Annotated in this window: 96 protein-coding genes, 4 tRNA genes and 1 riboswitch (1 of these 101 only partly in view); of the genes, 51 read left to right on the top strand and 49 right to left on the bottom strand. The window is 62.4% G+C overall.

What is annotated here, in order from left to right:
* The 12 genes from FHU29_RS18650 to FHU29_RS18705 all read right to left on the bottom strand — a co-directional run.
* Positions 1–724, bottom strand: partial view of an MCE family protein gene (locus FHU29_RS18650; protein ID WP_064441870.1) — the 5' portion only. The gene continues 320 nt to the left of window position 1, outside the view; 724 of the gene's 1,044 nt are visible here — the first part of the coding sequence; the start codon lies at positions 722–724; its stop codon lies off the left edge, out of view.
* Between the two features lie 2 nt (positions 725–726).
* Positions 727–1,833: an MCE family protein gene (locus tag FHU29_RS18655; protein WP_064441871.1), complete on the bottom strand. Its 1,107-nt coding sequence runs from the start codon at positions 1,831–1,833 to the stop codon at positions 727–729.
* Positions 1,833–2,864: an MCE family protein gene (locus FHU29_RS18660; RefSeq protein WP_064441872.1), complete on the bottom strand. Its 1,032-nt coding sequence runs from the start codon at positions 2,862–2,864 to the stop codon at positions 1,833–1,835. Before FHU29_RS18660 ends, FHU29_RS18655 begins: the two co-directional genes overlap by 1 nt.
* On the bottom strand, positions 2,861–3,892 hold the full coding sequence (locus tag FHU29_RS18665) for an MCE family protein (RefSeq protein ID WP_064441873.1): 1,032 nt from the start codon (positions 3,890–3,892) through the stop codon (positions 2,861–2,863). The genes FHU29_RS18660 and FHU29_RS18665 overlap by 4 nt, the downstream gene beginning before the upstream one ends.
* Positions 3,889–5,037, bottom strand: a complete 1,149-nt coding sequence (locus FHU29_RS18670; RefSeq protein WP_064441874.1) for an MCE family protein — start codon at positions 5,035–5,037, stop codon at positions 3,889–3,891. Before FHU29_RS18670 ends, FHU29_RS18665 begins: the two co-directional genes overlap by 4 nt.
* A gap of 126 nt (positions 5,038–5,163) precedes the next feature.
* Positions 5,164–6,027 carry an ABC transporter permease gene (locus FHU29_RS18675; RefSeq protein WP_423785891.1) on the bottom strand — a complete coding sequence of 288 codons (864 nt, stop codon included), beginning with the start codon at positions 6,025–6,027 and terminating at the stop codon, positions 5,164–5,166.
* Positions 6,027–6,842, bottom strand: a complete 816-nt coding sequence (locus FHU29_RS18680; protein WP_064441876.1) for an MlaE family ABC transporter permease — start codon at positions 6,840–6,842, stop codon at positions 6,027–6,029. Before FHU29_RS18680 ends, FHU29_RS18675 begins: the two co-directional genes overlap by 1 nt.
* Positions 6,843–6,997: 155 nt before the next feature.
* Positions 6,998–8,224, bottom strand: a complete 1,227-nt coding sequence (locus FHU29_RS18685) for an alpha/beta hydrolase family protein (protein WP_064441877.1) — start codon at positions 8,222–8,224, stop codon at positions 6,998–7,000.
* Positions 8,225–8,599, bottom strand: a complete 375-nt coding sequence (locus FHU29_RS18690; RefSeq protein WP_083962469.1) for a thiol-disulfide oxidoreductase DCC family protein — start codon at positions 8,597–8,599, stop codon at positions 8,225–8,227.
* Positions 8,600–8,656: 57 nt separating this feature from the next.
* Positions 8,657–8,911 (bottom strand): antitoxin, encoded by a 255-nt coding sequence (locus FHU29_RS18695; RefSeq protein ID WP_013805668.1) that lies wholly within the window; start codon positions 8,909–8,911, stop codon positions 8,657–8,659.
* A gap of 483 nt (positions 8,912–9,394) precedes the next feature.
* Positions 9,395–10,501, bottom strand: coding sequence for an MBL fold metallo-hydrolase (locus FHU29_RS18700; protein WP_064441878.1), 1,107 nt, complete (start codon positions 10,499–10,501; stop codon positions 9,395–9,397).
* A gap of 59 nt (positions 10,502–10,560) precedes the next feature.
* Positions 10,561–11,289 carry an enoyl-CoA hydratase gene (locus FHU29_RS18705; RefSeq protein ID WP_064441920.1) on the bottom strand — a complete coding sequence of 243 codons (729 nt, stop codon included), beginning with the start codon at positions 11,287–11,289 and terminating at the stop codon, positions 10,561–10,563.
* Between the two features lie 189 nt (positions 11,290–11,478).
* On the opposite strand from FHU29_RS18705, the gene FHU29_RS18710 reads away from it, so the two are divergent.
* Complete coding sequence (locus tag FHU29_RS18710) at positions 11,479–11,634, top strand: hypothetical protein (RefSeq protein ID WP_013805664.1); 156 nt, start codon at positions 11,479–11,481, stop codon at positions 11,632–11,634.
* A 1-nt stretch (position 11,635) separates the two neighbouring features.
* Here FHU29_RS18710 and FHU29_RS18715 read toward each other — a convergent pair whose 3' ends face one another.
* The gene (locus FHU29_RS18715) at positions 11,636–12,469 is read right to left on the bottom strand and encodes an aldo/keto reductase (protein WP_083962471.1); all 834 of its coding nucleotides are present in this window, start codon (positions 12,467–12,469) and stop codon (positions 11,636–11,638) included.
* A 52-nt stretch (positions 12,470–12,521) separates the two neighbouring features.
* On the opposite strand from FHU29_RS18715, the gene FHU29_RS18720 reads away from it, so the two are divergent.
* From FHU29_RS18720 to FHU29_RS18735, 4 genes are read left to right on the top strand one after another with little or no spacing between them, the layout of a single operon-like run.
* Positions 12,522–14,012 (top strand): acetyl-coenzyme A carboxylase carboxyl transferase subunits beta/alpha, encoded by a 1,491-nt coding sequence (locus FHU29_RS18720; RefSeq protein ID WP_064441879.1) that lies wholly within the window; start codon positions 12,522–12,524, stop codon positions 14,010–14,012.
* Positions 14,013–14,056: 44 nt separating this feature from the next.
* Positions 14,057–14,752, top strand: coding sequence for a response regulator transcription factor (locus FHU29_RS18725; RefSeq protein ID WP_064441880.1), 696 nt, complete (start codon positions 14,057–14,059; stop codon positions 14,750–14,752).
* Between the two features lie 37 nt (positions 14,753–14,789).
* Positions 14,790–16,115: a sensor histidine kinase gene (locus tag FHU29_RS18730; protein WP_064441881.1), complete on the top strand. Its 1,326-nt coding sequence runs from the start codon at positions 14,790–14,792 to the stop codon at positions 16,113–16,115.
* Positions 16,112–16,714, top strand: coding sequence for a class I SAM-dependent DNA methyltransferase (locus FHU29_RS18735; RefSeq protein ID WP_064441882.1), 603 nt, complete (start codon positions 16,112–16,114; stop codon positions 16,712–16,714). Before FHU29_RS18730 ends, FHU29_RS18735 begins: the two co-directional genes overlap by 4 nt.
* Here the strand turns inward: FHU29_RS18735 and FHU29_RS18740 are convergent.
* Complete coding sequence (locus tag FHU29_RS18740; RefSeq protein WP_064441883.1) at positions 16,711–18,090, bottom strand: cryptochrome/photolyase family protein; 1,380 nt, start codon at positions 18,088–18,090, stop codon at positions 16,711–16,713. The genes FHU29_RS18735 and FHU29_RS18740 overlap by 4 nt on opposite strands.
* Before the next feature lie 89 nt (positions 18,091–18,179).
* Here FHU29_RS18740 and FHU29_RS18745 point away from each other — a divergent pair, with 89 nt between their 5' ends.
* Positions 18,180–19,190, top strand: a complete 1,011-nt coding sequence (locus FHU29_RS18745) for a hypothetical protein (RefSeq protein ID WP_064441884.1) — start codon at positions 18,180–18,182, stop codon at positions 19,188–19,190.
* An 88-nt stretch (positions 19,191–19,278) separates the two neighbouring features.
* On the opposite strand, the gene FHU29_RS18750 is transcribed toward FHU29_RS18745, so the two are convergent.
* From FHU29_RS18750 to pdxH, 3 genes are all read right to left on the bottom strand, one after another.
* On the bottom strand, positions 19,279–19,638 hold the full coding sequence (locus FHU29_RS18750) for an FKBP-type peptidyl-prolyl cis-trans isomerase (protein WP_013805656.1): 360 nt from the start codon (positions 19,636–19,638) through the stop codon (positions 19,279–19,281).
* 3 nt (positions 19,639–19,641) lie between these two features.
* Positions 19,642–20,940: a citrate synthase gene (locus tag FHU29_RS18755; protein WP_013805655.1), complete on the bottom strand. Its 1,299-nt coding sequence runs from the start codon at positions 20,938–20,940 to the stop codon at positions 19,642–19,644.
* Positions 20,941–21,066: 126 nt separating this feature from the next.
* Positions 21,067–21,738 (bottom strand): pyridoxamine 5'-phosphate oxidase, encoded by a 672-nt coding sequence (gene pdxH, locus FHU29_RS18760; RefSeq protein ID WP_064441922.1) that lies wholly within the window; start codon positions 21,736–21,738, stop codon positions 21,067–21,069.
* Between the two features lie 136 nt (positions 21,739–21,874).
* On the opposite strand from pdxH, the gene FHU29_RS18765 reads away from it, so the two are divergent.
* The 3 genes from FHU29_RS18765 to sepH all read left to right on the top strand — a co-directional run bounded on the left by FHU29_RS18765 (position 21,875) and on the right by sepH (position 25,275).
* Complete coding sequence (locus FHU29_RS18765) at positions 21,875–23,029, top strand: citrate synthase 2 (protein ID WP_013805653.1); 1,155 nt, start codon at positions 21,875–21,877, stop codon at positions 23,027–23,029.
* Positions 23,030–23,086: 57 nt separating this feature from the next.
* Entirely contained in the window at positions 23,087–24,223 is a 1,137-nt protein-coding gene (serC, locus tag FHU29_RS18770; protein WP_064441885.1) for a phosphoserine transaminase, read from the top strand.
* Positions 24,224–24,459: 236 nt separating this feature from the next.
* A complete protein-coding gene (gene sepH / locus FHU29_RS18775; protein ID WP_064441886.1) occupies positions 24,460–25,275 on the top strand; it encodes a septation protein SepH in 816 nt (271 codons plus the stop codon).
* Between the two features lie 142 nt (positions 25,276–25,417).
* Here the strand turns inward: sepH and FHU29_RS18780 are convergent, their stop codons facing one another.
* Positions 25,418–25,720 carry a DUF2537 domain-containing protein gene (locus FHU29_RS18780; RefSeq protein WP_064441887.1) on the bottom strand — a complete coding sequence of 101 codons (303 nt, stop codon included), beginning with the start codon at positions 25,718–25,720 and terminating at the stop codon, positions 25,418–25,420.
* Positions 25,717–26,535, bottom strand: a complete 819-nt coding sequence (locus tag FHU29_RS18785) for a TrmH family RNA methyltransferase (RefSeq protein ID WP_064441888.1) — start codon at positions 26,533–26,535, stop codon at positions 25,717–25,719. Before FHU29_RS18785 ends, FHU29_RS18780 begins: the two co-directional genes overlap by 4 nt.
* A gap of 53 nt (positions 26,536–26,588) precedes the next feature.
* On the opposite strand from FHU29_RS18785, the gene FHU29_RS18790 reads away from it, so the two are divergent.
* Positions 26,589–27,809: a GNAT family N-acetyltransferase gene (locus FHU29_RS18790; protein ID WP_064441889.1), complete on the top strand. Its 1,221-nt coding sequence runs from the start codon at positions 26,589–26,591 to the stop codon at positions 27,807–27,809.
* Here FHU29_RS18790 and FHU29_RS18795 read toward each other — a convergent pair.
* Positions 27,806–28,237: a MarR family winged helix-turn-helix transcriptional regulator gene (locus FHU29_RS18795; protein WP_064441890.1), complete on the bottom strand. Its 432-nt coding sequence runs from the start codon at positions 28,235–28,237 to the stop codon at positions 27,806–27,808. The two genes, FHU29_RS18790 and FHU29_RS18795, sit on opposite strands and share 4 nt — an antisense overlap.
* 133 nt (positions 28,238–28,370) lie before the next feature.
* Between FHU29_RS18795 and FHU29_RS18800 the strand changes: the two genes are divergently transcribed.
* A complete protein-coding gene (locus tag FHU29_RS18800; protein WP_064441891.1) occupies positions 28,371–28,616 on the top strand; it encodes a DUF2530 domain-containing protein in 246 nt (81 codons plus the stop codon).
* Here the strand turns inward: FHU29_RS18800 and FHU29_RS18805 are convergent.
* Positions 28,601–29,152 (bottom strand): phosphatase PAP2 family protein, encoded by a 552-nt coding sequence (locus tag FHU29_RS18805; protein WP_064441892.1) that lies wholly within the window; start codon positions 29,150–29,152, stop codon positions 28,601–28,603. The two genes, FHU29_RS18800 and FHU29_RS18805, sit on opposite strands and share 16 nt — an antisense overlap.
* A 22-nt stretch (positions 29,153–29,174) precedes the next feature.
* The gene (locus FHU29_RS18810) at positions 29,175–29,903 is read right to left on the bottom strand and encodes a DUF3027 domain-containing protein (protein ID WP_064441923.1); all 729 of its coding nucleotides are present in this window, start codon (positions 29,901–29,903) and stop codon (positions 29,175–29,177) included.
* A 141-nt stretch (positions 29,904–30,044) separates the two neighbouring features.
* On the opposite strand from FHU29_RS18810, the gene FHU29_RS18815 reads away from it, so the two are divergent.
* Positions 30,045–30,857, top strand: a complete 813-nt coding sequence (locus FHU29_RS18815) for a glutaminyl-peptide cyclotransferase (protein WP_064441893.1) — start codon at positions 30,045–30,047, stop codon at positions 30,855–30,857.
* Here the strand turns inward: FHU29_RS18815 and FHU29_RS18820 are convergent.
* Positions 30,854–31,666: a Mesocentin gene (locus FHU29_RS18820; RefSeq protein ID WP_260152918.1), complete on the bottom strand. Its 813-nt coding sequence runs from the start codon at positions 31,664–31,666 to the stop codon at positions 30,854–30,856. The two genes, FHU29_RS18815 and FHU29_RS18820, sit on opposite strands and share 4 nt — an antisense overlap.
* Before the next feature lie 207 nt (positions 31,667–31,873).
* Between FHU29_RS18820 and FHU29_RS18825 the strand changes: the two genes are divergently transcribed.
* Together FHU29_RS18825 and FHU29_RS18830 are read left to right on the top strand one after the other, a co-directional pair.
* Positions 31,874–33,673: an MFS transporter gene (locus FHU29_RS18825; RefSeq protein ID WP_083962472.1), complete on the top strand. Its 1,800-nt coding sequence runs from the start codon at positions 31,874–31,876 to the stop codon at positions 33,671–33,673.
* 6 nt (positions 33,674–33,679) lie between these two features.
* The gene (locus FHU29_RS18830) at positions 33,680–34,279 is read left to right on the top strand and encodes a DUF2771 domain-containing protein (RefSeq protein WP_064441894.1); all 600 of its coding nucleotides are present in this window, start codon (positions 33,680–33,682) and stop codon (positions 34,277–34,279) included.
* 75 nt (positions 34,280–34,354) lie between these two features.
* Here FHU29_RS18830 and FHU29_RS23555 read toward each other — a convergent pair whose 3' ends face one another.
* Positions 34,355–34,762, bottom strand: coding sequence for a cold-shock protein (locus FHU29_RS23555; protein ID WP_064441925.1), 408 nt, complete (start codon positions 34,760–34,762; stop codon positions 34,355–34,357).
* A gap of 200 nt (positions 34,763–34,962) precedes the next feature.
* On the opposite strand from FHU29_RS23555, the gene FHU29_RS18840 reads away from it, so the two are divergent.
* The 8 genes from FHU29_RS18840 (at position 34,963) to FHU29_RS18875 (ending at position 40,150) form a co-directional block, all read left to right on the top strand.
* Positions 34,963–35,223, top strand: coding sequence for a hypothetical protein (locus tag FHU29_RS18840; RefSeq protein ID WP_157095321.1), 261 nt, complete (start codon positions 34,963–34,965; stop codon positions 35,221–35,223).
* Positions 35,224–35,226: 3 nt separating this feature from the next.
* Positions 35,227–35,664 carry a YccF domain-containing protein gene (locus tag FHU29_RS18845; protein ID WP_064441926.1) on the top strand — a complete coding sequence of 146 codons (438 nt, stop codon included), beginning with the start codon at positions 35,227–35,229 and terminating at the stop codon, positions 35,662–35,664.
* Positions 35,665–35,719: 55 nt separating this feature from the next.
* Positions 35,720–36,829: a GTP 3',8-cyclase MoaA gene (gene moaA / locus FHU29_RS18850; protein ID WP_064441895.1), complete on the top strand. Its 1,110-nt coding sequence runs from the start codon at positions 35,720–35,722 to the stop codon at positions 36,827–36,829.
* Positions 36,830–36,831: 2 nt separating this feature from the next.
* Positions 36,832–37,080 (top strand): MoaD/ThiS family protein, encoded by a 249-nt coding sequence (locus tag FHU29_RS18855; RefSeq protein WP_064441896.1) that lies wholly within the window; start codon positions 36,832–36,834, stop codon positions 37,078–37,080.
* Positions 37,081–37,353: 273 nt separating this feature from the next.
* Positions 37,354–37,549: riboswitch (cyclic di-AMP (ydaO/yuaA leader) on the top strand.
* Positions 37,550–37,559: 10 nt separating this feature from the next.
* On the top strand, positions 37,560–38,111 hold the full coding sequence (locus tag FHU29_RS18860) for a transglycosylase family protein (RefSeq protein ID WP_064441897.1): 552 nt from the start codon (positions 37,560–37,562) through the stop codon (positions 38,109–38,111).
* 150 nt (positions 38,112–38,261) lie between these two features.
* Positions 38,262–38,528, top strand: coding sequence for a DUF2277 domain-containing protein (locus tag FHU29_RS18865; RefSeq protein ID WP_064441898.1), 267 nt, complete (start codon positions 38,262–38,264; stop codon positions 38,526–38,528).
* A 15-nt stretch (positions 38,529–38,543) separates the two neighbouring features.
* A complete protein-coding gene (locus FHU29_RS18870; RefSeq protein WP_064441899.1) occupies positions 38,544–39,551 on the top strand; it encodes a zinc-binding metallopeptidase family protein in 1,008 nt (335 codons plus the stop codon).
* A gap of 203 nt (positions 39,552–39,754) precedes the next feature.
* On the top strand, positions 39,755–40,150 hold the full coding sequence (locus FHU29_RS18875; protein WP_064441900.1) for an STAS domain-containing protein: 396 nt from the start codon (positions 39,755–39,757) through the stop codon (positions 40,148–40,150).
* Positions 40,151–40,181: 31 nt separating this feature from the next.
* Here the strand turns inward: FHU29_RS18875 and FHU29_RS18880 are convergent, their stop codons facing one another.
* From FHU29_RS18880 to FHU29_RS18900, 5 genes are all read right to left on the bottom strand, one after another.
* The gene (locus tag FHU29_RS18880) at positions 40,182–41,315 is read right to left on the bottom strand and encodes a DICT sensory domain-containing protein (RefSeq protein ID WP_232323047.1); all 1,134 of its coding nucleotides are present in this window, start codon (positions 41,313–41,315) and stop codon (positions 40,182–40,184) included.
* A 101-nt stretch (positions 41,316–41,416) separates the two neighbouring features.
* The gene (locus FHU29_RS18885; RefSeq protein WP_064441902.1) at positions 41,417–41,893 is read right to left on the bottom strand and encodes a molybdenum cofactor biosynthesis protein MoaE; all 477 of its coding nucleotides are present in this window, start codon (positions 41,891–41,893) and stop codon (positions 41,417–41,419) included.
* On the bottom strand, positions 41,883–42,356 hold the full coding sequence (locus FHU29_RS18890) for a MogA/MoaB family molybdenum cofactor biosynthesis protein (RefSeq protein ID WP_064441903.1): 474 nt from the start codon (positions 42,354–42,356) through the stop codon (positions 41,883–41,885). Before FHU29_RS18890 ends, FHU29_RS18885 begins: the two co-directional genes overlap by 11 nt.
* Positions 42,353–42,850 carry a cyclic pyranopterin monophosphate synthase MoaC gene (gene moaC / locus FHU29_RS18895; RefSeq protein WP_423785886.1) on the bottom strand — a complete coding sequence of 166 codons (498 nt, stop codon included), beginning with the start codon at positions 42,848–42,850 and terminating at the stop codon, positions 42,353–42,355. The genes FHU29_RS18890 and moaC overlap by 4 nt, the downstream gene beginning before the upstream one ends.
* A gap of 15 nt (positions 42,851–42,865) precedes the next feature.
* A complete protein-coding gene (locus tag FHU29_RS18900) occupies positions 42,866–43,051 on the bottom strand; it encodes a hypothetical protein (RefSeq protein WP_064441905.1) in 186 nt (61 codons plus the stop codon).
* Positions 43,052–43,132: 81 nt separating this feature from the next.
* Here FHU29_RS18900 and FHU29_RS18905 point away from each other — a divergent pair, with 81 nt between their 5' ends.
* The 3 genes from FHU29_RS18905 to FHU29_RS18915 are packed head-to-tail and all read left to right on the top strand — an operon-like array spanning position 43,133 to position 49,100.
* Positions 43,133–45,463 carry a helicase-associated domain-containing protein gene (locus FHU29_RS18905; protein ID WP_064441906.1) on the top strand — a complete coding sequence of 777 codons (2,331 nt, stop codon included), beginning with the start codon at positions 43,133–43,135 and terminating at the stop codon, positions 45,461–45,463.
* A 14-nt stretch (positions 45,464–45,477) separates the two neighbouring features.
* Positions 45,478–47,367 (top strand): propionyl-CoA synthetase, encoded by a 1,890-nt coding sequence (locus FHU29_RS18910; RefSeq protein ID WP_064441907.1) that lies wholly within the window; start codon positions 45,478–45,480, stop codon positions 47,365–47,367.
* A gap of 59 nt (positions 47,368–47,426) precedes the next feature.
* Positions 47,427–49,100 (top strand): DNA repair helicase XPB, encoded by a 1,674-nt coding sequence (locus tag FHU29_RS18915; RefSeq protein WP_064441908.1) that lies wholly within the window; start codon positions 47,427–47,429, stop codon positions 49,098–49,100.
* A 24-nt stretch (positions 49,101–49,124) separates the two neighbouring features.
* Here FHU29_RS18915 and FHU29_RS23395 read toward each other — a convergent pair whose 3' ends face one another.
* Genes FHU29_RS23395 through FHU29_RS23405 form a run of 3 tightly spaced genes read right to left on the bottom strand, consistent with a single transcriptional unit; the run spans position 49,125 to position 49,793 of the window.
* Positions 49,125–49,313: a hypothetical protein gene (locus tag FHU29_RS23395; RefSeq protein WP_064441909.1), complete on the bottom strand. Its 189-nt coding sequence runs from the start codon at positions 49,311–49,313 to the stop codon at positions 49,125–49,127.
* Positions 49,314–49,362: 49 nt separating this feature from the next.
* On the bottom strand, positions 49,363–49,656 hold the full coding sequence (gene rsgA, locus FHU29_RS23400; protein WP_074390917.1) for a GTPase RsgA: 294 nt from the start codon (positions 49,654–49,656) through the stop codon (positions 49,363–49,365).
* Positions 49,563–49,793 carry a hypothetical protein gene (locus FHU29_RS23405; protein ID WP_232323049.1) on the bottom strand — a complete coding sequence of 77 codons (231 nt, stop codon included), beginning with the start codon at positions 49,791–49,793 and terminating at the stop codon, positions 49,563–49,565. The genes rsgA and FHU29_RS23405 overlap by 94 nt, the downstream gene beginning before the upstream one ends.
* A 353-nt stretch (positions 49,794–50,146) precedes the next feature.
* Here FHU29_RS23405 and FHU29_RS18925 point away from each other — a divergent pair, with 353 nt between their 5' ends.
* Both FHU29_RS18925 and FHU29_RS18930 read left to right on the top strand, forming a co-directional pair.
* The gene (locus FHU29_RS18925) at positions 50,147–51,265 is read left to right on the top strand and encodes a ferredoxin reductase (RefSeq protein ID WP_064441910.1); all 1,119 of its coding nucleotides are present in this window, start codon (positions 50,147–50,149) and stop codon (positions 51,263–51,265) included.
* A gap of 28 nt (positions 51,266–51,293) precedes the next feature.
* Positions 51,294–52,493: a fatty acid desaturase family protein gene (locus FHU29_RS18930; RefSeq protein ID WP_064441911.1), complete on the top strand. Its 1,200-nt coding sequence runs from the start codon at positions 51,294–51,296 to the stop codon at positions 52,491–52,493.
* Positions 52,494–52,555: 62 nt separating this feature from the next.
* On the opposite strand, the gene FHU29_RS18935 is transcribed toward FHU29_RS18930, so the two are convergent.
* Positions 52,556–53,467, bottom strand: a complete 912-nt coding sequence (locus FHU29_RS18935; protein ID WP_064441912.1) for an oxidoreductase — start codon at positions 53,465–53,467, stop codon at positions 52,556–52,558.
* 74 nt (positions 53,468–53,541) lie between these two features.
* Here FHU29_RS18935 and FHU29_RS18940 point away from each other — a divergent pair, with 74 nt between their 5' ends.
* Positions 53,542–54,141, top strand: coding sequence for a TetR/AcrR family transcriptional regulator (locus tag FHU29_RS18940; RefSeq protein ID WP_064441927.1), 600 nt, complete (start codon positions 53,542–53,544; stop codon positions 54,139–54,141).
* A gap of 5 nt (positions 54,142–54,146) precedes the next feature.
* On the opposite strand, the gene FHU29_RS18945 is transcribed toward FHU29_RS18940, so the two are convergent.
* The gene (locus FHU29_RS18945; RefSeq protein ID WP_064441913.1) at positions 54,147–54,959 is read right to left on the bottom strand and encodes an ABC transporter permease; all 813 of its coding nucleotides are present in this window, start codon (positions 54,957–54,959) and stop codon (positions 54,147–54,149) included.
* A complete protein-coding gene (locus FHU29_RS18950; protein ID WP_083962474.1) occupies positions 54,956–55,945 on the bottom strand; it encodes an ATP-binding cassette domain-containing protein in 990 nt (329 codons plus the stop codon). The genes FHU29_RS18945 and FHU29_RS18950 overlap by 4 nt, the downstream gene beginning before the upstream one ends.
* Positions 55,946–56,086: 141 nt before the next feature.
* Here FHU29_RS18950 and FHU29_RS18955 point away from each other — a divergent pair, with 141 nt between their 5' ends.
* The 6 genes from FHU29_RS18955 to FHU29_RS18980 all read left to right on the top strand — a co-directional run bounded on the left by FHU29_RS18955 (position 56,087) and on the right by FHU29_RS18980 (position 60,927).
* On the top strand, positions 56,087–56,857 hold the full coding sequence (locus FHU29_RS18955; RefSeq protein ID WP_157095325.1) for a TetR/AcrR family transcriptional regulator: 771 nt from the start codon (positions 56,087–56,089) through the stop codon (positions 56,855–56,857).
* Positions 56,858–56,974: 117 nt separating this feature from the next.
* Positions 56,975–57,979: an ABC transporter ATP-binding protein gene (locus FHU29_RS18960; protein WP_064442579.1), complete on the top strand. Its 1,005-nt coding sequence runs from the start codon at positions 56,975–56,977 to the stop codon at positions 57,977–57,979.
* 60 nt (positions 57,980–58,039) lie between these two features.
* A complete protein-coding gene (locus FHU29_RS18965) occupies positions 58,040–58,696 on the top strand; it encodes a DUF3239 domain-containing protein (protein ID WP_064442578.1) in 657 nt (218 codons plus the stop codon).
* 524 nt (positions 58,697–59,220) lie between these two features.
* Positions 59,221–59,412, top strand: a complete 192-nt coding sequence (locus FHU29_RS18970; protein WP_064442577.1) for a hypothetical protein — start codon at positions 59,221–59,223, stop codon at positions 59,410–59,412.
* Between the two features lie 127 nt (positions 59,413–59,539).
* The gene (locus FHU29_RS18975) at positions 59,540–59,686 is read left to right on the top strand and encodes a hypothetical protein (protein ID WP_157095427.1); all 147 of its coding nucleotides are present in this window, start codon (positions 59,540–59,542) and stop codon (positions 59,684–59,686) included.
* 227 nt (positions 59,687–59,913) lie between these two features.
* Complete coding sequence (locus FHU29_RS18980) at positions 59,914–60,927, top strand: alpha/beta hydrolase (protein WP_064442576.1); 1,014 nt, start codon at positions 59,914–59,916, stop codon at positions 60,925–60,927.
* Between the two features lie 66 nt (positions 60,928–60,993).
* On the opposite strand, the gene FHU29_RS18985 is transcribed toward FHU29_RS18980, so the two are convergent.
* From FHU29_RS18985 to FHU29_RS19000, 4 genes are all read right to left on the bottom strand, one after another.
* Positions 60,994–62,811 (bottom strand): long-chain-acyl-CoA synthetase, encoded by a 1,818-nt coding sequence (locus FHU29_RS18985; protein ID WP_064442575.1) that lies wholly within the window; start codon positions 62,809–62,811, stop codon positions 60,994–60,996.
* 44 nt (positions 62,812–62,855) lie between these two features.
* Positions 62,856–63,380, bottom strand: coding sequence for a 2'-5' RNA ligase family protein (locus FHU29_RS18990; protein WP_064442574.1), 525 nt, complete (start codon positions 63,378–63,380; stop codon positions 62,856–62,858).
* Positions 63,381–63,459: 79 nt separating this feature from the next.
* On the bottom strand, positions 63,460–64,206 hold the full coding sequence (locus FHU29_RS18995; protein WP_064442573.1) for an ABC transporter permease: 747 nt from the start codon (positions 64,204–64,206) through the stop codon (positions 63,460–63,462).
* Positions 64,199–65,134, bottom strand: coding sequence for an ATP-binding cassette domain-containing protein (locus FHU29_RS19000; RefSeq protein ID WP_183377620.1), 936 nt, complete (start codon positions 65,132–65,134; stop codon positions 64,199–64,201). Before FHU29_RS19000 ends, FHU29_RS18995 begins: the two co-directional genes overlap by 8 nt.
* A 94-nt stretch (positions 65,135–65,228) precedes the next feature.
* Here FHU29_RS19000 and FHU29_RS19005 point away from each other — a divergent pair, with 94 nt between their 5' ends.
* A complete protein-coding gene (locus FHU29_RS19005; protein WP_064442571.1) occupies positions 65,229–65,975 on the top strand; it encodes a TetR/AcrR family transcriptional regulator in 747 nt (248 codons plus the stop codon).
* Here the strand turns inward: FHU29_RS19005 and FHU29_RS19010 are convergent.
* From FHU29_RS19010 to FHU29_RS19025, 4 genes are all read right to left on the bottom strand, one after another.
* Entirely contained in the window at positions 65,962–66,909 is a 948-nt protein-coding gene (locus FHU29_RS19010; RefSeq protein ID WP_064442570.1) for an arsenic resistance protein, read from the bottom strand. The two genes, FHU29_RS19005 and FHU29_RS19010, sit on opposite strands and share 14 nt — an antisense overlap.
* A gap of 76 nt (positions 66,910–66,985) precedes the next feature.
* Entirely contained in the window at positions 66,986–68,377 is a 1,392-nt protein-coding gene (locus FHU29_RS19015; protein WP_064442569.1) for a carotenoid oxygenase family protein, read from the bottom strand.
* Between the two features lie 273 nt (positions 68,378–68,650).
* Positions 68,651–70,810 (bottom strand): 3-hydroxyacyl-CoA dehydrogenase NAD-binding domain-containing protein, encoded by a 2,160-nt coding sequence (locus tag FHU29_RS19020; protein WP_064442568.1) that lies wholly within the window; start codon positions 70,808–70,810, stop codon positions 68,651–68,653.
* 39 nt (positions 70,811–70,849) lie between these two features.
* A complete protein-coding gene (locus tag FHU29_RS19025; RefSeq protein WP_064442567.1) occupies positions 70,850–72,070 on the bottom strand; it encodes an acetyl-CoA C-acetyltransferase in 1,221 nt (406 codons plus the stop codon).
* Between the two features lie 74 nt (positions 72,071–72,144).
* Here FHU29_RS19025 and FHU29_RS19030 point away from each other — a divergent pair, with 74 nt between their 5' ends.
* Positions 72,145–73,347, top strand: a complete 1,203-nt coding sequence (locus tag FHU29_RS19030; protein WP_064442566.1) for a pyridoxal phosphate-dependent aminotransferase — start codon at positions 72,145–72,147, stop codon at positions 73,345–73,347.
* Here the strand turns inward: FHU29_RS19030 and FHU29_RS19035 are convergent.
* Positions 73,333–74,475 (bottom strand): acyl-CoA dehydrogenase family protein, encoded by a 1,143-nt coding sequence (locus FHU29_RS19035; protein ID WP_064442565.1) that lies wholly within the window; start codon positions 74,473–74,475, stop codon positions 73,333–73,335. The two genes, FHU29_RS19030 and FHU29_RS19035, sit on opposite strands and share 15 nt — an antisense overlap.
* Before the next feature lie 157 nt (positions 74,476–74,632).
* On the opposite strand from FHU29_RS19035, the gene FHU29_RS19040 reads away from it, so the two are divergent.
* Positions 74,633–75,676 (top strand): AraC family transcriptional regulator, encoded by a 1,044-nt coding sequence (locus FHU29_RS19040; protein ID WP_064442564.1) that lies wholly within the window; start codon positions 74,633–74,635, stop codon positions 75,674–75,676.
* On the opposite strand, the gene mftF is transcribed toward FHU29_RS19040, so the two are convergent.
* Together mftF and FHU29_RS19050 are read right to left on the bottom strand one after the other, a co-directional pair.
* Positions 75,654–77,015 (bottom strand): mycofactocin biosynthesis glycosyltransferase MftF, encoded by a 1,362-nt coding sequence (gene mftF, locus FHU29_RS19045; protein WP_064442587.1) that lies wholly within the window; start codon positions 77,013–77,015, stop codon positions 75,654–75,656. The genes FHU29_RS19040 and mftF overlap by 23 nt on opposite strands.
* Before the next feature lie 182 nt (positions 77,016–77,197).
* A complete protein-coding gene (locus tag FHU29_RS19050; RefSeq protein ID WP_064442563.1) occupies positions 77,198–78,115 on the bottom strand; it encodes an oxidoreductase in 918 nt (305 codons plus the stop codon).
* Positions 78,116–78,215: 100 nt separating this feature from the next.
* On the opposite strand from FHU29_RS19050, the gene FHU29_RS19055 reads away from it, so the two are divergent.
* A complete protein-coding gene (locus tag FHU29_RS19055) occupies positions 78,216–79,745 on the top strand; it encodes a flavin-containing monooxygenase (RefSeq protein ID WP_064442562.1) in 1,530 nt (509 codons plus the stop codon).
* Between the two features lie 32 nt (positions 79,746–79,777).
* Here the strand turns inward: FHU29_RS19055 and FHU29_RS19060 are convergent.
* The 3 genes from FHU29_RS19060 to FHU29_RS19070 form a co-directional block, all read right to left on the bottom strand.
* Positions 79,778–79,851, bottom strand: a tRNA-Phe gene (locus FHU29_RS19060).
* 46 nt (positions 79,852–79,897) lie between these two features.
* Positions 79,898–79,971 (bottom strand) — tRNA-Asp (locus FHU29_RS19065).
* Between the two features lie 32 nt (positions 79,972–80,003).
* Positions 80,004–80,076: transfer RNA gene (locus FHU29_RS19070), tRNA-Glu, on the bottom strand.
* Between the two features lie 213 nt (positions 80,077–80,289).
* Between FHU29_RS19070 and FHU29_RS19075 the strand changes: the two genes are divergently transcribed.
* From FHU29_RS19075 to FHU29_RS19135, 13 genes are all read left to right on the top strand, one after another.
* Positions 80,290–80,362, top strand: a tRNA-Lys gene (locus FHU29_RS19075).
* 429 nt (positions 80,363–80,791) lie between these two features.
* Positions 80,792–81,034: a hypothetical protein gene (locus FHU29_RS19080; protein WP_157095483.1), complete on the top strand. Its 243-nt coding sequence runs from the start codon at positions 80,792–80,794 to the stop codon at positions 81,032–81,034.
* Between the two features lie 69 nt (positions 81,035–81,103).
* A complete protein-coding gene (locus FHU29_RS23755) occupies positions 81,104–81,895 on the top strand; it encodes a BRO family protein (protein ID WP_232323103.1) in 792 nt (263 codons plus the stop codon).
* The gene (locus FHU29_RS19090) at positions 81,892–82,110 is read left to right on the top strand and encodes a hypothetical protein (RefSeq protein WP_064442695.1); all 219 of its coding nucleotides are present in this window, start codon (positions 81,892–81,894) and stop codon (positions 82,108–82,110) included. Before FHU29_RS23755 ends, FHU29_RS19090 begins: the two co-directional genes overlap by 4 nt.
* A complete protein-coding gene (locus FHU29_RS19095) occupies positions 82,107–82,931 on the top strand; it encodes a hypothetical protein (protein ID WP_183377604.1) in 825 nt (274 codons plus the stop codon). Before FHU29_RS19090 ends, FHU29_RS19095 begins: the two co-directional genes overlap by 4 nt.
* Positions 82,928–83,095, top strand: coding sequence for a hypothetical protein (locus FHU29_RS19100; protein WP_157095430.1), 168 nt, complete (start codon positions 82,928–82,930; stop codon positions 83,093–83,095). The genes FHU29_RS19095 and FHU29_RS19100 overlap by 4 nt, the downstream gene beginning before the upstream one ends.
* A complete protein-coding gene (locus FHU29_RS19105; RefSeq protein WP_064442591.1) occupies positions 83,092–83,799 on the top strand; it encodes a helix-turn-helix domain-containing protein in 708 nt (235 codons plus the stop codon). The genes FHU29_RS19100 and FHU29_RS19105 overlap by 4 nt, the downstream gene beginning before the upstream one ends.
* A gap of 3 nt (positions 83,800–83,802) precedes the next feature.
* Positions 83,803–84,666, top strand: a complete 864-nt coding sequence (locus tag FHU29_RS19110) for a hypothetical protein (RefSeq protein WP_232323094.1) — start codon at positions 83,803–83,805, stop codon at positions 84,664–84,666.
* A gap of 6 nt (positions 84,667–84,672) precedes the next feature.
* Positions 84,673–84,816, top strand: coding sequence for a hypothetical protein (locus tag FHU29_RS19115; RefSeq protein WP_157095432.1), 144 nt, complete (start codon positions 84,673–84,675; stop codon positions 84,814–84,816).
* Entirely contained in the window at positions 84,813–85,076 is a 264-nt protein-coding gene (locus FHU29_RS19120; protein ID WP_157095434.1) for a hypothetical protein, read from the top strand. Before FHU29_RS19115 ends, FHU29_RS19120 begins: the two co-directional genes overlap by 4 nt.
* Positions 85,073–85,477: a hypothetical protein gene (locus FHU29_RS19125; RefSeq protein WP_064442593.1), complete on the top strand. Its 405-nt coding sequence runs from the start codon at positions 85,073–85,075 to the stop codon at positions 85,475–85,477. Before FHU29_RS19120 ends, FHU29_RS19125 begins: the two co-directional genes overlap by 4 nt.
* Positions 85,478–86,050: a WhiB family transcriptional regulator gene (locus FHU29_RS19130; protein ID WP_064442594.1), complete on the top strand. Its 573-nt coding sequence runs from the start codon at positions 85,478–85,480 to the stop codon at positions 86,048–86,050.
* Positions 86,047–86,517: YqaJ viral recombinase family protein (locus tag FHU29_RS19135; protein WP_183377605.1), on the top strand; the 471-nt coding region annotated here is incomplete at its 3' end. The genes FHU29_RS19130 and FHU29_RS19135, both read left to right, overlap by 4 nt.

The raw sequence follows: 86,517 nt of genomic DNA on the forward strand, positions 1-86,517 counted from the left end.
CCCCGATTTGCTGTTCCTGTTGTGACAGCTCGGCGAGCAGCGGACCGGCGCTATTCAGTCCACGCTCGAAGTTCCCTCGATTGTCGGCGAACTGCGCCGTGGTGCTGGCCATCGCGGTGAGCGTGGCGTCTATCTCGTCATGCTGAGCGTTGATGGTGTCGGTAATGGCGATCAGTGAATCGACGAGCCGGGCGAAGTCTCCCCCGCGCCCACGGAATGCTTCGGCCGCTTCTTTCACTACGGTTTCTAGCTGATCGATTCCGCTGGCCTGCAGCACGAGACCGATTGCCGCGATACTGGATTCAAGTTCCGGTCCGAGTTCGGTGTAGTCGCGGGTGATCACGCTGCCCGGCTCGAGCGGCAGGGCGGCGGGGTCAGCTGGTATCAGCATTCGCACATAGGGGTTACCGAGCAGGGTGGGCAGCTCCACGCGCGCCGAAACGTTGCTCGGGAGTTCGACATCGCCGTCGAGCCGCATAGTGAGCACGGCCTGGCCACCATCCGGTCGCAAGTCACTGATACGCCCGATGAGCCGCTGTCCGAGGCGCACCTCACTACCCACGTTGAGAAGATCCGCGCTCTGCACTACCGCATCGATCGAGTACGTATTGCGCCCCTGCGCCCAATCCGTCGGGATCTGATCCATTCCGATGGAGCATCCCGTTAGCGTCGCCGCGGCGCAAAGTCCGATAAGCGCCTGTCTCGATTTCGTGAGCACAGTCATGGTCAGCGCCCTCCCGCTTCAAGGATTCCGCGGATACCGAGCGGATCGGAAAGACTGATGGGCAGTGAGATCGGGTTAGTGAGCCCCATCCCCGTGCAGATTGGCGGCGGCACGGGACCACACACCCCCTGGTCTTGCAGGCCTGACAACTGCTGGAGTTCGGAAGCAACATTGAGACGAATGCGTGCACGCCCGTCGTCACCGATCAAGTTGCTGATGTTCTCCATGATCAGTGGCAGAAGGTCAACCAGGTCGGCAACCTGACTAGGATTGGCGGCCACCGCGTCGATCAGTAGCCTGATGTCTTCCATGACCACGGGAAAATCGTCCCCGCGCTGGTCAATCAGCAGGTCGATCTCTTCGTAGAAGCCACGGAAGGACGTCATGAGTTCCGCGACATTCGCTTCTTCGGCTACGGCCTGCTCACTGAGTATCGCGAGCGACCCAGCGAAGCTCCTGATTTCTTGTTCCCGGTCTGAGACGAGCCTTGCCACGTCCCCCAAAACCGCGATGATTTCGTCGAATTCTTCGGTGTGCGCGCCAGCGATACGGGACGCCGCGGCCATCTCCTGGATCATGACGTTCGTTTCCGGCCCGATCCCGTCAAATGATGCGGCGACCCGGTCGATCGCGCCGCCAACACCGGCGCCTGTGCTCAGAGCTTCACCGAGGTGATTGAACGATTGCAGCAGATCGTCGAAAGCAATCGGTACGTGGGTTCGTGTGCGCGGCAGTGTGCCGCCTTCCGGGAACTCCGGTCCGCTGATGTAGCGCGGGGTGAGTTCGATATAGCGATCGGCGAGGATGGACCGGTTCACGATGTACGCTTCCGCGTCGTCTGGAATGGGGACTTCGCGGTCCAGCATCATCTCGACACGGACGTGGTCACCCAGCGCTTGCACAGACGTCACCCGGCCGACCTCGATGCCGAGAACCAGGACGGGGCTATCGGGGTAGACACCGGACGCTGACATGAACTCCGCGACTATCAGCTTGCGGTCGTCCCGGAGGAACGCGACCCAGACAATCGCAAACACGAGCACGATGACAAGCACCAGCACGACCATCCGAACGACGCTGGAACGAGTAGAGCGGACTGTGCTGACCATTATTGGCACCCCTCAACCGCACCGAGGAGACACAACAGGTTGTCCGGGATGATAGTGGTCGGGGTGTTGACGTCGACCCATGGCCCGCTGCCCGTTGCGTCCGCGACTTTCTGGAAAGCGGGCGACCCCTGCTCGAGGATCGTCTCCAGCGTCGCGGCCTGGTCCGCGAGCGTTCGCATGACGTTGCGCAAGTTGGGGATCAGACCCGGGCGGTCCTGGAAGAGTTCATCTAGCTGACCTGCCACGGTTTCCAATCCCTGGCTCAGGCGGACCAGCATTACATGCCGGTCGGCAAGTGACTGCAGAATGACTGATCCCTGCACCAGCAGCGAATCGAAGTTCGACTGTTGCGAGTCGACAATGCCCGCGACGTCTCTAGCGAGTGTGAGCACCCGTTCAATCTGGTCACCACTGTCGTTGATCAGGGCGGCTGTGGCGTTGAGTGTGGTGATCGCGTCGCGCATCACCTCGGGGTTCTCCGGCAATGCATCCACCGTCAACTGTGTGAGCTGCCCGAGTTGGTCGAAGTTGAGCCCCTCGGTCGATTCGTGGGCGGCGCGGGCGATCTCGTCGAGGCTGAACGGAACGCTCGAACGTGCCAGCGGGATCGTGTTGCCGTCGAGGTCACCCGTGCCGTTCGGTTTGATCTCCAGATACATCTTGCCGAGCACGGTGCGAAGCTTCACGGCGGCGGTGGTTCGTTCGCCTAGCGCGATGCGCCGCTCGACCCGGAAGTCGGCGCGGACGTTCGGACCGTCGAGCACGATTTGGTCGACCTTGCCCGCGGGCACACCAGCGACATAGATCGGGTCGCCTGGTGATAGCCCGCCTGACTCTGCCAATTCGACGCTGTACGAGGTGGTACGCAGCAGATAGGTGACCTGGGGAAGTACGCTCGCGCCGACGAACAGCGCCAAGACTAGCGCGATCCCGACGAGCCCAATCAGTCCGGGGCGGCGCACGCGCAATGTGGTCGCGCCCGACGAGGTCAGCGTGCGCCACAGGCCCTTGATCGAAGTTGATGCGCTCATCGGCACACCGCCGAATGTCCGCCTCCAGCAAGCTGGAAGATGTCGACTTCCACACCCTCGACCTTGATGGAAAGCGTGCAGAGATACAGGGTGAGCCACGAGCCGTAGTCACCGATCATATTCACCGACGCCGCAAGGCGATCCAGGGAAGCGAGCAGCGCGACGAAGGTGTCAGTGTTGTCAATCCACGTGTCTGTCATTGTCTTCGCCCGTTCGATCGTGGCCTCGAGGTTGTCGAACGATGATCCGCTGACGAATTCCGCAAGATTGTCGGCGGTAGTCGAGCCATCTTCGAGGATCGTGATGACATCGTCGTTCTGCGCGGCGATCCGCTCCGCGAGGATCGTCACCGCACCGAAGGCGGACTCGACATCACTGCCCTGATCGACGACGGTGTCCAGGACGATCGCGAGGTCGTCCGCGAGAGTGTTGATCAGCGCCGACCGTTCGACGAACACCCCTGCAGCGTCCACCATGCCGACGAGCAGCGTCTCGAGCGCGTCGGTGTTTCCTTCGAGAGCCTGGATCGCCGCGGCCGCTATCTCGTTCAGCCGGTCCGGTTCGATCGCTGCGAAAAGGGGCTTGAAACCATTAAACAGTTCGGTGACGTCGACGGGCTCACGCGTTTGAGAAAGCGGGATCGTCGCATCGGGTTCCAGCGTTTCCGTTGCGTTTTCCGGGTCGGTCAGCGCGAGATAGCGCACGCCGAGCATGTCCGCGAACCGCACTGCCGCTGTGACATCTCCGGGCAACGGGTGATCCGCGGTGACCGACATTGATACGAGCGCATGTTCCCGCCCCTCTGGGGTGCGCACGAACGAAAGGTCACTGACCTTCCCGACCCGCACACCCGCGAGAGTGACGTCGTTCCCTACCTGCAGCCCGGTGATGTCAGTGAACTCCGCGTGATAAGTGACAGCTCGGCCGGGCACAGGCCGGGCAAGTGTTTGCCAGATACTGAGTCCCGCGACCAGGGCGACGATGACGAACGCGGCGACGACCACCGCGGCGCCCCACCTGAATTTCATTCGTCCTCCAGGATTTCGACGACGTTTCCGCTGATCAGCGGGCGCAAAAGCATATTCGCTGCAGCGCTCGGCGCATTTGCGTCAGTCCTGCCGCCGCGCGGGCCAACGAGTTCTTCCTCGAGCATCCGAACCACGTCGGCTTCCTCGAAAGCGCCCACAAAGTTCTCCGGAACTGACTGGATCTCACGGACCGTCGAAGGCGTCGATTGCCGTGACGGCACGACGACACCGGGTGGCGGGCATGTAGGTCCGGCCAGACCGGGATAGCGCGGGCATTCATTGGCCGTGTAGGGCAACGGGTCTTCGAAACCCGGGACCGCGACGATGTTGAAGCGACCCGTGCTGAAAGACGGTGCCGCCGCCTCACCCAAGGGCCGGAGCTGCTGGAGCGTTTCGGCGAGCATTGTGCCGCGCTTGCCAGGGGTGCTGAACGAGGGACCACCATCGGCGCCTTTGACGACGATGACGAATGATGGAGCGCGGGGAGCGAACAAGGTGCTGACAGCGTTGAACAGGCCTGCAGCTTCGCCAAGGCCCTCGGCGATACGGTCCTTCCGTGGCAGCACTCGCTCAGCGAGGACAGTCGCCTCGTTGAACGCGGCGACCGTGTCCGGTGTGCCGCCGTCAAGGTTGCGCGCGACCCTGCTGACGTCGCCGATGACGGTTCCACCGATCGCCGGAGCGAACGACTCGGTGAAGTTGGCCGAGCGCGTAATGAGTTCACCAAACTGGTTCCCGCGACCGTCGAAAGCTTGTGCGAGCGCAGTCAGCGCAACGTTGAGGTCAGCGGGGTTGAGCGCATGGACGAGTTCCATGACTTCCTCATAGAGGCCATAGAGCTGCACTGCTTCGTCTGAGGCGTCGACCGCCAGAACGTCGCCCGGCTGAAGGCCAGGTTGCTGGCCCGAGTCCGGCGGGATGAGGATGAGCTCGGTATCACCGAATAGTGTGCGGGGTGCGATTCGGACCACGCTCCCCCGCGGGATTCGGTCCAGCGCGGCATCGTCGATCCGCATGTCCACTCGGGTGTATTCAATTCCCTCGTCGACCGTTTTGGTTTTGCCGACGATCGCGCCCAGGTAGCGGACATTGAACTGATTGCCCCCGATCAGGAACCCCGCATCGGTAGGGAATGGTGGTGACAACGGGACGACGGTCGTACATCCCTGTTCCGCGCCCCACAACGAGGACGCTGACCACCACAATGAGGATCAGGGCGACGATCCCCTGGAGGATCCGTGACGTCAGTGCGCGACGTGTGAAGGCAAGCATCACTCGATCCCCATTCCGGGGACGGCTGGGGTGATTCCGAACAGTCCGAAGGTGAGGACCACCGCTGACATCCCAATGACAAGAATGCTGGTGCGCAGAGCGTGACCGGCCGCACGCCCAACGCCTTCCGGCCCACCGGAAGCGTGGTAGCCGTACGAGCAGTGGATGACGGCAACGAATACCGCAAAGACCAGCGCCATCGTGATTGAGGATGCGAGCGCGCTCGGTGTGAGTGACTGCTGGAAGTAATAGTCGTACGTACCCCCAGATTCGCCTCGCAGGACGACAACGGTGAATCGTGTTGTGAGGTAAGCGGAGAGAAGGCCGACCATGTAAACGGGGATGATGGCGACAACCATCGCGATCAGCCGCGTCGTTGCGAGGAAAATCGTGGAGTTGACACCAAGGGTGTCAAGCGCGTCGATCTCTTCTGAAATCCGCATCGCGCCGAGTTGCGCGGTGAAACCCGTCCCGACCTTCGCAGCGAGTGCTATCGCCGCGACGATCGGCGCGACGCCCTGGGTGTTGGCGATGGCCGATACCATGCCGGAAAGCGCAGTGAAACCCAGCAGTTCGAGGCCGCGGAACAGCTCGATGCCCAGGAGCATCGCAGCGACACCCGACATTGCTATCACGACGCCGATCGTGCCGCCGCCTGAAAGGATCGCGGTAGAACCGAAGCTGACGTCGCTGACCTCGCGCATGATGATCTTGCGATATCGCTTGAGCGCGATGGGAACTCCGGCGACCATCCGGATCCCGAACGTGAGGTGCATCGCGAGCACCTCAAAGCCACGCCCGATAACACTGAACTTGCCAAAGAAACGCTTGGCGCGATACGTCGCCGAATGCGAACCGATGATCACATGTACTCCCCGACTGCCGGAACGAGCGTGATGTAGAGCTGTGAAAGAACCACGTTCACGACGAACACCGCAATGAATGCCAGGACCACCGCTTCGTTGACTGCGTTCGCCACACCCGCGGGGCCACCCCGCGCATGGAGCCCTTTAAAAGCGCAGATCAGCGCGGACACGATGGCGAAGCAGATCGCCTTGATCGTTGCCATCAGGAAGTCACTCACCCGTCCGTATGAGGTGAGGGTCATCAGAAAGGCACCGGGTGATTCGCCGACTACGAGCACCTGATTGATGAACGTGATGAAGACACCAGCGAAAGTCACCATGCTCACCATGCAGACCGCGACGAAGATCGCCGCGAACACGCGCGGGACCACCACACGCTCGATGACGTCCACACTCATCACGTGCAGCGCCTGGATCTCTTCGCGGATCGTCCGTGATCCCATGTCGGCGCAGATGGCGGAACCCCCCACACCCGCCATCATCAAAGCCGTCACGAGAGCTGCCGCCTGCCCGATGATCACAAACGCGACGACGGCGCCCGAGTAACCCGCTGCCCCAATCTGGGTCGCCAGCCCACCGACGATTACCGCGGTGAGCACACCGATCGGAATCATCAGCAGTAGCGCGGGCAGGGTACAGACACGAAAAAGGAACTGCGCCTGGTTCACCGTCTCCGCCATCGGGAACTTGCGGAGCACGAGAGCGCGCGCACCCGTCGCCACCGTCTGCGCCGAGAATGTCACAAGCGCCCCGACTTCGTTCACCGCGTCAGGGACGAGCCCTTTCCTGGATGAAATAACCTCGATCGTCACGGGCTCTCCTCTACCTTCGCGACAGATCAAACCAAATCTGGCTGATTTTATCAAATATAAATGTGCGTGGGGTCACAACCAGCACACTGACGATAGCATCTAGGCAGGATTAACTTAACTCAGGGCGAAGGTGAAGGTTGCTTAATCTGTGCAGTTCAACAGGTAGAGATTGCTGGAACGCCACGCAGCCTGGCATCCAACCACTCAAGTACTTCTTGAGTTCCATTTAGATTGAAGTGGTCCGCACCGGGTATGAGAACCTCTTCGACGACAGTCCCGGCCTCACATGCGCGCTGCACCGCGCGGGCCGTCCACTCTGGCGGCACCACCGTGTCGCGGTCTCCGTACAGCACCAGAAGAGGCCCATCCGATGTGCCGCGCGGCAGCGCGATGTCGTCAAGCCATTCGCGCACCGCGTCGGTTGCGTCATCGGTGAAGGGCCCTACATCTTCGGGCGAACTCTGCAGCAGCGCCAGCGCCGAGTTCAGCCAGTTGTCCCGCACACACGTTTCCAGTGCGCCAAAGCCGCCCGTTAGCCCACCACGAAGGTAGTCATCGAATTCAACCGAAGGATCCGCCGCCTGAAAGCCAGCGATGACGTACGGGAGCAGCGCGAGCTGGAACAAGTCCAGCGCCCATGGCGGTTCTGGCTCCGCGATGGGCGTGAGATCCGCCGCAGGGGAAATCGCCACCGAACCGGCGAACTCGAGCCCCGCCCCGTAGTCGTCCGCTTGTTCGCTTGCCGCCCAGACAGCTTGGCCCCCCTGCGATACTCCGACAGCGCCCCAACGCTTTCCGATAGCATCATTCGCCGCACGCGCGGCTCGCACTGCATCGATGACGTTGTAGGCGGCAGTGGCAGGCTCTAGATAGGGGTGTGCGGTATCGCCGCGAGAACCTCCCAGACCCTCGTAGTCGGTCGCGACAACCGCGTAACCCGAGTCGAGAAGTGAGTTGATCCGCGCAGCCTGGCCCAGCATGTCCGGGTACTGGGAGGGTCCGCACTCTGGCGCGACCCCGGTCGTACCGTGCGCGTAGGAAATGACCGGCCAGCCGCCTTCTGGCGGTGCGCCCTGCGGAACAAATACAGCGCCAGAGACTTCGGTCGCACTGCCGTCGAGTCCCGACGTCGAGCGGTAAATTATGCGCTGAGAGTCAGCGGATCGCGTTGTGATTCCCGGGCTCAATTCAGTGAAGAGCTCAGATTGCAGCAGTTCGCCGCGCGCCGTTACCGGCAGTTCCGGTTCGGCGTACTGGGCTTGAGTCTCAGTCGGTGCGAGTGGCGATTCCTCAACGCCCGCCTCCTCTCCGATCGCACAAGAGGTCGCGGTAAGGGTGGCGGCAAGGACAGCGGCGCTGACCGTCGAGACTCGTAGGTTCACTCAGTCGAGTGTGCATGTTCGCGAGCCGCCTGGCATCCTGTGGCGATTATCAGCCACCCATTGGTAGACCCAGTCCTGAAGCCAGCGAATGCCTCTTAGCGAGTAAACCCGCAACGGAATACGGGTGCCCAGCGCGGCGGAGAGCGCAGCATTGACCGCGCCTGCACCACGATGTCGAGTCCCATCGCGTTCGAGCGCCCACGCAGCGGCCGCGCCGTCCTCAGCAGTGATGCCGAAGAGGTCCAGCGCGCCGGTCTCCTGCCAGGCAATTGGAGTGACCCGGCGCCGACGATCAAGGCGGCGAATGAGCTTCACGCAGGAAACACAGAAGCCGCAATCCCGGTCATACAGCAGGTGTATGTTCATTTCCGGCATTGCGGCTCCCGTTAAGTTGTCACCGGCAACGCCGGCACGCGCTCACTCGAGCACAGATTATTCAGCAGGAACGATCTTCTTCGCGTTCTCCTGAACCTTGCTGACCTGAGCGGTGAACTTGCCCTTGGTCTGGGTGTCCACGAAAGAAGCAGCCTTGTCGACAGCCGAGTCGATGTCGCCCTTCTTGCTGACAATCAGGCTCTTCGCCTTCGAAGCGTTCTCGTTGACGAGGGTCTGAGCCTTGGCAGCGTTCTCGTTGACGAGGGTCTGGGCCTTAGCAGCCAGGTCCTTGACTGAGTCGAATGCGCTCATCATTCTCCCTTGGGTCTTTCCAGCGCCTCTTTATGTGCGCCGCATCGGTCGGGGTTGCCCCGCTTGACGCTAATTTTTGCAGTGAACCCGACAAATATCTACCTAGTGTGGTCATTACCACCCGGATTGCCACTCATTCGCGGTTCATTTGACAGAGTGTCTCACTAAAAGTGGCGATGCCGATCAAGCTGAGCACTGACACACCTTGATCATCTTCGGATTTGATGGATCCAGGAGAAATATTTCCCGCGGCAACGGAATTCTGTCACGACCACGAGCACCGCCTTCGACCAGGTATACGGCCTGGCACCAGGCCGAGCTTGCGCGCTGCATCACTCTCCGGGCAAAAACGTTCACCCACCCGCACAATTCAAGGCGAGCGACAAAAAGAACGCTGAGATTGCGCGTCGATTCCCACACCCCAAGAAACCACGAGCAATACCCAGCAGACTGTCTTCGCAAGAAATAATTGGACGAGAGGTCTCACGCGAGACCTAGCCACCATTCGTTTCGCGGCAGAGGTTTGAGAAAATCAATACGCTGGCCCGGCATTGGCGCGGCAGTTCGCACTCCCTGAGCCTCTTTCGCCCGAGTCAGCCGGACAATAGGCTCCATCCACGAGTGAAAACCGAGATTGAAGGTACCCCAGTGAATGGGCATCATCACGCCCGCTGAGGGCGTGCCATTAAGAACACAGTGCGTCTGCACAGCCTCTTCCGGCGTCATGTGCACATCTGGCCACTGGTCACTGTACGCACCGATCGGAAGCAGCGTCAGATCAAAGGGGCCGTGCCGGTTACCGAGGTCAGCGAACGAATCTGTGTAGCCCGAATCACCACCGAAGAAGACCGACCGGCGCGGGCCCCTCAGCACCCAGGATGCCCACAACGTCACATTTCGCGAAATTCCCCGGCCAGAAAAATGGCGAGCGGGAGCGCAGGAAATCGTCAGCTCCCCCACTGCGGTCTCTTCACCCCAGTCGAGTTCGATGATCCGGCGCTCCGGTACACCCCATCTGCGCAAGTGACCTCCGATCCCCAAAGGAACCACGAAAGGAGCTGCCTGCAAACGAACCAGGTCACTGATCGTTCGCTGGTCGAGGTGGTCGTAATGGTCGTGTGAGATCACCACCGCATCGACCTGTGGCAGCTGTGAGATCTTGACGGGGACTGGATGCATCCGCCGCGGCCCCAACCGCTGGGACGGAGATACTCGCTCACTCCACACTGGGTCCGTCAGAACGCGATGCCCGTCGACTTCTACGAGAACAGAGGAGTGACCGAACCAGGCAGCAGCGAGTTCGCCCGCCGAAGCGGGCGCAAGGGGAACAGCCAGGGGCACTTGCCTCGCCGGCGCTCCGGTGTTCCCCCGCAGCACAATGGAGAAGAATAGATCGGGCGCCTGGCGCGGAGAAAACGGCACGGCCGGATCCGTGTTCCGGAAAGTGCCATTCGAAAAATTCGGGGAGCCGGCCACGTAGGGCCTGATGCGCGACCGCGGCGCACCGATCGCGCGGTAGGCCTCCCACGCCGCAAGGACACCGCTCGCAACACTGGCCGCTACAGCAGCCCCTACCCCAGCCCAGGCCATTTTTCGAAGCACACCGCTACTGTATGTTGCTGGCGCGGTTCCGTCCCGCTCACGCGGCCTTACTCACCCCGGAATACGGGTGCCCGCTTCTCTTTACGGGCTGCGCGGGCTTCCGCAACATCGGCGCTCGACCAGGCTGCCTTGTGCGCCTCCTGCTGTTCTGGCGTTGGCTCCGAATCAGGCATGTGGTTGAACACAAGTTTCATGTGACGAAGTGACAGTGGCGCGAGCTTGGCGATCTCGTGCGCCCACTCCTGCGCCGCTGCCAGATCCCCGATCCCGTTTACTAGTCCGAATTGGACGGCATTTTCCGCGGTGATCGTTTGTACGCCCATGAGCATCGCCCTGGCGACTCCGCCGCCTGCCAGCTCGCTGAGCCTGCTGATCGTCCAGTTATCCATCGCGAGGCCCAGGCGTGCGACAGGTATCATGAACGACGCCTCCGGCACCGCTACGCGCAGGTCCGCGGAAATCGCGAGCTGCACGCCAGCTCCCACAGCGGGGCCGTTAAGCGCGGCGATCACCGGCAGCGGCGTCTGCTGAAGGGTGTTGAGCATCGTGTAGTGCGCCGCGAGGAACTCACGCTCGTATGCGGCGCTCGTCAGATCCGCACCGGCAGAAAACACAGTTCCTTGGCCAGTGAGCACAATCACGCGCGCGTCATCTGCTTCCGCGGACCGAATCGCGTCCGTCAGCCCTGTGCACACTTCCGTGTTGAGAGCATTCCGCCGCTCGTGGCGCTGAATTTCGAGCGTCACGACGTTCTTGTCCCTGGTGATGCCGATCATGCCTGCAGAGCCTATAGGGAACGCTGAAAGCGGGTGCGCTTCGCCCACCTCTGCGCGACACTCACATAGTGGGATGAGCGATTGTCGCGCAGAGGTGGGCAGACCGTTAGCTGGTACCGCGAGTAGCCGCGTTAGTTTGCGACCTCCCACAGGACACCGGACCATGGTGTGGGAAAGGAGAGTGACGTTATGGCCGACAACGAAGCACCCCTGAACTTAGACGACCACGTGGACGAGGCCGAGAAGCGCATCACCCGTGAACGCAAGGAAAAGGGCGTCCCCGGTAACGCCGAGGAACGCGAGGCCGTCGATCCTGTGGAACCCGACGACCAGGCTCCTGAATGAGTTAGAACAGATCGGGGTCGGGCCCAATGCGGCCATCAGCCACATCCAGCGCAGTTATCGCACCAACCTGCTCGTCAGAAAGTTCGAAGTCGAAGACGTCGAGGTTCTCGCGAATACGCCGCGGCGTCACCGACTTCGGGATTACGACGTTGCCCAGCTGCAGGTGCCACCGCAGGATCACCTGAGCAACAGTTTTGCCCGCCGCCGAGGCGATCTCCGTCAGCACCGGATCTTCCAGGATCGTGCCCTGTCCGAGCGGGCTCCATGCCTCGGTGAGAATGCCGTGCTCCGCGTGGAAAGCACGCAGCTCTTCCTGAGAAAACCGCGGATGCAGTTCAATCTGGTTGATGGCAGGAACCTCACCAGTCTCGTCGATCAGCCGTTGGAGGTGCGGGATCTGGAAGTTTGATACACCGATTGACCGGGCCCGTCCTTCAGCCTTGATCTTCTGGAATGCTCTGAACGTCTCGACATAGAGGTCCTCGGCCGGTTTAGGCCAGTGGATAAGGTACAGGTCCACGTAGTCGAGTCCGAGGCGCGTCAGGCTGTCATCGAACGCACGCAGCGTTCGATCCGTGCCCTGGTCCTCATTCCAGAGTTTGGTGGTCACGAAGATCTCGCCGCGGTCAATACCTGACTCACGGATGGCCCTGCCCGTTCCGGCTTCATTGTCGTAGATGCGGGCCGTGTCGATGCTCCGGTACCCCGCCTCGAGCGCGGACGCAACTGACGTGTACGCCTCCTCGTCGGGCACCTGCCACACGCCGAATCCGAGCTGAGGGATCGAGTTTCCGTCCAAGAATTTCGCAAATGGAATCGTGGTTTTATCAGTCACGCCTCTATCAAACACTGGGCACTCAGGGTGCATTCCCGTAGCGTATTTCCACATGCCGACCACCGCCCAGGAACTCTTTGACCGGGTACTTGACCAGGACTCCTACATTTCCTGGGACACGGCACCGATCGACCTTCCCGCCCACGAGAAGTACAGCTCCGATCTCGCCGCAGCGCGTTCGAAAGCAGGAACCGACGAATCGGTCATCACAGGCGAAGGGCGAATCCGGGGCCGGCGCGTTGCTGTGATCGCGTGCGAGTTCCGCTTCCTCGCCGGATCCGTGGGTGTTGCCGCAGCTGAACGCATCGTCTCCACGATTGAGCGTGCCACCGCTGAACAGCTCCCGCTGCTCGCCTCTCCCACCTCCGGTGGCACGCGCATGCAGGAAGGCACCGTCGCATTTCTGCAGATGGCCAAGATCGCGGCGGCGATCAAGCACCACAAAGATGCCCACCTTCCGTACCTCGTCTACCTGAGACACCCCACCACTGGCGGAGTTTTCGCGTCATGGGGATCGCTCGGACACGTCACCGTGGCCGAGCCGGGAGCCCTGATCGGATTTCTCGGGCCCCGCGTGTACGAGTCGCTCTACGGCGAAAAATTCCCCGAGGGTGTGCAGACGGCCGAGAACCTGTATCAGCATGGCGTCATCGATGGTGTCGTGCCGGTGCGGTGGCTGCGCCCCATCCTGGACCGGGTCCTACGTGTGGTCTGCGGAACCATCGGGGCACCGAGTGAGCTCGAGCCAGCCCCCACACTGTCACAAGTGCCCGACATACCCGCGTGGGACTCGGTTGTCGCATCCCGTAACCCGGTGCGTCCCGGAGTGCGGCACGTGCTGCGGCACGGGGCCACCACACTCACCCCGCTGAGTGGTACCGGGCAGGGGGAAGCAGACCGTTCGATGCTGCTCTACCTGGCGCGGATAAAGGGAACACCGTGCGTGGTACTCGCCCATGACCGCGCGCTGACCGTTGAGAGCGGAGCATTCGGCCCCGCAGCGCTGCGTGAAGCGCGCCGCGGAATGCATCTCGCCAACGAACTCAGGCTTCCCCTCGTCCTCATCATCGACACCGTGGGAGCGGCCCTGTCCAAGGATGCCGAAGAACGCGGGCTGGCAGGCGAAATCGCCCGCTGCCTCGCGGACCTCGTCACACTGCAATGCCCGACCGTTTCCGTTCTTTTAGGACAGGGCACCGGCGGTGGCGCGCTCGCGGTGCTCCCCGCAGACCGTGTTTTGTGCACGCAGAACGGATGGCTCGCTCCGCTGCCACCAGAGGGAGCGGCCGCGATCGTGTACCGCGACACCAGCCGGGCCGCCGAGATCGCCGCCGCGCAAGGCATCCGCTCTCGTGACCTGCTCGAGTCGGGGATTGTCGACGCGATAATCCCCGAATGCCCCGACGCATCGGAGGAACCGATCCCGTTCAGTCAGCGCGTCGCTTCCGCGATCGCCCGGGAAATTCGCGAACTCGCTCTCATCCCCGCACCCAAACGGTATGCGGCGCGACTCAACCGCTACCGGACACTCGGCCTGCCATGACGCGATCTCAGCTGCTCCTCACATAGACCTGGCAGTATGGCGGCATGCACGAATCCGCCACCGTCCTCGTCGTCGACGACGACGCCGACGTTCTCGCGTCCCTCAAGCGCGGCCTCCGCTTGTCCGGCTTCGACGTGATGACAGCGGAAGATGGCGAATCTGCGTTGCGCACAATTCGCACGCAGGAGCCGGACGCGATCGTTCTGGACGTGACAATGCCCCGCCTCGACGGTGTCAGCGTGGTGACAGCGCTGCGGGCCATGGGCAGCGACATCCCAATCTGCGTCCTCAGTGCGCGCAGCTCAGTCGACGACCGGATCGCGGGCCTCGAAGCGGGCGCCGACGATTACCTGACCAAACCATTCGCCCTTGGCGAGCTCATCGCCCGCGTGCGCGCAATGCTGCGCCGACGGCCTGATCAGTCGCCTTCCCCGAAACGTGAACTCCTCACCGCCGGGCAGCTGGAGATCGACGTGGCCGCGCGGCGCGCGGTAATCGCGGGCACGGAACTCGACCTCACCAAGCGAGAATTCGAGCTGCTCACCACGCTGGTTCAGCATCGTGACGCGGTTCTTTCCCGGCGTCAGCTGCTTGAGATCGTGTGGGGCTACGACTTCGATGCTGACACGAATGTTGTCGACGTCTTCGTGGGTTACCTGCGCAAGAAGATGGAAGCGGACGGCGCCCCTCGCATGCTGCATACTGTTCGCGGTGTCGGGTTCATTCTCCGGACCCGTTAGCGGCACGCGACTTTGAAGGAAGCGACGGACTGAACAAGTGCGACGAGCCTCCCCGTCTCTGCTCACACGTGCTGCGCTCGCCGCTGCCGCTGGTGCGACGATCGTCGTTGTCACGGTCGCCGTGTTCGTGTGGGCAGGCGTGCAACGGGAAAGCTACGCGCAACTCGACCAGCGGCTCGACGTTCTGAGCACGATCGCCGCGACTGTAGCCAACCAGTCGCTGTACGACGCGCGCCAGCAGATACCGCCCGAGTACGAAGCCACCTACCGGGCCGGCCCGATCATCATTCCGGCGCACAACCTCGCGCTTCCGGAACTGCCAGAAGGGTTCACCACCCTCGAAATCGAAGGCGACGAGTACCGGATTCGCACCATCGCGGTCCCCGACCGCCCGCGGACCACGATTTCCGTTGCAGCGCCTACCGCCCCCACCGAGGAACAGATCAGCGAGGAACGCCGCAACACAATCCTCGTCAGCATGCTCGCGATCGCTGCGGCGGCGGCGCTGGGCTGGCTCCTCGGTGGCTTCGCTATCAGGCCCCTGCGCCAGCTTGCCGTGCAAACGCGCCAGATCGATCCCGAGACAGCCACTCCCCGGCCGAGCGTCACGGGTGCTCTTGAAGCCGAAGAGCTCGCGGCCGCGATTTCTGGGATGCTGGAGCGGATCACGCGGGAGAAGCAGCGAACCTTCGAAGCGCTCGAGACGGCGCGGGACTTCGCTGCGGTGTCGGCGCACGAACTGCGCACCCCGCTCACTGCCATGCGCACGAACCTCGAAGTTCTGGAGTCTCTCGACCCACCTGAACCTGAGCGTCGCGAAGTGATCATTGAGACACTCCAGTCGGTTCGGCGAATTGAGCAGACACTGCAGGCGCTTGAGCGCCTCGCGGCCGGTAACCTAACGGCTGAAGCCGACTACGAGGACATTGATCTCGCTGAGGTGCTCGATCGCTGCGCTCAGGAAGCGCGGCGGCTGCACACCGGACTCGTCGTCACTGTCCACGACTCTGGGCCAACAGTGATTCGCGGCCTGGCTGCGGGGCTGCGGCTCGCGATCGACAACGCCATCACCAACGCGGTTCGGCACGGCGATGCAGAGCACGTTGAGCTGAGTTTGCATAGCAGCACAGAAACGAAGGATGGAGGGATCGATATCACCATCGACGACGATGGATGTGGCATTCCCGCGGAAGACCGTGAACGCGTGTTTGAGCGGTTCACACGCGGTTCCCGCGCCAGCGCGCCAGGTTCGGGCCTCGGGCTCGCGCTCGTCGCTCAGCAAGCCGAACTGCACGGAGGCGAAGCAACAATGTCAAATAGCCCCCTCGGTGGTGCGCGTCTGACCTTGCGGGTGCGGTCATGAGCCGCTGGGCTGACGCGGCGGGAGATATGGACGGCGACCGCTACGCGAAGCATTTCGACGACCTCGCCGCCAGTGGGAAGGACATGCACGGGGAGGCTCGCCTGTGCGCCGAACTGGTTCCACCGGGGTCCCTCGTTCTCGATGCTGGCTGCGGCACCGGACGGATAGCGATCTGGCTCGATGAGCACGGCTATGACTGTGCCGGGATCGATCTGGACGCGTCCATGCTGAGTGTCGCCAGGCGCCGAGCTCCCGATGTGCCGTGGATGCTGGGCGACCTGGCTGCCCTGCAGTTACCCGCACTGGGTGTTTTCGACCTCGTCGTCGCTGCCGGGAACGTCATCCCACTACTCGCGAGCGGCACCGAGCAAACCGTCGTCGCGAACCTGGCGACTGCGCTGAAACCCGGCGGACTGCTGGTCGCCGGATTTGGCCTCGACAGTGAGCACCTTCCGCTCGACGAAGCGCCGGTTACGCTCTCAGACTATGACGAGTGGTGTGAGAGCGCAGGCCTGCACCTCGAGAAGCGGTTCGCTACGTGGAACGGTGATCCGTACGACGGCGGCGGCTACGCCGTCAGCGTGCACCGGCTCGCCTAACGCTTGATTCGTTCGTATCGATCAAGCGCCTCACGTCGTTCTTCCTTGTGGTCGACGATCGGTTGAGGATAGTTCTCGATCTTGTCGCCCCGGTCCCCGACGGTGTGCACCTTTGACCCCGCGATGCCGCGCAGCTCCGGCACCCACCTGCGCACGTAGTCGCCGTCGGGGTCGAAACGTTTGCCCTGGGTTATCGGGTTGAAGATACGGAAATAGGGCGCGGCGTCAGTACCGGAACCCGCAACCCACTGCCAGCCGTGCTGGTTGGCCGGCAGATCACCGTCGACGAGGTTGCGCATGAAATGGCGCGCGCCCCACCACCACGGCAAGTGGAGGTCCTTCACGAGGAAGGATGCAACGATCATCCGCACACGGTTGTGCATCCACCCCTCGTCACGCAGTTGCCGCATCCCGGCGTCAACGATCGGGTAACCCGTCTGGCCCTCGCACCAGGCTTCCCAGCGCATCCACGCGTCCTCGCCGGAGTCGTGACGCATCGCGTCGAATTTGCGATCGAGGTTGCGGCGGGCCGATTCGGGGTTGTGATGGAGGACATCCCCGTAGAAGTCACGCCAGGCTAGCTGACGCCGGAACTCTTTCGGCCCGTCGCCGTCTCGGCCAGCGAGATCCTCGAGCATCGTACGGGGATGGATGGTCCCGAACTTAAGGTGCACCGACATGCGGCTCGTGTCATCGAAGTCAGGCCGATCGCGATGCTCGTGGTAGCTCGCCACCCCGTCGTCGAGGAAGTCTTTCCACTGGCGGAGCGCAGCGGCCTCTCCCACCGGGCAGACGGTCCGCGAATCCGGGATTTCCGTGCGCTGCACTTCGCTGAATGTGTCGGCGTCTGCCCAGGCCACCGTGTCCGCGCTGGTTTTCGCGGGTGCACGCCAGCCGTGGTCGAGCCAGCTCCGGAAGAACGGCGTGAACACCTTGTACGGTGATCCATCGTCTTTCGTTACTCGTCCGGGCGCGACGGCGAACGGTGATCCGGTTCGGACCAAGTCGACCTTCTCGGCTATCCGGGCATCACGCAACGCCCCGTAAGGTCCGAAGTCTGCCGAGACGTGCACCTGTTTCGCCCCGGTCAGTGCCGCCAGCTTCGGGATCTCGACAACAGGATCGCCTGAGATGACGAGCAGCCTTCCGCCGAGTTTCTCATCGAGTTCACGTAAACAGGCGTACAGCGCATCGCGGCGGCGTACCCCTGACGGCTTCAGCAGGACCGGGTCAAACACAAACACCCCGATGGACCGTTCAGCGCTCGCAGCTGCGGCAAGAAACGTGGGCATATCCGCGGTTCTCAAGTCCCGGCGGAACCACACAATTGTGTTCTCTGCCACTGTTTCGCGGCGTGTCGCGGAAATTCTCACCATCTCCTTAAAAAGGCCTTAGAGCTCCAATACTTCGCGCCCCTAGCTTCGAAGCATAGGTGTGCAGTTTCCGCGATGAAGGAGCAACTTCCATGACACGAGCCCAACGGTTCCGCCTGCCCGCAGTACTCGCGGCGGTGGCGTTGCTGCTGATGTTCGGCTCGGCTGCGGTGCTCCTCACCGACCGGGGCGGTCCAGCCGCACACGTCGCTGACGAACCCGCCGAGAACTCGGCGAACTCGGAACTCGAGCAGGCCCTGCAGGTTCTGCGGCAGAACAACCTCAACGCCACCTTCCTGACGGCTGGCACCCAGCAGGCCGCGGCCGGAGCAGGACAGCTCTCCGACGGCGCGAGACAACTCGCTACCGGATTAGGACAGGCCCGTGACGGCTCAGGCCAGCTGGCGAGCGGCGCATCCGAACTGGCTGACGGCATCGTCCAGGTCGACACCGGAGCGCAGGAACTGCGCGCCGGGATGAACGAGTTCAACGGCGGTATCGTGCAGCTCGGGGATGGAGCGGTACAGATCAGTGCTGGTGTCGACGAACTCGTAGGGCTGCTCCTCCCTTTGAAGGAGGCGGCCGCGCCGTTCTCCCCTCAAGTAGCTGATGCGCTTGCGCAGCTCGAAGAACTGCGCGGAGGCAGCGCTGAACTTGCGTTCCAGCTCGGAAATCCGAACAGCGACTTCCGTGTAGGCGCCGCACAGTTGCAGGACGGCACCGTTCAGCTGAGCGATGGTACGCAGCAGTTGCGGGCAGGCGGGTTCGAATTGCGCGACGGCGCAATTGAGCTGCGAGACGGGCTTGTTCTGCTCACGAATGGCTCCGGTGAATTGGTTCTCGGCACTGACCAGCTCGCGGACGGCGCCGGCCAGATCGAACAGAAAGCGTCGAAACTCACTGACTCCGTGAACAACGTCGTGCGCAATAGTCCACGGGAGAACCGTGGCGGTGTCGACCCGGCTGCCACGGAAGTAGTCCTGGCTCAGCCTGCCAACGAACTCACGCCAGCGACCGCTGCGGCACTCACCGGCATGGGCGCCGGGATGACGCTGCTCGGCTCGGCCCTCGTGGTCGCGTTCAGCCGTCGCCGCACGCAGTAGCTCGCGGGACAGACGCACATAAAACGAGACATCCGCACTGGTTAGTTCCAGTGCGGATGTCTCGTTTCTAGGGCTTTGGTTGCGCCAGTTACTTCACGTCGAGCAAGTCGATCACGAAGACCAGTGTGCGGCCAGAGAGGCGATGGCCTGACCCGGCGGCACCGTATGCCTGCTCAGGAGGGATCGTCAACTGGCGGCGGCCACCGACGCGCATTCCGGGAATACCGTCCTGCCATCCTTTGATCAGGCCACGCAGCGGAAAACTGATCGACTCACCACGGTTCCATGAGGAGTCGAATTCCTCACCGCTTTCGAAATCGACGCCGACGTAGTGAACCTCAACGGTTCCGCCAGGCTGAGCTTCGTCGCCCTCGCCAATCACCAGATCCTGGATAACCAGTTCGGTGGGAGCGGGGCCGGGCTGGAATTCAACTTCAGGTTTTGTCATAAGTTATCGCGCCGAAACCTCTGAGTAGTCGCGTTCGGTGTATCCGGTGTAGATCTGGCGGGGCCGCCCGATCTTCGTTGTGGGGTCAGCGTGCATTTCGCGCCAGTGCGCTATCCATCCGGGAAGACGTCCCAGCGCGAACAGCACAGTGAACATCCGGGTGGGGAAGCCCATTGCCCGGTAAATGAGTCCAGTGTAGAAGTCGACGTTCGGGTACAACTTGCGCTCGATGAAGTAATCATCCGTCAGCGCAGCCTCTTCAAGCTTCATCGCGATGTCGAGGAGTTCGTCACGTGCGCCGAGCTTGTCGAGAATGTCGTGCGCGGTCTTCTTCACGATGGCCGCGCGCGGATCATAATTGCGGTAGACACGGTGTCCGAAGCCCATGAGCTTGACACCTTCTTCCTTGTTCTTCACCTTGCGGATGAACTCGGAAACATCGAGGTCACTGGCCTTGATGTCGTCTAGCATCTCGAGCACCGCCTGGTTCGCGCCGCCGTGCAGCGGCCCCCATAGAGCGTTGATGCCGCCCGAAATCGAGGTGAAGAGATTCGCATCCGACGACCCGACGAGGCGGACTGTCGAGGTCGAACAATTCTGCTCGTGGTCTGCGTGCAGGATGAGCAGCATGTCCAGCGCCTTGACGACCTCAGGGTCCGGCTCGTACGGCTCAGCGGGGAAACCGAAGGTCATGCGGAGGAAGTTCTCGACGAGTGTGTTCGAGTTGTCCGGGTACAAGAACGGCTGGCCCACCGACTTCTTGTAGGCGTACGCCGCGATCGTCGGCAGCTTCGCCAGCAGTCTGATAGTCGAAACCTCAACCTGGTGCGGGTCATCCGGGTCGAGCGAGTCCTGGTAGTACGCGGACAACGCATTCACCGCGCTCGACAGCACCGGCATCGGATGCGCGTTGCGCGGGAAACCGTCGAAGAACCGTTTGAGGTCCTCGTGCAGCATCGTGTGCCGCTGGATTCGGTGCGTGAAATCCGCGAGCTGGTCCTCAGTGGGCAGCTCGCCGTAAATCAGCAAGTACGACACTTCGAGGAAAGATGATTTTTCAGCGAGCTGGTCGATCGGGTATCCGCGGTAGCGGAGAATGCCCTTCTCACCGTCGATGTAGGTAATCGCCGACGACGTCGAAGCGGTATTCATAAAGCCGCCATCGAGTGTGGTGTACCCCGTAGTGGCTAGCAGTTTTCCCAGATCAATGCCGTCGTTACCGTCAGTTGCCCGGGTGATCGACATTTTGTACTCGCCACCGGGGTAGCTGAGTACTGCTTTTTCCTCATTCTCAGCGGGCACGAGGGCTCCTTCTCACACTCTACTGGTCAGTAGCCTATCGGCACATGCGCAACGTCTCAACGCACAACCATAATGTCGAACCTAGTCTCTGTAGACCTCACCCGTGTCACCAGGGTCGCTGTGAGGTCAAGGCTGGAGTCTGAAGACCTCCCATCCAGAGCCATTCTTCTCACATCGAATCCGGTTGTGTAGGCGGTTCTCCCGGCCCTGCCAGAACTCGGCGACGGACGGCTTGAGGCGGTATCCGCCCCAGAACGGCGGCACGGGAACGTAATCCAGATCACAAAATTGTCGGGTAACGGCTTCGAGAGCCGCTTCCAAGTCTCCCCGCGCGGAGATCCGGCGAGATTGATGCGACGCCCAAGCGCCCAGTTGAGACCCTCGTGGCCGCGTGTGCCAGTACTCGGCGGTCTCTTCCGCGCTCACTTTTTCGACCTGACCACGAAAGTGCGCCTGGCGTTCTATCAGCACCCACGGGAACGTCACAGACGCATACGGATGCACATCTAGATGGTGGGCCTTGTCAGATTCATAGTTCGTGTAGAACACCAGTCCACGCTCGTCAGCGCCTTTACAGAGGACTGTCCTGGTAGCGGGGAGGCCACGGTCGTCGACAGTTCCCAGCACCATTGCGTTAGGCTCCGCAATGCGCCCGCCGCCGGGTGCGACATACTCGGTGGCGTCACGCAGCCAATTCAGGAACACGCTGAACCAGCCGTCGGCGAGCCAGCTCTCATCGAGATGCGGGTGTTCACTCGGCCGGGGCGGCACCGGTTTTTTGCCATAACCGACACGCATGTGTGCCAAATCGAGAGAATCGGAAGAATACGAGGGGTTCAGCACCACACATCACACGCTACGCGTACCAAGCCAGTAATCGACCACCTACCGGGGTCGGAACGATCAACGCCAACTCATACAGGAGCGTCACGCTATGGCAGCGGAATTACCTGAAGGCTTTTCCCCGGGACTTGAAGGCGTTCTCGCCTTCACAACGGAAATCGCCGAGCCGGACAAGGACGGCGGCGCACTTCGATATCGCGGCGTAGATATCGAGGACCTAGTGGGGCGCGGCGTTACGTTTGGCGATGTCTGGGCGCTGCTCGTCGACGGCCGTTTCGGCCATGGCCTCCCCCCAGCCGAACCCTTCCCGCTTCCCGTTCACACTGGTGACGTGCGCGTCGACGTGCAGGCCGGACTCGCCATGCTCGCCCCCATCTGGGGCTACCAGCCGCTCCTCGACATCGACGACGAGACGGCCCGCGAGCAACTTGCCCGCGCCTCGGTGATGGCACTCTCCTACGTCGCGCAGTCCGCCCGGGGCATCTACCAGCCTGCGGTGCCCCAGAAGATTATCGACGAATGCCCGACTGTGACGGCACGGTTCATGACGCGGTGGAAGGGTGAGCCAGACCCCGACCACATCAAGGCGATCGACGCGTACTGGGTTTCCGCCGCTGAGCACGGTCTCAACGCCTCCACCTTCACCGCTCGCGTTATCGCGTCCACCGGCGCAGACGTAGCCGCGAGCCTCTCCGGCGCGATCGGCGCAATGTCCGGTCCGCTGCATGGCGGCGCTCCCGCGCGCGTGCTGCCCATGATCGATGAAGCGGAACGCAGCGGGGACCCCCGCACGATGGTCAAGGGAATCCTCGACCGCAAGGAACGGCTCATGGGATTCGGGCACCGCGTGTACCGCGCCGAGGACCCACGTGCCCGCGTGCTCCGCGCAACATGCAAGGCCCTCAATGCTCCGCGTTTTGAAGCCGCAGCCGCACTGGAGCACGCTGCCCTCACTGAACTGCGGGAGCGTCGCCCCGACCGCGCCATCGAAACGAACGTCGAGTTCTGGGCTGCGGTCATCCTCGACTTCGCAGGAGTGCCGCCGCACATGATGCCCGCGATGTTCACCTGTGCCCGTACGGCTGGCTGGTGTGCGCACATCATGGAACAAAAACGCCTTGGGAAACTTGTCCGCCCCGCCGCCCTCTACGTCGGTCCTGAAGCGCGGACGCCAGAGCAGGTTGAGGGCTGGGGCGAGCTGACAGACCAGCCGCAGCAGGGATTTTTGCGGCGCATACTAGGCTAGATCCGCAATCTGATAACCGATCAACATCGAGATACTTCTAGTAAGGACGGCGAGGACGTGACTGATACCACCGGCACTCCCGGTATCACCATTCCCGACGAGCTCAAGCCGGCGGATGGCCGATTCGGCTGCGGGCCATCCAAGGTGCGGCCGGACCAGCTGCAGTCGCTCGTCGACATTGGTGCGTCGGTTTTCGGTACCAGCCACCGGCAGCCGCCCGTCAAGAACGTGGTCGGACGTGTTCGCGAGGGGCTGCGCTCCCTATTCTCGCTGCCTGATGGTTACGAAGTCATCCTCGGCAACGGTGGGACCACCGCGTTCTGGGATGCTGCCGCTTTCGGGCTGATCCGCGAGAAGTCGCTGCACTTGACCTACGGCGAATTCAGCAACAAGTTCGCCTCAGTGGCTAAAAATGCACCGTTCCTGGGTGAGCCAATCGTGGTCAGCTCCGAGCCCGGCACCGCTCCAGAGCCGACGTCCGACCCGTCCGTCGACCTAATCGGCTGGGCACACAACGAGACATCAACCGGCGTCGCTGTCCCTGTGACCCGTCCGGCTGGTTCTGAGAACGCTCTGGTCGCGATCGACGCCACATCGGGGGCGGGCGGGCTTCCCGTGACCATCACCGATGCTGACGTCTACTACTTCGCGCCGCAGAAGTGCTTTGCTGCTGACGGCGGGTTGTGGGTTGCGCTCATGAGCCCGGCCGCGCTGGCGCGTGTCGAAGAGGTCAAGAACTCGGGACGCTGGGTTCCCGAGTTCCTCTCGCTGCCGATTGCCGTTGACAACAGCGTCAAAAACCAGACGTACAACACGCCTGCGGTTGCAACCTTGCTGCTTTTCGCCAATCAGATTGAGTGGCTGCTCGCGAACGGCGGCCTCGACTGGGCCGTCAAACGGACTGCGGACTCGTCCTCACGTCTCTACGACTGGGCTTCGAACTCGTCCTTCGCGACTCCATTCGTCACCGATCCAAAGAACCGCTCGCAGGTGGTGGGCACCATCGACTTTAGCGATGAGGTCGACGCCGCAGCGGTCGCGAAGATTCTCCGGGCGAACGGCATCGTCGACACCGAGCCTTATCGCAAGCTCGGCCGTAACCAGCTTCGTGTCGGCATGTTCCCGGCCATTGACCCTGATGACGTCTCCCAGTTGACGAAGTGCGTCGACTACGTGGTGGAGAAGCTCAGCTAACACCGCACACGAACCAGTAAGCCGGGACGCCGTTGGTGTCCCGGCTTACTGCATTTACCCAGAAGGGCATGTTGTTCGCACCCGTATACGTCGTGAACAACATGCCTTATCACGCGGGGAACCCGCCACCGCACTACCAACACCCCGCGTGTCACTCCCGAAACTCAAGTCACGACTCCATTACAGTGCGATAAAGACGCGGAATTCTGCGGCGCGAGCGGCCTGAGGAGGACAGAGTGCGAGAGCTCAAGGTGGTCGGAATTGAATCCGACGGCAGCGCAATCATCTGCGCGGACGTCAACACCGGCGCGAAGTTCAAAATCGCCGCAGATGACCGTTTGCGCGCGGCATCGCACGGCGACCTGAGCCGCCTCGGCCAGATCGAAGTCGAGATGGAGAGCCGCCTGCGTCCGCGCGAAATTCAGGCTCGTGTCCGTGCTGGAGCAAGCGTCAAGGAGATCGCCGAGACGTCCGGGCTGCCCATGGCGCGGGTCGAGAGCTTCGCTCACCCAGTCCTTCTGGAACGGGCCCGAATGGCGCAGATGGCGCAGCACGCTCACCCGCTCCTTGAGGATGGCCCCGCGCTGCATACGCTCAGCACTGCGGTCGCGCAGACATTTGGCACACGCGGGCAGAACATCGACGAGGCCCAGTGGGATGCCTGGCGCAACGACGAGGGCCGCTGGGTTGTTCAGCTCAGCTGGGCTGCGGGCCGCACCGAGAACAAGGCTCACTGGCGTTTTCAGCCAGGCGCGGACGGTGGAACGGCGGCAGCCCTTGACGATGCCGCGAAGGAACTCGTCTCGACTGACATGCCACGTCCCCGCCCGGCCCTGAGTCCCGTGACCCCAATCGTCACAGCCAAGCCGGCCAAACCTGCCGCACCTGCGCAGCCGGAGACCACGCCTGCCCCCGAAGCCCCCAAAGCCGAAAAGACCACTCCTCCCGAGCCTGAGCCAAAGCAGCAGGCCCCCACCGGCGGCAAGAAGAAGCCGCCTATGCCCTCATGGGAGGACGTACTCCTCGGTGTGCGTACCGGAACCCAGCACTAAGCGACGTTCCCCCAAGGTCACTCCCGTAGGATCGGACACATGAGGAACCGTCCCCTCCTCACGATCGGCGCGCTGATCATTGTGCTCTTGATCCTGGTCTTTCTTGGCCCATGGGTCTACATCAACCTGATCCGCGGGTAGGTCAATAGAGGCCGTACACCAGCGCAAAAATCAGGTAGAGCCAGCCCGTGACGGCACCGAGCGCTATTCCCAGCGCGGCGAATCGAAGTGTGGGCCGCAAGCGCCAGCTCCATAGCGGCTGCGCGAAACCGACTCCCACAACGATGTTCAGTGCTATCGCAAGCAGCGGGTGAACGCTGAGCAGCCCCGTTCCCACCGACGCGACGACAGTGGCCAGAACCACCGCGATGAAGATGGCGAACACGATCCCCAGTAACCAGGGCGTCTTATTCGGCGCACCACGCTCTTCTTCCCCGCCCGTCATCGTGAGGCATCCTCACTGAGCCGCGCGCGTTCATAAAAGGCCACTGCCGCGGCGGTCGCCACATTCAGGGAGTCAACGCCGGTAGTCATGGGAATGTGGGCGCGCACGTCGGTGCTCTCGAGTGTCTCCTCACTCAGTCCTGGACCTTCCGCGCCGAGCACAAACGCCACCTTCTCGCTGGTCACCGCATGTGCCAGCGGCAGCGACGGCTGAGCGGGCGTGAGCGCCACAGTGCTGAATCCGCCACGTTGCAGCTCGCCGAGCAGGTCAGGCCAGGAAGCTGCGACGGCGAAGGGAACTCGAAGCACATGTCCCATCGAAACACGCACTGACCGCCGATACAGCGGATCGGCGCAGCGTCCGCTGAGGATCACCGCGTCCACGCCGAGTGCCGCCGCATTACGGAAGATCGAACCTAGGTTCTCGTGATCGTTCACACCTTCGAGCACGGCGATGGTGCGCGCGGCCGCCAGCAAGTCGCGTGGGCTCCTCGGCGCGGGACGACCCGCAACGGCGAGCACTCCCCGGTTCAGGTGAAATCCCACGATTGTCGCCATCGTGTCGGCACTCGCCCGGTAGAACGGCACCTCTAGATCCCTGAGCTGGCCACATAGCTGGTCATACCGCCGCGACACCCCGAGAAGCGCGTACGGTTCGAAAGGGGTGCCGAGCATCCGCTCGACCACCACGGTGCCTTCGCCGATCACGAGACCTTTCCCGCCTGGTCGATCGGGACGGCGATCTGCGGTGCTCAAATCGCGGAAGTCATCGACGCGCGGATCATCGGGACTAGTGATATCGACTGCGTAAGCCACGTGCTCATCCTATTGAGATGTATTGAGCGGCCTGATGTGCCAAGCTCTGACACGTGACGACCGAGACAGGATCAGCAATCGAGGTTCGCAACGCCACCGATGACGACTGGCCACACATCGTGAAGCTCGACAGCTTCAACTTCGGCGGCCATATCGCCGACCTGAAGAGTGGCATCACGCGCGAACTCGCCCCCAACGACAACGTGATTGTCGCGACCAACGGCGGCCAGGTTGTGGGTGTGACAATGCACTACGACTTGCAAATCACTGTGCCAGGCGGCGCCCTGATCGACCTTCCGGGCGTCACCTGGGTTTCCGTCGCCCCCACGCATCGCCGCCGCGGCATTCTGCGAACCCTGCTGACAGAGCAGCATCAGCGTTTCCTCGACTCCGGCGCTCCGATGTCGATTCTCACTGCCTCTGAAGGGGGAATCTACGGCCGATTTGGATATGGCCCGATCACGACCGAGTTCACACATAAGTTTGATCGGCGGTTCGCGGCGTTCCGTTCGACAACAGTTGATCCGGGAGGCGTCCGCCTCGCGGCCAAGGACGAGGCAGAGGAGTTCCTGCCACCGATCTACGACCGCTGGCGGCGGCAAAGGGCCGGAGCGGTAGGACGTCCCGCAGCGTACTGGCGCGGTGTCTTCGCGGACCCGGAAAGTGAGCGCGGAGGGGCTTCTGCGCTGTTCTTCTTGCTTCACGACGACGGGTTCGTGTCCTATCGGGTGCGCGAGTCAGCGGGCTCGGGGATGTCACTGGAAATTGTGGACATGTTCGCTGTGACGCCGGAAGCGTATATAGCGCTCTGGCGGACACTCGGCGGCCTCGACCTGATGAGCACAATTACGGTGTCCGAGTCCCGCGACATGCTGCTGCCCTACCTGCTGAAGGATCCGCGCCTGCCCCGCCTCACGGGTTCTCACGATTTACTGTGGGCCCGCATCTTGGACGTTCCTGGCGTGCTGCGGGCTCGCAGCTACGCTTGCGAACTCGATGTCACGATCGAGGTGGTGGATGATTTCCTAGACCGGGGTGGCGTGTTCCGGCTCACATCTCGGGGCAACGGGGGGAACGCCCAGTGCGTCCCAGCGGAGGAACCTGCCCGCCTGACGATCGGAATTGGCGACCTGGCCAGCATCTATTTCGGCGAGCACCGCGCCGTGACGCTCGCGCAGGCAGGCCGGATTTCCGCGCCAGAACCGGAGATACTCGAGCGTTTCGATCACGCGTTCACGACCTCGGCGGCGCCGCGCGGCGGCATGTTCTTTTAGTCGCAGGTTTTGACGAGCTCGGTCATCGTGCCGACCGCGTCGCGCAGGGAACTCAGCTCACTGGACCCGAGGGCGCGTAACTGCGAGGCGAGCCATTCTTCGCGCGCCTCCTTCTCGTTTTGGACCAGCGCTTTACCCGCTTCAGACAGCGAAACGATGATTTGCCGTCCGTCGGTGGGGTGCGGCATCCGGTCGACCAGTCCAAGGTCTGCCAGCGACCCGATAACCCGCGTCATCGAGGGCGGCTGGACGCGCTCACGGGCAGCCAGTGCGCCGGGTGTCATCGAGCCCTCAGTAAAGAGGGTGGACAGCGCCGATAGCTGGGTTAGTGACACGGAAGAGTGATGGCGATGGCCGCGTAGCTGCCTCGCTAGCCGCACGACGGCTAACGCGAGATCACTCGCCAGTTGTTTCTCGTCGTGACTCACGGATAGAGACAATACGGGAGATTCGTGCGCGGGGTTTACGGTTTGCAATGCCTACTTTCCGGCAGTACACGATCACGGGCCGATTTTGAGGTGCGATGTGGGGACCGGCAGCGCGACACGATAGGTTTGCGGTGTGGGCACGCATCCTGAACCACCGCCGCTTCCGGCGAGACTGTCGGACCCCCGGCCTGTGATAACTGTGGGGACGCTCGGATGGTTGGTGGCGACGATTATCGTTGTCACATTCGGCGATCAGTATGCCGACTACTTGTGGGTGTGCATCGCGGGGCTCGGCGTCGCCGCGTTCGGAGGGCTGATCTTTCTTCTGCAGCGCCACGCGGTACGCCGCGGCGATCGGTCTGCTCAGAGTGGATTGTGACGGCGCGCCACACGGAACTCCGTCGGCCGCAGCGCGTGACTCAGCGCAACGCAAGCGAAAGCCCAGATCGTCCCAATAGCCCAGCCGGCGATAACGTCAGTCGGCCAGTGCGCTCCCAGGTACACGCGGGAAATCCCCACGAAGATCACGACGACAGCCAACAGCGGCCACGTCCACCTGTTCCGGAGCGCGATCGCCCCAACGACCACCGCCACTGTCGCGATCATCAGCGCGTGTCCTGACGGCAGCGAGTAATACCCCACCTCGACCACACTGAGTTCAGGGGGCGGACGGTCGCGCCCGGCGAGCATTTTGAGCCCCCGCATCAGAAGCCACGCGGTCACGACGGTCACCGCACCTAACACCGCGTCCCAGCGCCTGCCGGAGCGAACGGCAACAGTCGCTGCTGCGGCCGTGATTAGTGCCACGACCGGAAGGCTTCCAAGGATCGTCACGACGTGAAAGAAGACGGTCAGCCAGGGCTCACGAATGTCTGTGACCCAAGTGAGGACACGAGTGTCGAACTCCGTGGTCATCGCGAGTGCCGGATCTGCAGCACTACTGGCCGTGCTGACGGGAGGTATCCATCACCTCGACAACACCGTCATCGTAGGGGTCGTACTGAGGCGACCCCGCCCCGCTGGGCAATTCCGTGTCGGAATGGGCGCCACACCCGAACCGCGCGTGCACGACGTGCCCGTCAGCTGAGAGTTCGTTGCCGCACACCCCGAATGAGGCACGGAGCGAACCAGCTAGCGGGAGATAGAAGCCACACGTGCCGCACGCGCCCGGGGCGGCGGCTGCCATCGCCGCGTGGGGCCCGAAGTCGCCTTCCGTCCACCGTTCCGCCGCAGCCAGACGTCCTTCCAGACTCATCACCTGCGGGCGACCGAACCCGATCTCCCCCGCGGCCTCATCGATTGCAGGGTCACCTGTTTCGAGATACCCCGGCACGAGCCGTTCGTCGTGGTGCTTCGGCGGCAGCAGATCGCCAGGCATGAGGTCGCCCGACTCGATGCGGTCCTCCCACGGCACCCACTCGGGCGCGAGCAACGCGTCCGCGCCGGGAAGCAGCGCGAGTTCGCTCACCGTCGCGGTTGCGGCGCCAGGGCAGGCAGCGACAACCACGTTCCATTCCCAGCCGCGGTAGCCGGGCAGGCTTGCCGCAAACCGGTGGGACGCGGCCCACTCGCCTTCAGGTACTACTCCGTGATGCTCCCCCACCGCAGCTTCGTCAGCTATGGCGCGAACCGCGTCGCGGGCTAGATCGATAGCATCCGCGAGCACAGACGGCACCTCACGTGATTCACTGTTATCCGAACCCGTGGGAGGGCGCGAAACGACTGATGCGTTCACAGTGCCATCTTGCCCCATAAAGCGGTCAAATCTCGACTTCGCACACAGGACTTCTCAGGCAGGCTAGCTCACATGACATTGCGATCGTGCAGCAAATCACAGTTCCGGCTGGTCTGGGCGCTGCTGGCGTGCGCCGCTCTGGTGACCGCATGCAACGACGACATCGTCCCCACAGGCGGCGACGATGACGTGGAACTCCTTCAGCCCGAGGTCGTTAAAGTCCACCCGCATGATCCTGACGCCTTCACCCAAGGCCTCGAAATCGCCGGTCCGCTACTTTACGAATCCACGGGACGCGCTGGCCTATCGTGGATCGCTGCCCGTGACCTGGAAACCGGTGAGCAAGTCGCGCGTGCCGATCTGCCTTTACCGTATTTCGGTGAGGGCCTGACCGTCACCGAGGACCGAGTCTGGCAGATCACCTGGCGCGACGAGGTGGCGTTTGAGCGGGATCCCGCAACACTCGAAGAGATCTCCACAGTCCGCTACGAGGGCGAGGGCTGGGGACTCTGCTCCTACCCCGACCGGCTCGTTATGAGCGATGGTTCGGACACACTGACATTCCGGGATCCGGTCACCTTCGATGCCCTCGACACCGTGGCCGTGACACTGCGCGGATCCACGCTCGATCAGATCAATGAGCTCGAATGCACGTCTGAGGGCGTGTACGCCAACATCTTCCAGACCGACTGGATCGTCCGCATCAATCCGGAAGATGGTCGCGTCACCGCGGTGATCGATGCGTCCGGGCTCCTCAGTGACGAGGAACGCGGCGGCGTCGACGTGCTCAACGGCGTCGCCGCGATCCCGGGCACCGATCGGTTCTTGCTGACAGGCAAGCTCTGGCCGGAAATGTTCGAGGTCGAGTTCGTGGATGCGCGCTAGTTGCCGTCGCCATTCCCGTCGACCTGGCCGGGGTCCTCGCCCGCGCCATGGTCTGGGTTGGTACAAATAGTGCCCTCACAAGGGACGTAGTACGGCGCGCCATCTGGGCTCGCCATTGCGTCCGGCCCTACATAGCTGCCCATCGGGCATCCGGGATCCTCGTTCTGCGCGCAATACTCCTGCGTAAGACTGTTGTCACTCGAACCATCAGCGCCGTTAGGCCCACCGAACACGGGCTCGCCGTCAGGATCCCAGTACCCCTGGCCCCCAGCGCCGTGGTTCGGGTTGGTGCAGACCGTTCCCTCACACTGCACGTAATGCGGGCTGCCATCGGGGTCCGGAATCGCGTCTGGCCCTACGTAACTGCCCATCGGGCATCCGGGATCCTCGTTCTGCGCGCAATACTCCTGCGTAAGACTGTTGCCAGTCGAACCATCAGCACCAGTTGGGCCCCCGTCGACGGGTTGGCCGTCGTGGCCCCAGTGGCCGTGACTGGTGTTCACCACAACGTGTGGGCCTAGGTAACTCCCCTCCGGACAAGCAGGATCCTGATTGTGCGCGCAATGGTCTCGGGTCAGATTGTTGCCCGTCGAGCCGTCAGCACCCGGAGGGCCACCATTGACGGGCTGCCCGTTGCTATCCCAACTGCCCTCGGCGGCGGGAGATTCAGGAACTGCAGCAGTCGTGGTGGCCGTGGCTGCTGGGCTTGCGGGCGTCGGGTCAGCGGCTTCAGTGGCGTCATCCCCGCACGCCGTAATCAGGAACGGCAGCGCGAGTGCGGCCACAAAGCCGGCGGAGCGACGATTCATCATTAACCCCCTCGGTGAAGTGATCTTGGTCACCTTTCTTACCTCAGCCTGCTGGGCGACGTGAGATGAATCGCAACTTTTCTGACATGCAGTGGTTAAAATGCCCCACCGAAATCCCTCATGCGGGAATGCGAACCCGAGACGCGACATGCCGGCGGGCCGTGCGGGAAGTAGTCGTTGCGGCGCGATATGCGACAGAATTGACCAGTGACCGATTCGCAGCCGCCGCAGGACCCCCACTTCGGTGGGCGGCGCGGGTCTGAGGATTGGGCGGGGCGCCATCCTGGCGGCCACAACTATCCGCCTTCACCGGCCCGGCCCCAGTTGCCGCCACTCGACCCGCTCCCCCAGCAGGACACCTCGCGCCCCCGGTCCGCCTCGCATGGGCCCGAGGCGCCCCGGCTGCCGAAAAAGATCACGGTCACGAGAGTGGCTGCCATGCGTAGTCGGCAGCTGACGAAACAGGGCATCAACACATTCCGCAGGGCCGCAACAGCTGACGGCGCCGACAAGTCCGGGCTCACCGCACTGACGTACGCCACCATCGCAAACTTCGCGACCGATGCGGCAGTCGCCATCGCGCTCGCGAACACACTCTTTTTCTCGGCGACAACTGCCGAGAGCCGCGGCATGGTGGCCTTGTACCTGTTGATCACGCTGGCGCCGTTCGCCATCATCGCGCCGCTGATCGGCCCCGCGCTTGACCGCGTGCAGCGCGGACGGCGACTCGCGCTCGCCGCGTCCTTCTTCGGCAGAACAGTCCTGGTGCTTGTCCTGCTGTTCAACTACAACAGCGCGGCTGGCAGTTTCGATCCGTGGGTGCTGTACCCGGCGGCGCTGGGAATGCTAGTTCTGAGTAAGACCTTCGGGGTACTGAAGGCCGCAGTGACGCCGCGCGTTCTGCCACCCGGAATCGACCTTGTCCGAACGAACTCACGCCTCACGGTCTTCGGACTTGTCGTCGGAACGATCACGGTGGGTGCTATCGCCGGGGGTGTCGAGGCGGTCGTCGGACGGCTGTTCGAGCTCCCCGGTGCCATGTTCCTCCTGATTGGCATCACCCTGACAGGCGCCTTCCTGAGTATGCGGATTCCGTCCTGGGTGGAAGTCACCGAAGGAGAAGTCCCGGCGACGCTCACCTACCACGGTGACGGCCGGGACCGTGACCCGTCCACACGGCCCATGGCAGCTGTGCTGGGCACCCGCAGGCAGCCGCTCGGCCGGGCCGTGCTGACGAGTTTGTGGGGCAACTGCACGATCCGGGTTTTGACCGGCTTCCTCACCCTCTACGTCGCGTTTGTCGCGAAGTCGCGGACAGAGCACGCCCCGATGATGCAGGTCGCGATGCTCGGCCTTGTCGGCGTGGCGGCTGCGGTGGGCAACTTCGGCGGTAACGCGGCCGGTGCACGGCTGAAACTCGGAAGACCAGCGGTGATCGTGCTGCGTTGCGTTTGCGCGGTCACAGCGGTGGCGTTGTTCGCAGCCCTGACGGACAGTCTCGCGACCGCTGCAGTCGCAGCGCTTGTGGCCGCGGCAGCGAGCGCGCTCGCCAAAGTATCGCTGGATGCTTCGCTGCAGAACGACATCCCCGATCGCTCCCGCGCTTCCGCTTTCGGCAGATCGGAGACGGCGCTGCAACTCAGCTGGGTGCTGGGTGGTGCGCTCGGGATCCTGCTGCCGACCGAGTATTGGATCGGGTTCACGGTGGTGAGCGGCCTGCTGGTGATCGGGCTGACGCAAACAATCCTCACGTTCCGGGGCATGTCGCTGCTGCCTGGGCTGGGTGGCCGCCGGCCCGACCGGGCCGCGCCGGAAGGGCAGCCCGAGCCGCCCACAGTCACTGGTTTCAGCGCGCCACGGTCGAAGCAAGGTTCACAACCGCCGATGGCGTGGGTGAGTACGCGGCGCGACGACGTATCCTCCGAAGCAGCGGATTCGGGGCCGCCCGCGTATCGCCCCGGGCCCACAACCCGACCGCCCAGTGACAGCACCACCGAGGAGAAGTAGCTGCACATGCCTGTTTCCCGCAAGTTCATTGCCATTGTGGCTGCCGTGGCGGTGGTATCGGCACTCGGAGTAGCGGCAGTAATCGCAGCGCAAGCACATTTTCGCGGCGATGAGCCCCACCGGCCGCACCTCACGGTCTATTCAGCAGGCAATGCTAAAGAAGTTGACGCCTTCCAGTACTGCGACCTCGTTAAATTGGCCGAAGTCAGTCAGCGCTGGGCAGAGCAGCAGCCCCTCTCGCCTGAGCAGGAAATCGAAGCGACCATCGATTTCGCCGACACGTGCGACCCGGAAGGACAACCCGCGCTGATCAATATCCGGCCAGACGAAACCGTACAGATTTCGCTGCCGAAGGAGATCGCTGGCGCACCGTGGAGTCTTCTGGCGCTGTATGAAGACAACGAGGCGAGGGAGATCGACGTCATCGACGACATGCACCGCCCCAGTGAACGCCGCTCAGTTTCCCTGCCGACATTCAATGACGACGGCCTCGCCCTGCGGATCGTCGAAATCAAGCTTCCGATGGGGATTGTCGACGCAGCTACAGGGGAGCAGTCAATCGTCTCGCATGCGACGTGGGCAATCCACACCCAGATCATGAGCTAGCGCGGCAGCAATAGCGAAGCGGGCCCGGTGAATGTCTCACCAGGCCCGCTTTGTCGTTTGGATGTGCGACTGCGGCTAAGCGTCGAGCTCGCGTGCAACAGCGCGGATTACCTCAGCGAGGCGTTGCGACTGCTTGCGCTCCGGATAGCGACCCTTGTCCAGGGATGGCTGCACGGATGCTTCGAGGAGCTTGATCATGTCCTCGATCATGCTGTGCAACTCGTCGGGAGACCGGCGCTTGACAGGTGCCTCTTTCCGCGCAGCCTGCCGTATCGACGGCAGCGGATCGAGCACCTTCACGCTCAGCGCCTGGGGTCCGCGGCGGCCCACAGCCATGCCGAACTCGACGCGCTGCCCAGGCTTCAGCGACTCCACCCCAGAAGGCAACGCGGAGGATCGCACATGCACGTCCTCACCGTCGTCCTGCGATAGAAAGCCGAAACCCTTCTCCGCGTCGTACCACTTGACCTTGCCGGTAGGCACCCTCGTCACCCGCTCATCACTAGCTACTTCATCAGCGCACGTGCATGGGTATGCACGCACGAACGCACCCTGCGCACTGCAGGATGCGTCACGCCTATATCGTAGCGCCTCCGCCGCGCCTGCCGCATTCGTGTAATCCGGTGCACACTCTTGCGCTTCAGCACAGTCATCACCGGCAACACAGCGGTACCGTTGTTCCTGTGGCTCAGGAATCTGCAGTGACCTCAACACGGTCCCCGCGTCGGCAAGAACCTTCTTCACGCGCGGAGACAGTGGCGCTATGGGTTGGCATGGCGCTTTTCCTCATCGGCGTCATCGCGCTAACGTCGATCTTCGTCATTCACATTGCGGGCGGCGCACCGATCACAGCGCTGTATCTCATCAGTCTTCTGTGTCCGCTCGGACTCACTGTGGCGTTCTTCACCACCGTGCTGACCGGCGGGCGCAGGCGGGTGAAATAGATGCTGCGCATCCTTCTCAACATCATCTGGCTGATGTTCGGGGGCATCTGGCTCGCCCTGGGCTACATGCTCGCCGGAATCATCTGTTTCATCCTCATCATCACGATCCCTTTCGGCATCGCCGCGTTCCGGATCGCCATTTACGCTCTGTGGCCGTTTGGCAGCCGGGTGATCAACAAGCCCACCTCGGGCTTGCCGAGCTTCGTGGGGAACATCATCTGGCTGATCGTGGCGGGCGTCTGGCTCGCGCTCGGTCACATCGTCACCGCTTTCCTGCAGGCGATAACGATCATTGGGATCCCCCTCGCAATCGGCAATCTCAAAATGATCCCGATTTCGCTGATGCCGCTCGGGAAACAGATCGTTCCGGCTGATCAGCCCACATTCCCGTATCCGGGCAGCCCTGGGCCCTACCGGGCACAGAACCACTATCCGCGGTGATCAGGCAGTTAGGCCACTCTGCATAATCCGGCCGGAGTAGGTACGCTGGCGTGATATGTCAGCAGTAGGGCTCGGAATTCCCTCGGTGGCTCGGGAAGAAAGCCGGGCCGCCCAGCTCGGCCTGGGCAGTGACGTGGGGCCAGCACCTACGACGGGGCCGCTAATCGACACGTTCGGCCGGGTCGCGCGGGACTTGCGAGTATCGCTGACGGACCGCTGCAACCTTCGCTGCACGTATTGCATGCCGGCCGAGGGGCTCGACTGGATGCCCAGCGAGGAGATGCTGAGCGTCAGCGAACTGCAACGGCTTATCAAGGTCGCCGTCACTATGCTCGGCGTACAGGAAATTCGCTTCACGGGCGGTGAGCCGTTGTTGTATGCCCGTATCACCGAGCTCGTGGCCTACACCGCATCCCTGGCGCCCCGCCCGGACATCTCTCTCACAACCAACGCGCTTGGACTGGCCCGCAAAGCCGCCAGCCTGAAGGCTGCCGGTCTTGATCGGGTGAACGTATCCCTCGATACGGTCAATTCCAGGAATTTCCACACCCTGACGCGACGTGACCGCCTTTCCGACGTGCTGGCTGGCCTGTCCGCTGCTGCGGAGGCCGGTCTGACACCAGTCAAGGTCAATGCGGTGCTTCAGCCGGGAATCAACGACAAGGATGCCGCAGACCTTCTGCAGTTTTGCCTGGATCATGGATATGAGCTTCGCTTCATCGAGCAGATGCCACTCGACGCGGGGCACGGCTGGACTCGTGACAGCTGCATCACCGCGGAGCAAATACTGCACTCGCTGTCAGAGCGCTTCACCCTCACTCCGCACGCCGAGCGGCGCGGCTCGGCCCCCGCGGAGCGATTCCTAGTCGACGGCGGTCCTGCGACGGTCGGCATTATCGCCTCCGTCACACGGCCGTTCTGCGGTGACTGTGACCGCACCCGTCTTACCGCAGACGGGCAGATTCGCAGCTGCCTGTTCTCCCATGGCGAGACAGACTTGCGGGCACTTCTGCGCGGCGCCACTGGTGTTTCGGATGGAGCCGATGGCGATGAAATACTTGCCCAAGCATGGCGGGAGGCGATGTGGCGCAAACTTCCGGGGCATGCGATCAACGATCCCGGCTTCCTTCAGCCAAGCCGGTCCATGAGTGCGATTGGCGGTTAGGCGTGACGATTACGGTTCGCTACTTCGCGGCGGCAAGCCGGGCCGCCGGCACGCCCGAAGAAACCTGCACTATCGAGCCTGGTTCCACACTCGCACAATTGATTGCCAGCCTTTCTGACCGAAATGCGGAGCTTGCCCGAGTACTCGGTAAATGCCAGTTTCTCATTGACGAGACGGCTGTCACTGATACCTCCATCGAAATCACCGAGGGCAACACCGTGGACGTCTTGCCCCCATTTGCAGGGGGATGACGCGACCCGACAGGTTCGTTTGTCTCAAATTTTGAGATCTCACCGTCGCCGATCCGGTGAGGCTCGTCACATAACGAACGGATAACGAGATGATATCTTTTCGTGATTTCCGCAGTGCTAGCTGGTCGTTTGCCCCAGTTTAACGCGTATAGTAATCAATTCTTAAATAATAACGCGGGTCACAGAGTGGGGTGACGACACCGCGATCGCAACGTAGCGTCTACCGCGGCTGAGCAAACCAGCCACCCCGGCACCACGCGCCTAGCTCTGTCCCGTGGTCCGGAACCCGACACTTCGAGGGACAGAGGCGGGGGACCCACCATCCCCTAGGGATACGGAGAAACACGCGACACCACGCGTGTGGCTCCTTGGGGTAAAGCCAAGCGGTACCGATCACGGTGAGGCATGGCCGGACGAACTCTCAGTCCGAACCCGACAGCTTACTTCGCAGGCGCACACACGAGAGGAACCACTTCTTCATGAGCGCACGCCGTAAGACCGCTACCCTCACCAAGACCATGCTTATCGGTGCCGCACTGGCCGCAGGAAGCGTCGCTCTCGCCGCTCCCGCGAACGCCGCTCCCGACTCCGACTGGGACCGCCTCGCGCAGTGTGAGTCCGGCGGCAACTGGGCCATCAACACGGGCAACGGCTACCACGGTGGGCTGCAGTTCTCGCAGAGCACCTGGCAGGCGTACGGCGGCGGCGAATTCGCTCCCCGCGCCGATCTCGCCACCCGTGAACAGCAGATCTATGTTGCAGAGAAGACCCTCCGCGGTCAGGGATGGGGCGCATGGCCGTCATGCTCGAGCCGTCTCGGCCTGAGCAGCGGCCCAACGGACCGCCCGCACCCAAGCCGCGCACCGCAGAACATCGCCGCACCTGCGCAGGGCTCAAGCGCGCCTGCGGCCGCACCGATCGATGACCTGCAGTCCTTCGTGAGCGCTGACGCCCTCTCGATGATCGCCGACGCCAAGGCTGCCGGGCTCCCGATCTCCCCGGAGATCGAGGCCTGGGCAAACAGCTTCTGATCCGCACGGATCACATGCCAATTGAATAATCGTCCCAGTGGCACCTCCCTCCCCCTTCCGTGCCACCGGGGCTGTGTGAAACCCCGCACCTCTCCCCCCTCGGTGCGGGGTTCACGCGTCCTTGCCGCAAAATCCCCGTACCGTGGAGGTATGTGCCGAAATATCACTGTGCTGCGTGGGCTCGAACCCCCAGCGACACAGGAGGAGATCCAGGCCGCGGCAGTCCAGTACGTCCGCAAGGTGGCGGGTATTTCCAAAGTGTCAGATACCACCCGCGAGGCGTTCGATGCGGCCGTAGCTGATGTGGCAGCAGCAACGACGCGCCTGCTAGAGCAACTCCCCGCCCGCAAGCAGCCACCGCCCACTGTGCCACCGCTGCGCAGACCCGAGGTCATTGCACGACTGCACCAAGCGTGAGCGGACGCCTGTCACATGCGTGACTTCCTCTGCCGCACATGCGGCCAGCGGTTGACGTTCGAGAACACCCAGTGCCTCCGCTGCCGTAGCTTCCTCGGCTTCCATCTGCCGAGCCGCTCCTTAGTAGTCCTCGATGAGTCGGGTGCCACACAGATCAAGGGCACCGAGTGGGTTCGTTGCGCTAATCGCAAACTTGCGCACTGTAACTGGCTAGTGCCCACCGGCTCAGCGTCACCGCTGTGTGCGTCGTGTGCCCTGACACGAACCCGGCCCGCCGAAGAGGATCCGCTGTTCCGGGAGTTCGCGAATGCGGAGACTGCGAAGCGACGGGTGATACTGGAGCTAGACGAGTTAGGCCTGCCGCTCGCTGGCCGCGATGAAGATCCCCGGCGCGGACTCGGATTCGACTTGCTTTCCAGCGTCGGCGAGAGGGTCATCACCGGGCACGCCAGCGGACTGATTACGCTTGATCTGGCCGAGGGTGACGACTTACACCGCGAACGACTGCGCGTCGAGATGGATGAGCCATACCGGACGCTCGTGGGCCATTTCCGGCACGAGATCGGCCACTACTACCAGATGGTGCTTATCAACACAACGGACCGTCGCGCAACCTACGACGCTCTCTTCGGTGACTTCAACGCTGACTATCAAGCGGCGCTGAAACGCCATTACCGTGAGGGACCCCCGGACGGCTGGTCTGCCGACTACGTTTCGTCTTACGCGACGATGCATCCAGCGGAAGACTGGGCGGAAACATTCGCCCACTACCTGCATATCCGGGATGCCCTTGACACCGCCGCCGCGTTCGGATTCGCGCCATCCGGCGCGTCGCTGGCGAACGATCTGAGCGGTGACGCGGGCTTCAACCGGATCATCGATTGGTGGTTGCCACTAGCGTGGGCCCTTAATCAGGTCAACAGGTCGATGGGTCACTCGGATCTGTATCCGTTCGTGCTGCGCGGGCCGGTGCTGAAGAAGATGCGTTTCATTCATCAGCTGGTTCAGCAACCGCGCTACTAGCGGCTTTGCCCTACTGGGCATGGGCCGGCCGTTCCACCAGGCACTCGCCCGCGCGTTACCCTTTCGAGTTGATTTAGTTATCTATTCGTGATTTTTCGTGTTATTTCCCCGTTACCTTCACCGACCATTGTTAGGGGCGTGCACAGCAGGACCCCGCAGGGCATTCCGCCCGCGATCACGCCGCACGAAGGGACCTTTCAGTCATGAACGCTATCGAACCTGCCACCAGCGAAGACCTCACCCTGTCGATCGAGCAGCGCGCCGACGAATCGATACTGCTGATTGTCAGCGGCACCCTCGATGCCCTGTCCCTGCCCCGGCTCTTCAATACTTTCGCGCTGATCGGCGGGATCGACCGGTTGTTCATCGACATGCGCCGCATTCACTTCTGCTCGATCTCGGCGGTCCGTGCGCTCACGGAATTGAACCGGCGCTCAGCTTTCCGGAACACAGCCGTCACGGTCATCGCCGGCGAGTACCTGAGAGACATGTTCGCGCTCGCGGGCCGCCGCGGCACCATAGCTGTGCGTCACGACCTTCCGGAAGCACCAGAACGTTCGAACGTCTCTCGTCGGCGACTCGCTTTAATCGCCCAGTAAACCGCCCAGTAAATCGCCCAGCGCGTGGCGGTCAGTCGAAACGTTCCAGGACCGCTCGTGCGCAACGTGCCACGACTTCACGGTCGTAGGTCACGATGTAGTCGAATTCGCGGTCGCGTTCCGCGCCGTCACTGTGCAGGTCCAGTGCGCTCAGCACGCAGGCGAAGTGGGGCGAAAGGACGATCACGTTCCACTCGTCGACGAGCGGATCATTCGGATCAAGCGGGGCGCGGTGCACTCCATGCTCCGCGAATAGCCCCATCCCCGTGCCGTACACCCCAGCGAAGGCGACTCTTCGGCCGAGATTCTGCCAGCGTGACGCGGTTTTCGGCGTGAAGTTCGCCGCGTGCTGGAACGTGCCCAGGCACAACGCTTCTGCCCCGAGACCAGCGGCGAGCGACTCTAGCCCGATACTCATTTCGATCAGAAGCTGCTTGGCGCTGCGCAGGGGCGTCCTGATTTCCGACACGATTTCGTGCGGTGTCCGGCTTGGCGGGTTCGGACCGCCGGAAGCGGGAAACACCAAAGGTAAACATGCTTCCGAGTTGAGCTGTGGCAGCGCCGAAACCGGTGGATACAGCTCCCCCATCCCGAACGCCGCACCCATTGCGGCAGCGCGCCGCCGCTGCGTCTCAGAATCCACGCCGTCCGCGATTATGACCGCGCCGCGCAGCTCCGCACAGCTCGCTATGCCGTGGACCGCTCGTGAAATATCGGCATCTGGCCTGCGATGGATGAGGTCCGGGGACATGATCACGATGTCCGGTTCAAGGAGCGGTAGCAGAGCGAGCGATCGGGGCGTCGAACCAACCGAATCAAGCGCAACGAGACGACCGTCGTTCCGCGCAGCAGTCACAGCCTGTAACGCCTGAGCGGGATGGGCGCTGAACGCGTCGTGCGTAATCGTGACGACCTGGTGTGCAGTGGGCGGAAGCGCAGCGGCTGGGGGCGCATCGAGGTCAATGGTGAGCAGCGCCGGGACTTCAGTCTCGGCTAGCCCCGCCGACAGCTTGATCGTGTCGAGAGCTTTAGTTTCCTGCATGGACCGTGCTGCTTCGCGTAGGGCACGAGGCGCGGCGAACGTGCTCCCGGCGGGTCCGCGCAACTGAACATCGAATGCCGTGAGCACACCGTCGTAAAGCCTGCGTATGGGCGCGTACACCACTTCGACTAGGATGCCGCTAGTTTCAGACGTTGCTGCACCAGAAGGCGCGCTGACAAACACAATTCACTGTGGCAAGAAAGCCTCTGCGGCACAAGCCTGGGCTACGCGCAGCCGACCCATTCATCGGTGCCGTCGGGGAACACTTGGCGCTTCCACACCGGGAGATGCGCTTTGATCTGCTCGACGAGTTCCGCGCACGTCGAAAACGCCTCGGCGCGGTGGTCAGCCGCGACCGCGCACACCAGGGCAGCATCACCGATCTCGAGTGGGCCTACGCGGTGGCTGACGGCGATGGCGCGCACTCCCAGCGCATTCGCCGCGACGTCCGCGGCAACGCGTTCCACCACCGCACCTGCGGTGGGGTGAGCGGAGTATTCGAGGCGCGCTACTTCCTTGCCACCGTCATGGTCGCGGACGACTCCTGCGAAACTCACGACCGCGCCTGCAGCGGAGTCAGCAACGAGCGCCTCATGTTCAGTGACGTCGAGACGCGCCTCAGTCACTGCCGCCCTCCGCACATCAGGCGTGTGGTCGAGGGGTCCTTTACGTCCGGAACAGCAATGGTTCTCAGTCGCCATGTCCGCCACCTTTGATCTGATCGAGTGCGTGCTCAAGAATCCCATCGAGAACACAAAGGCCGTCGCTGACACCACCACGGGAGCCAGGGAGGTTCACGATCAGGGCTCCGCCCGATACTCCAGCGAGCCCGCGCGACAGAATGGCTGTGGGTACCTTGGCGATCCCGGCACGCCGGATCGCCTCGGAAACACCTGGAATCTCGTAGTCAAGCAACTCCGCGGTCTGCTGGGGCGTGACGTCGTTCGGGGTGAGGCCAGTACCGCCGGTCGTGAGAATGACGCCGCAGCCTTGAGTGAGCGCGGAACGCATCGCCTCACCGACCGCCTCACCATCTGGCACGACGACCGGGTCGTCAACAGCGAAACCGCGGCCGAGTAGCCACTCTGTGATCACCGGACCCGTGCGATCCGCGTAGACCCCTTCCGCTGCCCGAGTGGACGCAACTATAACGGCGGCTTTCACGGCCGCTCCCACCTTCCCGTTTTGCCGCCCTCTTTGCAGACGACATGCACATTGTTCATCGTGGCTGCCGGGTCGACGGCCTTCACCATGTCGTGCAGAGTGAGACCGGCGACCGCCACGGCTGTCAGGGCTTCCATTTCCGCCCCTGTACGGCCTGTGGTTTTGATGGACGCGGTGACGTCAATGTAGTTATCGCCAAGATCAAACTCGACTGTTACACCTGACAGCGGGATGGGGTGGCATAGCGGCACCAGATCAGGGGTTTTCTTCGCAGCCATGATTGCGGCGATGCGCGCCGTCGCAAGCGCATCCCCTTTAGGCAAGCCGTTACTCGCGAGAAGCTCGAGAACCGCCGACGTCGTCTCGAATCGGCCAGCAGCGACCGCGCGACGCGCAGTTTCGGACTTCTCGCTTATGTCCACCATTCGGGCGGAGCCCCGGCTATCCACATGGGTGAGCCGGGGCTCGCCTTCAGGCGAATTCAGGTCATTCACCGGTACGGCGCACGGTCAGCGATTGACGACCGTGTACGGGTGCACGTAGTGAAGCTCCTCCGCCGGAAGAGGAAAAGTGGTCTCCCCGAACGGTGAAAGACCGCCTGCGCGGTCCGAGGAGAGCTCAGTAACCGCGTGATCGCCATCGGCGACCGCTGGCCAGCCCGGATCGACATACATGTTCTTCTTCTTATCTGCCACGTGTCCATTTTGACAGCTCGGTTATCGCGCGCGCAGCCGAGGTCGCATTTCGTGTGTCGAAACTCTCTACTCTGGTATGCGATGACATCACCGACTTCACGATCGACCAGGGATTCTGGGTTCAGCGCGTGGCTCGCGGAGCTGAGCGACAAGGAGCTTGTCGCGCTGCTGACGCACCGTCCTGACCTGGCTGTGCCGCCCCCGCTGAACATGTCTGTGCTGTCTGACAGGGTGCGGCTGCGCGCGTCGGTGCAGCGTGCGACCGACGAGGCAGACATGCTGACGTTGTCGGTGATCGAGGCGCTTGCGCTGCTGCGAGCAGCCGATCACGCGGTTTCCCGCGAGGAACTGCTCGATATGTTCGCGAAACTCTCCAGTCCGGGACTGAACGGGGAAATCGACGCGAGACTCGACTGGCTGCGTGTACGCGCCATCGTGTGGGGTGGCAACGGCAATCAAGGTTTACGGCTCATTGACGGTGCCGCAGATGCTGTTCCGTGGCGGATCGGCCGATTGACTACGCTGCCCGGGGTCGCGGCGCTGAAAACAGTTCCAGACCTGTTGCGCGCGCTGCCCCCTGAGCAGAGCGCGATTGTGGAGAAGCTCGCCCACGGCACACCGTTCGGGTCGACGCGTGATGCCGCACCCGACGCGCCCGCCGAACGTCCGATCCCCCAGTTGATAGCCGCGGGGCTGCTCGCGCGCATCGACGACCACACAGTGGAGCTGCCGTTCCATGTCGGACAGGTCATCCGTGGTGAGGCGCCGCTCGACCCGCACGTGCTTACGGCTCCCCAGGCAAACCCGCACACGCGCAACCAGAAAACCACGGATGCCTCCGCTGCTGGTGAAGCGATGGACTTTCTCCGCGATTGTGCGGCAATAATTCAGGCCCTGGGCATGGCACCCGCTCCAGACCTGAAGGCCGGTGGCCTTGGCGTGCGGGAGTTGCGGCGGCTCGCGAAGTCAGCGGGACTAACTGAAGAACGCACGGGCCTGGTCATCGAAGTGCTTGTCGCGGCCGGGCTAGTTGTCAAAGGTGAGGGCTACTTGTCTTCCGGCGACCCTGTATGGGCTCCGGCCGAGATCGTCGATGCATGGCTTGACGCGGACACGGCGACGCGGTGGGCCAAGGTGGCGAGCTCGTGGCTGACGATGAGCCGTCGGCCATGGCTGATCGGCTGGCGCGGTCCCACCGACAAGCCAGCCGCGGCGCTCTCAGACGACATCGTCTCGCACACAGCCGAAGCCGATCGGCGGCACATTTTGTCGATTTGGATGTGCGCGCCAACCCCTGACGGACCGGAAAGCCCCGTGCTTTCGCCCGAGGACGCGCAACGGCTCCTCATGTGGCTGCGCCCGCGCGCGGCCCGCCGGTTCGGTGCGCAAGCAGTAGCGAACACGCTTGCTGAAGCATCGGCGCTGGGACTGGTCGTGGGTGGTGCACTCTCCACTCCAGGGCGCATGCTGCTCACTGACCTAGACCTTCCCGATCTCGCGGACATCATGGAGCCGCTGCTGCCACCGCCACTCGACCACGTGCTCGTGCAGGCAGATCTGACAGTGGTGGCACCCGGTCCGTTGATCCCGGACCTTCATGATCAGATCAATCTCGTCGCGGATGTGGAGTCGACGGGCGCCGCAACGGTGTATCGCATCACTGAACACAGTGTGCTGCGCGCGCTCGACAGCGGGATGTCCACGACCGCCCTGCACACGCTGTTCCACAAGTATTCGCGCACCCCGGTGCCGCAAGCGCTGACCTACATGATCGATGACACGGCGCGTCGTCACGGACAGTTGCGCGCCGGGGTGGCGACGTCCTTTATTCGCTGCGAAGACCCCGGACTGATGCGTGAAGTGCTGGCCTCCGCTGCCGCTGCGGAACTGGGACTCCGTGCCCTCGCGCCGACTGTCGCGGTCACTCAGGCAACGCTGGGGACCGTGCTGGAACAGTTGCGGTCGGCCGGTTTCACGCCGGCCGGAGAGGATGAGAGCGGAGACATTATCGACTTGCGTCCCCGGGGCATCCGGCTCCCGGCGCGCCGCAACAAGCCGGTACCCGTGCAGCGGCGAGTCCCGGTTCCGAAGCATGAACAACTCGTCAGCGTGGTCGAAGGGCTGCGCGCCGCGTCAGCACAAACCGCTGGGCGCTCCTCTGGGCGTTCTGCCAAGGCTCACGCGTCCGCGTCAGGCAGTACCGCCGCGACCGTGGCGTTGCTGCAACTTGCGGTCCGCGCACAACGCAAGGTGCTGATCAGTTTTGTCGACGCGCAGGGCACAGCGGGCGTCCGCGTTGTCGAGCCGGTCGCCCTGCAGGCCGGCCAGTTACATGCCTTTGATCCCACCGCAGATACCGTTCGGCGCTTCTCTCTTGCTCGCATGAGTTCTGTCGAGCTACTTGATAACTAACCAAGGAGGTCGCTATGGCAATACCGGCAGGAGCTTACGCGGAGGCGCACCGAGCGAGCATTGCTGATCCCGACTCCTTCTGGCGTGCGGCCGCCCGGGCGGTTACGTGGACGCGGGAACCTGATCAAGTCCTCGATGACGCGAACGCACCGTTTTACCGGTGGTTTCCCGACGGGGAGCTGAACACCTGCGCGAATGCTCTCGACCGGCACGTCGCCGCGGGCCGGGCCGATCAGCTAGCCCTCATTTATGACTCACCTGTGACCGGAAGCGACCGCACCTACACCTACGCCCAACTGCTCGACGAGGTCGCGCGGTGCGCTGGCACCCTCCGGCGGCTAGGGGTCGTCAAAGGCGACCGGGTGGTCATCTACATGCCGATGGTGCCCGAAGCAGTCATCGCGATGCTCGCGTGCGCGCGGCTCGGAGCGGTCCATTCGGTGGTGTTCGGCGGGTTCGCGCCGGCCGAACTCGCGGCGCGCATCGACGATGCGCAGCCAGTGGTCGTCGTTTCCGCTTCGTGCGGCATCGAACCGGCACGCGTCGTCCCCTACAAGCCCATGCTGGATCGGGCCCTCGAACTCGCGACGCACGCACCACAGCACTGTCTCATTCTGCAGCGTGAGCAGCTGACCGCCGACCTCGAAGCTGGCCGCGATCTCGACTGGGCAGACGTCGTGGCAGACGCCCCTGCTGCTGACCCCGTATCCGTCGCCGCGACGGACCCCCTGTACGTCCTCTACACATCGGGTACGACGGGCAAACCGAAAGGTATCGTCCGCGACAATGGCGGGCATGCGGTGGCGCTCCTGTGGAGTATGCGCAACATCTACGGAATCGAGCCGGGCGACGTTTATTGGGCTGCGTCCGACATCGGCTGGGTCGTCGGCCACTCCTATATCGTGTACGCGCCGCTCCTACTTGGTGCGACCACTGTTCTTTACGAAGGCAAACCGATCGGCACGCCCGATCCAGGCGCGTTCTGGCGCGTCATCTCCCAGTACGGCGTGAAAGCGCTGTTCACTGCACCGACCGCGTTCCGCGCGATCCGCAAAGAAGACCCGAACGGCGAATACCTCGCGAAGTACGACATCTCAGTGCTGCGCTGCTTGTTCCTCGCGGGCGAACGCCTGGACCCCGATACCTACCACTGGGCGGCGACGCAGCTTGGAATTCCCGTCGTCGACCACTGGTGGCAAACCGAGACAGGCTGGCCGATCGCAGCCAACCTGATGGGGCTCGAGCCCATGCCGATCAAACCTGGCTCCCCTACCGTCCCGGTGCCCGGCTACGACGTCCGCGTGCTGCGCCCGAACGGCGAGGAATGCGCGCCGGACGAAGAAGGCGCGATTTGCGTCAAACTACCCCTCCCCCCGGGTACCTTGCCCACCTTGTGGGGTGATGACGACCGGTATGTGGCGGCGTATCTCTCTGCTTTTCCCGGCTACTACCTCACTGGCGACGGTGGCTACATCGACGCGGACGGCTATCTGTTCGTGATGGGCCGCACCGACGACGTCATCAATGTCGCAGGGCATCGACTGTCGGCGGGGTCGATGGAGGCGGTCATCGCCTCACACCCTGCAGTCGCTGAGTGTGCCGTCATCGGTGTCACCGATTCACTGAAAGGGCAGGTCCCACGTGGCCTTGTCGTCCTGAAAGCGGGAGTGGAGATCGAGCCGGAGCAGCTGCGGGCAGAACTCGTAGCCGCGGTCCGGGAACAAATCGGCGCTGTCGCGGTGTTCAAGCTGGTTGACATCGTCCCGGCCCTGCCGAAAACGCGGTCGGGCAAGATCCTGCGTAAGACGATGCGCGGCATCGCGGATGGCCGAGATGAGCCACTCCCCTCAACCATCGAGGACCCAGGAGTTCTCGACCGGTTGCGCCCCATTCTTGGCCGCTAGCGCAGTTTTCGGGACAATGGAATCTTTGGCTCCATTTGACTTAGATGAGGGAGATTTCCGTGACCGACGGTCCGCTGATCGTTCAGTCCGATAAGACGCTGCTGCTGGAGATCGAACACCCCCTGTCGGAGCAGGCGCGGTCGGCGATCGCGCCGTTCGCTGAGTTGGAGCGCGCGCCTGAGCATGTACACACGTATCGGGTGACGCCACTGGCGCTGTGGAATGCACGCGCTGCGGGCCACGATGCTGAGCAGGTGGTCGACGCGCTCGTCCGCTTCTCCCGCTACCCGGTGCCGCAGCCGCTCCTCGTCGACATCGTGGACACGATCGCCCGTTACGGGCGGCTGCAACTCGTGAAGCACCCCGCGCACGGGCTCACGCTCGTCAGTCTGGACCGCGCCGTACTGACCGAGGTACTGCGCCACAAGAAAATCGCCCCCATGCTCGGGGCAAAGGTCGACGACGACACCGTCATCGTGCATCCGAGCGAGCGTGGACGGCTCAAGCAGATGCTGCTGAAAATTGGCTGGCCCGCCGATGACCTTGCCGGGTACGTCGATGGCGAAGCCCACGCGATTGCGCTCGAAACTCACGGCGAGTGGGAGCTGCGCGATTATCAGCGGATGGCCGCGAACTCATTCTGGGATGGCGGCTCCGGCGTGGTGGTCCTCCCCTGCGGCTCCGGCAAGACAATCGTCGGTGCGGCAGCGATGGCGAAAGCACAGGCGACGACCCTGATTCTGGTGACGAACACGGTCGCGGGACGTCAGTGGAAGCGTGAACTGCTCGCCCGCACGTCGCTGAAGGAAGAGGAAATCGGCGAGTACTCGGGCGAGAAGAAGGAAATCCGCCCGGTCACGATCGCGACGTACCAAGTGATCACCCGGCGCACCAAAGGTGAATACAAGCACCTGGAGTTGTTTGATTCGCGTGACTGGGGCCTCGTGATCTACGACGAGGTGCACCTACTGCCTGCACCGGTTTTCCGGATGACCGCGGACCTGCAGTCGCGGCGGCGGCTCGGCCTCACGGCGACGCTCGTGCGTGAAGACGGACGAGAGGGTGACGTGTTTTCCCTGATCGGGCCGAAACGCTACGACGCCCCATGGAAGGACATCGAAGCCCAGGGCTGGATCGCGCCGGCGGACTGCATCGAGGTGCGCGTCACCCTGACCGAGGCGGAACGTATGGCCTATGCCGTGGCCGAGCCGGAGGAGCGGTACCGGTTGTGCTCCACCGCGCACACCAAAGTGGCGGTGGTGAAGGCGATTCTGGAGAAGCATCCCGACGCTCCAACGCTGGTCATCGGTGCCTATATCGACCAACTCGAAGAACTCGGCGCTGAACTCGATGCACCCGTCATCCAGGGTTCGACACGCAACAAGGAGCGGGAAGCGCTTTACGATGCGTTCCGCCGCGGTGAGATCCAGACACTTGTCGTCAGCAAGGTCGCGAACTTCTCCATCGACCTCCCCGAAGCCTCCGTGGCCGTGCAGGTTTCTGGCACGTTCGGATCGCGCCAGGAAGAGGCACAGCGACTAGGGCGGCTGCTGCGCCCGAAGAAAGATGGGCACCAGGCCCACTTCTATTCCGTGGTTTCGCGGGACACCCTGGACACCGAATATGCGGCCCACCGGCAGCGTTTCCTCGCCGAGCAGGGGTACGCCTACCGGATCGTCGACGCAGATGACCTGCTTGGGCCAGCGATCGGGGATCTCACCGGGCAGGAGTGAGACTCCTTTCCTTGGGGTAGCTAGTCAGCGCTGGCGGCCACGGAATCGGTACATCGCTCGCAACTCCCGCGTGATTGCCTTGTCTGTCTTGCGGCGTTTACTTGCCTGGCGGGCGTCGCCGCGGGTGGCGGCCCATTCGCTTTCGCGCAGCAGTTTGCGATAGCGGTCGAGCCGGTCCAGGCTCAACTCGCCGGCCACGACCGCGCGCTGCACCGCGCACCCGGGTTCGCTGAGGAGGGGCCCAGCAGCACCGCAGTGCCTGTCACGGCAGTGGAGAGCAGATCGAGGCCAGCACCGCTTTCGGCGCTGGTGGTAAGCACCTGCACACCTGGAGCCAGGGACGCCACCACCGCTTCGCCCGTCCCGGGGGGGGTTCGGCCAGATCCGCCTTGGTGAGCACGATGAGTGGCCGGGCGCCACTGTCGAAGGCGAGTGCGAGCAACCTCTCGACCCTGCCCGCGTTTACTGGTGCCGCGAGCGAGACCGCGACGACGACGGTGTCGACGTTGGCCGCGAGTCGGCGCGCACCGGACCGACGGCGGTGAGGGTGTCGCACAGGCCGCGATCGACCCGTGCAACTCGGGCTGGTACCAGGCCGGCAGCGGCGTGCTCAGTGAACAGCGCTGCGAACGTCTCGTCCCAGCCGAGTGCGGACAGCGCTGGGGAAGACAAAGGATTGTGAGGTGAATGCACGATGAGACCCTTGAATGAAGGAGCCCCGCTCGAGCACGGTCTACCGGTAAGGAGATCGCGTCAGGCCGGGGCCCGGGACGTGAGGATGGTCCGGGCGCTGCGCATGGCAGCGGTCTTCGCGGCAAACATCAACTCACCTCCCTTTCTCGCAATTCAGGTCAGATACGGACGATTGAAGCTAACACGCGGCAAACGGAGCCGCCAGCGAATTATTGTCTGACCACGCAAAGCGTTCACCCGAGGAGCGCATCTCCGTCCACTGTATTGACGGTCACACACGATTTACTTGCTCTTTTACACGGGCGCCTCTAGTGTCTTTCAGTGTACAGACGTTCACCGAACAGGAGTCATCGATGACACTCGGCGCGCAGGTTCTCACTTCATCAAGACTCGGCCGTCGTGTGTTGAGCTCTTCTCTGGTGAAGGCCGCGACTACCCCGCACGGAATTGACCGCTACATCGAGATGATCGATCCGCTGTGGTCAGGAACCGAGATCCGGGCTGAGGTCACCGACGTTGCACGGAAAACCGCAGATAGCGTCACGCTGACATTGCGGCCGAACTCAAACTGGACTGGGTTCCGCGCCGGACAGTTCGTCCGCCTCTCAGTCGAGATCGACGGTGTTCGCCGCACTCGCTGCTACTCACCAGCCTGTTCCGAATTCCGCCGTGACGGCCGGATCGAACTCACCATCAAGGTTGATCCCAACGGCCTCGTCTCGCGGCACCTCCAAGCCCAGGCCGAGCCTGGGATGATCGTCCAGATCTCGCCAGCGCAGGGCGAGTTTGTCTTGCCGCTCCCGCATCCCCGCCGAATCCTGCTGATCAGCGGTGGTTCCGGAGTCACTCCGGTCATGTCGATGCTGCGGACTCTGACCGATAAGGCCTTCAACGGCAAGATCACCTTCTTGCACTACTCGTTCACCGAAGATGACATCATCTACCGCCGCGAACTCGAAGAGATCAAGGCGAAGTACGAGTCCATCAACATCGTGCACGCCTACACGGAGCAAAAAGATGGCGGTGACTTGCACGGTTACTTCAGCAAAGAGCACCTGCTCGCCGCTGATCGCCACTACGCGGAAGCGGAAACCTTCCTCTGTGGGCCGCTGCCGCTCATGGATGCCGTCCGTGCCGTGTACGAGGACGAGGGTCTGACGGACCAATTGCACCTCGAGCAGTTCACCGCGCCTGTGCGCACCGTCAGCAGCGAGGACGCTGCCGGTGAACTCGTTTTCTCCGCAACAGGAACCACCGTCGCCAACAGTGGACGGACCATCCTGGAGCAGGCCGAGGACGCTGGCCTCACACCTGAATACGGCTGCCGCATGGGGATCTGCTTCTCGTGCGTACGCCGGAAAGACTCCGGCACCACCCGCAATGTCCTGACTGGTGACGTCTGCAGCGATGGCGATACCAGCGTGAAGCTTTGCGTCTCCGAGCCTGTCGGCGACGTCTCCATCGACCTCTGATCCTTCTAGACCATTCCGGGAGAACCCCATGTCTGCAAATGACCTTAAGAAGCTGTCCCCCGAGCAGATCGAAGCGTTCGGCAAGGAGATGGACGCGCTTCGTGCCCGCGTAGTCGCCGATCTCGGCGAACGGGATGCCGAATACATCCGTGGTGTTGTCACACTGCAGAAGAAACTCGAAGTCGCTGGCCGCGGGCTTCTCTTCTTCGGTTTCCTCCCGCCTGCATGGCTCGGTGGAGTCGCAGCGCTGTCGTTGTCGAAGATCATCGACAACATGGAAATCGGCCATAACGTCATGCACGGCCAGTACGACTGGATGCAGGATCCGGCGCTCACCTCGAAGAACTTCGAATGGGACAACACGATCCACGGCGATAGCTGGTTGTACACCCACAACTACATCCACCACACGTTCACCAACGTTGTCGGCAAAGACCATGATGCAACCGGGTACGGCGTCATGCGCGTCACCGATGAAACACCGTGGCACCCCATCTGGCTGCTGAACCCCGTATTCGCGGCTCTGCTGCAGACCTTCTTCCAGTGGGGCACCGCCCTTCAGGAACTTGAGTCAGAGAAGATCATCAGTGGTGAGAAGTCCTGGGCGGACGCGAAGGAAGGCTTCGCGCGTTTCCGTGACAAGGCTGGCAAGCAAGCACTGAAGGACTATGTGATTTTCCCGCTCCTCTCAGGTCCCGGAGCGCCCTTCACCTTCGCGGGCAATGCCGTCGCCAACATCGTGCGTAATCTCTGGGCGTCATCGGTGATCTTCTGTGGCCACTTCCCCGAGGAAGTCCAGACCTTCTCGATTGAAGAGACTCAGGACGAGAGCCACGCGGGCTGGTACTACCGCCAGGTCCTCGGCTCCGCGAACTTCACTGGTGGCCAGTGGGTCAACGTCCTCTCAGGCAACCTGAGCTACCAGATCGAGCACCACCTGTTCCCCGACATCCCCGCTTTCCGCTACGCGGAAATGGCCGTCGAGGTGCGCGAGATCTGCGACCGCTATGGCATCGATTACCACGAGGCTTCCATGGCCCGGCAACTAGGAAGTGTCTGGAAGAAGATCTTCCGATACTCCCTTCCGGATGAGCTGCCACTGGTCAACAAGCTGCCGTTCATCGGCAAGCGCACCAAGGCGAATGCTCCCGCGGCTGTCCAGAACACGACGGTTACCCCGCTTAGCACGGTCGAGCGGAACAAGGAACTCGTCGGCGCCGCTTCGTAATACAGGCAGACACCAAAGCCGGGCCCGTTCAGCGGGCCCGGCTTTGTGCATTGCTGTCACTTCTATTCGGACTGGCCACCACTCACTGCGGCGGCGGGAAACCGCACACCTGTCAGCTCTTCGGAAGCGGTCCACAGTTTCTTCGCGAGTTCCGTATCACGCGCCTCGCGTGAACGTCCGACAAGTTTGGGGTTGCCCCGCAGCTCCCAGCGGCCGTCTGGGCCGACGTAGCTAGCACCTGGCAGGTCCTGGCTCGCCGCGTAAAGGGTGGGCGCGGCGCCTGCTTCGGCGTCCTGAGCGTAAAGCTTGTTGCCGAGGTTCATCAGGCCGTCGTACAGGCGGTTTCCGGAATGGGACTGCAGGTTCGTTGCGGACCAGCCGGGGTGCGCGTTGTGGGCCCGGACCGGGGAGCCGGCCTCAGTGAGGCGACGCTGCAGTTCGAGGCTGAAGAGCAGATTGGCGAGCTTGGACTGTCCGTAGGCGGCTACGCGGTTGTAGGCGCGCGTTTCCCAGTTGAGGTCGTCAAGGTCGATCGTGCCACGTCGGTGCGCCGCCGAAGCGACAGTGACGACACGATCAGTGATGTGCGGCAGCAGAAGGTTGGTCAGCGCGAAATGGCCGAGATGATTTGTGCCGATCTGGGTTTCGAACCCGTCTTTGGTCTTGCCTTCGGGCGGCATCATGATGCCCGCGTTGTTCACCAGCACATCGAGGGGGCCGGTCCATTCATCGGCGAAGCGGCGAACCGAGGCGAGGTCAGCGAGGTCGAGCGCACGGACTTCGGTGGTGCCTGTGATGGTGGCGGCCGCAGCCGCACCTCGGTCCTTATCGCGGACGGCCAGGACGACGCGGGCGCCGACGCGGGCCAATTCATTGGCCGCCGCCAGGCCGATGCCGCTGTTCGCGCCAGTAATTACGACGGTCCTGCCGTCGAAAGAGGGAAGTTCTGCTGGGGTCCAGGAGGATTTCGTCATGGTTCAAATGTAGACAATGACTACAAAGTAGTCAATGCCCACATTTGCGCTCGATTCGGGTATTCTCAGTGATCATGAGGTTGTCCAGCCCCCGCTCCTACCACCACGGCGATCTGCGTGGCGAACTCCTGACTCGCGCCGAGCAGACGCTGCGGGAGTCTGGTGTCGATGGCCTCTCGCTACGCCAGCTCGCGCGGGACATCGGCGTCAGCCACGGGGCCCCGAGCAGGCACTTCCGCGACAAACAGGCACTTCTGGACGCGATAGCATTGACAGGATTTGAGCGCCTTGGCGCCGTGTTCACCGAGGCGGTTTCTGAGGGGTCGTTCATGCAGCGGCTCGAGTCGGTTGCGCGAGCTTATGTGCGGTTTGCGACCGAGAATGCCGCGCTGCTGGAGTTGATGTTCGCCCGGAAGCACAATCCCGCAGCGGGGACTGAGTTGCCCGCCGCCGCCGAGCGGGCATTCTCAGTTCCCGTCGCGCTGATTGCCGATGGACAGGGAAACGGCGAAGTGATCGACGGGGACCCGACTGCGATCGGCTTCGCCTCGTTCGCCACGATCCACGGCATGGCGAGCTTCGTCAGCTCAGGGCTTGTCCCTGCCGCACTGGCCGAGACCATGCTGGGAGACGTCATCACACAGATCATGAACGGCCTTAGCCCCCGAACCTGACGGTGCTACTTGCTTGTCGCCTTGTACCGGTTCACCGAAAGCGGCACAAAGATCGCGAGGATCACTGCGACGCAGATCAACGAGTACAGGACCGGGTTCTGCATCGACCACACGTCCGGGACTGGCACGTTCGGGTCGACATTGCCGAACAGCTCCCGAACTGCCTGTGTCACGGCGGAAACCGGGTTCCACTCGACGAAAGTACGCAGCACGGGCGGGAACGACTCAAGCGGGACGAACGCATTGGAAATGAACGTCAGCGGCATGATCACCACGAAGGACGCGTTGTTGATGACGTCCACGCTCGGCACGATGAGCCCCACGAAAGCCATGATCCAGCTGACCGCGTACGCGAATATCAACAGGAGCAGGAACGCGGTGATCGCGTCGAGGATGGAGCCTCGGATCCGCCAGCCCACCACCAAACCGGCCAGTGCCATGATGGCGATCGACAGGAGGTTGTAGGCGATGTCTGACACTGTCCGGCCGATGAGGACGGCTGAGCGTGACATCGGCAGCGACCGGAATCGGTCGATGATGCCTTTCTGCATATCCTCTGCGAGGCCGACACCGGTGAACGTCGCGCCGAACACCACAGTCTGCGCGAAGATGCCGGCGATCAGGAACTCTCGGTAGGGAATGTCCCCTCCGGGATCGATCGCACCGCCGAATACATAGGCGAAGAGCAGGACGAACATCACCGGCGAGATCAGAACGAATACCAGGATTTCCGGCACACGCTTGATCTTGATCAGGTTGCGTTTCGCGATGACACCGCTGTCGGTGAAGGTGCGCTTCAGAGTGGGTGTCGAGGTCATCGGCGTGCCTCCTGGCTGGCAGGTTCATTGTCAGCGTTGTCTTGTTCGTCGCTGGTTTCGGCGGCGTGACCGGTGAGCGACAGGAAGACGTCGTCGAGTGTGGGGCGCCGCAGTCCGACGTCGAGCACTTTGACCTTTTCGCCGTCGAGCGCGCGCAGAAGGTGCATGAGCGCCTCGGGCCCAGTGCTAACGGGAGCGCTAAAGGACCGTCCCGAGTTGCTGACATGCACTTCACCGGTGGCGATTGCGTCTATTGCCGCCTGTGCGGTCGGGATGTCTGCGTTGTTCTCAATCACGAGTTCCACGCGTTCCCCGCCGATTTGGCGTTTCAGTTCGTCAGCGGTGCCCTCGGCGATGGCATGGCCGTGGTCGATCACCACGATGTTGTCGGCGAGAACGTCCGCTTCTTCCAGGTACTGCGTCGTGAGCAGCACTGTCGCGCCGCCCGCGACGAGATCGCGGATGACGTCCCACATCTGGTTGCGGCTGCGCGGATCGAGACCGGTGGTTGGTTCGTCAAGGACGATCACCGCAGGCTTAGCAACGAGCGCACCGGCAAGGTCAAGCCGGCGTCGCATACCACCTGAATAGGTTTTCGAGGGCCGGTCGCCGGCGTCCGCGAGCCCGAACCGCTCTAGGAGCTCCCTAGCCCGCGCACGGGATCGCTTGCGGTCGAAGCCATACAGGCGACCGACCATGTCGAGATTCTCGAAGCCAGTGAGGTGCTCGTCGACGGCGGCGTACTGACCTGCTAGGCCCATGCGCGCCCGGACACCGTACGGGTCTGCGAGCACGTCGACGCCGGCTACTTCTGCGGTGCCACTGTCGGGTGTCAACAGAGTGGTGAGAATGCGGACCGCGGTGGTTTTCCCCGCGCCGTTCGGCCCCAGGAGTCCGAGCACACTTCCTTCAGGCACATCAAGATCGAGTCCATCAAGTGCACGCACTTCGCCAAAGGTTTTGACGAGGCCGCGCGCACGGATCATATGGGCAGGTTGCCCCATGACGCTCCCCCAAGAGTTTGATGCTGGATGTAGAGTAGAAGTTAACTGAGTACAGTGTACTTTGTAATTACCGAGTACACCATACTCGGTTTTGGATCGTCAAGCTGGACCAGGAAGGTTGCCGTGCCCACCCCCTCCTCAGGCGCAGAACTAAAGACGCAGCTCGAGCGCATCGTCACGACGCTCTGGAGCCCGGAGCCAACACGTAAACGCGGCCCAAAGCGAGCATTCACCAGGGACGAGGTTGTCGCAACCGCAATATCTCTCGCGGACGCTCGCGGGATCGAGGCCCTCTCGATGCGCACCCTCGCCGATGAGCTCGGACTGGGCACAATGTCGCTGTACCGCTACGTCCCCGGCAAAGAGGAACTCACCGCGCTGATGATCGAGCGCCTGTACAGCGAAACCACAAGCGCTTCTGGGATCGAAGGCGGATGGCGCGACAAACTCGAGGCGATGGCGCACGAACAGTGGCGCCTCTACCACCGACACCCCTGGATGCTCAGCCTGCCACTGGACTTTGTCTCACCCGGCCCAATAGCAATGGAACGCTTCAACGCTGGCATCGCAACTGTGCTTGAAGCCGGCCTTCCACCTGATGCCGCCGTCGCGATCAATGGAGCAATCGAATACATCGTGCGCGGGGCTGCCCGCGCTTCCATCGAAAACCTCACTTTTGTGGCCGAGACCGGCATGACAATCGAGCAGTGGTGGGAACATCAGGGGCCAAGCCTGCTCGCGGTCATGGACACCTCCAAGTTCCCCGCACTCCAGGCGGCCCTCGACGCGGGTGCGTTCAGCACCGAAGGTGAGGCCGATTCGTTCGAAGCAGCCTTCCACGAGACCCTCGGCATCTTCCTCGACGGCGTTGCGGTGCGCGTCGCTTCAAGTTAACCGCCATTCCGCACGGTGGGGGTGTTGCACGTCTCATTAGTCCTCTACCCTGAGTTCACTGCACTGACTGCAAATAGTGCTTAACGTCCGTATACGGACAGGAACCTGGGAGGTTCAGTGGGTGTCGAGGTCGCTGTCGAGGGTCTGACGAAGACCTTTGGTTCGCAGAACATCTGGTCTGATGTCACGTTCACGCTTCCTGTTGGGGAGGTGAGTGCGCTGCTGGGCCCGTCGGGTACGGGTAAGTCGGTGTTTTTGAAGTCGCTGATTGGTTTGATCCGCCCGGAGCGGGGATCGATCGTGATTGATGGCACGGATATTTTGCAGTGCACGCAGCGGGAGCTGTATGAGGTGCGGAAGATGTTCGGTGTGCTGTTTCAGGATGGTGCGCTGTTCGGGTCGATGGATTTGTATGACAATGTGGCGTTTCCGTTGCGGGAGCATACGAAGAAGTCGGAGTCTGAGGTCCGTCAGATCGTGATGGAGAAGATGGAGCTTGTGGGTCTGCTGGGTGCGGAGAACAAGCTTCCGGGTGAGATTTCGGGCGGGATGCGTAAGCGTGCGGGGCTGGCGCGCTCGTTGGTGCTGAATCCGGAGATTTTGTTGTGTGATGAGCCGGATTCGGGTCTGGATCCGGTGCGGACGGCGTATTTGTCGCAGCTGATTCTGGATATCAATTCGCAGATTGACTGCACGGTGCTGATCGTGACGCACAACATCAATATGGCGCGGACGGTGCCGGATAACTTGGGGATGCTGTTTAGGAAGCATCTGGTGATGTTTGGTCCGCGTGAGGTGCTGCTGACGAGTGATGAGCCGGTGGTGGGGCAGTTCCTGAATGGTCGTCGTCTGGGTCCGATCGGGATGTCGGAGGAGAAGGACGAGGCGACGATGGCGGCGGAGGCGGCGATGGCGGAGGCCGGTCATAGTGACGGGTCGCCGGATGAGGATGTGCGTGGGGTGATTCCGCAGATCCGTCCGACGCCGGGGATGCCGGTGCGTCAGGGTGAGTTGCGCCGCCGGGAGCGGGTCCGGCATTTGATGGATGATCTGCCCGAGCCTGCCCGCCGCGCGATCCTTGAAGAACTCCGCGAATACGAAGCATCGCAACAGGCCTCCTGAGCAGGGCACCGGGATTGCCGCGGCCGCAGACAGCGGTCGCGGCAAGTAGGCTGTGGGATTGTGCGAACACTGGACTTCCTTGTCGACATCCCCCATGCCCGTCGGGTGAATGAACAACTCGCCGAACTGCGGCGCCTGCAGGTTTCCGCCGGCATATTCGCGGTAGCAATGGTGGGCGGCGCGATCGGTTTGTTCATCGTCGGCCAGACCTGGGCGATCATCACCGCAATCGTCCTGATCGTCGCGGCCCTCGCGTGCGCTTACGCAGGCATCGTCGCACCGCAACGGGCCACTGACCTCAAGAAGATGTACAGCGAGCACGAACTCGTGCCTGCAGTTGTCACCGCTGTGCGCCCTCGCGGATTCACGATGATGGCGCTCGTCAACCTGACCCGCGACCGCTCGCAAGAACCACGGTGGGCGCTAGTCCCCCGCCGCGCACAGAACCTGCCCGGACACCGCGTCAAAGTCGGCGAGCGTGTCCCCTGCGTCGCCGTGACGGACGCGTCGAAGATGTCCCAGTACTGGCAGCGTGTCCAGCCGGTGCCGATCGCGTGGGCCGCGCGCGACGAAGAGGTCCTCAAGCGTGCGCAGCGCGCGATATCGCAGTCCGAGTGGATCGTCCTCGAGAAGAACGTCAAGCGCGGGGAAGAAGCAGAGAAGTCACGCGGATACCTGACTCTGAGCGCATCTGAACTTCCGGCCGACCTCAGGTAGACCACCGCCGGAACGAATCCCGTTGCAGCCTTTGTAATGTCGAACAATTCGCGATTGAATATGTGATGTGTGACGCGATTTCGCTCGCCCAGGGCTGCAGATCACAACCCTGCAACATCGCGCGCTGGATCACCATTCTTTTCCATATGCATTCATTGTCTTACGGGCATATGGGACATCGTGAAGCCGCCTGGAAGTTGAACACTCAGCCGCGAGGCTGCGGCCAACGGTCGATACCGCCATGACCTGCGGTGATCGCTGTGTGAATCCCGCGTTAAATAACCCAGATATCCTGCGTGACGATCATCACAAACCGTTCCGTGAACGGGAAGTTAATCACGGGAAAACCCGCAGCTAGTTGAACTCTATTGTCAGTATTAAGTGACGCTGATCACACAAACAAGTATGGTCAAGTACGTTAACTCTCTAAACGTAGCTCCCCAATCGTTTAAGAAGTCGTGTAGAAAAATCTCCGGGGGCCAGAAGCCTGGCCCGGTTAGTTCGATCCAAACCAAGGAGTAACAATGGAAGACTTCGCAACGTTCGCCGGTGCACTTGCAGACCTCGGCGCATTCTTCGGCGGCCTGGGTGACTTCCAAGGCGGTTCGGCCGACCTCATCGGCGGGTTCGAAGAAGGCGGCCTGGCCGACGGTGGTGGCGCTTGGGGCTTCATCGGCTCGGTTGACTACTTCGGCGGCAACGGCAGCATCTCCTGATCTGCTGACCTAACGGTCTTGTGGGCCCTTCAGCACTTCGCGTGCTGGAGGGCCACGCAGCATCTAACGGCCTCGTGCCTAAATGTAACTCTCGCAACGACACTCACCACCCAAGGATGGACACACCATGAGCCTTGAATCACTCGCTGAAATCGGCGGTTCGCTCGAGACCAGCTCCGAGCTTTCTTTCTCGATCTCCGACATCTTCGGCGGCATCAGCGGCGCAATGGAGTTCGTTTTGTTCGTCAACGATCTCCTCAGCTTCTTCGGCTGACACGTCTTAGCCGGCCAATGTAGTGAGACCCACCCCAGAGGTGGGTCTCACTACATTGGCGTATTGCATGTCTCCGGGCCCGCTCGCCGCGGTTGTCAAGTGGCACAGTGTGTCACCAATCTTGACCAACATGTCGCGAGAACCTGAGTAATCCCTTAAAGTTCGTTTCGTACACAAGTACGACGATCCCGACACATCCTTATGTCACGCACCAAGGTGAGGTTTTCATGCGCCGAACGACGTTCCGACGCAAGCTTGTCACGACACTTGCCGCTGCTGCTCTCGTAGCTGCCCCGATGACGATGACCGCTTCCGTCGCCACCGCGCAGACGTCCGGCGCCTACGTCACATCGACTGTGCAAGAGGGCCCGCGCAAGCTGACGGTCAACGTGTACTCGCCGTCGATGAACAAGACCATCCCGGTCGAGGTTATGACCCCCGCGGATAACAGCGTCCCGCGTCCTACGTTCTACCTGCTCAACGGAGCGGGTGGCGGCGAGGACAGCGCCACCTGGTCGCTGCGCACCGACGCGGACGAATTCTTCGCCGACAAGAACGTCAACGTCATCACCCCCATCGGCGGCATGTTGTCGTACTACACCGACTGGGAGCGCGACGATCCGGAACTGGGGCGTCACAAGTGGACGACGTTCATCACACAGGAACTGCCGCCGGTCATTGATGCCGCGCTGGGCGCGAACGGTGTCAACGCGATCGCGGGTCTCTCGACCTCGGCGACATCCGTGCTGAACCTCGCGATCGCCCGTCCCGGCCTGTTCAAAGCCGTCGGATCGTACAGTGGCTGCGCGCAGACCTCCGATCCTCTGGGCCAGGCCTATATCCGCACTGTCGTTGAGGGCCGCGGCCAGGCTGACGCAACAAACATGTGGGGCCCGTATGACGGACCCGGCTGGCGCGCAAACGATCCCGTCCTCAACGCCGAGAAGCTGCGCGGCACCGCGATCTACGTCTCCAATGGCACGGGACTCCCCGGCCATCACGACGTGATCGACGCACCTCTCGTTGGTGGCAACCCGGTGACACTCGCCAACCAGATCGTGGTCGGTGGCATCATCGAAGCGGCCACGATCCCCTGCACGGTCAACCTGCAGGCACGGCTCGCGTCGCTCGACATCCCGGCGCACTTCAACTGGCGTCCCACCGGCACCCACTCGTGGGGTTACTGGGAAGACGACCTCAAGGACTCATGGCCGATGATCGCGCAGGCGATCGGCGCCTGACCTAGAACGCAGAAGGGGCGCCACGGGGACGATTCCCCGGGGCGCCCCTTTTCGCTGTGCTTACTTTCAGATGCGGACCTTGCCGGAGGCAACCTCATCCGCGTATTCGGGGTAGTACTCGACATACCCCTTGTCCTTACCTGCGAGGACATACAGCGGGTCCGACACCTTGTCTGGGTCGTAACCCTCGTCTTTCAGTTCAACCTTGCGGCTCTTGAACGTCGACGTCTGCTCCACTTCCCCGATCACGCGAATGAACAGCGGCACCGCGTAACTCGGCAATGAGTCAATCAGGTGGCCGGCGATCGCCTTCGGGTCAAGGTCCGCGCCGTCAGCAAGTTTGATCGCCGCCATACCAGCTTTGCCGTCAGTGCCGGGAACTTCCACACCGTAGACGACGGCCTGGTCAACACCCTTGTAGCTGCCGAGAGCCCCTTCGACCTCAGTGGTCGCGACGTTCTCGCCCTTCCAGCGAAACGTATCCCCCAGCCGGTCCGCGAACGCGATGTGGAAAAGCCCCTGCTTGTACACGAGATCACCCGTGTTGAACCACTCGTCACCATTCTTGAATGCGTCGCGCAATACCTTCTTTTCCGACGCATCCGGGTCGGTGTACCCATCGAATGGTGCACGGCTGGTGATCTTCGTGATGAGCAGCCCCGGCTCCCCCGGCTTCACTTTCCGGAGTTTGCCGTCGTGACCGCGGTGCGGTTTCTCCGTCGCCTGGTCGTACTCGACGATCGCGAACGGGAGCGGGCACACGCCTGCTGTCTTATCGATGTTGAGGGCGTTGACGAACGCCAGGTTGCATTCACTCGCACCGTAGAATTCGGCGATCCGCTCGATCCCGAACCGCTCCTGAAACTCCTGCCAGATCTCCGGGCGCAAACCGTTTCCGACGATCACGCGGACTTTGTGCTGCCGCTCGGCGGGGCGTTCAGGCTGGTTGAGCAGGTACCGCAACAGTTCACCGATGTAGCAGAACGCTGTCGCGTTCGATTCGTTGACCTCGTCCCAGAACCGCGACACCGAAAATGACCGGCCGATTGCGAGGGTCGCGCCCGCGTTGAGCACCGACGACAGCGACACCGTCAACGCGTTGTTGTGGTAGAGCGGCAGGCATGAGTAGAGGACGTCGTCCCCGCTGAGGCGTACTCCGAGCCCGCCCAGCCCGTACATGCTTTTCATCCAGCGCATGTGCGACATCGTGCTGGCTTTCGGCATGCCCGTCGTACCTGACGTGAAGATGTAGAACGCCTTCGTGTTTGCCGTGACCTCGGCGCATTCAGCGGGGTTCGCGTCGGAAGCGCCTTCGGCGAGGTCATCAAGGTCATTAGCGCCGTCGAGCGTGGTGTCACCGTTGCGCAGCCCAATCACCGCACCTTCAACCTCGTCTCGGGGCAGCGACTCGAACGCTTCAGCCGACTCCGCCCCCACCACCAGCACCGTGCTGCCGAGCAGTTTCTGGCTGTGGTTGAGGACGTCACCGCGCTGGTTGTAGTTCAGCATCCCCGCCGTGCCGCCGAGTTTGACGGCAGCGAGGGCGGCGAGCAGAGTCTGCGGCCGGTTCGACGCGAGAATACCGACAACCGACCCGCGCCCCACCCCATGCTGCGCGAACACCGACGCGTACCGATTCACGAGGCGGTTAGCTTCCCCGTACGTGATGTCGGTCCCCTCGAAACGCAGGAACGGCCGGTCAGGATTCTTGGCGGCCGCTTTCTGGAAGATCAGGCCCAGCGAGTTCTTCGTACTTCCTGTGACGGTGACGAGCCCGACCGCGCCTTTCAGCATCTTCGGCGCATCAGGGATGAGCGCCGGAGCGGCCTTCACAACATCGGTAATCCCGACCCGACGGACTGTCGACTTTGACTTGTGCTCCATGCAACGTCACATTACGGGCGTCCCTAGCGGGAGGAAACATGGAGTCACAAAACGCCTGGCAAAGTCCAGAGCTGGCCTGTTGCCGAGTCGATCAGGGCTGCACTTGTCACAGTGAGGCTGAGTGGCAACACGTCGGACAGCATATGCGAGATGTCCGGCACCTGAGCGCGCGTCGCGCGCGTCGCGATGGAGAGATGCGGCAGCCATCGCCCACGTGCATAGTGCTTGTGGACCAGCGCTCCTGCACTCTCGACAGCATCGAGTGCGCGGAGTTGCCGATTGGCCAAATCGGCTGTGGGCGCGGGCATCAGGCACACCCGCCCGCGGCGCAGGACTCCCACTGCGTCGAACCAGAGCGTGAACGGACCGCGCGGCTCTATAGCGGCGAGTTCCCGCTCAACCTTCTTGTGGTCCCATTCGAGCATCACCACGTACGACAGGTGCGGGTGGTGCTGCTTGTGCGTATGCGACAGCAAGGTGGGCACACCGAGTTCTTCCGCACGGCGCCACAATGTGCGGACCGTGCGTTCCGATGCCGCGTCGAAAAGCAGGCACACCGCGAGCGCCACACCAGTGACAGTAGCGGCCCAATGGATCGTGAAAGAATTACCCCCTGACAGAGGGAAATTCCTTCACGATCCGTGACGGTCAGCCCACACGGCGCCGGAACAGCAGCGCAGCGACAACGATCGCGGTCACACTGATCCCCACGCACCACGCAACGGCGAGCGCCGCACTTGCACCAATCGGTGTGCCCATCAGCAGTCCCCGCACCGTTTCGATGACGGGTGTGGCCGGCTGGTTCTCCGCGAACCCATGCAGCCACGTTGGCATCGTCTCGACGGGCACGAACGCGCTGCTCGGATAGGGCAGGAACATCACGAAGAACTGGAATCCCGCGGCACCTTCCGGCGTCTTCGCCAACAGTCCGAACACCGCTGCGGCCCAGGAGATCGCGAAAATGAACAGGGCGAGCACACCAATGACGGCCAGCCATTCGAGTGGCGTCGCGGACGGGCGGAACCCAATGAGCAGTGCCGCCGCAATCAGCAAGGTCACTGAGACCGCGTTGCGCAGCATGCTGCCCGCGACATGTCCGCCGAGGATCGCGGCGCCTCCCACGTCGAGCGAGCGGAAGCGGTCAACAATGCCTTGCTGCAAATCTTCGCTCACCCGAGTTGCTGTCAGTGCCGAAACAAAACCGGTGCAGAGCAACAGAACGCCAGGGAGGGCGTAGTCGACGTATTCGGCTGTGCCGGTCTGGATCGCGCCACCAAAGAGGTAGACAAACAGCACCAGAATCAGGATCGGCAACATCACCGATGTCAGCAGCGCCTCGAAGTTCCGGCTGCTCAGCCGGACATTGCGCTCCACCATCACAGTCACGCTAGACATGGGCTTTCTCCTTCACTGCTGCGTGACCGGTCAAGGTGAGGAACACATCGTCGAGAGTTGGCTGGTGGACTGTGAACTCGTGGACATCGTTGTTCCCCGGGTCGATGTCGTTGAGGAGTTCACGAACGTGACGGGAGGCGCCGTCGGTTGCGTAACTGAGTCTGAGCGCGCCCTCGTCGGCGGCGATGTGTGAGCCGGATGCGGCCATGCGGGCGAAGGCCTCGCGATTCGGGGCCCGGACGTCGAGCCGCTGCTCCCCCACTCGCCGTTTCAGTTCCGCCGGAGTGCCTTCAGCGACAATCCGGCCGCCGTCGATGAGAGCGATCCGGTCAGCCAGGCGATCTGCTTCCTCCAAGTACTGCGTAGTGAGGACGATGGTGACGCCGGAAGCTGCGAGCTTCGCGATGATGTCCCACATGGTTTTCCGGCTTCGCGGGTCAAGCCCAGTCGTCGGCTCGTCGAGGAAGATTACTGTCGGCGCACCGACGAGCCCAGCGGCGATATCGAGGCGCCGGCGCATCCCGCCTGAATATGTCTTCGCGAATCGGCGTCCAGCCTCGGTCAATTCAAACTGTGCGAGCAGTTCGCTGGCGCGCTGCCGCGCTTGCGCTCGTGAGAGTCCGGCGAGGCGGCCCATCATGCGGAGGTTCTCCTCCCCCGTTTGCATGCCGTCGAGCGCTGCATACTGCCCCGTCAGGCTGATTTCGCGCCTGACGAGTCGGCGGTCGCGCTCGACGTCTAAGCCGGCGATGCGCGCGCTTCCACTGTCGGGCCGCGCAAGGGTCGCGAGGATTCGTACGGTGGTTGTTTTTCCCGCGCCATTGGGACCGAGCAGCGCGAAGATTTCGCCCCGGGCAACGGAAAAGTCGACCCCATTGAGCACGTCAAGGCCACCATAGGTTTTGCGAAGGCCAATGACTTCGCACATTAGGTCTGGCACTTTCTCCTCCTTCTGCGTATGTCATACGCTTGTTGCGTACTGTATACGCATACTAAGGTTGTTGTCGAGACCGAGGAGGACGATGAGCGCTGCCAGCGATGAGGGGCTGCTAACGCCAGCCCTGTCCAAGGCGTGGGGTCTGGAAGCAGCGAACGCACGTGGCCCAAAACCGGCACTCAGCGCCGACAGAGTCATCCAGGCCGCCATCTCGGTGGCCGCCGCAGAGGGCGTGGACGCGGTCTCGATGAAGCGTGTGGCCACTGAACTCGGCACCGGGCCAATGTCGCTGTACCGGCACATCGCGTCTAAAGACGATTTGCTGAATCTCATGGTGGACACCGCATGCGGTCCGCCCGAAGCCAATCTGCCCTCCGTGGACGACACCTGGCGCACCGGCATCACCCGCTGGGCCTGGACGCTGCGTCAGCGCTACCAGGAAAACCTGTGGGCCATGAGTGTGCCCGTCACCGGCGCGCCCGTCGCGCCAAACTCAGTGAGGTGGATGGAAGCGGGCCTCCAATGTCTCGCGAAAAGCAGCCTCAGCGAAAGCGAACAGGTCTCCGGGATACTCCTGATCAGCAGCTTCATCCGCAGCGAGACGACCCTCACCGCTCAGCTCGGAGCGGCGATGCAGCAGGCTGGGACGGCGGATGTACTCGCGGGATACGCGGACACGCTGCGACGAGTGACCACACCTACTGACTTCCCGGCCCTGACGCGCGTCCTCGCCGCGGGAGTTTTCGACGCTAACGACGACGAACCTGACTTCGATTTCCGCTTCGGCCTTGAACGCATCCTCGACGGGATCGAAACGCTCACCCGCGACTAGTGGCCGGAACTCGCACCAGCTGGCTGAGGACCGCGAGCACCGGCAGTTCCACCAACGGGCCAATGACCAGCGCAACGGCTATCAGTGGGCGATCCGGAAAAGCCGCCACCGCGAGCGCCAGCGCTATCGGCGAGTTGCGCGCGACGGTCGTCATTGTCAGAGTGACGCGCAGATCAGCGTGTAGCTTCAGAATGCGCCCCGTTCCCTGCGCGACGACCGGCGTGACGACAAAGAAAAGCCCAAGGGGAATGAGCAGCAGCAGCAACTCGCCACCGTGGTCGAACACCACGCTGCCCTGCCAGGCGAACATGGCGAAGACCGCCACATAAAGCAGCGGGAGAATCGCACGCGCACTGGAAGCTATCACTATCGAACCGGCCGAACTGCCCGCGGCGAGCCGACGCAGCACCAGCGCAGCACACAGCGGCACCGCGAGAACCAGCACCACGGCTTCGACCAGCGTGCGCGTGTCGATCATCGCCGCTTCCCCGCCCAGTAACTGCACGTACACCGGGAGCAGAAGCAACTGGAGAATCAGATTGATAGGCAACAGGGCGGCAGCAGAGCCCAAATGGCCCCGCGCCAAAGCCGTGAATACCAGGTACCAGTCAGTGCACGGCGTGACCAGCAGGAGGAGCAGCCCAATCCGCAAGTCCGGGCTGCCGCCAAGCAAGCCCGCCCCTAGAGCCCACGCGAAGAACGGCGTCCACACGAAGTTGATCACCAGACTCGCCGCGACTACCGTTCTCGCGTTGCGCGCAGACCTGATCTGCGCGGCGTCCATTTGGAGAAACACGGCCGTCAGCATCAGCAGAAGCGCGGGCAGAACCACGTGCCCCGCTGCTGCCTCGATAGGCAGAACGATCCCCGCACCAATACCGAGCAGCGCGGCGAGCGCCACGAACACGCCCTGGAGGCGTTCGAGTGCTGACATCAACGGCTAGCCCAGGAGCCGACGGCACACATCATTCCCTAACGGTAAACGCCCCCCGAGCGTGAAGGTCACGACATCAATCGGGCAGCCATGCGCCGTGCAGCCCGGAGGGGACCCTTAGGGGCATCCGCACTCGGCACAAGGGCCCAGATGACGGATCCTCAACCGGCAGGATGACGAACCACGAGGTCATGTCGTCACGGTCGGTGCCGATCATTCCCCAATAGTCTCGTTCGGCGCCGGGCATGTATATGGGCTCACCGACAGCCAGCGAACCAGCCCGCCACTCCGTCTCGGAACCTGCGTGCATGTCGAAGAAAAGGAGGCTGTCGAAGATGCCCTCGCGTCCCGTATGCACACCAAGTGTGGCAGCGTACCGGTGGTCACCGCAGGTCTGCCGATCGTCGATGCGCGGAAACTCGACATTGCGGTCGCTGACGACAGTACGACTGATCGTCCCTTTATCTGGATCGAGGACAGCACGCACCATAGCCCCGCGCGGCTCATGCTCTTGAGCAGTGAACCCGCCGGGAAAGGACCATTCCGCATAGTCGACCGCGACCTTGCCATCAGCCATGTCGAACGCATTCGCGAAGTGCCAGACCCAGAACGCTTCCGTGCTGCACCATCGCACTTTTCCGCCGTCGCGCGGGATGAGCGCGATCCGCACTCCTGCGTCCGGCCGCCAGTCCAGAACTGAACCACCACGCAGTAGCGCCTCGATATCGAAGACCAGCGGACACAGGAACAGCACGATGTAGCGGCGTGTGAGAGCCATGTCGTGAATCATCAACGGGACGTCCACGCCGTCCACCACGGTCGGCGGTCTCGTGACAGACCCGTCCGCCGCCACCACCGACCACGTCAGATAGGGCGCCTCCAACAGATAGTTGAACAACACCATTTCGCCCGTCACCGGGTCGATTTTCGGGTGCGCCGTGCTGCCAATGGGCATTGCGCCGGAGCACGAGTCCGGCCCTAAAGTGCTCAGGTCGGAGGGATCGAGACGGTAAGGCTGGGCAGCCTCCGCCATCGCCAGGAGGCGCCCGCCGTGGCGAACAACGTTGATGTCAGGGAGGTCCCGCGCCTTCCCTGCAAGCTCTGGACCCACTTCGTCGGCGCTGGGCGTGTAAGGATCCATAACCCCCGCCCAGATCGCAAGGCCCGCTTCCTCTTCCGCGACGACCATCGGGGTGCGCACGAACCGGTTCGAATAGCTGACGGCGCCATCCCTGATGCCGATGCGGTGGACCATTGCGTCGCCGTCAATCGGATAGACGTAGGTGCCAATCGGATCGAACCGCGGGTTAGGCCCGTTCCGCAGGTACTCGCCTGAAAGGTCTTCGGGCAGTTCGCCTTCGACGTGAAGACCGTGGACGTCCACCTCGTCCCGCTGCGGTGTGAAGACGCCGGAAAGGTGCGTGTGGTGAACCATGTCGACGGCCGCGGGCTTCTCCGTTGTGCTCATCGGCTACTCCAGCTTGGACGCAAAGTGAGATACAACACACAGCATGCGCTGTGCGCGAACGTTCTGCAACGCGTTGTCACTTATTTGGCCGGGGGTTGGAACCCTTTTTCTGGACCGCGTACGAACTGTACATTTCTGAGGCAGATCTGTACCGATGGTACGTGCGTGTAATCCGGTACCTATCGTGCGGAACATTCTCGCTTCATACGAGAAAGGAGCCTGACCTCCGTCTAGCGAAGGTCAGGCTCCTTGATTCGCGCTACTGGGGATCGGCTACTTAGAGACGATCTCCTTCAGGCGGGGGTGCGGGGTGAAGCGATCGCCGTACTTTGCGGCGAGCTCCTCCGAGCGCTTGATGAAGCCGTCAACGCCACCCTCGTAACCCTTGATGAACTGGATGACACCACCGGTCCAGGCGGGGAAGCCGATGCCAAAGATCGAACCGATGTTGGCGTCTGCCTGCGTCATCAGGACGCCCTCGTCGAAGCACTTCACTGTCTCGAGCGCCTCAGCGAACATCATGCGCTCGCTCAGATCCTTGAGCGGGACTTCAAGTTCTGGCGACGACTTGAACGTCTCGCGGAGACCCGGCCAGATGCCGGTCCGCTTGCCATCCGCATAGTCATAGAAGCCAGCGCCGCCGGACTTGCCAGTGCGCTCGAACTCGCCGATCATCTTGTCGATGACCCGGCCGGATGCGATCGCAGCGTCGTCGATCTCTTTACCCTCAGCCTTGGCGGCCTCCAGGGTCTCGTTGAAGATCTTCTGCATCGTCTGGAAGTTCAGCTCATCGGACAGCTGCAACGGTGCAGCCGGGTAACCGGCCTGCAGCCCTGCCTGCTCGATCGTTGCCGGCTCGATGCCCTCTTCAAGCATCTTGATGGCTTCGTTGATGAACATACCGATGACGCGAGAAGTGAAGAAGCCGCGGCTGTCGTTCACCACGATCGGGGTCTTCTTGATCGCGAGGGTGTAGTCAAACACGCGGGCCAGCGCCTCGTCTGACGTCTTTTCACCCTTGATGATCTCGACCAGCGGCATCTTGTCCACGGGAGAGAAGAAGTGGATGCCGATGAAGTCTTCCTGACGCTTCACACCCTGGGCCAGGCCCGTGATCGGAAGTGTCGACGTGTTGGATCCGAGGACGGCGTCCGAATCGACGATGTCCTCGATTTCCTGGAAGACCTTGTTCTTCAGATCAGGGTTCTCGAACACGGCTTCGATGACGAAGTCGACGCCAGCGAAGTCGGCCGCATCAGCACTGGGCTTGATCCGGTCCAGCAGCACCTTCGACTTCTCTTCGGTGGTCTTGCCGCGGGAAAGCGCCTTAGCCTCAATCGCTTCGGAGTACGCCTTGCCCTTTTCTGCGGCTTCGATGGTGACGTCCTTGAGGACGACATCCATACCGGCCTTGGCGGAAACGTAAGCGATACCTGCACCCATCATGCCGGCACCGATAACACCGACCTTCTTGATCTCACGCCGCTCGATACCATCTGGACGCGAACGACCATTGTTGATGGCTTGCAGGTCGAAGAAGAAAGCCTGCGTCATGTTCTTCGCGACCTGACCGGTCGCAAGTTCGACGAAGTAGCGGTGCTCGATCTTCGCCGCGTTGTCGATATCGACCTGTGAGCCCTCGACTGCCGCTGCCATGATCGCGCGCGGAGCAGGCATCGGGGCACCCTTGATCTGCTTGCGCAGGTTCGCGGGGAACGCCGGGAGCATCTGCGCGAACTTCGGGTTCGACGGGGTGCCGCCGGGGATCCGGAAGCCCTTGACGTCCCACGGCTGCTGCGCCTCAGGGTTGGCCTTGATCCAGGCCTTCGCAGCCGGCACCAGCTCGTCGATGGAATCGACGAGTTCGTTGACGAGGCCGATCTCTTTTGCTTTCTCCGGACGGTGACGCTGCCCCTGCAGGAGCACCTGCATCAGCGCGTTCTGCAGGCCGAGCAGCCGAACAGTGCGGACGATGCCGCCGCCACCTGGCAGCAGACCGAGCGACACCTCAGGCAGACCGATCTGCGAGCCCTTGACGTTGGCCGCGATGCGGTGGTGCGTGGCGAGTGCCAGCTCCAGGCCGCCACCGAGTGCCGCGCCGTTGATCGCCGCAACTACTGGCTTGCCGAGAGTTTCGAGTGCGCGGAAGCCTTTCGCCAGGTCAGCAACCTGGTTGTAGACCTTCTCGGCGTCCTCTGGCTGCACCTTGATCAGGTCGTCAAGGTTGCCGCCCGCGAAGAACGTCTTCTTGGCAGAGGTCAGCACAACACCGGTGATGTTGTCCTTCTCTGCGACAAGGCGCTCAACGGTCTCCTGGAAGGAGCGGCCGAAGAGCTCGTTCATCGTGTTGGCGCCCTGGGTGGGGTCATCCATGGTGAGCGTGACGATGCCGTCGCCGTCCTGCTCCCACGCAATCATGTTGGTTTCACTCATCGTGATTACTTGCCTTTCGAGGAAATTCCGGGGATCAGGTCAGACGCGTTCGATGATGGTCGCGACACCCATGCCGCCACCGATGCAAAGGGTGACGAGCGCACGGCGAGCGTCACGACGCTCAAGTTCGTCGACCATGGTGCCGAGGACCATCGCACCGGTCGCACCGAGCGGGTGGCCCATTGCGATCGCGCCACCGTTGACGTTGAGCTTCTCGTCCGGAATCTTCAGGTCCTTCTGGTACTTCAGAACAACCGAGGCGAACGCTTCGTTGATCTCGAACAGATCAATATCGTCGGCGGTCAGGCCAGCGTTAGCCAGCGCCTTCTCCGATGCCGGGGTCGGCCCGGTGAGCATGATCGTCGAGTCGGCGCCACTTGTGGCCGTCGCAACGATGCGTGCACGCGGGGTAAGGCCGAGGTCCTTGCCTGCCTGCTCAGTTCCGAGGAGGACGAGAGCAGCACCGTCGACGATGCCGGACGAGTTACCGCCGTGATGCACGTGGTTGATCTTCTCGACCTGGTGGAACTTCTGCAGCGCGACAGCGTTGAAGCCGCCCATTTCACCCATGCCAGCAAACGATGGCTTGAGCCCAGCGAGGTTCTCGGCTGTTGTGCCGGGACGCATGTGCTCGTCGTGGTCGAGGATGGTGAGACCGTTCTGGTCCTTCACCGGCACGACCGACTTGGCAAAGTAGCCCCCTGACCAGGCCTTAGCGGCGAGGTCCTGTGAGCGCACCGCGTAGGCGTCGACGTCGTCGCGGCTGAAGCCCTCGAGTGTCGCAATGAGGTCCGCGCTGATGCCCTGAGGAACGAAGTAGGTGTCGAATGAGGTCGCGGGGTCCATGGCCCACGCGCCGCCGTCCGATGCCATCGGGACGCGGGACATCGACTCGATGCCGCCCGCGACAACCATTTCGTCCCAGCCGGAACGGACCTTCTGAGCAGCCATGTTGACGGCCTCGAGGCCCGAGGCGCAGAAGCGGTTGATCTGCACCCCTCCGACGGTGTCAGGCATGCCCGCGGTGAGCACCGCGGTACGCGCGATGTCCGCGCCCTGGTCACCGACTGGTGTTACGCAGCCGAGAATGAGGTCGGAAATGCGGCTCTCATCGAGATCCGGGAACCGGCGGCGCAGCTCATCGATCAAGCCAACCACGAGCGAGATCGGCTTGACGCTGTGGAGCGAGCCGTTCGCCTTTCCTTTGCCACGGGGCGTGCGAATTGCCTCGTAGATGAATGCCTCGCTGTTTGTGGTCACGAGTGCATCTTCCTTTCTATTGCGATGGTTCCCGCACCCCTGTCCAGGGTGGAGATTCCGGTTACAGTGTCTGGATGCTGGTGCCCCGTCTTGAACCATTCCGGACGACGATCTTCGCCGAAATGACCGAATTGGCTGTAAGTCATAATGCCATCAATCTGGGGCAGGGATTCCCCGATGAAGACGGGCCAGCTGAGCTTCTGAGCGCGGCGTGTGACGCGATCAAAGGTGGTTTCAATCAGTACCCGCCGGGCGCAGGTGTTCCGGCCTTGCGGGAAGCCATTTCTGCAGACCGTGAGGGACGTTACGGCACTGTCTATGACCCGGACGGCGAGGTTCTGGTCACCGTCGGCGCCACCGAAGCCCTCACCGCGTCCCTGCTTGCTCTCGTCGAGCGTGGCGACGAGGTTGTGCTGATCGAGCCGTACTACGACTCTTACGCCGCGGCCGTGGCACTGGCGGGAGCCCGGCACCGCAGTGCCAGACTCGTGCCCGACGGACGCGGCTTCACGCTCGACCTTGATTCGCTGCGCGACGCCGTCACCCGGGAGACGAAAGTCCTGGTGGTGAACTCGCCGCATAACCCGACGGGCACGGTGCTCACCGCATCCGACCTTGCGGCGATCGCGGAAATCGCGATTGACAACGACCTCATCGTCGTCACCGATGAGGTGTACGAGCACCTGTTGTTCGACGGCCGGGTGCATACGCCGCTCGCCAGCCTGCCGGGGATGCGCGAACGCACCCTCGCCGTGTCCAGCGCCGGCAAGACCTTCAGCGTCACTGGGTGGAAAATCGGCTGGGTATGCGGGCCCCGCGACCTTGTCAGCGCGGTGCGCGCGGCCAAGCAATTTCTCACGTTCGTTGGCGGTGGGCCGTTCCAGCCAGCCGTGGCGACCGCGCTGCGCACGCAGCTCCCCTGGGTGGCCCAGCTCCGGGCCACGCTGCAGGGAAAACGTGACTTTCTCGCCCGCTCGCTCAGCGAGGCGGGGCTCGTTCCGCACACCAGCGACGGTACCTACTTCATCTGCGCAGATCCACGTCCGCTCGGGTATACCGATGCGGCCACGTTCTGCCGAACACTGCCCCGCAGCATCGGCGTTGCCGCGGTGCCGGTCAGTGCCTTTACTGACGCTGACGACAGCGCAAGCTGGAAGCACCTGGTGCGGTTTGCTTTCTGCAAACAGCACCAGGTCCTTGATGAAGCCGCGAAGCGCTTGGCACGCCTCGCGGAGGGTCCGGCTAGTCACTCGGGCGTCGCCTCAGAGATTCAGTGAGCGGCCGATGATTTCCTTCATGATCTCGGTCGTCCCGCCGTAAATGGTCTGGACGCGAGAATCGAGGAACGCCTTCGCGATCGGGTATTCACGCATGTAGCCGTAGCCGCCGTGCAGCTGGACGCAGCGATCGATGAGCTTGGTCTGCAGTTCGGTAGACCACCACTTGATCATGGCGGCGTCCTGAACGGTCAGCGTCTTCTCGTTCAGCATTTCAATGAACTTGTCGACAGCGAGACGGACCATCCGTGTCTCAGTGGCAAGTTCGGCGAGCACAAAACGAGTGTTCTGGAACGCGCCGATGTTCCGGCCGAACGCCTTACGGTCGCGGCAGTACTCGATCGTCATGTCGAGGCAGCTTTCCATCGCGGCAGCAGCCACAACGGCGATGGAGAGACGTTCCTGGGGAAGGTTCTTCATCAGGTAGATAAAGCCCATGCCTTCTTCACCGAGAAGGTTCTCCGCCGGCACTCGCACATTGTTGAAGTGCAGCTCTGCGGTGTCCTGAGCTTTCAGGCCCACCTTGTCGAGGTTCCGTCCGCGCTCAAAGCCCTCCATGCCGCGCTCGACGACGAAGAGACTGAAGCCTTGCGCACCAGCGTCCGGGTTCGTTTTGGCCACCACGATGACGAGATCAGCGTTGATCCCGTTCGTGATGAACGTCTTCGATCCATTAAGAATCCAGTCGTTGCCGTCTTTCTTGGCATTCGTCTTGATGCCCTGCAAGTCCGAACCGGTGCCCGGCTCGGTCATCGCGATAGCGGTGATGATCTCACCGGACACGAAACCAGGCAGCCAGCGCTGCTTCTGTTCTTCGTTCGCAAGTTCCGTCAGATATGGCTGAACAACGTCGTTGTGCAGCATGAAACCCACGCCGCTGTACCCGCCGCGGGTACATTCCTCCGACACAATCGCGTTGAAACGGAAGTCTGGATCGCCACCGCCCCCATACTTCTCCTCGACAGCGGTGCCGAGGAAGCCGAGCTTGCCCGCTTCCACCCACAGATCCCGTGGGACGATTTCGTCCTTTTCCCACTGCTCATGGTGCGGTGCGACGTGCTCTTTCAGGAATGCCCGAAACGAATCACGGAACATGATCTGTTCGGGGGTGAAGAGGGAGCGTTCCACGCTGAAGATCTCCTTCGATACGGTTCAGACCATACGGCCGTCGGCTGTAACAGTACGTCGCGGGTATGACAAATTCGAGGACCAAGCCGTGCGAAGTCTATGACCGAAACGATCACATAGAGTGGGGTGTGACCATTTCGCTCACGAGTTGCACCCCATGATGAAACGGCCTATACCCACTGACTACGTCGCCCGCACCATCCGCGCCGCGGATCGGCGCGGTATCGACCTGGAACCGGCATTGCGCGCGGCAGGCATACGCCCTGCTCTCCTGACGGATCCCGACTCCAGGGTCACACCCGAGCAGGCGACCGCCTTCACGCAGGCCGTGTGGACCATCACCGGTGATGAACTCGGCGGACTGGGAGCCGCACCCGTCCCGCGAGGCTCGTTTCGCCTGGTCACGTTCGCGCTCATTCACGCTCCAGACCTTGAGCACGCGCTGAAGCGCATGATGTCATCGCTGCCCGCGCTGCCCGCGATGACACCTATCGACTTCCGCTTTCACAGCGAGCCGGGTGAGTCAGGCACGCTGGTCCTCGACCTGCGGGGCCGCGCCCCAGACCAGGTCACCCAGCTGCTGATCGAACTGGCTTTCCTGCTGATACACCGTTTCTCGAGCTGGCTCATCGGCCGTGCGATCACGCCATTGAGTGTCAGCCTGCCGCACAGCGCACCTGAAGACTTCGAGCCGCGGTTCTACCGCAATCTCTACGGCGTCGCGCCCCACTTCAGCGCACCAGCAGCCACGATCCTCTTTGATCGCGAGACGCTGCAGTCCCCCGTCGTGCAGACCGAAAACACTCTGCGGGAATTCCTGCGCAACTCCCCCGCGGTGCTGTTCAGCGAACCGACGGGCAAGACACCGCTGACCACGAAGGTCCGAAGAATGCTGGAGCGGGGTGTTGCGGGAGGAATCCCCGATGCCACGACGATCGCGGAGCGGTTGTCAATGAGTGAATCCCACCTCCGCCGCCTGCTGCGAGCCGAGGGAACGTCGGTTAACCAGCTGCGCCAGGAGGTGCTGTGCGATGCCGCACTGCTGCGGCTGCGACGCGGCGACTCCACGAATCAGATATCGGCCGCGCTCGGCTTCTCCGAACCAAGCGCGTTCCGGCGTGCGTTCAAACGCTGGACCGGGAACAGTCCCGGCACGTTCCGCGGCGCGCCAGAGCGCACTAGCGCCCCCGCTGGCTCCTGACTTCGAGATATCCCTGCAGCGCACCGAAACCGAAGGCAGCATCGTCGATACGGCGCAACAGTATGTATCGCGGCAAGTCGATACGGTCATCGGTGTCTTTGCGTGAAAACCAGTCACATACCCCCTCCGCGACAGCGACAGCCACCAATGCCGTGCGGGCACGTTTCGACAGGAGCGCGGCAGCAACGGAGAGTGGCCAGGCATGGCGCAGAAGCAGCGCAGACACCCGCCAGAAGGCACCCCTGAACTCCAGGGCTCCCATCGTGGCGGCGGTCTGCCAGGGGCTCTCCACGGCAGGGACCTTTTTCGCGAGCCTCGCCCCTCCGGCCAGCGCTAGAACCAGTGATCCGAACACGGTTGACCGGACTCCGAGCAGGACAAGGACGCCGAGGATCGCGGGCCAGAGGCGGGACCAGACGGGCAGCCTGCCCGAACACGAGAACGTTGTCGCCAGCCTCGCGGTAGCACTTCCCGCGACAGCACGAGAGGTTACCCACTGCAGGAAACTCCCCGGGGCCTCGCTACGCACAACCGCGACAGGGTCAAAGCGGACGCGCCAGCCTGCGGTTACGAGCCGCAAACAGACGTCAGTTCCATTCATCGCGGGGAAAGCGCCGTCGAATCCGCCCGCTGCGATGAGCGCTTTACGGCGGACCACCAGCGCACATGCCGGAACACCGAATGGCGCAGATTCTGGGTGCAGCCCGCATTCTCTGCGACCTGGCTCGAGCGACGGACGCATAGCGTCATATCGCTGGATCCAGCGGCGACGGCTTCGCAGCGGCGAAAGGCGCGGCACGACGAGCCCCACATCGGGATCCGCGAAATGCGCAAGCAGCGCCTCCGCCCACAGTGAACCTGGCTCCACGCCGGGATCAAGGAAAGCTACAAACGGGGTAGTCGCAGCCCGCAAACCGGTGTTTCGTGCCGCAGCAGCACCGAAGGGCTGCTGGTGCCGAATCACGGTCACCCCGGCGCGCTCAATGGGAACGCAGGATCCATCGTCGACGACAATGACGGCAACTCCGGTCAGCTCGGCAAGCAACCGATCGAGGCCGTCGGTGTCCTCGTGGACCGGGATGACAACGGTGAGTTCTGCCCGGGACGGTCCGCGCGAAGGCCGCGGGTGCGCGACGCCGAGGTCGAGCAGCCTGCGCGCAAGCGCTGCACTGGCATGGTCAACCACTTCGAGGACTTCATCCTCGATCATGGACGACTCATGATGCGTTAACTGGACAACGGTTCCGAACGGTGCAACCAGACTCAGCCCGCGATCCGCGATCCGGACCCTCGCATCGAGGCGAACCGCGAACCCGGTTGGCAGTCGATCGGTAGACATGTGCGTTTCCGTCCGTGCTGTGACGGCTGTCGCGCTCAGCGCCCTCATCGCCTCCCCATCTAACCCCAGGCTTCGTCGCCGAGACCCAGCCGTTCACCCCTAAGGGCGGTTAACATCTGGGCCCCACATATCGTGTGCCACAAAGCCCTAATTCCGCAGTGAAATCACATAATCGCACCCGATTAATTCTGCGTCGAACCAGTGCCGGCAGGAATACGGTACGCGACGCCAGTGAGCGCCTCCGACTCCTCCCATAGTCCCTTCGCCAGAGCACGGTCTCGGGACCGCTTGTTTGACCGGACGAGCACAGGCGAACCACGCTGCTCGAAGCGCCCACCGGGGCCGACATAGCTACCACCGGGCAGACTCGGAGCCGTCGCCGCGTACAAACTCGGCAGTGCTCCACCCTCCGCGCTTTGCGCAAGCAGCTTGTTCGTCACGCGCATGAGCTTGTCCTGGATGGTTCCCGTGTGCGACTGAAGACCTGTCGATGCGTAGCCGGGGTGCGCGGCTACCGCGCGCATGCTCGACCCGGCCGCGTCGAAACGCCGCTGAAGTTCATAGGTGAAGAGGAGATTCGCGAGCTTCGACTGCGCGTAAGCCGGCCACCTGCGGTATGTGCGCTGCTCCCAGTTCAGGTCCTTCAAATCGACGCGGCCAATGCGGTGCATACCGCTCGAGACCGTCACAACCCGGTCGTTGATTCGGTCGAGCAGCAGCCCAGTAAGCGCGAAGTGACCCAGATGATTGGTTCCAAGCTGCATCTCGAAGCCATCCTTGGTGCGAGACTTCGGGACAGCCATCACACCTGCATTGTTGATCAGGACGTCGATTTGAGGGCACTCATTCGTAAACGCGTACACCGAACTGAGATCAGCAAGGTCAAGGGAGCGCACTTCACATTGCGCTTCCGGCTGACTTTCCCGGATGCGATCGGCGACTGCCTCGCCCCGAACGGTGTTCCGGCACGCGAGAATTACCGAGGCACCGGCCTCTGCAAGCACCCTGGCACTCACGGCACCAAGACCGCTATTCGCACCGGTAACTACGAACGTACGGCCCGACTGGTCATTCATCTCGCCGGGCGTCCATCCATACATGCCTATGGACACTACGAGCCTCGGCGTCCAAGCGCCATGCCCGACGGGAAATTGTCGATAAAGAACGACCTGGGTCCGGAATTCGTGCGACAGTACCGTAATGACGGGGAGCGTCGCGGTGATCGGCGCCGGGCCGGGTGGCCTTATCGCGGCACGATGGCTGTTGGCACTGGGATTCGACCCCACGATCTTCGAGCAGGGCCCGATGCTGGGTGGGCAGTGGACCGGCCTGCCTGGGCTAAGCGGCGTGTGGCCCACTATGCACACCAACACCAGCCGCGTCATGACGGCGTTCAGTGACCTTCAGCATGAGAGCTCCTTGGTCTATCTGCCGAGCCACGAAGTGCTGGACTACCTGCACCGCTACGCCGACGCGTTCGGCCTGACGTCGCGTATCCACCTCAATACCCGCGTAGAACTCGTTAGGCAGGACGGCACCGGATGGCTCGTGAGTCACTCCGGCACGAACGAGAGATTCGATCGAGTGGTGGTGGCGAGCGGCCGCTTCCATGCCCCGGCACTTCCGCCTGTAACTGGTCTCGACACATTCGCCGGGCCGGAAGCCGCGTCATCTTCCTATCACTACAAGGAACCTGATCGCTATCGCGACAAACGGGTACTCGTGGCGGGCTGCGCGATCAGCGCCCTCGAAATCGCCGCCGATCTCGCCCTCCTCGGTGCCGCACGCGTCGTGGTCACCCAGCGGCGTCAGCGGTACGTTTTGCCGAAGTTCTCCGCCGGAGTTCCCTCCGACCACCGGATATTTACGCGGTACGGGACTCTCGCGAGCGAGACCCTCCCTCCGGCGGAAATCGATCGACAACTCAAGGAGATCGTCATCGAGGCTGCGGGGAACCCGGCACAATACGGCGCACCAGCACCGGACGCGTCACTTTTCGCGGCCGGGGTCACCCTCAGCCAGTACTATCTGCCGCTCGTAGGTGAGGGCCGGATCACAGTGGCGCCCTGGATGCAGTCCGTTGACGGCTCGACAGTGACGTTCGCCGGCGGCCATAGCGAGGATTTCGACGGGATAATATTCGGGACCGGTTTTGATCTGAACCTTCCCTTTCTAAGCGCGGAGATCCGGGCTGCCCTAGACCTGGATACGAAGCACCTGGACAGTGATCGATATACCTTCCACCCTGACCTCCCTGGACTCGCCATCGTGGGCATGTGGGATCAGTCGGGGGGATATTTTGTTCCGCTGGAACTGCAGGCAAGGTGGATCGCGTACACGTGGGGTGGCGCGATTCCGCCGCCGAGCGAGGCCGGCCAGCGATCGCGGATAGCTGCGTATCGGTCGCGGCGGGGACTGCCACAGAAAACTCGGATGAACCTGGCGGCCCTGGCCTTCGCCCGGGCCGCGGGTGTTGAGCCGAACCTTGAGAACTGGCCCAAACTGCAGCGAGCCCTGCTGTTCGGTCCCCTCGCACCAAGCTGCTTCCGGCTTGAGGGCCCCGATGCGCTGCCTGATGCACCAACCCAGTTCGCACGCGAAGCGGCCGCTTTCGGTGCGATTACGTCGAACGAAATGACCGAACGCGAACGGACCTACTGGTCGAGCATCAAAGGCTCTGAGACATGCGAGAGACGGCCACAACAGCCGAACATGACTGTAGAGGGCTGATCCCAGCCCCCTACAGAGAAAACTACCAACGGTGGCCAGAGCCGGGATCGAACCGGCGACCTTCCGCTTTTCAGGCGGACGCTCGTACCAACTGAGCTACCTGGCCGAATCAGCGCCCGAAGGAGCTAACGAGCTTCGATCGTACAACAAAGCGACCCTGACGGGACTCGAACCCGCGACCTCCGCCGTGACAGGGCGGCGCGCTAACCAACTGCGCCACAGGGCCTTGCATTTTCGTGCTTCACTCCCGCGAGAGTGTACCCCCTACGGGATTCGAACCCGCGTTACCGCCTTGAAAGGGCGGCGTCCTAGGCCTCTAGACGAAGGGGGCCCGCTGAATCTCTCCAGCTGGCTTCCCCAACGAGTGTTTCCGTTGGGAGCGGACCAAGCATAGGACAGGATTCGGCAAAGTACAAAATCGGTGTCCCGCGCTGCATCGACAGACCGCTGACGTGGGCAAAAACCACGGATTTCGCGGGACGCGACCTCCGGCGTGCTGTAACCCAGGAGCATTCGCTAGCATGGTCTCCGCAGTACTAACCACGCCCCTTTAGCTCAGTTGGTAGAGCTACGGACTTTTAATCCGCAGGTCGTCAGTTCGAGTCTGACAGGGGGCACCCTGACCCCCGGGGCCTTTACGCCCTGGGGGTTCTTTCACTTTTAACTGGCCTCCGAAGGCGATCCACTGAAGTTCGTAATCGAACTCGTCTGCGATCAGTTGCAGGATTTCCAGCAGGTTGTTCGGAGAGCGGCCTTCTTCCATCCCCTGCCACACGCGCGCTGTGATCCCGCAGCGCATGGCTGCCTCCTTCTGTGAGATGCCTAGCTCGTGGCGAATCATCACCAGGCGCAAGGGAAGGCTGTCCGCCGGACGCTTACCTGTGGTGTGTTCCTGGTTCATAGCTGTAGTCATGCCTACAGAATGACATGCTGCGCAACACGCCGCAATACTTTGTTACGCCTCTGTCAGGCAAAACACGATGATGCCCTTAAGACACGCCTGGCGGTCATTGACACCTTCTGTGTTGCAGTGCAACATTCACCGCATGGCCACACCAACTAGGGAGCTGATCGAGCTCCGACTCCCAGGGGTGAGCCTGGCGGCATTCGTTTCCCAGCGCAGACGTGCAGGAGTTGGATGGCGTCTCCTCGCGGACGAAGTAACGGAGCTGACCGGCGTGACCGTCTCATTCGCCACCCTGCGCAGATGGTTCCCAGACGCCCCGAAACGCAAGCCGCTCAGGCCCACACCCCACCGATTCATCCCGAAGCAGGACATACCTGCATAAGAAAAGCCCTCACCTGTTCGCAGCAAGTGAGGGCCAAGCCAAATCACCAACACCCAAGAAAGGATTGACGTGACAGATCATACGTCACAGATCGTCCCCTTCCAATACGAAGGTGCGCAAGTTCGCACTGTCGTGATCGACGGCGAACCCTGGTTCGTCCTCGCCGACCTCTGCCGCGTGCTTGATATCGCGAACCCCAGCAATGTTGCGGCGCGACTTGACCAGACCGGAATCAATACCCTCCGCCTGACAGAGGGTAATCGCGGCAACCCGAACGTCACGATCATCAACGAACCGAACATGTATGAGGTCGTGATCCGCTCGGATAAGCCGGAAGCGATCACCTTCCGGCGCTGGCTGACTCGTGAGGTTCTCCCTGAGATCCGTAAGACCGGTTCATATGGCGCTCCAGCTTTACAGGGTCCGCAGCTGGTCGCGGCCGCGCTGCTGGAAGCGAACAAGATGCTCACGGCGAAGGACGAGCAGATCGCCCAACTGACCGAGAAGGCCGCTGAGGACGCGCCGAAAGTGAATTACGTCGAACTGTATGTCGCCGCGTCTGACCTGTTGAAGCTGCGGACGGTCGCGGCGAACACCAACGTCGGCGAAGAGTGGCTCCGCGACTTGCTCGTGGAGAAGGGCTGGATCTACGTCGAAACCGATTCGCGGTGGTCGAACAGCAAGGGATGTAAAGAAGTGCGCCGCCGATACAGCGCCTACGCGCATAAGCGCCCCTACTTCCGGCCTGTCGAGAACCACGAGGCACCCCGCTTCCGGGGTGAAGTGATGCACACGTTGAAGGTCACTCCTGCTGGTGCGGAAGCGATCGCCCGCCTGATCGCGAAGGAGCAAGCCGCATGAAGTTTGATATTGATGGCACGAACCTGTCCGTGACTTCTTCTTTAGTCGCCGGTGAAAACAAAGTCTTTATCAGTGCTGAAGGCGAGACCGCCATCACGCTTCTCCCGCTCGATGCGGCCCGACTCGGCAGGATGCTCAACGCGATCTCTGACTGTCTCATCCATTGCTCGTCTTGGTCTGGCCGCAAAGCACGAGCCAGGGCAGGTGAGTCATGAACCTCTCTGAGACACAGATACGGCGGATCGTGGATGAGTTGGCTGATGAGGTCGTGAACCGTTTACTCGAGTTGGAAGCAGCTTCGAGCGGTCCGGAAGGCCCCCGGAACGATCCCGAGCGTGCCGAGAACAATCCCGAGCGTTTGCACGATCAGGTGTTTATTGATGGCGAGTGGGTTGATCGGGTTCCCGGCGAGCAGTACGCGCAAGACTCTGCATACGCCGCTGCCGGGAACGCAGCAATCAATTCAGCTATCGCGGCGGGGTTCCATCCGGGTCATCAGAAGACACAATCATCCACGCAGGCCACATCGAGGGACGCACGTAAAGCGTGTGATCCCGCAGGATCTGATCCTTCAGCACTATCCGCACGGCAGCCACATCATCGGCCGCCAGGGCTTGTCGCATCGACTGATCAATCTCTTCCAGGTCGGCATCTACTGGGAGTAAATGACTCAGATGGCCATGCGGAGGCATCAGGTGAGCGGGCTGGTAGTACAGGCGCAGGTAATTCGCCACAGGTTTCTCCTTCTGTTGATGTTGGCGCTCTAACAGTAGGAGAACGTGCCGCCCACGATGAGGTGGGCGGCACAACCAGAGAGGGTCTGCCACCCGAGTTGAGTGACCGGATTCGACGCAGCATCAACGAGGCCTGTGCGCTGCACATGCGGATGCGTGACCACATGATGCCCCTCAGTGGTTCAGGGCCGCCAACACAGTCGCGTCGTGATCGTGCGGCGTGGGGAACTGTTGCGGGACGGTCGGTTTGCATTTTTGTGGTCCTCGGTGTTATCGCCCTGATCGTGGCGGTGGCGTCATGAATGCCCGCCAGTTTGTTTCGCCGCCGAAGGTGCAGTTACGCCCGGGCCGTGAGTGGGCCGTTGCTCGTGGTGAGTTCGAGATCCGCCGTTTCCCTATCCATGAGCTACAGGCCGCGATGACATACGCACGCGGAATGAACAGTCAGGGGGTGGCGGACCTGTGAACGACCTTGTTTTGACTGCTTCCGAAGCGCGAGCTTTGACTGACCGGATCAAAACGGGTGTCGAAGCTATATGGGAGCTGATTAAGCAGGCGTATCAGTCCCGTGCGTGGGATGCGCTGGGTTATGCGTCGTGGGATGACTACTGTACCCGCGAGTTCGGGACCAGCCGGATCCGGTTGCCGCGTGAGGAGCGGCAAGAGGTCGTGGCGTCTATGCGTGAGATCGGTATGTCTACGCGCGCAATCGCAAGTGCAACAGGTGATCACTACAGCACGATCAGCCGTGAACTTGGACGTGTTGCAAATGCAACACCTGATCCTCAGCCGGTTACTGGCACGGACGGCAAGACCTATTTGCCGCGCTCATCGTCGCCGCTCATGCCGCAAACCGACCTCGATGAACTCAATCAGCCGAATATCGCGCCCGGCATGACCGCTGACGAACTCAACGATATGCGAGTCACAGAACAACCCGATCCCACGGGGAATGCAGATCCACAGCCGGTAAAGCCGAAGCGGCGACCCATCACAGATGCATTCGACGAAGCCACCTACGAACTGAAACGAGCAACCGAAAGAATCACGAGACTCACGACCGATGACCGAATGAAAAAGAACACGGACCAAATCGTGGCAACCAACCTAACCGACCTGATCCGTGCCCGCGACGCCTTGAACGGCGTCATCACCACACTCGAAGGATAACCCATGACCACCAAATTCGTTCTCCACCCTGACCACAAGAAACCCTCACACTCCATAATCCACATCGACCCGCAGCTAGCTCGACGCGTCCTAGCCAGGAACACCCGAAACAGGCCAATCAGGGAATCACACGTCGTCACCCTCATGCGGGAAATGGAATCAGGACGATGGAAGTACAACGGCGAGGCAATCAAATGGTCCATCGACAACGTCTTACTCGACGGACAGCACAGGCTCACCGCGCTATCGCGACTTCCGGACGACTACCCACCCGTACCATTCCTCGTGGTCCGGGGACTTACCAATGACTCGCAAGACACGATGGACCAGGGACGCACACGGACCGCTGCAGACCAACTTTCCATCGATGGACTAACTGGCAACACAAACCACCGCATGATTGCAGGCGCAATCCGCGTGTACCTCCAATGGGAGCGCGGCCACTTCTTCCTCGACCGCGCGTCCAACACGATCAGCAACCCTGAAATTGTTACCTGGGCACATGAGCATCCAATTGACATGGAACTCGTCAACGACATTGCATCACAACGTTTGCGTCGCGTAAAGATAAGGCCTTCCGTAACACTCGCCGTCATGCTCAAACTGCGTCAGATCGACGGGGAAGCTCAGCGAGAGTTCGCCGAATGCCTCTATACCGGCGCGAACCTTGACGAGGGAAGCCCGATCCTCACGCTCCGAGAGCGATTCGATCGCTTGAAGCAACAAAACGTAAGCACCACAGACCGTGACGCCGTGGCCTTCTTCATTGTGGCTTGGAACGCGTGGCGGGATGGCCGTAGGTTGACGAAACTTCAACGTCCGAAGGTTGGCACCTGGACCCGCGACAACTTCCCGGAGCCGAGGTGACATGTCATGAACCACAATTGGCTGCCTCCTGAGCGTGACCGTGACCCGGACGAGGAGTTCGACAAAACCGAAGTGATCCTCGGGATCATCCTCATGTCCATCCTCGGTGGCCTCCTCGGTCTCACTGTTTTCCTGGCGTGGACGTGGTGACCGTGAACTGGGAGCAAGAAGCCGAACGGCACCTCTCCGCCGCGAACGTATGCGACCTGTCCGCATCGAAAGGCCCGGACCGGTACACGTACACCCTGCAAGCCTCGTCACATAGGCACGCTGCTTTGACCTGCTCACTACTCGCCCTCACTAAGGAACTGCGGGCAGCGAACCAGGCGGATGACCGTATGAAACAGGTCAGCGTGTTCCTCGACAAACTGATTGAGAAGACCGTTCCCAGTGAGGACGGTGAACCATGATCCCGGTCGAGTTCAAGTACCCGCATGATGTGCTTTTGGGGATGCTGCGGGCCGGGGGCCTTCCCGACCAGGGTGTCGTGCATTCGTCGGTGTCGCATGCGTTGCCGCGGTGGGCTGAGCCGACACCGGAATGTGAGGAGTGCGGCGATCCTGGTGTCGCGAGCGTGTCGTGGCACGAGATTCGCTGTGAGCAGCAAGCTGCCCTGTCGCAAGCGTCCATGGAGCTCGGTCCTCAGTATCTTGAGTGCCCGATCGACCGGGAGTGGTTCTTCTGCCAGTCGTGCGCGTATGCGGTGATCAGTGACGCGCTCAGTGATCCGTTCCGGGACCGCACCGCGATTGTTGAAGTTGAGGTTTCGGGTTGGTGGATCGCCCGTAACCGGCAAGGCGGTGCAGCTTAAATGCGTTGGCGTGATGAAGCGTTGTGCAGGCCGGGGACGTGGGAATCCACCTTGGATTGGTGGGCTGCGTATTCGAGCGTTGATGAGGCTGAGGCCGAGTGCGCGAGAGTGTGCCACCGGTGCCCTGTTGTGAAGCAGTGCCGTGACGAGGCGGAACGGCTCGGTGATACGGGTGTGATCCGCGCGGGCCGGTACCTCGGCAACGACCGTAAGCGCGGGAAACCGATGCTCAAGAACGATGGTGACCCCTGTCTGGATTGCGAGGTGCCGACGCGTAGCCGGCACATGGTGTACGAGAAGGGGCTTGAGCTGCCGGAGGGGTGGGCGATACGGCACGCCAAAGGCTTGTGCAGAGCGTGTTATGAGGCCCGCCGCGGCGCGGGGACTTTGCCGGAGTCGGAGAAGCTGCAGGACGGCGACCCGTGTTTTGGGTGCGGGAGGCCGACTCGAAGCGCGCGGCGTTCGTGGCAGGAAGGCATGCCGGAGGGGTGGGTGCGTCGGGAGAACGGCTCGATGTGCGCCCGCTGCTACAACGCCAGCCGACAAGCCAAGAAGGCTGGGGTGGCGGCATGACGGATTCGTTGTCTCCTGGTGGCGCGGCGTGGCAGTGCATCATGTCGCCGTCGAAGGCGGCTGCGGTGCTCGGAGTCTCGCGCTACGAGTCCGCATACCGGTTGTGGCACAGGATGAAGGGCCTGGTGGATCCGGAGCCGCCGAGAGATATTTTCACGACTGGGCATGCGATGGAACTCGCGCTCGCCTACTTGTGGCGGGAAGAGAACCCGGGCTGGCAGCTCTCCCCCGGTGAGGTGCGGGTTGCGCATGACCGGTTCGGTTTCCCTCTGGTGGTGCATCTGGACCGCAGGGCACGCCGGGGGTCCGGCCACAAACGCATCGTCGAGTTCAAGACTGCACGGAAGCTTGAGGAGTGGGGTGACCATTTCACCGACCAGGCCCCCGCCGACTATCTCGTGCAGGTGGTGGCGCAGCAGCATTTCACTGGGTACACCGAGCATCCCGCGCATCTGATGGTGATGGGC

It is taken from the genome of Hoyosella altamirensis (assembly GCF_014191505.1).
Lineage (GTDB): Bacteria > Actinomycetota > Actinomycetes > Mycobacteriales > Mycobacteriaceae > Hoyosella > Hoyosella altamirensis.

What these genes read in the sequence shown, in the direction of transcription:
- FHU29_RS18935 (WP_064441912.1), bottom strand. Translation starts at nt 53,467, where the DNA reads ATGACGAAATCCTCCTGGACCCCAGCAGAACTTCCCTCTTTCGACGGC.
- FHU29_RS18780 (WP_064441887.1), bottom strand. Translation starts at nt 25,720, where the DNA reads ATGACGGGCGGGGAAGAAGAGCGTGGTGCGCCGAATAAGACGCCCTGG.
- FHU29_RS19010 (WP_064442570.1), bottom strand. Translation starts at nt 66,909, where the DNA reads ATGTCAGCACTCGAACGCCTCCAGGGCGTGTTCGTGGCGCTCGCCGCG.
- FHU29_RS19005 (WP_064442571.1), top strand. Translation starts at nt 65,229, where the DNA reads ATGAGCGCTGCCAGCGATGAGGGGCTGCTAACGCCAGCCCTGTCCAAG.
- FHU29_RS19080 (WP_157095483.1), top strand. Translation starts at nt 80,792, where the DNA reads ATGGCCACACCAACTAGGGAGCTGATCGAGCTCCGACTCCCAGGGGTG.
- FHU29_RS18700 (WP_064441878.1), bottom strand. Translation starts at nt 10,501, where the DNA reads ATGGCCTGGGCTGGGGTAGGGGCTGCTGTAGCGGCCAGTGTTGCGAGC.
- moaA (WP_064441895.1), top strand. Translation starts at nt 35,720, where the DNA reads ATGTCAGCAGTAGGGCTCGGAATTCCCTCGGTGGCTCGGGAAGAAAGC.
- FHU29_RS18925 (WP_064441910.1), top strand. Translation starts at nt 50,147, where the DNA reads ATGACACTCGGCGCGCAGGTTCTCACTTCATCAAGACTCGGCCGTCGT.
- FHU29_RS18930 (WP_064441911.1), top strand. Translation starts at nt 51,294, where the DNA reads ATGTCTGCAAATGACCTTAAGAAGCTGTCCCCCGAGCAGATCGAAGCG.
- FHU29_RS18655 (WP_064441871.1), bottom strand. Translation starts at nt 1,833, where the DNA reads ATGGTCAGCACAGTCCGCTCTACTCGTTCCAGCGTCGTTCGGATGGTC.
- FHU29_RS18885 (WP_064441902.1), bottom strand. Translation starts at nt 41,893, where the DNA reads ATGGCGACTGAGAACCATTGCTGTTCCGGACGTAAAGGACCCCTCGAC.
- FHU29_RS18815 (WP_064441893.1), top strand. Translation starts at nt 30,045, where the DNA reads ATGACATTGCGATCGTGCAGCAAATCACAGTTCCGGCTGGTCTGGGCG.
- FHU29_RS19090 (WP_064442695.1), top strand. Translation starts at nt 81,892, where the DNA reads ATGAAGTTTGATATTGATGGCACGAACCTGTCCGTGACTTCTTCTTTA.
- FHU29_RS18720 (WP_064441879.1), top strand. Translation starts at nt 12,522, where the DNA reads ATGCCGACCACCGCCCAGGAACTCTTTGACCGGGTACTTGACCAGGAC.
- FHU29_RS18970 (WP_064442577.1), top strand. Translation starts at nt 59,221, where the DNA reads ATGGAAGACTTCGCAACGTTCGCCGGTGCACTTGCAGACCTCGGCGCA.
- FHU29_RS18865 (WP_064441898.1), top strand. Translation starts at nt 38,262, where the DNA reads ATGTGCCGAAATATCACTGTGCTGCGTGGGCTCGAACCCCCAGCGACA.
- FHU29_RS18870 (WP_064441899.1), top strand. Translation starts at nt 38,544, where the DNA reads ATGCGTGACTTCCTCTGCCGCACATGCGGCCAGCGGTTGACGTTCGAG.
- FHU29_RS18665 (WP_064441873.1), bottom strand. Translation starts at nt 3,892, where the DNA reads ATGAAATTCAGGTGGGGCGCCGCGGTGGTCGTCGCCGCGTTCGTCATC.
- FHU29_RS18860 (WP_064441897.1), top strand. Translation starts at nt 37,560, where the DNA reads ATGAGCGCACGCCGTAAGACCGCTACCCTCACCAAGACCATGCTTATC.
- FHU29_RS18830 (WP_064441894.1), top strand. Translation starts at nt 33,680, where the DNA reads ATGCCTGTTTCCCGCAAGTTCATTGCCATTGTGGCTGCCGTGGCGGTG.
- FHU29_RS18985 (WP_064442575.1), bottom strand. Translation starts at nt 62,811, where the DNA reads ATGGAGCACAAGTCAAAGTCGACAGTCCGTCGGGTCGGGATTACCGAT.
- FHU29_RS18905 (WP_064441906.1), top strand. Translation starts at nt 43,133, where the DNA reads ATGACATCACCGACTTCACGATCGACCAGGGATTCTGGGTTCAGCGCG.
- FHU29_RS18910 (WP_064441907.1), top strand. Translation starts at nt 45,478, where the DNA reads ATGGCAATACCGGCAGGAGCTTACGCGGAGGCGCACCGAGCGAGCATT.
- FHU29_RS19100 (WP_157095430.1), top strand. Translation starts at nt 82,928, where the DNA reads ATGAATGCCCGCCAGTTTGTTTCGCCGCCGAAGGTGCAGTTACGCCCG.
- FHU29_RS19130 (WP_064442594.1), top strand. Translation starts at nt 85,478, where the DNA reads ATGCGTTGGCGTGATGAAGCGTTGTGCAGGCCGGGGACGTGGGAATCC.
- FHU29_RS19110 (WP_232323094.1), top strand. Translation starts at nt 83,803, where the DNA reads ATGACCACCAAATTCGTTCTCCACCCTGACCACAAGAAACCCTCACAC.
- FHU29_RS18995 (WP_064442573.1), bottom strand. Translation starts at nt 64,206, where the DNA reads ATGTCTAGCGTGACTGTGATGGTGGAGCGCAATGTCCGGCTGAGCAGC.
- FHU29_RS19050 (WP_064442563.1), bottom strand. Translation starts at nt 78,115, where the DNA reads ATGTATGGATGGACGCCCGGCGAGATGAATGACCAGTCGGGCCGTACG.
- FHU29_RS19095 (WP_183377604.1), top strand. Translation starts at nt 82,107, where the DNA reads ATGAACCTCTCTGAGACACAGATACGGCGGATCGTGGATGAGTTGGCT.
- FHU29_RS19030 (WP_064442566.1), top strand. Translation starts at nt 72,145, where the DNA reads ATGCTGGTGCCCCGTCTTGAACCATTCCGGACGACGATCTTCGCCGAA.
- FHU29_RS18705 (WP_064441920.1), bottom strand. Translation starts at nt 11,289, where the DNA reads ATGATCGGCATCACCAGGGACAAGAACGTCGTGACGCTCGAAATTCAG.
- FHU29_RS18735 (WP_064441882.1), top strand. Translation starts at nt 16,112, where the DNA reads ATGAGCCGCTGGGCTGACGCGGCGGGAGATATGGACGGCGACCGCTAC.
- FHU29_RS18660 (WP_064441872.1), bottom strand. Translation starts at nt 2,864, where the DNA reads ATGAGCGCATCAACTTCGATCAAGGGCCTGTGGCGCACGCTGACCTCG.
- FHU29_RS19020 (WP_064442568.1), bottom strand. Translation starts at nt 70,810, where the DNA reads ATGAGTGAAACCAACATGATTGCGTGGGAGCAGGACGGCGACGGCATC.
- FHU29_RS19125 (WP_064442593.1), top strand. Translation starts at nt 85,073, where the DNA reads ATGATCCCGGTCGAGTTCAAGTACCCGCATGATGTGCTTTTGGGGATG.
- FHU29_RS18950 (WP_083962474.1), bottom strand. Translation starts at nt 55,945, where the DNA reads ATGATCCGTGCGCGCGGCCTCGTCAAAACCTTTGGCGAAGTGCGTGCA.
- FHU29_RS18805 (WP_064441892.1), bottom strand. Translation starts at nt 29,152, where the DNA reads ATGACCACGGAGTTCGACACTCGTGTCCTCACTTGGGTCACAGACATT.
- FHU29_RS18710 (WP_013805664.1), top strand. Translation starts at nt 11,479, where the DNA reads ATGGCCGACAACGAAGCACCCCTGAACTTAGACGACCACGTGGACGAG.
- FHU29_RS18745 (WP_064441884.1), top strand. Translation starts at nt 18,180, where the DNA reads ATGACACGAGCCCAACGGTTCCGCCTGCCCGCAGTACTCGCGGCGGTG.
- FHU29_RS19055 (WP_064442562.1), top strand. Translation starts at nt 78,216, where the DNA reads ATGACGGGGAGCGTCGCGGTGATCGGCGCCGGGCCGGGTGGCCTTATC.
- FHU29_RS19040 (WP_064442564.1), top strand. Translation starts at nt 74,633, where the DNA reads ATGATGAAACGGCCTATACCCACTGACTACGTCGCCCGCACCATCCGC.
- FHU29_RS18875 (WP_064441900.1), top strand. Translation starts at nt 39,755, where the DNA reads ATGAACGCTATCGAACCTGCCACCAGCGAAGACCTCACCCTGTCGATC.
- FHU29_RS18695 (WP_013805668.1), bottom strand. Translation starts at nt 8,911, where the DNA reads ATGAGCGCATTCGACTCAGTCAAGGACCTGGCTGCTAAGGCCCAGACC.
- FHU29_RS18975 (WP_157095427.1), top strand. Translation starts at nt 59,540, where the DNA reads ATGAGCCTTGAATCACTCGCTGAAATCGGCGGTTCGCTCGAGACCAGC.
- FHU29_RS18820 (WP_260152918.1), bottom strand. Translation starts at nt 31,666, where the DNA reads ATGAATCGTCGCTCCGCCGGCTTTGTGGCCGCACTCGCGCTGCCGTTC.
- FHU29_RS18725 (WP_064441880.1), top strand. Translation starts at nt 14,057, where the DNA reads ATGCACGAATCCGCCACCGTCCTCGTCGTCGACGACGACGCCGACGTT.
- FHU29_RS18765 (WP_013805653.1), top strand. Translation starts at nt 21,875, where the DNA reads ATGGCAGCGGAATTACCTGAAGGCTTTTCCCCGGGACTTGAAGGCGTT.
- FHU29_RS19015 (WP_064442569.1), bottom strand. Translation starts at nt 68,377, where the DNA reads ATGAGCACAACGGAGAAGCCCGCGGCCGTCGACATGGTTCACCACACG.
- FHU29_RS18740 (WP_064441883.1), bottom strand. Translation starts at nt 18,090, where the DNA reads ATGGTGAGAATTTCCGCGACACGCCGCGAAACAGTGGCAGAGAACACA.
- FHU29_RS19115 (WP_157095432.1), top strand. Translation starts at nt 84,673, where the DNA reads ATGAACCACAATTGGCTGCCTCCTGAGCGTGACCGTGACCCGGACGAG.
- mftF (WP_064442587.1), bottom strand. Translation starts at nt 77,015, where the DNA reads ATGTCTACCGATCGACTGCCAACCGGGTTCGCGGTTCGCCTCGATGCG.
- FHU29_RS18940 (WP_064441927.1), top strand. Translation starts at nt 53,542, where the DNA reads ATGAGGTTGTCCAGCCCCCGCTCCTACCACCACGGCGATCTGCGTGGC.
- FHU29_RS18945 (WP_064441913.1), bottom strand. Translation starts at nt 54,959, where the DNA reads ATGACCTCGACACCCACTCTGAAGCGCACCTTCACCGACAGCGGTGTC.
- FHU29_RS18980 (WP_064442576.1), top strand. Translation starts at nt 59,914, where the DNA reads ATGCGCCGAACGACGTTCCGACGCAAGCTTGTCACGACACTTGCCGCT.
- FHU29_RS19000 (WP_183377620.1), bottom strand. Translation starts at nt 65,134, where the DNA reads ATGTGCGAAGTCATTGGCCTTCGCAAAACCTATGGTGGCCTTGACGTG.
- FHU29_RS18690 (WP_083962469.1), bottom strand. Translation starts at nt 8,599, where the DNA reads ATGCCGGAAATGAACATACACCTGCTGTATGACCGGGATTGCGGCTTC.
- FHU29_RS18750 (WP_013805656.1), bottom strand. Translation starts at nt 19,638, where the DNA reads ATGACAAAACCTGAAGTTGAATTCCAGCCCGGCCCCGCTCCCACCGAA.
- pdxH (WP_064441922.1), bottom strand. Translation starts at nt 21,738, where the DNA reads ATGCGTGTCGGTTATGGCAAAAAACCGGTGCCGCCCCGGCCGAGTGAA.